General features: G+C 75.0%; 102 protein-coding genes and 1 tRNA gene (2 of these 103 cut by a window edge). 58 read left to right on the top strand and 45 right to left on the bottom strand.

From position 1 onward, the window contains the following. Positions 1-1,590: the 5' portion of a molybdopterin-dependent oxidoreductase gene (locus IEX99_RS03835; RefSeq protein ID WP_188898651.1), read on the bottom strand. It extends 729 nt beyond the left edge of the window; the window shows 1,590 of its 2,319 coding nt (coding positions 1-1,590); its start codon is at positions 1,588-1,590; its stop codon lies beyond the left edge, outside the window. A gap of 451 nt (positions 1,591-2,041) precedes the next feature. Between IEX99_RS03835 and IEX99_RS03840 the strand changes: the two genes are divergently transcribed. Continuing rightward, positions 2,042-3,436: an aspartate aminotransferase family protein gene (locus IEX99_RS03840; protein WP_188898653.1), complete on the top strand. Its 1,395-nt coding sequence runs from the start codon at positions 2,042-2,044 to the stop codon at positions 3,434-3,436. Between the two features lie 84 nt (positions 3,437-3,520). After that, positions 3,521-4,798: an O-antigen ligase family protein gene (locus IEX99_RS03845; protein ID WP_188898655.1), complete on the top strand. Its 1,278-nt coding sequence runs from the start codon at positions 3,521-3,523 to the stop codon at positions 4,796-4,798. 124 nt (positions 4,799-4,922) lie between these two features. Here the strand turns inward: IEX99_RS03845 and IEX99_RS03850 are convergent, their stop codons facing one another. Further along, entirely contained in the window at positions 4,923-5,933 is a 1,011-nt protein-coding gene (locus tag IEX99_RS03850) for a polyprenyl synthetase family protein (protein WP_373285158.1), read from the bottom strand. 111 nt (positions 5,934-6,044) lie between these two features. Between IEX99_RS03850 and IEX99_RS03855 the strand changes: the two genes are divergently transcribed. Next, the gene (locus IEX99_RS03855; RefSeq protein ID WP_188898658.1) at positions 6,045-6,284 is read left to right on the top strand and encodes a putative signal transducing protein; all 240 of its coding nucleotides are present in this window, start codon (positions 6,045-6,047) and stop codon (positions 6,282-6,284) included. After that, the gene (locus IEX99_RS03860) at positions 6,281-7,075 is read left to right on the top strand and encodes a tRNA1(Val) (adenine(37)-N6)-methyltransferase (RefSeq protein WP_188898660.1); all 795 of its coding nucleotides are present in this window, start codon (positions 6,281-6,283) and stop codon (positions 7,073-7,075) included. Before IEX99_RS03855 ends, IEX99_RS03860 begins: the two co-directional genes overlap by 4 nt. Positions 7,076-7,152: 77 nt before the next feature. Here IEX99_RS03860 and IEX99_RS03865 read toward each other — a convergent pair whose 3' ends face one another. From IEX99_RS03865 to IEX99_RS03885, 5 genes are all read right to left on the bottom strand, one after another. Next, positions 7,153-7,359, bottom strand: a complete 207-nt coding sequence (locus IEX99_RS03865; protein WP_229677790.1) for a hypothetical protein — start codon at positions 7,357-7,359, stop codon at positions 7,153-7,155. Positions 7,360-7,555: 196 nt separating this feature from the next. Next, a complete protein-coding gene (locus IEX99_RS03870) occupies positions 7,556-8,230 on the bottom strand; it encodes an SCO family protein (RefSeq protein WP_188898665.1) in 675 nt (224 codons plus the stop codon). Between the two features lie 243 nt (positions 8,231-8,473). After that, positions 8,474-9,538, bottom strand: coding sequence for a ribonucleotide-diphosphate reductase subunit beta (locus IEX99_RS03875; RefSeq protein ID WP_188898667.1), 1,065 nt, complete (start codon positions 9,536-9,538; stop codon positions 8,474-8,476). A gap of 81 nt (positions 9,539-9,619) precedes the next feature. Further along, the gene (locus IEX99_RS03880) at positions 9,620-10,588 is read right to left on the bottom strand and encodes a Bug family tripartite tricarboxylate transporter substrate binding protein (protein ID WP_188898669.1); all 969 of its coding nucleotides are present in this window, start codon (positions 10,586-10,588) and stop codon (positions 9,620-9,622) included. Between the two features lie 508 nt (positions 10,589-11,096). Then, positions 11,097-12,953, bottom strand: a complete 1,857-nt coding sequence (locus tag IEX99_RS03885) for a ribonucleoside-diphosphate reductase subunit alpha (protein ID WP_229677791.1) — start codon at positions 12,951-12,953, stop codon at positions 11,097-11,099. A gap of 390 nt (positions 12,954-13,343) precedes the next feature. Here IEX99_RS03885 and IEX99_RS03890 point away from each other — a divergent pair, with 390 nt between their 5' ends. Continuing rightward, complete coding sequence (locus IEX99_RS03890) at positions 13,344-14,048, top strand: alpha/beta fold hydrolase (protein WP_188898673.1); 705 nt, start codon at positions 13,344-13,346, stop codon at positions 14,046-14,048. Between the two features lie 8 nt (positions 14,049-14,056). Here IEX99_RS03890 and IEX99_RS03895 read toward each other — a convergent pair whose 3' ends face one another. From IEX99_RS03895 to IEX99_RS03925, 7 genes are all read right to left on the bottom strand, one after another. Continuing rightward, positions 14,057-14,878 carry an ABC transporter permease gene (locus tag IEX99_RS03895; protein ID WP_308421467.1) on the bottom strand — a complete coding sequence of 274 codons (822 nt, stop codon included), beginning with the start codon at positions 14,876-14,878 and terminating at the stop codon, positions 14,057-14,059. A 22-nt stretch (positions 14,879-14,900) separates the two neighbouring features. Continuing rightward, on the bottom strand, positions 14,901-15,845 hold the full coding sequence (locus IEX99_RS03900) for an ABC transporter permease (protein ID WP_188898677.1): 945 nt from the start codon (positions 15,843-15,845) through the stop codon (positions 14,901-14,903). A gap of 22 nt (positions 15,846-15,867) precedes the next feature. Beyond that, positions 15,868-16,620, bottom strand: coding sequence for an SDR family oxidoreductase (locus IEX99_RS03905; protein ID WP_188898679.1), 753 nt, complete (start codon positions 16,618-16,620; stop codon positions 15,868-15,870). Between the two features lie 14 nt (positions 16,621-16,634). After that, positions 16,635-18,068: a mannose-1-phosphate guanylyltransferase/mannose-6-phosphate isomerase gene (locus tag IEX99_RS03910; RefSeq protein ID WP_229677792.1), complete on the bottom strand. Its 1,434-nt coding sequence runs from the start codon at positions 18,066-18,068 to the stop codon at positions 16,635-16,637. Between the two features lie 193 nt (positions 18,069-18,261). Beyond that, positions 18,262-19,764: a tripartite tricarboxylate transporter permease gene (locus IEX99_RS03915; protein ID WP_188898683.1), complete on the bottom strand. Its 1,503-nt coding sequence runs from the start codon at positions 19,762-19,764 to the stop codon at positions 18,262-18,264. 30 nt (positions 19,765-19,794) lie between these two features. Next, positions 19,795-20,241: a tripartite tricarboxylate transporter TctB family protein gene (locus tag IEX99_RS03920; protein WP_188898684.1), complete on the bottom strand. Its 447-nt coding sequence runs from the start codon at positions 20,239-20,241 to the stop codon at positions 19,795-19,797. Between the two features lie 75 nt (positions 20,242-20,316). Beyond that, the gene (locus tag IEX99_RS03925) at positions 20,317-21,255 is read right to left on the bottom strand and encodes a Bug family tripartite tricarboxylate transporter substrate binding protein (RefSeq protein ID WP_188898686.1); all 939 of its coding nucleotides are present in this window, start codon (positions 21,253-21,255) and stop codon (positions 20,317-20,319) included. Between the two features lie 302 nt (positions 21,256-21,557). Here IEX99_RS03925 and IEX99_RS03930 point away from each other — a divergent pair, with 302 nt between their 5' ends. Together IEX99_RS03930 and IEX99_RS03935 are read left to right on the top strand one after the other, a co-directional pair. Continuing rightward, on the top strand, positions 21,558-22,733 hold the full coding sequence (locus IEX99_RS03930; protein WP_188898688.1) for a M20 metallopeptidase family protein: 1,176 nt from the start codon (positions 21,558-21,560) through the stop codon (positions 22,731-22,733). Then, entirely contained in the window at positions 22,730-23,539 is an 810-nt protein-coding gene (locus IEX99_RS03935) for a creatininase family protein (protein WP_188898690.1), read from the top strand. Before IEX99_RS03930 ends, IEX99_RS03935 begins: the two co-directional genes overlap by 4 nt. Positions 23,540-23,562: 23 nt before the next feature. Here the strand turns inward: IEX99_RS03935 and IEX99_RS03940 are convergent, their stop codons facing one another. Next, positions 23,563-24,525: a hypothetical protein gene (locus IEX99_RS03940; RefSeq protein WP_188898691.1), complete on the bottom strand. Its 963-nt coding sequence runs from the start codon at positions 24,523-24,525 to the stop codon at positions 23,563-23,565. A 150-nt stretch (positions 24,526-24,675) separates the two neighbouring features. Here IEX99_RS03940 and IEX99_RS03945 point away from each other — a divergent pair, with 150 nt between their 5' ends. The 3 genes from IEX99_RS03945 (at position 24,676) to IEX99_RS03955 (ending at position 26,421) form a co-directional block, all read left to right on the top strand. After that, positions 24,676-25,257, top strand: a complete 582-nt coding sequence (locus tag IEX99_RS03945; RefSeq protein ID WP_188898693.1) for a cytochrome b — start codon at positions 24,676-24,678, stop codon at positions 25,255-25,257. A gap of 63 nt (positions 25,258-25,320) precedes the next feature. Further along, positions 25,321-25,461 carry a hypothetical protein gene (locus IEX99_RS03950; protein ID WP_188898695.1) on the top strand — a complete coding sequence of 47 codons (141 nt, stop codon included), beginning with the start codon at positions 25,321-25,323 and terminating at the stop codon, positions 25,459-25,461. Positions 25,462-25,548: 87 nt separating this feature from the next. Beyond that, the gene (locus IEX99_RS03955; RefSeq protein WP_229677793.1) at positions 25,549-26,421 is read left to right on the top strand and encodes a TauD/TfdA dioxygenase family protein; all 873 of its coding nucleotides are present in this window, start codon (positions 25,549-25,551) and stop codon (positions 26,419-26,421) included. 48 nt (positions 26,422-26,469) lie between these two features. Here IEX99_RS03955 and IEX99_RS03960 read toward each other — a convergent pair whose 3' ends face one another. Together IEX99_RS03960 and epmA are read right to left on the bottom strand one after the other, a co-directional pair. Next, positions 26,470-26,871 (bottom strand): hypothetical protein, encoded by a 402-nt coding sequence (locus tag IEX99_RS03960; protein WP_188898697.1) that lies wholly within the window; start codon positions 26,869-26,871, stop codon positions 26,470-26,472. Between the two features lie 405 nt (positions 26,872-27,276). After that, positions 27,277-28,314, bottom strand: coding sequence for an EF-P lysine aminoacylase EpmA (gene epmA / locus IEX99_RS03965; protein ID WP_188898699.1), 1,038 nt, complete (start codon positions 28,312-28,314; stop codon positions 27,277-27,279). 36 nt (positions 28,315-28,350) lie between these two features. Between epmA and IEX99_RS03970 the strand changes: the two genes are divergently transcribed. After that, a complete protein-coding gene (locus IEX99_RS03970; RefSeq protein WP_188898701.1) occupies positions 28,351-29,412 on the top strand; it encodes a lysine-2,3-aminomutase-like protein in 1,062 nt (353 codons plus the stop codon). Positions 29,413-29,514: 102 nt separating this feature from the next. On the opposite strand, the gene IEX99_RS03975 is transcribed toward IEX99_RS03970, so the two are convergent. Both IEX99_RS03975 and IEX99_RS03980 read right to left on the bottom strand, forming a co-directional pair. Continuing rightward, positions 29,515-31,068 carry a hypothetical protein gene (locus tag IEX99_RS03975; protein ID WP_188898703.1) on the bottom strand — a complete coding sequence of 518 codons (1,554 nt, stop codon included), beginning with the start codon at positions 31,066-31,068 and terminating at the stop codon, positions 29,515-29,517. A 32-nt stretch (positions 31,069-31,100) separates the two neighbouring features. After that, complete coding sequence (locus IEX99_RS03980; RefSeq protein WP_188898705.1) at positions 31,101-32,558, bottom strand: ArnT family glycosyltransferase; 1,458 nt, start codon at positions 32,556-32,558, stop codon at positions 31,101-31,103. 698 nt (positions 32,559-33,256) lie between these two features. Here IEX99_RS03980 and IEX99_RS03985 point away from each other — a divergent pair. Then, entirely contained in the window at positions 33,257-34,285 is a 1,029-nt protein-coding gene (locus tag IEX99_RS03985) for a Bug family tripartite tricarboxylate transporter substrate binding protein (protein WP_188898707.1), read from the top strand. A 104-nt stretch (positions 34,286-34,389) separates the two neighbouring features. Here IEX99_RS03985 and IEX99_RS03990 read toward each other — a convergent pair whose 3' ends face one another. Beyond that, positions 34,390-35,799, bottom strand: coding sequence for a flavin monoamine oxidase family protein (locus IEX99_RS03990; protein ID WP_188898709.1), 1,410 nt, complete (start codon positions 35,797-35,799; stop codon positions 34,390-34,392). Between the two features lie 220 nt (positions 35,800-36,019). On the opposite strand from IEX99_RS03990, the gene IEX99_RS03995 reads away from it, so the two are divergent. From IEX99_RS03995 to IEX99_RS04005, 3 genes are all read left to right on the top strand, one after another. Then, positions 36,020-36,823: a MaoC family dehydratase gene (locus IEX99_RS03995; RefSeq protein ID WP_188898712.1), complete on the top strand. Its 804-nt coding sequence runs from the start codon at positions 36,020-36,022 to the stop codon at positions 36,821-36,823. 210 nt (positions 36,824-37,033) lie between these two features. Next, complete coding sequence (locus IEX99_RS04000; RefSeq protein WP_188898714.1) at positions 37,034-37,411, top strand: cytochrome c3 family protein; 378 nt, start codon at positions 37,034-37,036, stop codon at positions 37,409-37,411. Between the two features lie 146 nt (positions 37,412-37,557). After that, positions 37,558-38,172, top strand: a complete 615-nt coding sequence (locus tag IEX99_RS04005) for a hypothetical protein (protein ID WP_188898716.1) — start codon at positions 37,558-37,560, stop codon at positions 38,170-38,172. Between the two features lie 279 nt (positions 38,173-38,451). Here the strand turns inward: IEX99_RS04005 and polX are convergent, their stop codons facing one another. The 3 genes from polX to ppsA form a co-directional block, all read right to left on the bottom strand. Then, complete coding sequence (polX, locus tag IEX99_RS04010) at positions 38,452-40,179, bottom strand: DNA polymerase/3'-5' exonuclease PolX (protein WP_188898718.1); 1,728 nt, start codon at positions 40,177-40,179, stop codon at positions 38,452-38,454. 107 nt (positions 40,180-40,286) lie between these two features. Further along, entirely contained in the window at positions 40,287-40,595 is a 309-nt protein-coding gene (locus tag IEX99_RS04015; protein ID WP_188898719.1) for a hypothetical protein, read from the bottom strand. A gap of 6 nt (positions 40,596-40,601) precedes the next feature. Then, positions 40,602-43,076: a phosphoenolpyruvate synthase gene (ppsA, locus tag IEX99_RS04020; protein ID WP_188898720.1), complete on the bottom strand. Its 2,475-nt coding sequence runs from the start codon at positions 43,074-43,076 to the stop codon at positions 40,602-40,604. Between the two features lie 460 nt (positions 43,077-43,536). Here ppsA and IEX99_RS04025 point away from each other — a divergent pair, with 460 nt between their 5' ends. Then, positions 43,537-44,784: an NAD(P)/FAD-dependent oxidoreductase gene (locus IEX99_RS04025; protein ID WP_188898721.1), complete on the top strand. Its 1,248-nt coding sequence runs from the start codon at positions 43,537-43,539 to the stop codon at positions 44,782-44,784. Between the two features lie 34 nt (positions 44,785-44,818). Here the strand turns inward: IEX99_RS04025 and IEX99_RS04030 are convergent, their stop codons facing one another. The 4 genes from IEX99_RS04030 to IEX99_RS22330 form a co-directional block, all read right to left on the bottom strand. Beyond that, positions 44,819-46,222: a cytochrome P450 gene (locus IEX99_RS04030; RefSeq protein ID WP_188898722.1), complete on the bottom strand. Its 1,404-nt coding sequence runs from the start codon at positions 46,220-46,222 to the stop codon at positions 44,819-44,821. Positions 46,223-46,389: 167 nt separating this feature from the next. Beyond that, positions 46,390-47,685 carry an LLM class flavin-dependent oxidoreductase gene (locus IEX99_RS04035; protein ID WP_188898723.1) on the bottom strand — a complete coding sequence of 432 codons (1,296 nt, stop codon included), beginning with the start codon at positions 47,683-47,685 and terminating at the stop codon, positions 46,390-46,392. Positions 47,686-47,759: 74 nt separating this feature from the next. Further along, complete coding sequence (locus IEX99_RS04040) at positions 47,760-48,956, bottom strand: thiamine pyrophosphate-dependent enzyme (protein WP_229677794.1); 1,197 nt, start codon at positions 48,954-48,956, stop codon at positions 47,760-47,762. 30 nt (positions 48,957-48,986) lie between these two features. Next, positions 48,987-49,415 (bottom strand): thiamine pyrophosphate-binding protein, encoded by a 429-nt coding sequence (locus tag IEX99_RS22330; RefSeq protein WP_229677795.1) that lies wholly within the window; start codon positions 49,413-49,415, stop codon positions 48,987-48,989. A gap of 149 nt (positions 49,416-49,564) precedes the next feature. Here IEX99_RS22330 and IEX99_RS04045 point away from each other — a divergent pair, with 149 nt between their 5' ends. Next, complete coding sequence (locus tag IEX99_RS04045; protein ID WP_188898724.1) at positions 49,565-50,761, top strand: CaiB/BaiF CoA transferase family protein; 1,197 nt, start codon at positions 49,565-49,567, stop codon at positions 50,759-50,761. Between the two features lie 9 nt (positions 50,762-50,770). Here IEX99_RS04045 and IEX99_RS04050 read toward each other — a convergent pair whose 3' ends face one another. The 6 genes from IEX99_RS04050 to IEX99_RS04075 all read right to left on the bottom strand — a co-directional run bounded on the left by IEX99_RS04050 (position 50,771) and on the right by IEX99_RS04075 (position 56,905). Continuing rightward, a complete protein-coding gene (locus tag IEX99_RS04050; RefSeq protein ID WP_188898725.1) occupies positions 50,771-51,688 on the bottom strand; it encodes a DMT family transporter in 918 nt (305 codons plus the stop codon). An 18-nt stretch (positions 51,689-51,706) separates the two neighbouring features. Then, positions 51,707-52,516: an alpha/beta fold hydrolase gene (locus IEX99_RS04055; RefSeq protein ID WP_188898726.1), complete on the bottom strand. Its 810-nt coding sequence runs from the start codon at positions 52,514-52,516 to the stop codon at positions 51,707-51,709. Between the two features lie 344 nt (positions 52,517-52,860). Next, complete coding sequence (locus IEX99_RS04060) at positions 52,861-54,102, bottom strand: MFS transporter (protein WP_188898727.1); 1,242 nt, start codon at positions 54,100-54,102, stop codon at positions 52,861-52,863. An 86-nt stretch (positions 54,103-54,188) separates the two neighbouring features. Further along, positions 54,189-54,563, bottom strand: coding sequence for a phage tail fiber protein (locus IEX99_RS04065; RefSeq protein ID WP_188898728.1), 375 nt, complete (start codon positions 54,561-54,563; stop codon positions 54,189-54,191). Between the two features lie 25 nt (positions 54,564-54,588). After that, positions 54,589-56,184 carry a glycosyl hydrolase family 28-related protein gene (locus IEX99_RS04070; protein WP_188898729.1) on the bottom strand — a complete coding sequence of 532 codons (1,596 nt, stop codon included), beginning with the start codon at positions 56,182-56,184 and terminating at the stop codon, positions 54,589-54,591. Between the two features lie 70 nt (positions 56,185-56,254). Continuing rightward, on the bottom strand, positions 56,255-56,905 hold the full coding sequence (locus tag IEX99_RS04075; RefSeq protein ID WP_188898730.1) for a hypothetical protein: 651 nt from the start codon (positions 56,903-56,905) through the stop codon (positions 56,255-56,257). A 419-nt stretch (positions 56,906-57,324) separates the two neighbouring features. On the opposite strand from IEX99_RS04075, the gene IEX99_RS04080 reads away from it, so the two are divergent. The 5 genes from IEX99_RS04080 to IEX99_RS04100 are packed head-to-tail and all read left to right on the top strand — an operon-like array spanning position 57,325 to position 62,486. Continuing rightward, the gene (locus IEX99_RS04080; RefSeq protein WP_188898731.1) at positions 57,325-58,479 is read left to right on the top strand and encodes a polyamine ABC transporter substrate-binding protein; all 1,155 of its coding nucleotides are present in this window, start codon (positions 57,325-57,327) and stop codon (positions 58,477-58,479) included. A 5-nt stretch (positions 58,480-58,484) separates the two neighbouring features. Continuing rightward, positions 58,485-59,549: an ABC transporter ATP-binding protein gene (locus tag IEX99_RS04085; protein ID WP_188898732.1), complete on the top strand. Its 1,065-nt coding sequence runs from the start codon at positions 58,485-58,487 to the stop codon at positions 59,547-59,549. Next, entirely contained in the window at positions 59,549-60,451 is a 903-nt protein-coding gene (locus IEX99_RS04090) for an ABC transporter permease (protein WP_188898733.1), read from the top strand. The genes IEX99_RS04085 and IEX99_RS04090 overlap by 1 nt, the downstream gene beginning before the upstream one ends. Then, complete coding sequence (locus IEX99_RS04095) at positions 60,448-61,248, top strand: ABC transporter permease subunit (protein WP_188898734.1); 801 nt, start codon at positions 60,448-60,450, stop codon at positions 61,246-61,248. The genes IEX99_RS04090 and IEX99_RS04095 overlap by 4 nt, the downstream gene beginning before the upstream one ends. A 35-nt stretch (positions 61,249-61,283) precedes the next feature. Then, positions 61,284-62,486, top strand: coding sequence for a pyridoxal phosphate-dependent aminotransferase (locus tag IEX99_RS04100; RefSeq protein ID WP_188898735.1), 1,203 nt, complete (start codon positions 61,284-61,286; stop codon positions 62,484-62,486). A 70-nt stretch (positions 62,487-62,556) separates the two neighbouring features. Here IEX99_RS04100 and IEX99_RS04105 read toward each other — a convergent pair whose 3' ends face one another. After that, positions 62,557-64,218, bottom strand: a complete 1,662-nt coding sequence (locus tag IEX99_RS04105; RefSeq protein ID WP_188898736.1) for a methyl-accepting chemotaxis protein — start codon at positions 64,216-64,218, stop codon at positions 62,557-62,559. Positions 64,219-64,367: 149 nt separating this feature from the next. Here IEX99_RS04105 and IEX99_RS04110 point away from each other — a divergent pair, with 149 nt between their 5' ends. The 8 genes from IEX99_RS04110 (at position 64,368) to IEX99_RS04145 (ending at position 71,138) form a co-directional block, all read left to right on the top strand. Then, on the top strand, positions 64,368-65,570 hold the full coding sequence (locus IEX99_RS04110; RefSeq protein ID WP_188898737.1) for a pyridoxal phosphate-dependent aminotransferase: 1,203 nt from the start codon (positions 64,368-64,370) through the stop codon (positions 65,568-65,570). Further along, the gene (locus IEX99_RS04115) at positions 65,567-66,286 is read left to right on the top strand and encodes a GNAT family N-acetyltransferase (protein ID WP_188898738.1); all 720 of its coding nucleotides are present in this window, start codon (positions 65,567-65,569) and stop codon (positions 66,284-66,286) included. Before IEX99_RS04110 ends, IEX99_RS04115 begins: the two co-directional genes overlap by 4 nt. Further along, complete coding sequence (locus tag IEX99_RS04120; RefSeq protein WP_188898989.1) at positions 66,247-66,462, top strand: DinB family protein; 216 nt, start codon at positions 66,247-66,249, stop codon at positions 66,460-66,462. Before IEX99_RS04115 ends, IEX99_RS04120 begins: the two co-directional genes overlap by 40 nt. Positions 66,463-66,654: 192 nt before the next feature. Then, positions 66,655-66,969, top strand: coding sequence for a hypothetical protein (locus tag IEX99_RS04125; RefSeq protein ID WP_188898739.1), 315 nt, complete (start codon positions 66,655-66,657; stop codon positions 66,967-66,969). Between the two features lie 146 nt (positions 66,970-67,115). Further along, on the top strand, positions 67,116-68,921 hold the full coding sequence (locus IEX99_RS04130) for a cation:proton antiporter domain-containing protein (protein WP_188898740.1): 1,806 nt from the start codon (positions 67,116-67,118) through the stop codon (positions 68,919-68,921). A 108-nt stretch (positions 68,922-69,029) separates the two neighbouring features. After that, positions 69,030-69,431 carry a carboxymuconolactone decarboxylase family protein gene (locus IEX99_RS04135; RefSeq protein ID WP_188898741.1) on the top strand — a complete coding sequence of 134 codons (402 nt, stop codon included), beginning with the start codon at positions 69,030-69,032 and terminating at the stop codon, positions 69,429-69,431. Position 69,432: 1 nt separating this feature from the next. Continuing rightward, positions 69,433-70,347 (top strand): NAD(P)-dependent oxidoreductase, encoded by a 915-nt coding sequence (locus tag IEX99_RS04140; RefSeq protein ID WP_188898742.1) that lies wholly within the window; start codon positions 69,433-69,435, stop codon positions 70,345-70,347. Further along, positions 70,344-71,138, top strand: a complete 795-nt coding sequence (locus tag IEX99_RS04145; RefSeq protein WP_188898743.1) for an N-acyl homoserine lactonase family protein — start codon at positions 70,344-70,346, stop codon at positions 71,136-71,138. The genes IEX99_RS04140 and IEX99_RS04145 overlap by 4 nt, the downstream gene beginning before the upstream one ends. 138 nt (positions 71,139-71,276) lie before the next feature. Here IEX99_RS04145 and dps read toward each other — a convergent pair whose 3' ends face one another. Further along, positions 71,277-71,807 carry a DNA starvation/stationary phase protection protein Dps gene (dps, locus tag IEX99_RS04150; RefSeq protein WP_188898744.1) on the bottom strand — a complete coding sequence of 177 codons (531 nt, stop codon included), beginning with the start codon at positions 71,805-71,807 and terminating at the stop codon, positions 71,277-71,279. A 56-nt stretch (positions 71,808-71,863) separates the two neighbouring features. Then, positions 71,864-73,477 carry an MFS transporter gene (locus tag IEX99_RS04155; RefSeq protein ID WP_188898745.1) on the bottom strand — a complete coding sequence of 538 codons (1,614 nt, stop codon included), beginning with the start codon at positions 73,475-73,477 and terminating at the stop codon, positions 71,864-71,866. A 375-nt stretch (positions 73,478-73,852) separates the two neighbouring features. Between IEX99_RS04155 and IEX99_RS04160 the strand changes: the two genes are divergently transcribed. From IEX99_RS04160 to IEX99_RS04170, 3 genes are all read left to right on the top strand, one after another. Continuing rightward, a complete protein-coding gene (locus IEX99_RS04160) occupies positions 73,853-74,989 on the top strand; it encodes a recombinase RecT (protein ID WP_188898746.1) in 1,137 nt (378 codons plus the stop codon). A 104-nt stretch (positions 74,990-75,093) separates the two neighbouring features. Then, positions 75,094-75,465, top strand: a complete 372-nt coding sequence (locus IEX99_RS04165) for a DUF962 domain-containing protein (RefSeq protein WP_188898747.1) — start codon at positions 75,094-75,096, stop codon at positions 75,463-75,465. A gap of 141 nt (positions 75,466-75,606) precedes the next feature. Then, positions 75,607-75,993: a hypothetical protein gene (locus IEX99_RS04170; protein ID WP_188898748.1), complete on the top strand. Its 387-nt coding sequence runs from the start codon at positions 75,607-75,609 to the stop codon at positions 75,991-75,993. Here IEX99_RS04170 and IEX99_RS04175 read toward each other — a convergent pair. Further along, positions 75,984-76,154 carry a hypothetical protein gene (locus IEX99_RS04175; protein ID WP_188898749.1) on the bottom strand — a complete coding sequence of 57 codons (171 nt, stop codon included), beginning with the start codon at positions 76,152-76,154 and terminating at the stop codon, positions 75,984-75,986. The genes IEX99_RS04170 and IEX99_RS04175 overlap by 10 nt on opposite strands. Before the next feature lie 317 nt (positions 76,155-76,471). Beyond that, positions 76,472-77,758, bottom strand: a complete 1,287-nt coding sequence (locus IEX99_RS04180; RefSeq protein WP_188898750.1) for an NCS2 family permease — start codon at positions 77,756-77,758, stop codon at positions 76,472-76,474. Between the two features lie 405 nt (positions 77,759-78,163). On the opposite strand from IEX99_RS04180, the gene IEX99_RS04185 reads away from it, so the two are divergent. After that, positions 78,164-78,883, top strand: a complete 720-nt coding sequence (locus IEX99_RS04185; RefSeq protein ID WP_188898751.1) for a hypothetical protein — start codon at positions 78,164-78,166, stop codon at positions 78,881-78,883. A 74-nt stretch (positions 78,884-78,957) separates the two neighbouring features. On the opposite strand, the gene glnA is transcribed toward IEX99_RS04185, so the two are convergent. Continuing rightward, complete coding sequence (gene glnA / locus IEX99_RS04190; protein WP_188898752.1) at positions 78,958-80,400, bottom strand: type I glutamate--ammonia ligase; 1,443 nt, start codon at positions 80,398-80,400, stop codon at positions 78,958-78,960. A 150-nt stretch (positions 80,401-80,550) separates the two neighbouring features. Continuing rightward, the gene (locus tag IEX99_RS04195) at positions 80,551-80,889 is read right to left on the bottom strand and encodes a P-II family nitrogen regulator (protein ID WP_188898753.1); all 339 of its coding nucleotides are present in this window, start codon (positions 80,887-80,889) and stop codon (positions 80,551-80,553) included. A 442-nt stretch (positions 80,890-81,331) separates the two neighbouring features. Here IEX99_RS04195 and IEX99_RS04200 point away from each other — a divergent pair, with 442 nt between their 5' ends. The 22 genes from IEX99_RS04200 (at position 81,332) to IEX99_RS04305 (ending at position 102,323) form a co-directional block, all read left to right on the top strand. Beyond that, a complete protein-coding gene (locus IEX99_RS04200; protein ID WP_188898754.1) occupies positions 81,332-82,528 on the top strand; it encodes an aminotransferase in 1,197 nt (398 codons plus the stop codon). A 211-nt stretch (positions 82,529-82,739) separates the two neighbouring features. Next, a tRNA-His gene (locus IEX99_RS04205) sits at positions 82,740-82,815 on the top strand. An 83-nt stretch (positions 82,816-82,898) separates the two neighbouring features. Continuing rightward, on the top strand, positions 82,899-83,687 hold the full coding sequence (locus IEX99_RS04210; RefSeq protein WP_188898755.1) for an SDR family NAD(P)-dependent oxidoreductase: 789 nt from the start codon (positions 82,899-82,901) through the stop codon (positions 83,685-83,687). A 12-nt stretch (positions 83,688-83,699) separates the two neighbouring features. Beyond that, on the top strand, positions 83,700-84,515 hold the full coding sequence (locus IEX99_RS04215) for an aspartate dehydrogenase (RefSeq protein WP_188898756.1): 816 nt from the start codon (positions 83,700-83,702) through the stop codon (positions 84,513-84,515). A gap of 85 nt (positions 84,516-84,600) precedes the next feature. Then, positions 84,601-84,834: a hypothetical protein gene (locus IEX99_RS04220; protein ID WP_188898757.1), complete on the top strand. Its 234-nt coding sequence runs from the start codon at positions 84,601-84,603 to the stop codon at positions 84,832-84,834. A gap of 244 nt (positions 84,835-85,078) precedes the next feature. After that, on the top strand, positions 85,079-85,984 hold the full coding sequence (rpsB, locus tag IEX99_RS04225; protein ID WP_229677796.1) for a 30S ribosomal protein S2: 906 nt from the start codon (positions 85,079-85,081) through the stop codon (positions 85,982-85,984). A 33-nt stretch (positions 85,985-86,017) separates the two neighbouring features. Then, entirely contained in the window at positions 86,018-86,941 is a 924-nt protein-coding gene (gene tsf, locus IEX99_RS04230) for a translation elongation factor Ts (RefSeq protein WP_188898758.1), read from the top strand. A gap of 145 nt (positions 86,942-87,086) precedes the next feature. Next, the gene (gene pyrH / locus IEX99_RS04235; RefSeq protein ID WP_188898759.1) at positions 87,087-87,821 is read left to right on the top strand and encodes a UMP kinase; all 735 of its coding nucleotides are present in this window, start codon (positions 87,087-87,089) and stop codon (positions 87,819-87,821) included. 22 nt (positions 87,822-87,843) lie between these two features. Next, positions 87,844-88,410, top strand: coding sequence for a ribosome recycling factor (gene frr / locus IEX99_RS04240; protein ID WP_188898760.1), 567 nt, complete (start codon positions 87,844-87,846; stop codon positions 88,408-88,410). 67 nt (positions 88,411-88,477) lie between these two features. Beyond that, positions 88,478-89,419 carry a polyprenyl diphosphate synthase gene (uppS, locus tag IEX99_RS04245; protein ID WP_188898761.1) on the top strand — a complete coding sequence of 314 codons (942 nt, stop codon included), beginning with the start codon at positions 88,478-88,480 and terminating at the stop codon, positions 89,417-89,419. Position 89,420: 1 nt separating this feature from the next. Then, entirely contained in the window at positions 89,421-90,308 is an 888-nt protein-coding gene (locus tag IEX99_RS04250) for a phosphatidate cytidylyltransferase (protein ID WP_188898762.1), read from the top strand. Continuing rightward, positions 90,305-91,522, top strand: coding sequence for a 1-deoxy-D-xylulose-5-phosphate reductoisomerase (dxr, locus tag IEX99_RS04255; RefSeq protein WP_188898763.1), 1,218 nt, complete (start codon positions 90,305-90,307; stop codon positions 91,520-91,522). Before IEX99_RS04250 ends, dxr begins: the two co-directional genes overlap by 4 nt. Before the next feature lie 116 nt (positions 91,523-91,638). Continuing rightward, on the top strand, positions 91,639-92,766 hold the full coding sequence (rseP, locus tag IEX99_RS04260; RefSeq protein ID WP_229677797.1) for an RIP metalloprotease RseP: 1,128 nt from the start codon (positions 91,639-91,641) through the stop codon (positions 92,764-92,766). 199 nt (positions 92,767-92,965) lie between these two features. After that, positions 92,966-95,317, top strand: coding sequence for an outer membrane protein assembly factor BamA (bamA, locus tag IEX99_RS04265; protein WP_308421469.1), 2,352 nt, complete (start codon positions 92,966-92,968; stop codon positions 95,315-95,317). Positions 95,318-95,337: 20 nt separating this feature from the next. Further along, positions 95,338-96,213 carry an OmpH family outer membrane protein gene (locus tag IEX99_RS04270; RefSeq protein ID WP_188898764.1) on the top strand — a complete coding sequence of 292 codons (876 nt, stop codon included), beginning with the start codon at positions 95,338-95,340 and terminating at the stop codon, positions 96,211-96,213. Between the two features lie 16 nt (positions 96,214-96,229). Then, positions 96,230-97,300 carry a UDP-3-O-(3-hydroxymyristoyl)glucosamine N-acyltransferase gene (lpxD, locus tag IEX99_RS04275; protein ID WP_188898765.1) on the top strand — a complete coding sequence of 357 codons (1,071 nt, stop codon included), beginning with the start codon at positions 96,230-96,232 and terminating at the stop codon, positions 97,298-97,300. Between the two features lie 17 nt (positions 97,301-97,317). After that, entirely contained in the window at positions 97,318-97,800 is a 483-nt protein-coding gene (gene fabZ / locus IEX99_RS04280; RefSeq protein ID WP_229677798.1) for a 3-hydroxyacyl-ACP dehydratase FabZ, read from the top strand. A gap of 2 nt (positions 97,801-97,802) precedes the next feature. After that, the gene (gene lpxA / locus IEX99_RS04285) at positions 97,803-98,660 is read left to right on the top strand and encodes an acyl-ACP--UDP-N-acetylglucosamine O-acyltransferase (RefSeq protein WP_229677799.1); all 858 of its coding nucleotides are present in this window, start codon (positions 97,803-97,805) and stop codon (positions 98,658-98,660) included. Beyond that, positions 98,657-99,547, top strand: coding sequence for an LpxI family protein (locus IEX99_RS04290; RefSeq protein ID WP_188898767.1), 891 nt, complete (start codon positions 98,657-98,659; stop codon positions 99,545-99,547). The genes lpxA and IEX99_RS04290 overlap by 4 nt, the downstream gene beginning before the upstream one ends. Beyond that, a complete protein-coding gene (gene gloA / locus IEX99_RS04295; RefSeq protein ID WP_188898768.1) occupies positions 99,544-99,951 on the top strand; it encodes a lactoylglutathione lyase in 408 nt (135 codons plus the stop codon). The genes IEX99_RS04290 and gloA overlap by 4 nt, the downstream gene beginning before the upstream one ends. Before the next feature lie 33 nt (positions 99,952-99,984). Further along, positions 99,985-101,388, top strand: coding sequence for a YcjX family protein (locus IEX99_RS04300; RefSeq protein WP_188898769.1), 1,404 nt, complete (start codon positions 99,985-99,987; stop codon positions 101,386-101,388). Beyond that, complete coding sequence (locus IEX99_RS04305; protein WP_188898770.1) at positions 101,385-102,323, top strand: DUF697 domain-containing protein; 939 nt, start codon at positions 101,385-101,387, stop codon at positions 102,321-102,323. The genes IEX99_RS04300 and IEX99_RS04305 overlap by 4 nt, the downstream gene beginning before the upstream one ends. A gap of 9 nt (positions 102,324-102,332) precedes the next feature. Here the strand turns inward: IEX99_RS04305 and IEX99_RS04310 are convergent, their stop codons facing one another. Both IEX99_RS04310 and IEX99_RS04315 read right to left on the bottom strand, forming a co-directional pair. After that, positions 102,333-103,313, bottom strand: a complete 981-nt coding sequence (locus IEX99_RS04310) for a Bug family tripartite tricarboxylate transporter substrate binding protein (RefSeq protein WP_188898771.1) — start codon at positions 103,311-103,313, stop codon at positions 102,333-102,335. 12 nt (positions 103,314-103,325) lie between these two features. Then, positions 103,326-104,315 (bottom strand): Bug family tripartite tricarboxylate transporter substrate binding protein, encoded by a 990-nt coding sequence (locus IEX99_RS04315; protein WP_188898772.1) that lies wholly within the window; start codon positions 104,313-104,315, stop codon positions 103,326-103,328. Between the two features lie 296 nt (positions 104,316-104,611). Between IEX99_RS04315 and IEX99_RS04320 the strand changes: the two genes are divergently transcribed. Continuing rightward, positions 104,612-106,807, top strand: a complete 2,196-nt coding sequence (locus IEX99_RS04320; protein WP_188898773.1) for a sensor histidine kinase — start codon at positions 104,612-104,614, stop codon at positions 106,805-106,807. A gap of 128 nt (positions 106,808-106,935) precedes the next feature. On the opposite strand, the gene gltX is transcribed toward IEX99_RS04320, so the two are convergent. Further along, entirely contained in the window at positions 106,936-108,354 is a 1,419-nt protein-coding gene (gene gltX, locus IEX99_RS04325) for a glutamate--tRNA ligase (RefSeq protein WP_188898774.1), read from the bottom strand. A 204-nt stretch (positions 108,355-108,558) separates the two neighbouring features. On the opposite strand from gltX, the gene IEX99_RS04330 reads away from it, so the two are divergent. Beyond that, positions 108,559-110,841, top strand: coding sequence for a ComEC/Rec2 family competence protein (locus IEX99_RS04330; protein WP_188898775.1), 2,283 nt, complete (start codon positions 108,559-108,561; stop codon positions 110,839-110,841). A 12-nt stretch (positions 110,842-110,853) separates the two neighbouring features. Here the strand turns inward: IEX99_RS04330 and lexA are convergent, their stop codons facing one another. Both lexA and IEX99_RS04340 read right to left on the bottom strand, forming a co-directional pair. Beyond that, complete coding sequence (gene lexA, locus IEX99_RS04335) at positions 110,854-111,609, bottom strand: transcriptional repressor LexA (protein WP_188898776.1); 756 nt, start codon at positions 111,607-111,609, stop codon at positions 110,854-110,856. A gap of 139 nt (positions 111,610-111,748) precedes the next feature. Continuing rightward, positions 111,749-112,062: the end of a molybdopterin molybdotransferase MoeA gene (locus tag IEX99_RS04340; RefSeq protein ID WP_188898777.1), read on the bottom strand. The gene runs 898 nt beyond the window's last position; 314 of the gene's 1,212 nt are visible here — the last part of the coding sequence; the start codon falls outside the window, past its right edge — the gene reads right to left on this strand; its stop codon occupies positions 111,749-111,751.

Genomic DNA, 112,062 nt, shown 5'->3' on the forward strand with positions numbered 1-112,062 from the left:
GCGCCAGCGCTCGTAGAGGTGGCGCAGCCACGCCCCCTCGTCGCGCTGCTCGGTGAAGCGGTCGCGGTAGCCGAGCGCGTCCGCCACGTCGGCGAGCATGTCGAAGTCGTTCCGCGCCTCGCCCTGCGGCGGGATCGCCTGGTGCATCGCCCGCACGAAGCGGTCGCGCGAGGAGGAGGCGATGTCGTTGCGCTCCAGCGTCGTCGTCGCCGGCAGCACGATGTCGGCGTGCCGCGCGAGCGGCGTCCACCACGGCTCCTGCGCGACGATCGTCTCCGCGCGGCTCCAGGCGCGCAGGAACCGGTTGAGGTCCTGGTGGTGGTGGAACGGGTTGCCGCCGGCCCACCAGATGATGCGGATGTCGGGCAGCGTGATCGTCCGCCCGTTGTATTCCAGCGTCCCGCCCGGCCGCTCCAGCATCTCGGTGATGCGCGCCACCGGGATGTGCAGCCCCGCGTTGCGCACCGGCGGCATGGAGACGGCGGGCAGCTCGCGCCGCGGCGTCCCCATGCCGTTGATCGAGCCGTAGCCGAAGGCGACGCCCTGCCCGGGCCTGCCGATCGTCCCGAGCATCGCCGCCAGCGCCACCAGCATCCACCAGGGCTGCTCGCCGTAGTCCGCCCGCTGCAGCGACCAGGCCGCGGTGAGCATGGTCGGCTTCGCCGCGCATTCCAGCGCGAGCCGGCGGATCGTCGCGGCGGGGACGCCGGTGATCGGCTCCGCCCATTCCGGCGTCTTCGCCACCCCGTCCGCCTCGCCCGCGACGTAGGCGCGGAGCCTCTCCCAGCCGACGCAGCGGGTGGCGAGGAATTCGCGGTCCTCCTTCCCCGCGGCGAGGATCGCGTGCGCCATCGCCAGCATCATCGCCGCGTCGGTGCCGGGCCGGATCGGCACCCACTCCGCCCCGAGCTCCGCCTCCATGTCGCCGCGACAGGGCGAGATGCCGACGAACCGCACGCCGGCCGCCGCGGCGCGCCGCATCAGCGGCAGGTACTCGTGCGCGCCCCCGCCGCCGTTGCTGATCAGCCCGTTCTTCGCCGCCAGCCCGCCGAAGCAGAGCATCAGCCGGGCGTTCGCGGCGATCGCCGCCCAGTCGGTGACGCGGCCGAGCACCACCTCGTTGGTGCCGAGCACGTGCGGCATCAGCGTCTGCCCGGTGGCGTAGGAATAGGACGTCACCGAGGAGGTGAAGCCGCCGCCGAGGCCGAGGAAGCGCTGGAGCTGCGTCTTCGCGTGGTGGAACCGCCCGGCCGAGGACCAGCCGTAGCTGCCGCCGTAGATCGCGCTCGGCCCGTGCTCGGCGCGCACGCGCCGCGTCTCCTCGGCGAGCAGGCGCGTGACGCGGTCCCAGGAGAGGGGGACGAAGGGATCGCTGCCGCGCGGCGCGCCGCGCCGCTCGCCGCGCAGCCAGCCGCGCCGGACGTAGGGGCGGTCTATGCGGCACGCGGCGTGCACCACGTCCGGCATGCTCTCGATCAGCGTGCCGGGGAAGGGATCGCGCGCGAAGGGCCGCACGCCGACCAGGCGGCCATCCTCCACCACGGCGTCGAAGTAGCCCCAGTGCGATGCGTGCGGCTTGATGACGGTCATTGCGGCGCCCGTGTCCTTCGTTCCGTCCCGACCATGCCCCGGTGGGCGCACGCGCCGCAAGCGCCGGCGCGGGGCGGCGCGGCCGGACCCGGCCGCGCCGTCCTCCCCGCAGCCCATGCGTCGGAAAGGGGCGGTTCCGGGGAAGGCGCGTCCGCGACCCGTTCTGCTCGATCCGGGGCGCCAGGCGCCGATCCTCGCGGGCCCTGCGCCGGCGGGCGGCACCATCGGTCGCGTCGCCGTCACCACGCGGTTCGCACCGGTCCCGGCCTCCGGCCTCGCTCGCGGCCGAGATTCCCCGCGCCGGCTTCGAACCGCGCACGGTCGAGGCGGTGCCGGCGTCACGCCTGACCGGCGACCGGGGCGGCCCGCCGGCCGGCCGCCGGGCTTGGGTGCCGGCCCCGTTCGCGCCTACACTCGCACCCCGACAGCACCGCCAGAGGAAGACCGCCCCATGACCCCGCCCCGCAACTCCAGCGCCGCGCGCGACATCGCCCACGTCCTGCATCCCTACACCGACCACAAGGTGCACCAGCAGGCCGGCCCCGTGGTGATCAGCCGCGGCAAGGGCATCCGCGTCTGGGACGACCAGGGCAAGGAGTACATCGAGGCGGTCGCCGGCCTCTGGTGCGCCGCGCTCGGCTTCGACAACGAGCGCCTGGTGAAGGCGGCCGAGGCGCAGATGCGCAAGCTGCCCTTCTACCACGCCTTCACGGCGAAGTCGCATGAGCCGATGATAGACCTCGCCGAGATGCTGATCGAGCGGGCGCCGGTGCCGATGAGCAAGGTGTTCTTCGGCAACTCGGGCTCCGAGGCCAACGACAGCGCGATCAAGATGATCTGGTACTACAACAACGCCCTCGGCCGGCCGCGGAAGAAGAAGATCATCTCGCGCCTCAAGGCCTATCACGGCATCACCGTCGCCTCCGGCTCGCTCACCGGCCTGCCGGCGAACCACAAGCTGTTCGACCTGCCGCTGCCCGGCTTCCTGCACGTCTCGACGCCGCACCACTACCACGGCGCGCAGCCCGGCGAGACGGAGGAGCAGTTCGCGACGCGCCTCGCCGAGGAGCTGGACGCCGTGATCCAGCGCGAGGGGCCGGAGACGGTGGCCGCCTTCTGGGCCGAGCCGGTGATGGGCGCGGGCGGCGTCATCGTCCCGCCCGCCACCTACTTCGAGAAGATCCAGGCCGTGCTGCGGAAGCACGACGTCCTCCTCGTCGCCGACGAGGTGATCTGCGGCTTCGGGCGCACCGGCAGCTACTGGGGCTGCCAGACCATGGGGATCGAGCCCGACATCCTCACCTGCGCCAAGGCGCTGTCGGCGAGCTTCCTCCCGATCTCGGCGGTGATGATCAACGACAAGGTGTTCCAGGGCATCGCCGAGGGCAGCCACACCATCGGCACCTGGGGCCACGGCTTCACCTATTCCGGCCACCCGGTGCCCGCCGCCGTCGCCGTCGAGACGCTGAGGATCTACGACGAGATCGGCCTGCTCGACCACGTCCGCCGCGTCGGCCCCTACATGCAGAAGGCGCTGCGCGCGCGCTTCGCCGACCATCCGCTGGTCGGGGAGGTGCGCGGCGTCGGCCTCATCGCCGCGATCGAGCTGGTCGAGGACAAGGCGGCGCGCAGGAACTTCGACCCGGCGAGGAAGGTCGGCCTGCGGCTCGCGAAGCTCGGCGAGGAGCACGGCGTGATCCTGCGCGCCCTGATCAACGACACCATCGCCTTCTCCCCGCCGCTGATCATCACCGAGGCGGAGATCGACGCGATGCTCGACCGCACCGCGGCGGCGCTCGAGGCGCTGGCCGTCCAGCTCCGGCGCGAGAGCCTCGCGGTCGTCTGAGACGCGCGCGCCGGCCGCGCCTTCGCCCCGCCCCGGCGCGCCGCCGGGGAGGGCGGGGCCCTGCCGCATGGAGCCGACCCGGCCTTGATCCCGCCCCGTCCGGCGGCGCTGTCCGCTGCGCCGCACGCCTCCGCTTCCCCGCTCCGCTCGCCGAGCCTGCCGGTCGCGGTCGCGCTGGCCGCCGCGCCCGTGGCGGTCCTGCTGCAGTCCAAGGCGATGGCGCCGCTCGCCCTCGTGGCGATGGCGCTTGCCGTGCTCGTCCACCGGCGCGTCCATGGCGCCTGGCCCTGGCCGCGCGCGGCCGCGGCCTGGCTGGCGGTGGCGCTCGGGCTCTGGGGCATGGAAAGCGCGGCCTGGTCCGTCGTGCCGGGGCGCAGCCTCGGCGCCGGCGCAGCCCTCGCCGGCGCGGCCCTGCTCGGCGGCGCGGCGGCGCGGGCGGTGGCGGAGGACACGGCGGAGGCGCGGGCGCGGCTGGCCCGCTGGCTCGCCGCCGGCCTGGCCCTCGGCCTCGCCGCCGCGCTGTTCGACCACCTGAGCGGCAGCGCCCTGCGCGCGGCGGTGCGCGGGCTGCGCGAGGCGCCTGCGGCGCTCGCCTTCGGCCTCAAGCCCGCCGCGGCGGTGATGGCGATGCTGCTGCCGCTCGCCCTCGCCGCGCCCTGGCCCGGCTGGGCGCGCGGCGCCCTGCTCGCGGCCGGCATCGCGGTCGTCCTGACGCTTCCCGGCGAGTCGGCGAAGCTCGCCGCGCTCGCCGGGCTGGCGGTCGCCGGCGCGGCCTGGGTCGCGCCGCGCGCGGTGCCGCGGCTGCTCGGCGCGGTGCTGGCGGCGCTCATCCTGCTCGGCCCGGCCCTTCTCGCGCCGGCCCTGGAGGCCGCCGCGCCGCGCCTCGCCGCCACCCTGCCGCATTCGGCCGCGCACCGGCTGGCGATCTGGGACTTCGCCCTGGCGCGGATCGCCGAGCGTCCGCTCCTCGGCTGGGGCATGGAGGCGAGCCGCGCGATCCCCGGCGGCGGGGAGGGACCGACCGAGGAGACCCTCGCCCGCCTCGGCCTCACCGCCCCCGCGCAGCGCGCCTTCCTGCTCGCGCCCGGCGCGGCGGAGCTGATGCCGCTCCACCCGCACAGCGGCGCCCTGCAGGTCCGGCTGGAACTCGGCGTGCCGGGGGCGCTGCTGGCGGCGGCGCTGGCGCTGCTGCTCGGCCGCGCCGCGGCGCGCCGCGCGCCGCATCCGCCGGCCGCCGCGGGGGCGCTCGCCGCGGCGGCGGTCTCGGCGCTGCTGAGCTTCGGCGCCTGGCAGGCCTGGTGGTATGCGGCGCTGCTGCTGGTGGCGGCGGGGGCGGCGGGGCTGCCGTCGCGGGCGCGCTGAACGCGACGCGGCCGGCCCGCGCGAGAGCCGTCTTCGCTCGGCCGTGCCCGCTGCGACGGCTCTCGCTCGTGGTCCGTCGAGCCGATTCACGCTCCCGGCCGTTCCCGGCCGTCCGCGATCGGCTCTACCGCGCCCGGTCCACGCAGAAGCGCACGATCCCGGCCAGCGCCCGCCGCTCCGCCCCGTCGGCGAAGCCCTCGAGCGCGGCCAGCGCCGCGGCGCCGTACTCGCGCGCCCGCGCCAGGGTGTCGCGCAGCGCGCCGTGGCGCTCGATCAGCGCCTGCGCGTGGGCGAGGTCGCCCTCGCGCTGCTCGCGCTCCTCCAGCGCGCGCCGCCAGAAGGCGCGCTCCTCCTCGCCGCCGCGGGCGAAGGCGAGCAGCACGGGGAGCGTGATCTTGCCCTCGCGGAAGTCGTCGCCGACCGTCTTGCCGAGCGCCGCCTGCTCGGCGGCGTAGTCCAGCGCGTCGTCCACGAGCTGGAAGGCCATGCCGAGGTTGCGGCCGTAGGCGCGCAGCGCCTCCGCCTCCGCCGCCGGCCGGTCGGCGACCACGGCGCCGATCTCGGTGGCGGCGGCGAACAGCGCCGCGGTCTTGCCCTCGATCACCTCCAGGTACTGCGCCTCGGTCGTCGCCGTGTCGTTCTGGGTGACGAGCTGCAGCACCTCGCCCTGGGCGATCGTCGCCGCCGCCTCGGAGAGGATGGCGAGCACCCGCAGCGACCCGTCCGCGACCATGAGCTGGAAGGCGCGGGCGAACAGGAAGTCGCCGACCAGCACCGAGGGCTTGTTGCCGAACAGCGCGTTGGCGCTGGCCTGGCCGCGGCGCAGCGCGCTCTCGTCCACCACGTCGTCGTGCAGCAGGGTCGCGGTGTGGATGAACTCGACGCAGGCGGCGAGCGCCACGTGCCGCTCGCCCCGGTAGCCGCACATCCGCGCCGCGGCGAGGGTGAGCAGCGGCCGCAGCCGCTTGCCCCCGGCCGCGACGATGTGGGCGGCGAGCTGCGGGATCAGCGCCACCGGGCTCTGCATCCGCTCGACGATCAGGCGGTTGCAGGCCTCCAGATCCGCGCGCACCAGCGCCGTCAGCGCGGCGAGCGCGTCCTCGCCGCGGCTGGCGGGGGCGTCCTGCGGCCCGATCGCGGCGGACGCGGCGGCTGCGGCGGCGGCTCTCACTCGGCTTGACCTCGGCGCGGGGGCGGCACCATAACGGCCGGCCCGGCGGGCGGCAAGAACAGGGAAATCAAAGGCTTGGCAGACGAGGGCCTTCGTGTCGTCGCGGTCACCGGCGATCCGGTCCGCCTCTCCTTCCTCGCCGCCCTGCTGCGCGACGCCGGCCTCGGCTGCGTCGTCCTCGACGCGCACATCGCGGCGGTCGAGGGCGGCATCGGCGCCTTCCCGCGCCGCCTCGCGGTCGCCGCGCGGGACGAGGCGGCGGCGCTCGCCGTGCTGCGCGAGGCGGGCGAGCTGCCGCCCACCGCCGCGCGATGACCGGCCGCGGCGGGGCCGGCGGCGCCCGGGCCGGTGCCGCGCTCGCGGCGGCGGAGCCGCTGCTCGGCGGGCGGGTCCGCCTGCGCCAGCCCGCGCGCGGCAGCGGCGGCTTCCGCGCCGCGATCGACCCCGTCCTGCTCGCCGCCGCGGTGCCCGCCCGGCCGGGCGATCGCGTGCTCGAGGCCGGCTGCGGCAGCGGCGCCGGATTCCTCTGCCTCGCCGCCCGCGTGCCGGGGCTTGCCATCCTCGCCGTCGAGCGCGACCCGGCGCTCGCCGCCCTGGCGCGCGAGAACGCCGCGGCGGCCGGGCTCGCCGCGCAGGTCGAGGTGGTGGCGGGCGACGTCGCCGATCCGGCGCTCGCCCGCCGTCTCGGCCCCTTCGACCATGCCTTCGCCAACCCGCCCTTCTGGCCGGCCGGGACGCCGCCGCCCGCCGCCGCCCGCCAGGCGGCGACGCACGAGGCCGGGGCCACCCTCGACGATTGGGCGCGCTTCCTCGCCGCCGCGCTGCGGCCGCGCCGCGGCACGGCGAGCCTCATCCTCCCCGCCGCGCGGTTCGACGCCGGCGCCGCGGCGCTGCGCGCGGCCGGCTGCGGCGCGGTCGCGCTGCTGCCGCTCTGGCCCCGCGCCGGGATGCCGGCGAAGCGCGTGCTGCTGCAGGCGGTGCGCGGCGGCCGCGGCCCCGCGCGGGTCCTGCCCGGCCTGGTGCTGCACCAAGCGCCGCCGGGCCGCGGCTACACCGCCGCCGCCGAAGCGGTGCTGCGCGACGCCGCCCCTCTGGATTTCGATTGATAAACGAAAACGGCCACCCGCCAGGTGGCCCGCCGACCTCCGACCTGCCGGACCGCGCGGCCCGGCGATGTCGCCCGCTACTGGTCCTTCGCCTCCGGATGGCGCAGCAGCCAGAGCCGCTCATGCGCCGCGACCAGGCTTTCCATGTTCTTCCGCCGGTTCAGGTCCGGCGAGACCGGCCGGCGGGTGAGCATCATCTCGAGGATGCGCAGCAGCTCCTCCGCGACCTCGAAATCGCCCTGGTCGCACGCGTGGTGGAAGGCGATCAGGATCTTGTCCGACAACCGACGCGTGTAGCGCGGCGGAGAACTCGCCCCTGCCCTGGCGGTGTCGCGTAGGTCGCCCGGGTCCTGACCGTGCTCGTCATTGGCCATTTTCTGCCCCCCCTGCGCCGCTTCCCTAGCCCCCGGGCCGGCGGCGCGTCCCATGCAACGGGACGGAACAATAACCTAGCGACGGGTTTGCCGATACCCGGTGAATTCACGATCCGCTGAGCTGCGCGCGGGTGGCGGCGGCCAGCGCCTCCGGCGCGGTGCCGGGCCGGAACAGGTTGCGGACCCTGCCATCGGGCCCGACCAGGTAGATGAAGCTGGAGTGGTCCATCAGGTAGTCGGTGTGGTCGGCGGAGCGGGCGCGGGCGAAATAGACGCGGTAGCGCCGGGCCGCCTCCGCCACCTGCTCGGGGCTGCCGGTCAGGCCGACCATGCGCGGATGGAAGCGCGAGACGTAGTCCGCCAGCGCCTCCGGCGTGTCGCGCTCGGGGTCGATGGTGACGAAGACCGGGGTCACCCGCTCGCCCTCGGGGCCCAGCATGTCCACCGCATCGGCGATCACGCCGAGCTCGGTCGGGCAGACGTCGGGGCAGAAAGTGTAGCCGAAGTAGACGAGAAGCCAGCGCCCCGCGAAGTCCTCGTGCGAGACGGGGCGGCCCGAATGATCGATCAGGCGGAACGGGCCGCCGAGCGCCAGGCCCTGCGGCAACTGCACCCCGCCGGCGGCGGGCACGGGCATCTCGGCGCCGAACAGGCCGGCAAGGCGCCGCAGGAAGGCGTCGCCCGGCGACTCGCCGGGGCCGCGCCCGAACCAGGCGAGCGCCCAGAGGCCGGCGAGCAGGACCAGGAGCGAGAGCGAAAGGAACCGGATGGTGCGGAGCATGCGCGGCCTGTCGCGAAGCGGGGCCCGGCCCGTCCTTCGTCGCGCGGCGAAGCCGGCCCGTCCGCCCCTGCCCGCTGCCTCGCTGCGGGCGGGGTCCCGGCGCCGGTCTCCTGCCGCGTCCCGGAACGGGCCTCGGGCGGAGCGGTTGCGGAACGTCGTCGCGGCCTAGATAGGCATCCCGGCGCGCCTCGGCCAGCGCCGCGCCGCGCCGCCCGCGGCGGCCATGCGCCCGCCGCCTGCGCGTCAGTGCCGGGCGGGAAGCACCGGCCCCTCCGGCTGCAGCGAGGGGAAGGCCGTGTCGGCGAAGGCCTCCTCCCAGGTGCCGGTGGTGCTGGCCTTGGAGTATTCCGTCGCCCGGTTCTCGAAGAAGTTGGTGTGCTCGATCGCGTTCAGCATCTCGTCGAGCCAGGGCAGCGGGTTCTTCTCGATGTGGTAGAGCGGCGGCAGGCCGAGCTGCTGCAGGCGGCGGTCGGCGATGTAGCGGATGTAGCGCTTGGTCTGCGGCGCATCGAGCCCCTGCACGCCGCCGAGCTCGAAGGCGAGGTCTATGAAGGCGTCCTCGTGGTCCACGATGGTGGCGCAGATCAGCGCGATGTCGCGCCGCAGCTCCTCCGTCCAGATCTCCGGGTTCTCCTGGATGAAGGTGCGGAACAGGCGGATGATGGAGAGGCAGTGCAGCGTCTCGTCCCGCACCGACCAGGAGATGATCTGCCCCATCCCCTTCATCTTGTTGAAGCGCGGGAAGTTCATCAGGATGGCGAAGGAGGCGAAGAGCTGCAGCCCCTCGGTGAAGGCGCCGAAGGCGGCGAGGGTCTTGGCGATCTCGGTCCGGTTCTCGACCGAGAAGCCCTGCATGTAGTCGTACTTGTCCTTCATCTCCTTGTAGCGGAGGAAGGCGGCGTATTCGACCTCCGGCATGCCGACGGTGTCGAGCAGGTGGCTGTAGGCGGCGATGTGCACCGTCTCGATGTTGGAGAAGGCGCTGAGCATCATCAGCACCTCGGTCGGCTTGAACACCTGCGCGTAGTGGCGCATGTAGCAGTTGTTCACCTCGACGTCCGCCTGGGTGAAGAAGCGGAAGATCTGGGTGAGCAGGTTGCGCTCGGCGGGCGTCAGGTTGCGCTGCCAGTCCTTCACGTCGTCGGCGAGCGGCACCTCCTCCGGCAGCCAGTGGATGCGCTGCTGGGTGAGCCAGGCGTCGTAGGCCCAGGGATAGCGGAACGGCTTGTAGACCGGGTTGGCGGTGAGCAGGTCGAAGCGGACCGGATGCTCGTCCGGCGAGGGGGCGGCGGTGGCGGGACGGCTCATGCGGCGATCCTTCGCTGCGGCGGGCGTGCGGGCGGGCGATGCCGGCCCGGGCGCGTCTCCGCCCGGGCCCGGCGGCGGTCGCTACTCGATCCGGATGCCGGCGGCGCGCGCCACCTCGGCGTTCGCCTCGAGCTCGCGGCGGATGCGGGCGGCGAACTCCTCCGGGCCCTCGCCCTCGATCACGCCGCCGGTCTCGACGATGCGCCGGGCGATCGCCGGATCGCGCAGCAGGCCCTGCACGTCGCGCGCGATCCGCTCCACGAGCGGCCGCGGCAGGCGGGCGGGGCCGATGAAGCCGTACCAGGGGCTGGTGTCGGGGATGCCCAGGCCCTCCTCGTCGAGCGTCGGCACGTTCGGCAGGACCTCGACGCGGCGCGGGGCGGCGATGGCGATGGGGCGCAGCTTGCCGTCGCGCGCGAGCGCGATCGCGCCGGACAGGGTGCTGAAGGTCGCGGGCACCTGCCCGGCGACCACGTCCTGCAGGGCCGGCGGCGCGCCGCGGTAGGCGACGTGGGTGAGCTCGATGCCGGCCTTGCGGCGGAACATCTCCAGCGCGAAGTGGCCCGACGAGCCGTTGCCGGAGGAGGCGAAGGCCATCCCCGGCTGGCGCTTCGCCGCCTCCACCAGCTCGCGCGCGCTGCGGTAGGGCAGGTTCGGGTTGACGAACAGCACGGTGGGCGAGCTGTACATCAGCACGATCGGCGTGAAGTCGTTGATCGTGTCGTAGGGCAGGCGCGCGTAGACCGCGGCGTTGCTCGAGTGGGTGCTGGCGGAGAGGAACAGCGTGTAGCCGTCCGGCGCGGACTTGGCGACCGCCTCGCTGGCGATGATCTGGCTCGCGCCGGCGCGGTTCTCGATGACGAGCGGCTGGCCCCAGAGGCGCTGCAGCGGGTCCTGCAGCAGCCGGCCGACGAAGTCGGTGGGCCCGCCCGCCGGGTAGCCGATGATCACGCGGATCGGGCGGCTGGGCCAGTTGTCCTGCGCGCGTGCGGCGACCGGCGCGAGCCCGGCGGCAAGGGGGGCGGCGAGTGCGGTGCGGCGTGCGATCATGCGGTTCCTCCAGTCCCCTTCGGGCGTCGGCGTGTGTGACGGCGGAGCGCGGTGTGCCAGGACCAGAGGCGAGTCGCCAGACCCTGGCCGCCCGCCGGATCATGCCTCGTTACCTTGCAAGGATTAGCCATTTGTTTGGGCGACCGCGGCGCTCGGAGATGGCGGAAGCTGGCGCTTGCGCGGTCAGCGCCGCGGCGGCGCGACCACGCGGTCGGTGACGGCGATGGCCGCCACGCCGGGTGCCGTGCGCGCGGGCGAACCTCCTTCGAGGCGGAAGATCAGCCGCAGGGGAGGACGATCCCGGCCGCTTCCGGGAGAGTCCCGCCCGACATCGGGCGCGGTACGCCCAGCCGCTCGCGATCAGACGCGAAACGCCCTCGCACGTCCGGCCGCGGCGGTCCCGATGGGTGAAGCTTCGGTTCAGCTCCATCGCCATTTCCGTTGACGCCACGAATCCGCAGGCGCGGACAACCGCGGCGATCCGCGCGGCGCCGTCCTTGGCGTGCCCTCACTGGCACGCCAGGCACTCCTCGTAGTCCGTCGCGTTCCGCGCCCCGCCCTGCGCCGCCAGCGGCACCGCCGCCTCCTCCCGCGCCGGCGCCGCCAGCACGTCCCCCGCCAGCACCTTCTCGCTGATCGCGTCCGCCCGCTGGATGGAGAGGCTGCGGCAGTAGTAGAGCGACTTCACCCCCTTCTTCCACGCCATCATGTGGATCTGGTGCAGGTCGCGCTTGTGCACGTTGGCCGGCAGGAACAGGTTCACCGACTGGCTCTGGCAGATCCAGGGGGCGCGGTCCGCCGCGTGCTCCACCACCCAGCGCTGGTCGAGCTCGATCGCCGTCTTGAACACCGCCTTCTCCTGCTCGGTCAGGAAGTCGAGGTGCTGCACCGAGCCCTTGTTGACGGTGATCGAGGTCCAGGTCTCCTCGTCGTCCCGCCCGTGCCTCGCCAGCACGCGCTGCAGGTAGGGGTTGCGGACGATGTAGCTGCCCGAGAGCGTCTTGTGGTTATACACGTTCGCCGCGATCGGCTCGATCCCCGGGCTCGCGCCGCCGCAGATGATCGAGATGCTCGCCGTCGGCGCGACCGCCAGCTTGTTCGAGAACCGCTCCATGAAGCCGTACTCGGCCGCGTCCGGGCAGGGGCCGCGCTCCTCGGCCAGCACCCGGCTCGCCGCGTCGGCCCGCTCGCGGATGTGCCGGAACATCCGCTTGTTCCAGACCTTCGCCACCACGCTCTCGAACGGCACCCCCTGCGACTGCAGGAAGGAGTGGAAGCCCATCACGCCGAGCCCGACGCTCCGCTCCCGCATGGCGCTGTAGCGCGCGCGGCGCATCGAATCGGGCGCGTGGTCGATGAAGTCCTGCAGCACGTTGTCGAGGAAGCGCATCACGTCCTCGATGAAGGACGGATGGTCCTTCCACTCGAACCACTTCTCGAGGTTGAGCGAGGAGAGGCAGCAGACCGCCGTCCGCTCCTGCCCGTGGTGGTCGAGCCCGGTCGGCAGGGTGATCTCGGAGCAGAGGTTGGAGGTCTTCACCTCCAGCCCCGCGAGCTTGTGGTGCTCCGGCCGCGCCCGGTTCACGTGGTCGGAGAACACCAGGTAGGGCTCCCCCGTCTCCACGCGCGCGGTGAGGATGCGGATCCAGAGCGCGCGGGCCGCGATCCGGCGCACGATCGCCCCGTCCTTCGGCGAGACCAGCGGCCACTCCTCGTCGCGCTCCACCGCGCGCATGAAGGCGTCCGGCACCAGCACGCCGTGGTGCAGGTTGAGCGCCTTGCGGTTCGGATCGCCCCCCGTCGGGCGGCGGATCTCGACGAACTCCTCGATCTCCGGATGGCTCACCGGCAGGTAGACCGCCGCCGAGCCGCGCCGCAGCGAGCCCTGGCTGATGGCGAGCGTCAGGCTGTCCATCACCCGGATGAAGGGGATGACGCCGGAGGTCTTGCCGTTGCGCCCGACCTTCTCGCCGATGCCGCGCAGGTTCCCCCAGTAGCTGCCGATCCCCCCGCCCTTCGCCGCCAGCCAGACGTTCTCGTTCCACAGCCCGACGATGCCCTCGAGGCTGTCCGACGCCTCGTTGAGGAAGCAGGAGATCGGCAGGCCGCGGTTCGTCCCGCCGTTGGAGAGCACCGGCGTCGCCGGCATGAACCACAGCTTCGAGATGTAGTCGTAGATCCGCTGCGCGTGCGCCGTGTCGTCGCCGTAGGCGCTGGCGACGCGGGCGAACAGGTCCTGGTAGCTCTCCCCGGGCAGCAGGTAGCGGTCGTCGAGCGTCGCCTTGCCGAACTCGGTCAGCAGCGAATCGCGCGACCGATCGACGCGAACCTGGCCGTGACCCTCCAACTGAACGGCATCGAACACGTTGGCGCCCCCTATCAACCGCAGCGTTGAAACATGCCCGGAGGTCGGCTCCCACACAACATATCGCGCTGGGGCAGCAGACACGCCCCCAGATCGAGTGGCATTTCGGTCACGAGTCTTCGATTGTGGGCGATATGGTTGCATACCAAAACCGATATTCGCCTCGCGTTCCGGAAGGCCGCCTCGCCGGACGAATCCCGTCCCGCCCGCGTCGCGGCGTCGCCCGCGGCGCCGGCGCATCCCCGGGCACCGACACGCGCAGCCGGGCGATGGCGGCGCCGCCGCATCGCCTCCCTCCCCCGGCGCGCGCCAGCGACGGCCGCGTCGGCTTCCCATCGGGCGATGCCGCTGCGAGGATCCGACTCCACGGGGAAGGAGCGTCATCGCACCATGGCCTGCATCCTGCTCATCCACGGCGCCTACACCGGCGGCTGGGTCTGGTCCCGCGTCGCCGCCGAGCTGCGCGCCGCCGGGCACCACGTCCTCGCCCCCTCGCTCGACGGCTGCGCCGAGCGCGCACACCTGATCCGCCCCGGCATCACCACCGAGAGCCAGGCCGAGGAGCTCGCGGGCCTGCTCTTCCACGAGGACCTGCGCGAGGTCGTCCTCGTCGGCACCAGCACCGGCGGCATGGTCCTGTGCCGCCTCGCCGAGATCGCGCGCGCGCGCGTCGGCCGCCTCGTCTTCGCCGACGCGCTGGCGCTGCGCGACGGCGAGCGCGTCGCCGACATCGTCCGTCGCCCGACCGCCGTCTCCACCGCGCTCACCACCGGCCCCTCGCGCGAGGACGCCGAGGGCCGTCTCTTCGCCGAGCTCGAGCCCGGTCTGCGCGCCTGGACCCTGGCCCGCTACCGCCAGCACCCGATCGCCGCGATGGAGGCGCCGGTGCGGCTGGAGCGCTTCTGGGACCTTCCCTGGCCGAACAGCACCGTCATCTGGTGCCGCCGCAGCGCCAACCCGCCGCAGGCGCACCAGCGCCGCACCGCGGAGTCGCTGAACGCGCGCTGGCTGGAGCTCGACACCGGCCACTACCCGATGCTGACCGAGCCGGTGGCGCTGGCGCGGATGATCCTCGCCGGGGAGGGAGAGGGATAGCACGACCCTCAGCCGCGCCCGCGCACCCCGTCCGCCACCAGCGTGCACCCCGCCACCGCGAGCAGGATCGCCAGCCCCGGCCACGCCGCGGCGAGCGGCGCGCTGAACACCATCTCCTGCGCGTTCGCCAGCATGTTCCCCCAGGACGGCGCCGGCGGCTGGATGCCGAGGCCGAGGAAGCTCAGCGTGCTCTCGGCGAGGATCGCCCCCGCCACCGCCAGCGCCGTCGCCACCGTCACCGGCCCGAGGATGTTCGGCAGCACGTGGCGCAGCACCACCCGCGCCTCGCCCGCCCCCAGCGCCCGCGCCGCCCGCACGTAGTCCCGCGCCAGCACCGAGAGCGCCGCCGCGCGCGCGAGCCGCGCCACCCCCACCCAGCCGAACAGCGCGAGGATGACGACGATGCGCAGGATGTCGGTCGCCGCCTCGCCCCGCGGCAGGCCGATGCGCGCCGGGTCCACCGCCGCCAGCACCACGAGCAGCGGCAGCGCCGGCAGCGCGAGCAGCCCGTCCGCGATCCGCATCAGCACCGCATCCGCCAGCCCGCCGCGCCAGGCCGCGAACAGCCCCGCCGCGGTGCCGAGCAGCGTCGCCGCCAGCGCCGCCGCGACGCCGACCGTCAGCGACACCCGCGCCCCGTGCAGCAGCCGGAGCAGCAGGTCGCGCCCGAGATCGTCGGTGCCGAGCGGATGCTCGGCGGAGGGCGGCGCGAACCGCCGGAACAGGTCCGGCGCGAAGGGATCGTGCCCGAGCCAGTGCTGCGCGAGCGGCGCCGCCAGCGCCGCCGCCGCCAGCGCCCCGAGCACCGCGAGCCCGAGCGCGAGCCGCACCCGCGCCCCCCGCCCCGCGCCGCTACGCATCCCGCAGCCGCGGATCGAGCGCCCGCTGCGCCAGATCGGCCGCGAGCGTCGCCAGCATCGTCACCAGCGCCGCCAGCAGCAAGGCGAGCAGCGCCAGGTTGTAGTCGTTCCCCATCACCGCGTCGTAGATCAGCTTCCCCATCCCCGGCCGCGCGAACACCGTCTCCGTCACCAGCGCGCCCGAGACCAGCGCCCCCGCGTCGAGCGCCGCGATGGTGAGGATCGGCACCGCCGCGTTGGGCAGCGCATGGCGCCACAGCACCACGCGCTCCGGCGCCCCCCGCGCGCGGGCCGAGCGGATCCAGGGCTCGCGCAGCGCCGCCCCCAGCGCCGCCGCGCTGTGCCGCGCATAGGCCGCGAGGTTGGCGATGGCGAGCGTCGCCACCGGCAGGACGAGGAAGCGCAGCGCCTCGCCCGCGCCCGCCCCCGCCTCCGCGCTGCCGCCGGCCGGCAGCCAGCCGAGCCGCACCGCGAACAGGATGATCAGCAGCATGCCGAGCCAGAAGGACGGCGCCGACTGCCCGATCACCGCCACCGCGTCCACCGCCGGCGCGAGCCGCGGCCGCAGCGCCGCCAGCGCCCCGAGCCCGACCCCCACCGCCGCCGCGATCGCCAGCGCCGCGCCGAGCAGCACCAGCGTCGAGCCCAGCGCCGGCCACAGCACCGCCGCCGCCGGCTGCGCGAACAGCCGCGAGAAGCCGAACTCGCCCGAGAGCACCATCCCCGCCCAGGCGCCGTAGCGCGCGAGCAGCGGCCGATCGAGCCCGTGCAGCGCCCGCAGCCGCGCCGCATCCTCGGCCGAGAGCCGCGGGTCGGCGGCGATGGCGAGATCAATGGGATCGCCCGGCATCAGCCCGATCAGCCCGTAGGCGCAGAAGGACAGCGCGACGAGCGTGACCGCGATCTGCACCAGCCGCGCGCCGACCAGGCGCAGCATCGCCCGCGCCCCGCGCCGCCGCTCAGTGGCTGAACCGCCGGAGCCCGCCGTCCACGTGGATCACCTGCCCGGTGATGTAGCGGGCCCGCGGCGAGCAGAGGAACGCGACCAGCACCGCGAGGTCCTCGGGATCGCCGATGTAGCCGACCGGCACCTCCCTCTCCGCCCAGGCGCGCTGCGCCGCCTCGCCGGGCAGGATGCGCGTGTCGATCTGCTCGCTGTGGATGCGCCCGGGCGGGACGCAGTTCACCGTGATCCCGTCGCGCCCGAGCACGCGCGAGAGCGCCTTCGCCCAGATGTGCGTGGCGCCGTTCGGCGGCATGGCGGTGTTGACGATCAGCGGCTCGTCGGTGCCGGTGATGGCGACGATGCGGCCGAACCTCTGCGCGCGCATCGCCGGGATGAAGGCGTGCGCCATGCGCCGCCCGGCCTCGAAGTTCAGCATCATGCCCTCGGCCCAGGCCTCGTCGCCGCCGAGGTCGGACTGCGGCCGCGAGCCGCCGGCGTTGTTCACCAGGATGTCGCAGCGCCCGAAGCGCCCGAGCACCGCCTCGCGCGTGCGCTCCGCCGCCCCCTCGGCGCAGATGTCCTCGACCACGACGAGCGGCTCCGCCGAGGCCGGCAGCTCGCGCGCCAGCGCCTCCAGCAGATGCCGGCGCCGGGCGAGGATGGCGAGGCGGCATCCCTCCTCCGCGAGCGTCCTCGCGATCTGCCGCCCGAGCCCGGCCGAGGCGCCGGTGACCAGCGCGACCTTGCCGCCGAGCCGCAGATCCATCGCCCCGCCTCCCCTCAGGTCCGTCCGTAGGTGTCCTCGAAGCGCACGATGTCGTCCTCGCCGAGGTAGCTGCCGACCTGCACCTCGATCAGCGTCAGCGGGATGATTCCCGGATTCGCCAGGCGGTGCACGGCGCCGAGCGGCAGGTAGACGCTCTCGTTCTCGCGCAGCAGGATCTCCTCCCCGTCGCGCGTGACGAGCGCGGTGCCGCTCACCACCACCCAGTGCTCGGCGCGGTGGAAGTGCTTCTGCAGCGACAGCTTGGCGCCGGGGCGGACGGAGATCTTCTTCACCTGGAAGCGGTCGCCGAGGATCAGCCCCTCGTAGTGCCCCCAGGGGCGGTAGACGCGCCGGTGCTCCGTCGCCTCCTTGCGCCCGGCGGCGCGCAGCCGCTCGACCAGCGCCTTGACGTCCTGCGCCCGCTCGCGCGGCATCACCAGCACCGCGTCGTCCGTCACCACCACCACCGCGTCCTGCAGCCCGACCACGCCGGTCAGGATGCCTTCCGAGCGGACGTAGCAGCCGGAGGAATCGAGCAGCGCCACCGGCCCCTCGACGACGTTGCCCGCCGCGTCCTTCGCCCGCGCCTCCCACAGCGCCGCCCAGGAGCCGATGTCGGACCAGCCGAGCGAGGCCGGCACCACCGCCGCCCGCGCCGTCTTCTCCATCACCGCGTAGTCGATCGAGATCGAGGGCGCCGCCTCGAACGCCGCCGCGTCGAGCCGGACGAAGCCGAGGTCGCGCTTCGCCCCCGCCACCGCCCGGCGCGCCGCCGCCAGCACCTCCGGCGCGTGGCGCTCGAGCTCGCCGAGCAGCGTCGCCGCGGTCGCGACGAACATCCCGGAGTTCCAGAGGTGCCGCCCCCCGGCCAGCCAGCGCGCGGCGGTCGCCGCGTCCGGCTTCTCGACGAAGCGGGCGACGGCGCGCACGCCAGGCGCCTCGGGCAGTTCGGCGCCCGCCTCGATGTAGCCGTATCCGGTCTCGGGCGCGGTCGGCGTCATGCCGAAGGTGACGATCCGCCCCGCCCGCGCGGCGACGGCGGCGCGGGCCAGCGCCGCGTGCAGCGCCGGCAGGTCGGCCACCGCGTGGTCGGCGGCGAGCAGCCAGAGCACCGTCGCGGGGTCCTCCTCGGCGGCGACGACGGCGGCGGCGGCGATCGCCGGGGCGCTGTTGCGCGGCTTCGGCTCGAGCAGGATGCGGCTGCCGGCGAAGGGGCGGAGCTGCTCGGCGACCAGGAAGCGGTGCGCCTCGTTGCAGACCACGAGCGGCGGGGCGAAGCCGGGGCCCTGCGCGCGCGCCGCCGTCTCGGCGAGCATCGGGCGGTCGGAGACCAGCGGCCAGAACTGCTTCGGATAGCCCTCGCGCGAGAGCGGCCAGAGCCGGGTGCCGGACCCGCCCGAGAGGATCACCGGCAGGATCGGCCCGCCCTCGTCCTTGCCGCGACCCATGCTTGCCCCAGCAGCCACCGCCATCGCCCCTCGTCCGCCCGTTCGCCCGTCGGTCCGACCGTCCCCGACCGCCATGCGGCGGGACCATGCGGCGGGCGCGGACAAAAGAAAAGCCGCCGGGCCGTGACCGGTCCCGGCGGCGGAAGGAGCGGGGAGGGGCGGGCCCGGCGGCGCGCCCCGCGGCGCGCCGGGTTCAGCCGGCCATCGCCTCCTCCTTCTTCTTGCGCAGGTTGGGCAGCGCCATCAGGCCCAGCGCGATCGCCGCGATCGCGAGCAGCGTGCCGCTGATCGGCCGCTCGACGAACACCATCGGGTCGCCGCGGCTCAGCAGCATCGCCCGGCGCAGGTGCTCCTCCATCATCGGGCCGAGCACGAAGCCGATCAGCAGCGGCGCCGGCTCCATCCGCAGCTTGGCGAACAGGTAGCCGGCGATCGCGAACAGCACCGTCAGGTACACGTCGAACACGTTGTTGTTGATCGAGTAGACGCCGATCGAGCAGAAGATGAGGATCGACGGATAGAGGTAGCGGTACGGCACCTGCAGCAGCCGCACCCACATGCCGATCATCGGCAGGTTGATGATCAGCAGCATCACGTTGCCGATCCACATCGAGGCGATCAGGCCCCAGAACAGGTCGGGCTGCGCCTCCACCATGCGCGGACCGGGCTGGATCCCCTGGATGATCAGGGCGCCGACCATCAGCGCCATCACCGCGTTGGACGGGATGCCGAGGGTGAGTAGCGGGATGAAGCTGGTCTGCGAGGCGGCGTTGTTCGCGGATTCGGGTCCGGCGACGCCCTCGATCGCGCCGGTACCGAACTCGTGCCGGTTCTTGCTCACCCTCCGCTCCATCATGTAGGAGCCGAAGGAGGCCAGCGCCGCGCCGCCGCCCGGCAGGATGCCGAGGACCGAGCCCAGCGCCGTGCCACGCAGCACCGAGGGGATGGACCGCTTCACCTCCTCTCGCGTCATGTAGAGGCTGCCGACCTTGACGGTCAGCGCGGAGCGCGCCTCGGGCCGGTCGAGGTTCAGGATGATCTCGGCGATGCCGAACATGCCCATGGCGAGGGCGGCGAAGTCGAGGCCGTCCGAGAGTTCCGGGATGCCGAAGGTGAAGCGCTGCTGGCCGGTCTGCACGTCGGTCCCGACCAGGCCGAGCGCCACGCCCAGCACCACCATGCCGATGGACTTGATCACCGAGCCCTGCGCGAGGACCGCGGCGATGATCAGGCCGAGCAGCATGAGCGAGAAGTAGTCGGCCGGGCCGAAGGACAGCGCCACCGAGGTCAGCAGCGGGCCGGAGGCGGCCACCAGCACGGTCGCGACCGATCCGGCGAAGAAGGAGCCGAGGGCCGCGACGCAGAGCGCCGCGCCCGCGCGCCCCTTGCGCGCCATCTTGTAGCCTTCGAGCGTCGTGACGACGGCGGACACCTCCCCCGGCAGATTCAGCAGGATCGAGGTGGTCGAGCCGCCGTACTGCGCGCCGTAGTAGATGCCGGCGAGCATGATGATGGCCGTCGTCGCCGGCTGCCCGAAGGTGATCGGCAGCAGCAGCGAGATCGTCGCCACCGGCCCGATGCCCGGCAGCACGCCGATCGCGGTGCCGATCATGCAGCCGATGAACGCGAAGAGGAGGTTCTGCCAGCTCAGCGCGACGGAGAAGCCGTGGGCGAGATTGGCGATGAGCGATTCCATCGGGTCCGTTCCCCTGGTCCGGCGCTGCGCTCAGCGGAACTGCGGCCAGACGCTGACGCGGATGTCGAGCTCGTGGATGAACACCCACCAGCACAATGCGAGCAGGAAGACCGTCACTCCCAGGACGCCGAGCGGCCTGTGCGAGCGGTCCGCCAGGGAGGCGATGCCGATCATCGCCGCGGAGGAGAGGAACAGCCCGCCGCGCTCGAGCAGCAGCCCGAAGGTGCACATGCCGAGCAGCACCAGCGAGATTTCGCGCCAGGCCCAGCGCTCCAGCGGGTCGGGGCCGCTGAACAGCGCCATGGCGGCGATGACCGCGCCGAGGGCGAACAACAGCATGAAGGTGAGCCAGGGCATGTAGCCGGGCCCCATGCGCCGCGCCGTGCCGAGCGCGTGATCGGTGTTCAGCCACAGCCCGATCAGGGCGATTCCGATGAAGATCAGGCCGGAAAACAGGTCCTTTGCATTCACCCTCATGTCGCTTGGTCCTTCATCGCCGGCGTGGCCGGCACACCGAGTTGCCACCGATTCGCAACGCCCCGCACGGCCGGTTCACTCGGCCGTTGCGCCGGAGGCCCGCACCAGCGCCGCCCAGCGCGCGTGCTCGTCGCGCACGAACTCCGCGTAGGCTTCGGGCGTCATGTCGCCCGGCGTCCCGCCGGTCTCGATCAGCCGCGCCCGCACCTCCGGCGCGGCCAGCGTCGCGCCCACCGCGCGCGCGAGCCGTTCCACGGCCGTCGCCGGCAGGCCCGCCGGCCCGGACAGCCCGAACCAGCTCCCGCTCACCAGGTCGAAGCCCTGCTCGCGGAAGGTCGGCACTTCCGGGAAGCCGGGATGCCGCTCGGCCGAGGACATAGCGATCGCCCGCACGCTGCCCTGGCGGATGTGGGCCGAGGCGGAGGGCAGGCTGTCCGACATCAGCGGCACCACGCCGGCGATCACATCGGTCATCGCCGGCCCCGCGCCGCGGTAGGGGACGTGGTTCAGCTCAACCCCGGCGAGCTGCGTGAACCGGACGACCAGCAGGTGGTTGGACGAGCCCGCGCCGGAGGTCGCGATGTCGAGCCCCCGGCCGGAGCGGGCGCGACGTACCACGTCGGCCAGGCTGTGCAGCCCCGAACGCGGATTGGCCACCCACACCGAGGGGTTGGAGACGACCAGCGCGATGTGCGTGAAGTCGCGCACCGGATCGTAGCGCACATTGGCGTAGAGCGCCGGGCCGATCGCATGGCTTGCGACGTTGCTCATCACCAGCGTCGTGCCGTCCGCCGGGCTCGACGCGACGAACTGGCTCCCCAGCGTCGCGCCGGCGCCCGGCCGGTTCTCGACCAGCACGGGCGTGCCGCCCAGGCGCTCCTGCATCCCGGCGGCGATCAGCCGCGCGACGAGGTCGGTCGTGCCGCCCGGGGCGAAGGGGACGACGACGCGGATCGGCTGGCCCGGCGCCGGCCATGCGGGCGCGCCCGCGCCGGCGCGCTCTGGCGGTTGCACATCGGATCGCTGGGCGTGCGCTCGCGCCGCGACGGTTCCCGCCAGCAGCGCAGCCGCATTGAGCATGCCCCGGCGCAAGAGCCGTCCCGACATCATTCCTCCCTGGGCGCGCGAGCGTATGGCACGCGGCCGACTTGGCCGACAAGGCACGCCGTCTTGCATGAAAGAATGTTCATCTTTCGACAAGGCGTCGCATTGGAATGAAATTGTGTTCATAAATAAGAAATGGTCTGTACATGTCGCAGCGTGCTGGTACTGCCGACAGGCCGGGACTTTCACCGCCGGCCGGCCGAGGAACCTCCATGCTCCCCAACGACCCCGCCCGCCGCATCCGCGACGCCGTCGCCGCCGTCGAGCCGCGCCTCCTCGCCCTGCGGCGCGACATCCACGCCCATCCCGAACTCGCCTTCGAGGAGACGCGCACCGCGGGAATCGTCGCCGCCGAACTCGCGCGCCTCGGCATACCCCACCGCACCGGCGTCGGCCGCACCGGCGTCGTCGGCATGATCGAGGGCGGCCGGCCCGGCCCGACCCTCGCCATCCGCGCCGACATGGACGCCCTGCCGATCCAGGAGGAGACGGGCCTGCCCTTCGCCTCCACGCGGGAGGGCCGGATGCATGCCTGCGGCCACGACATCCACACCGCGACGCTGCTCGGCGTCGCCGCGGTGCTGAAGGAGCTGGCGCCCCAGCTCGCCGGCCGCGTCGCCCTCGTCTTCCAGCCGGCCGAGGAGGTGCTCGAGGGCGCCGCCGCGATGATTGCCGACGGCGCGGCGGAGGGCGTGGACCTCGCCCTCGGCTTCCACAACCAGCCGGACATGCCGGTCGGCCGCTTCGGCTACGTCCGCGGCGCCTCGCTCGCCGCCTCCGACCGCTTCGACCTCGTCGTCCGCGGCCGCAGCGGCCACGCCGCGCACCCCTACGCCGCGATAGACCCGATCGTCGCCGCCGCTTCCTTCGTCGCCGACGTGCAGACCGTGGTCAGCCGGGAGATCAAGCCGATTCATGCCGCAGTCGTGACGATCGGCAGCTTCCAGGGCGGCACCACCTACAACATCATCCCGGAGCGCGTGCACCTGAAGGGCACGGTGCGCACCCTGCACGCCGAATCGCGCGACCTCGCCGAGGCCGCGATCCGCCGCCTCGCCGCCGGGCTGGAGACGGCGATGCGGGTCGCCTGCGCGCTCGACTACCGGCGCATGGTGCCGCCGCTCGTCAACGACGACCGCGTGCTGGAGCCGACGATCGCCGCGGTGCGGCGCCAGCTCGGCGACGTCGTCGAGGAGGGCGAGCCCTCGATGGGCTCGGAGGACTTCTCCGCCTTCGCCGCGCTGGTGCCGAGCTTCCAGCTCCGCATCGGCTCCGGCGCCCCGGGCCGCGAGGACCGCCTGCACAACGCCCGCTACCAGCCGGACGAGGGCTGCATCGGCCTCGGCGTGCAGGCGCTCGCGCGCGCCGCGCTGGACATCCTGGCGTGAGCGCCCTGCCCGGGGCCGAGGCCCGCATCGCCGCGCTGACCGCGCCCGAGGTCGCCGCGCGCCTCGCCGCCGGCGCCGCCGTGCTGCTGCCGATGGGCAGCCTGGAGACCCACGGCCCCGCCCTGCCGATGGGCGACTACCTGATCGCCGAGGAGATCGCCCTGCGCATCGCCGGGGCCGCGCGCGCCGCCGGCGCCGACGCCCTCGTCGCCCCGGCCATCCCCTTCGGCGGCGAGGACTTCTTCGCCGGCGTCCCCGGCTCGATCTCGCTCCCCGGCGCGGTGCTGCAGGCGGTGATCGAGGAGATGGCCGGGTCCTTCCTGCGCGCCGGCACCACGCGCCGGCTGCTGATGGTCAACGGCCACGCCGGGAACATCCCCGCCGCCGAGGCCGCCGCCCGCGCCCTGCGCCAGCGCCACGGCGCCGTGGTGCCGGTCCTGCACGTCTGGCGCGCCGCCGGCGCGCTGCACGCCGAGCTCGGCGGCGATCCCGCCGCCCTCGGCCATGGCGGCGATCCGGTCGCCTCGGTGGCGCTCCATCTGCGCCCCGATCTCTGCCGGCCGGAGGCGGCGCGGCCGCGCCAGGCGACCGGCGCGCTGCTCGGCCTCGCCCCCACCGGCTTCGGCACGGTGCGCGCCGCGGGGGTGGAGTTCGCCGTGCCGATGCAGGTCGAGGAGGTGGCCCCCGGCGGCGTGCAGGCGCCCGATCCGCGCGGCGCCTCCGCGGCGCACGGCGCGCGCCTGGTCGAACGCCTGGTCGCGGCGGGGGTCGCGATGCTGCAGGCGCTGCGCGACCACGCGCCCTGAGGGCCGGCGCCCGCCCGCCGGCCTCACCGCGGGCCCGGGGCGCCGCAGCCCTTCGGCAGCGCCGTCTGCCCGAGCACCCACCCCTCCCAGCGCCGCACCCAGGGATCCGCCGGCACGAAGTCCGGCTGCGCCCCGTCGAGCACGCCGATCAGGCCGAGCAGCCCGATCAGCGAATCGAAGCGGTCCTCGCCCGCCGCATCCGCCCCGAAGCCCTCCGCCACCGCCGCCGCGAGCGCCGGCGAGGGCAGCACATGCCGCGCGGCCATCGCCGCGCGCAGCGCCGGCGCCAGCGCCCGCCGCGCCGCCTGGCGCCGCTTGCTCCCTGCGAGGCGGAGCCCGCACTGGCGCAGCGCCTCGGCCGGATAGACCTCCGCCAGCACCGCCGCGCCGGGCGCGAGCAGCGCGTGCAGCCCGCCCTCGAACGGCCAGAGCCGCAGCGGCGCCCCCGCCGCCAGCGCCGGCGCCAGCCAGTCGCGCCAGGCCGCGATCGCCGCCTTCCCGCTCTGGTTCGCCCCGAGGGTCCAGAACACCGGCGCGCCGGCCGGGCGCTCGGCGGTGGCGCGGTCGCAGCAGCGCGACAGCGCCTCGGGGCCGCCGAGGCCGAGTGCCGCCGCGTGCGCCGCGCGCGTCATCCCCTTCACGCCGCGCGCCGGATAGAAGGGGCGCTCGACGCAGACCGTGTCGAGCGTCGCGCTCACCGCGAAGAACTCCGGCCGCGCCGCCAGGCCGCGCAGGAACTCGGGGAATCGCGCCTCGGTCCGCCGCGCCGCGTAGGCCCGCGGCAGCCCGAGCGGCAGGTCGAGGCCGAGCGCGACCGGCACGCCTTCGGCGAGCAGCGCCGTCACCAGCGCCGCCGGGTCGCCGACCGGCCGCGGCGCCTCCGCCCGCCACATGGCGCCCCCGCCGACGCGCGGCGTGCCGCGATGCGCCACGCACACCCACCGCTTGCGCGGATCGGCGCTCCAGTCGGCATGGGCGGCGAGCATCGCGCGATCCTGCCGCCCTCCCGCGGCGGCGGCCAGGGGCCCGGCCGCCCGGCCAGCCCCGCTTCCGCCCGCCCCGCATCGGAACGCTGGCCCCGCCGCACCGCCTCCGGGTAGCATCGCCGCTCCCGGACAGCGGAGAGGACCCCGCCCATGGACGTCCCCGAACCCGGCAGGTCCGCCGCCGCCGCGGCGACGGGGCAGCCCGCGGCGGCCCGCTACACCGTTCTCGCGCGCGCCCTGCACTGGATCACCGCCGCGCTGGTCCTCGTGGTCGTCACGCTCGGCATCTGGATGGTCTTCTTCGAGCCGGCGGACGACGCCTTCAAGCTCCGCCTTTACAACGTCCACGAGAGCACCGGCATCCTGATCCTCGTGCTGACGGTCATCCGCCTGCTCTGGCGGGCGCGCCACCCGCCGCCGCCGATCACGCCGCCCCTGCCGCCGCTGATGGCGCTGGCCGCCCGTCTCAACCACGCGCTGATCTATGCGATCCTGCTGACCATGCCGATCGTCGGCTTCCTCGCCACCAACGCCTGGGGCTTCCCGCTCGAGTGGTTCGGCCTGTTCCCGATCCCGAGCCCGATCGGACGGCACGAGACGGCCGCGCCGATCCTCTCCAACATCCACTATGGCATGGCGATCGCGCTCGGCGTGATGCTGCTGGCGCACGTCGCCGGCGCGCTGTTCCACCATTTCGTCCGCAAGGACGACACGCTGCGGCGCATGCTCTGATCCGGCCGCGCCGATCGCGAGCGGGCCGCCCCGGGCGCCGGCGCCTGTCCCCGGCTCCGCCGGTTGCGATTGGACGCGGCGCGCGCCGCGCCCGCCCCCGCGGTGTTCGAGGCCTCCGATCCCTATGTCTTCGTTTTCTACGCGCTGCCGCGGGAACTGGCCCCGGCGATGCTCGCCCGACTGCGCGGGTCGGCGGAGCGCTGAGCGCCGGCGGCGCCGGCTCCCTCCTGGGCCTCTCCGGCGTACCGACTAAGATGCGCCGACCCGCGGCACGACGAGGAACGGGAGGACATGACCATGGCGGACGGCACAACGGCGGGCGGCACCGGCGGGCGGTGGCGCATCGAGCGTCTTTCGGGCGGGCCGCTGGGGGCCGAGGTCACCGGCATCCGGCTCTCGCCCGACATGGACGCGGCGGAGATCGCCGAGCTCCGCCGCCTCTGGCTCGCCCACGGCGTCCTCTTCTTCCGCGACCAGGGGCACCTGGGGCCGGCGGAGTTCCTCAGCTTCGCCAGGCGCTTCGGCGAGGTCGTCGAGTACCCCTTCGTCAAGGGCCTGGAGGGCTTCCCCGAGATCACGCCGGTGGTGAAGCTGGAGGGCGACCGGCGCAACTTCGGCGGCGTCTGGCACTCCGACACCACCTATCTCGAGTGCCCGCCGATGGCGACCATGCTCATCGCGCGCGAGCTGCCCCCCGCCGGCGGCGACACCATGTTCGCCGACATGTACGCGGCCTACGAGGCGCTCTCCCCGGGCCTGAAGAGGACTCTCGAGGGCCTGAAGGGCCTGAGCAGCTCGCGCAAGGCCGACGCGAGCGCGACGCGCGAGGACCGGGTGCGCGATTCCGGCACCGGGAAGGCCGAGGTGCTGGAGGCCGAGCATCCCGTCGTCCGCACCCACCCGGAGACCGGCCGCAAGGCGCTCTTCGTCAATGTCGGCCACACGGCGCGCTTCGTCGGCTGGACGGAGGAGGAGAGCCGGCCGCTCCTCGAATACCTGTTCCGCCACCTGACGCAGCCCGAGTTCACCTGCCGCTTCCGCTGGCGCCCGGGCTCGATCGCCTTCTGGGACAACCGCTGCACCCAGCACTACCCGCTGAACGACTACCACGGCTACCGGCGCGTCATGCACCGGGTGACGCTGGCGGGGGACCGGCCGCGCTAGCGGGCGCGGCCTGCGCGGGTGCGGTGCGCCGGCCGTGCGCGTTCCGCCTCAGCGGAGGCCGTCGTCCTCCGCCACGCGCAGCATCGCCTCCCGGAAGCCGAGGCCGGAACGCGCCATCGTCTCGCGCAGCGTGTTCGGGAGCAGCATCGGGTTGCCGGCGAGCTGGTAGCGGAGGCGCACCGCCTCGACCGCCCTCCGGTAGGCGGGGTCGCTCGCATGGTCGCGGATCGCCCGCCACTGCGCCTCGCTGACGATCGGCTCGGACAGGTCAACGGGCGGCGGCGCGCCGCGCTCGGGCGCCGCCCGCGCGTCGAGCCCCAGCACGCGCAGCGTGTCCTCGCGGCCCCGGCGGGCGCCGCTGCCTCGCTTGAGCATGTAGAGCGCGGCGGCCATCGCCAGCGCGGTCGCGAGCAGGAGAAGCAGGGGCAGCAGCGCATTCGCTTCCGGCATCGGTCCCTCCACAACCCGATCCATCCGAACGGCCCGCCACGGCGCGCAGGCCGGAATGGCGCCGTCGCCGGCCGGCCCGTCGTCGCCCGCGATGGCGACCCGAGCCCTGGCCGGCCCTGACGCCCGGCGGCTGGTGGTGCTCGCCGAGGCGCCGCGGCAGCGGGCAGAGCCCGAGGATCATCGGCGAAAGCGCGGCGATGAGACGCCCATGCGGAGGGGGCGCAGCTTCGCCGCCATCCTCGTCCTCCCGGGCGGTGCGCCGCGACGTCGGCCCGTCGTCCCGCCCGATCCGGTTCCCGAGGGCGGTACGGGACCCCGGCGCCGTTCGCGCGCCGCAACATCGCGTGCGGCCCGGCGTCGGGTCAATCGCGATCGCGTGCCCGAAGGCCGCCTCCGATCCTCCGGTCACCCCATCGGCAGCCACATCACCTGCTCGATCCGCTCCGCCCCGCCCGCCAGCATCGCCAGGCGGTCGAAGCCGAGCGCGATGCCGCTCCCCGCCGGCATGCCGTGCGCGAGCGCCGCGAGGAAGTCCTCGTCCACGCCCCAGCCCTCGCCGTAGAGGCGCACCCGCTCCGCCGCGTCGTGCTCGAAGCGCGCGCGCTGCTCGGCGGGGTCGGTCAGCTCGTCGAAGGCGTTGGCGAGTTCGAGGCCCGCCGCGAACAGCTCGAAGCGCAGCGCGGCGCGCGGATCGGCCGGATCGCGCCGGGCGAGCGCCGCCTGCGGCGCCGGCCAGTGCGTCAGGAAGGTCGCGCGGCCGCGGCCGATGTTCGGCTCCACCCGCTCGAGCAGCAGGCGGAAGAAGAGGTCCTCCCAGGACTCCCCGGGTCTCGGCGGCACGCCGATCCGCGCCGCCGCCTCGCCGAGGCGCGCCGCGTCGCCTTCCGTCGCCAGGATGTCGAGGCCGCCGCACCAGCGCGCGAAGGCCTCGGCCATGGTGATGCGCTCGAAGGGCAGGGCGAGCTCGGTGGCGACACCCGCATGCGCGACGACGGGCGGGCAGACGGCGCGGACATAGGCCTCCGTCTCGTCCATCAGCGCCTCCATCGTCGCGCCGGGGCGGTACCACTCCAGCATGGTGAACTCCGGCGCGTGGCGCGGGCTGACCTCGCCGTTGCGCCAGACGCGGGCGAGCTCGAACACCGGCCCGGCGCCCGCCACCAGCAGGCGCTTCAGCGCCAGCTCCGGCGAGGTGCGCAGCCACAGCGTCCGCCGCTCCCCGGCGCCGAGATGCGGCACGAACTCGGTGCGGAAGGCGCGCAGGTGCACCTCCATCCCCGGCACGGGGACGAGGCAGGGCGTCTCCACCTCGGTGTAGCCGCGCGCCGCGAAGAAGGCGCGCGTGTCGGCCACCAGGCGGGCGCGGCGGCGCAGGAAGGGCAGGCGGGCGGCGAGGCTCTCGGGGTGCCAGGCGGGCAGGGGGCGGTGGCGGGTCGTCTGCATTGCGGGGTGCGGCGCCGGGGGCTACTCGGCGCGACCATGCCCGATGGCGCCCCGCCCCGCCCAGCCGCCCGCGCGGCCCCCGCCGCGCCGCCGCGCCGCGCCGGGCCGGCACGCACGCTGCGCGACGCCGCCGCGCTCGTCCGCGCCGGCCTCGTCGCGCCGGAGGCCGAGGGCGCGATCGCGCGGGTCGCGGAACGCTACGCCATCGCCGTCACGCCGGCGGTGCGGGCGCTGATCGCTCCCGCCGATCCCGCCGACCCGATCGCGCGCCAGTACGTCCCGCATCCGGAGGAGCTGGCCACCGCGCCCTGGGAGGTCTCCGATCCCACCGCGGACGGCCCGCACAGCCCGGTGAAGGGCGTGGTGCACCGCTATCCGGACCGCGCGCTGCTCAAGCCGCTGCTGGCCTGCCCGGTCTATTGCCGCTTCTGCTTCCGCCGCGAGGTGGTCGGCCCGGAGGGCGGCCTGCTGGGCGAGGCCGAGCTCGAGGCCGCACTCGACTGGTTCGCCCGCACCCCGGCGGTGCGCGAGGCGATCCTCACCGGGGGCGACCCGCTGATGCTCTCGCCGCGCCGCCTCGGGCGCATCCTCGCGCGGCTCGGGGCGATGGCGCACATCGAGGTGCTGCGCATCCACAGCCGCGTGCCGGTCGCCGATCCGGAGCGGGTGACGGCGGCGCTGGCGGAGGTGCTGGGAGGGGCGGGGAAGCCGCTGTTCCTCTGCGTGCACGCGAACCACGCGCGGGAGTTCTCGCCGGCGGCGGGGGCGGCGCTGGGGCGGCTCGCCGCGGCCGGGGTGGCGCTGCTCGGGCAGAGCGTGCTGCTGCGGGGGGTGAACGATTCGGTGGAGGCGCTGGAGGCGCTGTTCCGCGCGATGCTGCGGCACCGGGTGAAGCCCTACTACCTGCACCAGCTCGACCGGGCGCCGGGGACGGCGCGGTTCGAGGTGCCGGTGGAGGAGGGGCGGGCGCTGCTGCGCGCGCTGCGCGGGCGCGTGAGCGGCCTCGCCTGGCCGACCTACGTGCAGGAGACGCCGGGGGGCGGGGGCAAGGTGCCGCTCGGGCCGGCGTTCGAGGCGCCGGCGCCGGGCGGCGGATGAGGCCGCGCGGGCGGCGCGGCGGCTGACCCGCCGCTTCGTTGCGCTGGCGCGGCGCGGTCCGGGTCCGCGGCAGTGCGGCCGGACGCGAGGTGGCCGCCGGAGTCATCGGCCGAGGGCGAGGAGGTGGCGGGCGAGGAGGCCGGCATCGGGCGCGGGCATCAGCGCGACCTCGGCATGCAGGGCGGCGAGCGCATCGCAGTGATGCCGGGGAGAGGGGGCGGAGGCGGCGCTGGCGGGGGCGGCGAGGTGGAGGAGACGGGCGGCGACCGGACGCTGCGGGGGGGCGAGCTTGGGATCGAGGCGGGCGCGGAGGCGGCCGAGGGGGGTGGCGAGCGCATCGGGCGAGGGCGGGCCCGCCCGGGCGGGACCGGAGGCGGCGAGGAGGACGGAAGGGAGCGTCGCCAGCGCCTGGTCGCGCACCGCGGCGGCGGGACCGGCGAGGGCGGCGAGGGCGGCGACCCGCAGGCGGCCGCCGGCGACGAGGGCGGGGCAGAGCTCGGGGGCGGAGACGGAGGCGGCCTGGGCGATGATGCCGAGAGCGCCGAGGGCGGCGAGGGCCTCCGCATCCGGGGCGTGCGGGAGGAGGGCGAGGGCCGGCGGAAGCGCGGCACGCAGGACGAGCTCCTGCAGCTCCTCGGGCGCGGCGCCGTCGTTGTAGGCGGCGAGGACCTCCTCGGCCGCGGCGGGGAGGAGGCCGGGATAGAGGGCGACGACGGCGGCGGCGAAGGGGCCGCCGACGCGGCGGAACAGGGCGGGCATGTCCTCGATCCCGGCGCGTGCCGGCGGGAGGCCGGCGGAGAAGCCGGCGCCGTCGGTGGTGACGCGGTGGACGTAGCGGGCCTCGAGCAGCTCCTCCGCGGTGGGGATCCAGAGCATGTCGGGCGGAGTGGCATCCACGCGGTCGAGGAACCAGCGCGGGATGCCGGCGCGGCGGAAGGCGTTGCGGAGCTCGGCGCCGAGGGGAACGCCCTCGGTCTGGTCGGGGCGCAGGCCGACGGGGGTGCCGCGGTGGAAGCCGAGGATGGCGCCGCGGAGGATGGTGCGCCGCTGGCCGGCGAGGAAGACCATGGCGCAGGCGGAGTTGCACTGCGCGGCGACGAAGGTGTCGAGGCGATGGCGGCTGACGACCTCCGCCATGCGGATGCCCTCCGCCCGCAGGCCGCCGGGGCCCGACAGGTGAAGGACGCGGGCGTCGCGGCCGGGGCCGCGCAAGGCGGCCTCCAGCGCCCGGGCGGCGCCGGGGACGATGCTGCCGTTGAACTCCACCGCCGTGCCGCGGCGGAGAACGGCGATGGTGAAGGGGAGGGTGCCGCGGCGCAGGCCCTCCGCCAGGTCGGGGGGGAGGAGGGGGGAGACGGCGCCCCTCGGCATGCCCGCGGCTGCGGGGGCGGGGAGGGGCGGCAGGGGGACGGCGGGGGTGAGGACGGCCGGCAGGCCGTTGGTCGAGCGGCCGGGGAGCAGGGTGCCGGGGAGCCAGGCGGCGCCCGGCGGCGCGGGGGGCGGCTTGGCGAGGGCGGCGGGGGGCGGGGAAGCGGTCTGCGCCCGCGCCGGACCGGCAGGGGGAGCGGGCAGGACGGAGAGGGCGAGGGCGGCCGCGACCGAGGCGGCCGCGCGGAGGGCGGCGACGCCGCGCGGCCCTCGGCGGGCGGTGGTCATCGCGGGCGAGGCTACACCGAATCGTTGCCGCCTCATACCGGATGCGCCGATCGGCCGAAGCGCCCGGCCAGGAACGACGCCGCGAGGAGGGCGAGGAACGGCCGCGCAAAGTAGGTGTGCCGTTCGGAGAACTCGAACCATCCCTCCACCAAAACGATATAGAGAACTGAAAGAAATGAGATCACGCACAACTCCGCCGGAACCCGCCTTCCATCCATGACGGCACAGAAGGCGAGTAAAACAACGGCAAGATGATACATCTGCAGCGGGGTGGCCAGGGTGGCGAAAATCCATTCTCCCGGAATGTCGCGGAAATCCCTTATCGCGCCGAAACTGTGCCGGTCGCTCCCCAGCCCGAGGATGACCTTCCTCGCGGTGCGCACGAGGAACTCCGAAGGGTTCTCGGCGATCCACCGCAGCGCCTTGGACGCCGCCCGGTCCGACATCTCCGCCTCGGGCAGGCCGACCAGATCCGGCGGCGGCGGCATCCACTCCCCGGTGGCGCCGGGATTGTTCCCGACCCACAGCGCCCAGCCGGCCGAGGTCGTGAGCGGCACGAAGCGGTCGAGAACGGCATGGTTCCGCGCCCACCACGGCCCCATCACCAGAAGCAGGATGACGCCGGCGCGAAGGCCGAAGGCGACCGTCGCCCGCAACGGCTGGCGGCGCAGCAGGACGAGGCCGAGGAGGGGCGGGAACAGCGCCAGCGCCGGCTGCGTCAGCGCGAGCGCCCCCCAGCTCCCGCCGAACGCCATCGCCCGGCGCCAGCCGAGGCGGGCCGGACGGGACGGCGCCAGCAGGCTGGCGGCGTTGAGGCAGACCAGCGCGATGCTCAGCGTCTCCTTCTGCGGGAACCCCGCCAGCCAGATCAGGGTCGGCCACAGCGCGTAGACCGTGCTCGCGAGCGCCGCCGCTTCCGGACCCTGGAGCCGGACGCCGAGATGGAATATCGAGGCAATGATGAAGGCGTCGATCGCGAGATGCAAAATGAATATCGAACAAGAATTGAAACCGAACACGAGCTGGAACAAGCCGATCAGGACCGGATAGGCCGGAGGGAAGAAGGCCCACTGATATTGCCGGTGGTGCTCGTCGAAATGGACCAGCTCGCCCGACGAGATGAAATGCCGCGCCATCCCGGTGTAGATCGTCGGGTCGCCCCCGATGGGGCGCCCCTCCAGGACGAACGCGAAGGCGAGGATCCGGGCCAGCAGACCGGCGGCGAGGGCGGCAGCCAGCGCGCGGCCCGGAGACGGCGCCAGGCGTACGGCGATGACGCCGACGAGACAGAGGATGAGCGACCAGCCCGCGAGGGCCGGCAGGGTCGCCCGGCTGAGCCCGACGTAGCGGAGGCACAGGACCAGCCCCGCCGCGGAGGAGAGGAGAACCAGCCCGAGCGAGACGGACAGGCCGAGGCGGAGAGGCCCGCCCCCGTCCCGTCCGGTCGAGGGCGACGCCGGCGCCGGTCTTCGGGTCGGAAGCGCAGCCACCACTGCTCGGCCCTTCCGCTTGGAACCGCCCGCGCTGCGCCGACCGAGGATTCGCGATCGCGCGCCGATGGCGGCAACGGGAGACCGAGCAGTAGCCTTGCCGGGCGTCCGGGAGGCCGCACGAACGCGTGCGCGGCCTCCCGGACGCCGGGGACGCCGCGGCGCTCGGCCCGCCGCCCGCCACGCGCCAGGAGGGACGGTTCAATCGCCACGGTCGGCGCGTCTTCCGCCTCGCCTCGGCGCGCTGCGCCGTCCGCGCGGAGACGGTCCCGCCCCGGCGCCGCGTGATCGTCCGGGTGCGGCGCTGGCGCGTGCGCCGGCTCCGCGGCCTGCTCGACCTGGCCGGCGCAGCGCGGCCCGCCGCGGGAGTCGGGGCGCCCCTGCTGACGGCGGGACTCGACGCGGCGTTCCACCGGCTGCGGCCCGACCGGACAGCCCGTGGACGCCCGGGCACTTCGTCCCGCGCTGCCTCGCCGGCACCGCGCGGCCGGCTTTTGCGGCATCCTCTACCGCTGACCTCCTTTGAGGGCCGCAACGCCGCCCCTTCGCCTGGACGCGCCGCGAGACCGCGCCGGAAGGCGAGCCGGAGACCGCCGACTTCCCTGCCGCGCGGCGCGGCGGGGCAGGCGGCGGCCATGACGCGGCGCCGGCGCCGTGCGATGCTGCGCGCACCCCTGGCACAACCCTGGAGGAGCAACGTGCAGCGTTCCCAGGCGGACCGCCCCGGCGTCCCGGTCGCGCGCCGCGGTCTTCTGCTCGCCGGCGCCGCGGCGGCCGGCGCGGCCGCGGCCGCGGACCGCGCGGCCATCGCGCAGCCCGGGCCGGCGGCCGGCGCCTATCCGAACCGGCCGGTCCGCATCATCGTTCCCTTCCCGCCCGGCGGCAGCAACGACGTGATCGCCCGCCCGCTCGCCGAGCGGCTGCAGGTCCGGCTCGGCCAGCCGGTGGTGATCGACAACCGCGGCGGCGCCGGCGGCGCGATCGGCGCCACGGCCGTGGCGCAGAGCCCGGGCGACGGCTACACGCTGATGGTCACCTCCTCGACCTTCGTCACCACCTCCGTGGTGCAGCGCACCTCCTACGACCTGCGGCGCGACTTCGTGCCGGTGGCGCTGCTCGCCCGCTCGCCCTTCTTCATCCTCGCCGCGCCCGACTTCCCCGCGACCGGGGTCGCCGACCTGATCCGGCTGGCGCGCGAGCGGCCGGGGGAGATCGACTACGGGTCCTCCGGCCCGGGCAGCGTCGGCCACTTCGTCACCGAGCTGTTCGCGCAGCGCGCGGGCATCCGGCTGCAGCACGTTCCCTATCGCGGCATGGCGCCGGCGGTGACGGACCTGCTCGCCGGCCACATCAAGATCCTGATCACCACCCTCGCCTCGGCCGCCGGCCCGGTGCGCGACGGCAAGCTCAAGCTGCTCGCCTACACCGCGCCGGGGGCGCCGGCGGGCTCGCCGCCCGGGCCGACGGTGCGCGAGGCGACGGGCCTCGACTACGAGGCCGAGATCTGGTGGGGGCTGTTCGCCCCCCGCGGCCTGCCGCCGGAGCTGCTGCGCACGCTGAACGCGGCTGCCAACGCGGTGCTCGCGGAGCCGGACTTCGCCCGGCTGATCCAGGGGGAGGGCGCGGTGCCCTCGCCGACGACGCCGGAGGCCTTCGCGGCGACGATCGAGGCCGAGCTCGAGCGCTGGCGCGAGGTCGCCCGCGTGGCGAACATCCGGCTCGACTGACGAGGGCGCCGGCTGCGCGCATCGGGCGGCGCAGCGACGGCTGCGCCGCCTCGCCGGCCCTTCCCGCCCCGGCGGTGCGCCCTGCCGGACGCCACGGCGGGCCTTCACGACGCGGCCAGGATCTCCTCGGCCGCACGGCGCCCGCCGATCAGCGCCCCATGGGCGTAGGACGGGGCCTCGGTCGTCGCCGCCTCCCCCGCGAAGTGGAGCCGGCCGCCGACCGGGGCAGCGAGAGCGGCGTGGTCCTCCGCGGTCGCGCCGACCGGGAGGTAGCAGTAGGCGCCGCGGGCGAAGATGTCGCGCGACCACCGCGTGACCCGCGCCTCGACCGGACGCGGCACGGCGGTGCCGAACATGGCGCGCAGCGCGCGCATCACCGCCGCCACCGCCTCGTCGTCGCGCCACCGCTCGATCCGGCGCGCGGCGCTGCCGCCGACCAGCGCCACCAGCACCGGCGCGCCGAGATGCGACGCGAGGCTCACCATCTCGGGGGCGGCGCTCGGCGCCTCCTCGGCGAGGTAGCGGAGGAAGTCCACCTCGTCCGGCCAGAAGCGCCGTTCGAAGCCGAGCACGATCTTGTTCAGCAGCCCGACGCCGATGCGCGCGATCGCGCCCTGCTTGGCCGCGGGCAGCGGCGGATCGAAGGCGACCGAGCCGTGCTTCAGCACGCCGAGCGGCAGGGTGATCACCGCGCGGTCCCCTTCCCACACCCGCCCGGCGGTGGCCAGCGCCACGCCGGCGCCGGTCAGGCGCACATGCGTCACCACCTGCCTGCGGCGGATGTCAAGGCCGCGCGCGAGATGCTCGACGATCGCGGCGTAGCCGGTGGAGAGCAGGTGGTTCTCCGCCGGGATCTCGCCGTCGCCGGCGAACCAGCCGCGTGCCGAGACCTCGGCCGGGTCGGCGCCGGCATAGCCCGCGACATAGGCGCCGAGCCAGGCGGCAACGCGGCGCTGGTAGGGATCGGCGGCCATGGCAGGATCGAGCAGCGGCACCGCCTCGGCCAGGCTGACGTCGCGCGCCCCGCGCCAGGCGAGCGGGCTGTCCGGCGCGATCAGCCGGCCGACCATCTCGAAGATCCGCGCCACCTCCTCGCGCGGCAGCGCGCGGCCGTCGGCGTCGTGCACCACGGAGCGCGCGTCGTAGGTGGGGAGGCGCCGGATCCCCGCGGCGTCGGCGATCTCGGTCAGCGGGTTGCCCTCCGGCCCGTGGATCCAGGCGCCGCCGAGGTCGAGGGGGACGCCGCGGAAGCGCACCGTGTGCAGCCGGCCGCCGAGCCGGTCGCGCGCCTCGAGCAGCGTCACGTCGTGGCCCGCATCGTGCAGCCGGCGCGCCGCTGCGAGCCCGGCGATGCCGGCGCCGAGCACGAGGATGCGCTGCCGGCGCCGGGCGGCGCCCTGCGCCCCGCTCCGCGAGGCAGCCAGCAGGGCGCCCGCGCCGAGCAGCAGGCGCGCGAGGTCGCGCCGGCGCAGGGCGGGCGTGAAGCGCGGCGCCGGCTCGTCCCGATCCGCCATGAGGTCCCTCGCCAATCCGGGCGCCGTGCCGGGAGCCGCACGATCCGACCGCGTCGGCAGGCTGCAGCCGGAACGTGCGATACGCAACCGGGAATCGAATTCCACCCGTCATGAAGTGCCAGACGGGCGCTGCGGTCGCGCTGCGGGCGCGACACCGGCCATGGACGGCGTCCGCCCCGCGCGCGATCCTGCCGGCGCGGGCGAGGACGGGTACGCGGCCATGGTCGAAGCGGTGCTTTCCTACGAGGTGCGGGCGAACAACCTCTCGCGCGCCTCCGAGAATCGGATCCACGACGACGAGGTCGCGCGCCGCTTCGGCTTCGCCGGGGCGCTGGTCCCCGGGGTGGAGGTCTACGCCTATGCCTGCCACCCGGTCGTCTCCCGCTGGGGCCGGGACTGGCTGGTGCGCGGCGCCGCCGAGTGCCGCTTCCTGAAGCCGGTCTATGACGGCGCCCCGGTGCGCGTGACGGCCGAGGCCGAGGACGGGGCGGCCCTGGCCCTCCGCGTCGAGAGCGGCGGCACGCCCTGCGCCGCCGGCCGCGCCTGGATGCCCGACGAGCCGCCGGACGTCGGGCCGACGGCGGAGGACCGCCCCTGGAATGCGCCGCCGGCGGAGCGCCCGCCCGCCAGCGAGGCGACGCTGGCGCCGGGCGCCTGGCTCTGCACGGCGCCCGAGCGCATCACGACCGAGGCGCTCGCCGGGTACCTGCGGGGCATCTCCGAGGCCGATCCGCTCTACGCCGCCGAGGGGCTGGTGCACCCCGGCCTCATCCTGCGCCTCTGCAACCGGGCGCTGACGCAGAATGTCGTGCTCGGGCCGTGGATCCACGTCGGCAGCAGGATCCGCAACCTCTCGCTCGCCAGGGTCGGCGAGACCTTCGCCGTCTCCGCCCGCGTGCTCGCGAATGCCGAGCGCAAGGGGCACCGGATCGTGGAGCTGGACGCGCTGGTGACGGCGGATCGGCGGCGCCCCGTCGCGCACGTGCTGCACACCGCCATCTGGCGGCCGCGCCGCGCGGACTGACGCGGCCACGGCCGGAAGGGCGCGGCGGCGCCCTGGTCGCGCGCGTCGTGCCGGCAATCCGCGCCGCCGTCGGGGGACGCGCCGCGCCGCGCGAAGGAGAGGGAGGGGGGCGGTCGCGCCCCCGCCGCCGACCCCGGGCCGCTCTCCGTCCCGGCCAGGCGATGCGGCGGCCCGGCCGGGGGCGCGCCTCCAGGCCTGACCGGCGCGGCGGTGCTGGCGCCGCTCCATGACAGCCTCGCCCTCGGCACGCCCATCCTGTGGCGCTCGGTCCACCGCCTGCCGGAGCACGCGCGCTTCCACCACGCCGTCCACATCCAGGCCGGCATGGCCTGCGAGACCTGCCACGGTCCGGTCTGGACCATGCCGCGAACCGAGAAGGTCCGCACGCTGTCCATGGGCTGGTGCCTGGGCTGCCACCGCAACCCCGAGGCGCAGCGGCACCCTGCGGCGGCGGCCTTCGACCGCGACCGGCATGGCGGCGGCGCCGATCCCGACGGCTGCCGGCCGGGCGGCGCAGGCGCGCCGCGGCTGCGGCATTCCGGGGTGGAGATCCCGCCGCTCACCCGCTGCTCCGTCTGCCATCGGTGAGGGCGGGAATGCGCGCGCCGCCGGACCCGCCCCCGACCGGCGCGAGGTGCTGCGCCTCGCGGCCGCCTCGCTCGCGCTCGCCGGCGCCGCCGGCTGCGATCCGGCGCCGGAGGGGATCGGCCGGCCGCTCCCGGCGCGCGCGGGGCGTGCCGGACGAGGCGCCGCGCTACACCATGGCGCTGGAGCTGCAGGGCCTGGGCCGCGGCGTGCTGGTCCGCACTCGGGCCGGGCACGCGGCGAAGGTCGAGGGCAACCCCGCCCACCCGGCGAGCCTCGGCGCCACCGATCCCTTCCTCGAGGCCGCGGTGCTGTCGCTGCACGATCCCGCCGCGACGCTCGAGGCGGAGCGGGCGGCGCTCGCCGGGCGGCGCGCCCTGCTCGCCCTCGCCCTGCTGACGCTGTGGCGGTGGTTCGTGCAGTTCGTCGTGGTCTGGATGGCCGACCTGCCGGCGGAATCGGCATGGTATCTGCGGCGTGCCGGCGCCTGGGCCTGGCTTGAGCTCGGCCTGGTCATGCCCACTCTGGTCGCCGCCATCGTCATCGCCATTCCGCCGCGCAGCGGGCCGATCCGGCTCGGCGCGGTGTCCGCGCTGCTGGTCGTGCAGCATCTCGGGCATCTGTGGTGGCTGGTGAGGCCCGACGCGCCGCGCGGGACGCCGCCGCTCTGGCTCGACGCGCTGCTCGCGCCCGCGCTCGCCGCCTGGGCCGCGTGGTGGTGGAGCGAGGTGCGGCGGCGGGCGGCGCCCGCACCGGCCGCGTGAGCGAGGAGGCCGCATGGCACGCAGGAGCCTCGGCGCCGCCGCCATGTCCGGGGCGACGAGCGGCGTCGGGCTGGGCGGGATCGCTCGGCCGGGCTTCGTCCGCCGCGCGCCTCCGCCGGGCCGTGGCCCCCGCGGAGGCGCCGGGAGGAGGGCCGCGCAGGATCGCCCGCGCCGCCGCGCCAACGGTTGCGCGCGGCCCGCGCCACGCCGCCCTCACCCCAACCGGGTGCGCAAACAACCTCGCTCGCTCTGGGTATCCGCGGACGATGCGAAAAAGCCCTAGCGCCGCCGGCGCAGCATTGCCCGCAGCTCGGGCAGCGCGCGGGTGTTGAGGATGTCGCCGGGTTCCAGCCAGCCGCGCCGCGCCTGGTCCACGCCGTAGCGCATGAACTCCAGCTCCTCGGTACCGTGGGCGTCGGTCGAGATCGCCAGCCGGACACCGATCTCCTTGGCGAGCCGGCAGACGGTGTCGGGAAGGTCGAGCCGGTCCGGCTGGGCGTTGAGCTCGAAGTGGCAGCCGCGCTCCCGCGCCGCGCGCAGCAGCCGCTCCAGGTCGAGGGCGCAGGGCGGCCGCGCGTTGATCAGCCGCCCCGTCGGGTGCGCCACGATGTCGAGGCAGGGGTTGTCCATCGCGCGCAGCAGCCGCTCCGTCTGCTTCTCGCGCGGAAGGTCGAAGCGCGAATGGACCGCGCCGACGACCAGGTCGAGGTCGCGCAGGATCGGGTCGGGGAGGTCGAGACGGCCGTCCTCCAGGATGTCCACCTCGACCGAGGCGAGCAGGACGAAGCCCGGCGCGGTCCGCGCGTTCAGGCGGTGGATCTCGGCGATCTGGCGCGCGAGCTCCTTCGGGCCGAGGCCGTGCGCCATCGCGAGGCGCCGGCTGTGGTCGGTGACCGCGAGATAGGCGTAGCCGCGCGCCTGCGCGGCGCGCGCCATCTCGCGCAGCCCGGCGCGGCCGTCGCTCGCGTCGGTGTGCGCGTGCAGGTCGCCGCGGATGTCGCCGAGGGCGACCAGGCGCGGCAGCGCGCCGCGCTGCGCCGCCGCGATCTCGCCGCGGTCCTCCCGCAGCTCGGGCGGGATGAGCGGGAGGCCGAGAGCGGCGTACACCTCCTCCTCGGTGCGCCCGGCGATCCGCCGCCGGCCGCGGAACAGCCCGTACTCGTTGAGCTTCAACCCCTTCTCCGCGGCGATCCGCCGCAGCGCGATGTTGTGCGCCTTCGAGCCGGTGAAGTAGGCGAGCGCGGCGCCGTAGGCGGCGGGCTCGACCGCGCGCAGATCCACCTGCATGCCGTTGCGCAGGGCCACGATGCTGCGCGTCGGGCCGCGCTCGGCGACGCGCGCGATCTCCTCGTAGCGCAGGAAGTGGGCGATCGCCGCTTCCGGCGCCGTGCTGGCGACGACGAGGTCGAGGTCGCCGACGGTCTCCTGCCGCCGCCGGTAGCTGCCGGCGACCTCGGCGGCGAGGACCTCGCGCGCCGCGCGCAGGTGGCGGAGGATCGGCTCGGCCACCTGCTCGGCGGCGCGCAGCTTGCGCCGCGCGGGTTGGCCCGCGCCCTTGGCGACCGCTTCGAGGATCCGGGCCTCGATGGTCGGGCCGAAGCCGGCGAGGCTGCGCAGCCGGCCCGACCGCGCCGCCTCGGCCAGCGAGGCGAGGTCGGAGACGCCCAGCCGCTCGTGCAGCGCGCGCACCCGCTTCGGCCCGAGGCCGGGGAGGGCGAGCAGGGCGGTGACGCCGGGCGGCAACGCGCGCTCGAGCTCGTCGAGCAGCGGCAGGCGGCGGCCGGCGGCGATGGCGGCGATCTTGCCGGCGAGGTCCTTGCCGACGCCGGGCAGCGCGTCGAGGTCCTCGCCGGCGGCGAGCATGTCGGAGACGCTGCGCGGCAGCGCCTCGACCACCCGGGCCGCGCGGCGGTAGGCGCGGACGCGGAACGGGTTGGCGCCCTCGATCTCCAGCAGGTCGGCGAGCCTGTCGAGCTCGCCGGCGATGTCCGCGTTGGCGACCGGCATTCGCCCTCCCTGCCGCGGCGGCCGGACCGCGGCGCGCCGGCGCCTTCCATTCCGCGTCCGCGGCGGGCGGGCCTTGATCCGGCGCAATCGCCGCCGAGCGACGAGGCTCACTCCCAGCGGAGGCCCTCGCCAGGCTGCGCCGCGGCTGGCGGCGCCGCCTCGGCCCGGGGGGCGCCGCGCCGGTCGAGGCTCTCGACGGCGGCGACCGCGAGCGCCGCCACCTGGATCAGCCGCTGCCGGGCCTCGACCCGCGAGCCCTCGCGCGCCTTCACGCGCGCCCAGCCGGCGTAATCGGTGATCAGCCGCACGAATTCGTCGATCGGCAGGGCGTCGTCGTGCGCGGCGCCGCCCCATTGCGCGTCCTGCCGAGTCCGCTCGGCCCCGATCTCGGCCAGCACGTTGGTCCCGCTGCTCATGGCGCCTCACCTCGTTGTCCCGGCGTTGGGCGGCGCGGCCGCGCCGCCCCCGGCTCGATCCCGCTCGGCGGCGCCGCGGGCCCGGTCCAGGCGGGCCTCGGCCTCGGCCACGCGGCGCAGGGTCCCGACGAAGCTGTCGGGGTTGAGCGAGATCGAATCGATCCCCTGCTCGACGAGGAACTCCGCGAAGTCGGGGTGGTTGCTCGGCGCCTCGCCGCAGATCCCGACCTTGACGCCGCAGGCATGGGCACGGCGGATGACGTCGGCGATCATGCGCTTGACCGCGGCGTCGCGCTCGTCGAACAGCGGGGCGAGCTCCGCCGAATCGCGGTCCACGCCGAGCACGAGCTGGGTCAGGTCGTTGGAGCCGATCGAGAAGCCGTCGAAGCGCGCGGCGAATTCCTCGGCCAGGATGACGTTCGAGGGGATCTCGCACATCACGTAGACCTCGAGCCCCTCGCGCCCGCGCTGCAGCCCGTGCCGCGCCATCTCGGCGAGCACGCGGTCGGCCTCGGCGGGCGTGCGGCAGAAGGGGACCATGACCACGACGTTGGCGAGGCCGATCTCCTCGCGCACGCGGCGGATCGCGCGGCATTCGAGCGCGAAGCCCTCGCGGTAGCGGTCGCTGTAGTAGCGGGAGGCGCCGCGCAGGCCGAGCATCGGGTTCTCCTCCGACGGCTCGAACGCGGCGCCGCCGATCAGGTGGGCGTACTCGTTGCTCTTGAAGTCGGACAGGCGGACGATCACCGGGTTCGGGTGGAACGGGGCGGCGAGCTTGGCGATGCCGCGCGCCAGCCGGTCCACGAAGTACTCGGACTTGTCGGGGTAGCCCCGCGTCAGGTCGGCGATCCGCCGCTTCGCCTCGGCGTCCTCCAGCGCGTCGAAGCGCACCAGGGCCATCGGATGGATGCGGATGTGGCCGTTGATGATGAACTCCATCCGCGCCAGGCCGACCCCGGCGGCCGGCAGCCGCCACCAGCGCAGCGCCGCGGCGGGGTTGGCGAGATTCAGCATCATCGCCGTGCGCGTCCTCGGCAGGCCGCCGAGGTCAATCTCCGCCACCGCGAATTCGAGCCGGCCGTCGTAGACATGGCCGGTGTCGCCCTCGGCGCAGGAAAGGGTGATCGTCTGGCCGTCGCGCAGCACCGCCGTCGCGCGCTGGGTGCCGACGACGGCGGGAATGCCGAGCTCGCGGCTGACGATCGCGGCGTGGCTGGTCTGGCCGCCGTGGTCGGTGACGATGCCGGCGGCGCGCTTCATGATCGGCACCCAGTCGGGGTCGGTCGCCTCGGTCACCAGGATCGCGCCGTCGCGGAAGCGGGCGATGTCCTCGGCGCTCCGGATCACGCAGGCCTCGCCGACGGCGATCGCGTCGCCCACCGCGGCGCCGCTCAGCAGCGGCCGCGCGCGGCGCTCCTTGAGCGTCCAGCTCCGCAGCGTCCCGGCCTGCGCGCGCCGGGCCTGCACCGTCTCAGGGCGCGCCTGGACGATGAACAGCTCGCCGGTCTCGCCGTCCTTGGCCCATTCGAGGTCCATCGGGCGACCGTAGTGGCGCTCCACCGCGACGGCCCAGCGGGCGAGCCGCAGCGCCTCCGCGTCCTCCAGCACGAAGGATTCGCGCTCGCGCCGCGTCGTCTCCTCGAGCGCGGTACGCGCGCTGCCGCCGGTGGCGTAGACGAGCTTGCGCTCCTTGCCGCCGCGGGTCTTCTCGACGATCGGCACGCGCCGCGGGTCGTCGAGCAGCGGCTTGAAGACGAGAAGCTTGTCGGGGTCCACGGTGCCCTGCACGACGGTCTCGCCGAGGCCCCAGGCGGCGCTGATCACGACGACGCCGGGAAAGCCGGTCTCCGTGTCGATGGTGAAGATCACCCCCGCGCCCGCGAGGTCGGAGCGCACCATGATCTGTACGCCGATCGAGAGCGCGACCGCGAGGTGGTCGAAGCCCTGCGCCTCGCGGTAGCTGATGGCGCGGTCGGTGAAGAGCGAGGCGTAGCAGCGCCGGCAGGCCTCGAGCAGCGCCGCCTCGCCGCGCACGTTGAGGAAGGTCTCCTGCTGGCCGGCGAAGCTCGCGGTCGGCAGGTCCTCGGCCGTGGCGCTGCTGCGCACCGCGACCGCGGGGGCGTCGGCGCTGCGCCGCCGCGCCAGCTCGCGGTAGGCCTCGCGGATGGCCCGCGCCAGGTCGGGGGGAAACTCGCCCTCGAGGAACAGGTGGCGGATCGCCTCGCCGGTCTCGTGCAGCGTCGCGCGGCCCTGCTGCATCGCGGCGAGCCGGTCGCGCATCGCGGGCTCGATGCGGTTGGCCTCGACATAGGCGCGGTAGGCGGCGGCGGTGGTCGCGAAGCCGTCCGGGACGCGCACGCCCTGCGCGGAGAGCGCGCGCATCATCTCGCCGAGCGAGGCGTTCTTGCCGCCGACCCGCGGGACGTCCTCGATGCCGAGCGTCTCGAACCAGGCGATGAGGCTGTTGTCCGGGTGCGGCATCGGTCTCCTCCTGCGGCGCGGCCGTTCTCCTCCGCCGGTGCCGCCGGCAGGATGCGGGCCCGGGCCGCGGCGGGCCTTGATCCACGTCAGCGCGGGACGCGCGGTCGGGATGCCCGCGAACGGCCGCGATCCGCGCGGCGCGCGCCGCCGCGGGGCCGGCGCCCCGCATCGCGGAACCGTGAACGGCGGGCGGCGCGGCGCGGTCCGGCCGCGCGGCCGGGCTGCACTTGTCAGGTCGTCCCGCGGCGCGGGAGGATCGCGCCCGACCCCCATGCCCAGCCCCGAGGAGGCGCCGGTCGGTGCCTGATCGCGTTCGTCCGTCCCGGGCCGCCCGCCGGTCCGGCGCTCCCTTGTCCCGCCGCGCGGATCGCGGGCGCGCCGGAGGACGCACGCCGGCTGGGTCGCCGCTCCGCGGGCGCGGTCGGCTCGGCGTTTCCTCCGGCACGCCGCGGCGGTGGCGGTGAGCGGGGCGGGCGTCCTCGTCGTCGGGACCGGCCAGGCGGGCTTCCAGCTCGCCGCGTCGCTGCGCGAGGGCGGCTACGAGGGCCGGGTGCTGCTCGTCGGCGAGGAGCCGGAGCTTCCCTACCAGCGCCCGCCGCTCTCCAAGGCCTACCTGATGGGCAAGGCCGACGCCGCGCAGCTCCGCTTCCGGACGGCGGCGTTCTACGCCGAGAACCGGCTGGAGATCCGCGCCGGCGCGCGCGTCCTGCGGATCGAGCGCGCGGCGCGGCGCGTGCTGCTCGCCTCCGGCGAGGCGCTGCCCTACGAGCACCTCGTCCTCGCGACCGGGGCGCGCAACCGCGCCCTGCCCGTGCCGGGGGCGGCGCTCGACGGCGTGCTGTCGTTGCGCACGCTGGCGGAGGCGGAGGCGCTGCGGCGCCGGCTGGAGACGGCGCGGCGGGCGGTGGTGGTGGGCGCCGGCTTCATCGGCCTGGAGTTCGCGGCCGTCGCCGCCGCGCGCGGGCTGGAGGTGACGGTCGTCGAGGCGCTCGACCGGCCGATGGCGCGCTCCGTCTCGCCGCTCGTCGCCGCGCATCTCCGCGCCGCGCACGAACGTGCGGGGGTGCGCTTCGCCTTCGGCGCCGCCCTCGCCCGCATCACCGGCGAGGCCGGCCGCGCGACCGGCGTCGAGACCGCGGACGGGAGGCGCATGCCGGCCGACCTCGTGCTCGTCGGCATCGGCGTGGTGCCGAATGCCGAGCTCGCGGCCGAGGCGGGGCTCGCCGTCTCGGACGGCGTCGTGGTGGACGGGCTGCTGCGGACCGAGGACCCGGCGATCTCCGCGATCGGCGACTGCGCGCGCTTCCCGTGCCGCCACGCCGAGGGGGCGCCGCTGCGGCTGGAGGCGGTGCAGAACGCCGCCGACCAGGCGCGCTGCGTCGCCGCGCGGCTGCTCGGCCGGCCCGCGCCCTATGCGAGCCTGCCGTGGTTCTGGAGCGACCAGGGCCCGCTCAGGCTGCAGATCGCGGGACTCTCCGTGCCGCACGAGCGGGCCGTCCTGCGCGGCGATCCGGCGGCGGGGCAGGGGTTCTCCGTGTTCTGCTTCCGCGGCGGGCGGCTGGTCGGCGTGGAATCGGTCAACCGCCCGCTCGACCACGTGCTCGCCCGCAAGGTCCTGGAGCGCGGCGGCGGCGTGACGCCCGAGCAGGCGGCGGACCCGGCCTTCGACCTGAGGGCGCTCGCGGCGGGCAGCGGCGGCGCGCGGTGACGCGGCGTGCGGGGGGCGCGCGCTCGCGCCGCCGCTATGCCGCCGCCTGCCGCGCGGCCGTCGCCGCCGCGCCGCGCGGCTGCAGGCGGAAGGCGGGCGCGTGGTCCGGCCGGCAGGTCGCGACGCAGACCGGCAGGGCGGGGCGGGTGCTCGCCAGCGCGATGCGGAAGCGGCGCACGATGCTGGCGATCAGCAGGGCGGAGAGCGCGGTGGCGAACAGCGCGCCGATGCACACGCGCGGGCCCATGCCGAAGGGCAGGTAGCTCATCGGCTGCGGCCGCGGCGCGCCGGGGAGGAAGCGGGCCGGGTCGAACGCCTCCGGCTCCTGCCAGTGGTGGCGGTGGCGATGCAGCACCCAGGGGGCGATCATCACCGTCGCGCCGGGCGCGATCCTCGTGCTGCCGGCCTGGTCCTCCGCCTTCGCCTCGCGCACGATCATGAACACCGGCGGGTAGAGGCGGAGCGATTCGCTGAACACGGCGCGCGTGAAGGCGAGCTGCTGGAAGGCCTGGGCGGCGTTGTCCGGGCCGAGGTCGAGGCCGGCCGCCTCCTCGGCGATCCGCTCCTGGAGGGCCGGGTGGAGCGCGAGCAGGTAGATCGTCCAGAAGAGCCCCGAGGTGGTGGTCTCCTGCCCGGCGACGAGCATGGTGGCGACCTGGTCGCGCAGTTGCTCGCGGCTGAACTCGGCGCCGCTCTCCGGGTCGCGCGCCTCGCGCAGCAGGTCGAGCAGGTCGCGCTCGCCGCCCGCCCCCGTCCGCTTCGTCCGAAGGCGCCTCTCCACCACCTCGTCGAGCATGCCGATCCAGTCCTTCTCGAGCCGGCGGCGCATCAGGTCGCGCGGGCTCGCGATCCGGAGGGGGAGCAGCACGTCGAGCAGGAAGGGCCGGCCGAGATGCTCGATGTAGCGCGTCATCAGCGCGTGCATGCGCGGGCCGAAGTCCGACATCTCGAGCGAGAACATGGACTTCCCGCTGAGGGCGATGGACCAGCGCCGGGCGAGGTCGAGGAGGTCCACCGGCGCGCCGCGGGCGGCATCGGCCTCGAGCGAGGCGATGATCTCCTGCGCGCCGAGCGCGAAGTGCCGGGCCAGGATCGGCAGGGCGCGGGGCGAGAAGGCGGGCGCGGCGATGCGCCGCGCGTGCCGCCAGGCCTCGCCCTCCGCGAGCAGCAGGCCGTTGCGCACGACCGGGCGGAGGATGCGGATGCGGAGGGGCGAGCGGGTGTAGTTGTCCTCGTTCTCGACGAGGACGCGCCGCACCGCCTCGGGCTCGTTGAGGAGAAGGATCGGCCTGCCGAGCGCCGCCTGCGTCAGGGCCGGGGCCTCGTAGGCCTCCCGCGGCCACATCCGGAGGACATTGGTCCGCAGCGCGTCGAGCAGGGCGAAGCCCGCGAGGGGACGCTCCGGGATCGGGGGCGGGACGAATCGCAGCCCGGACATGCGCGAAGGCCTTCCTCACCGGACCGCGCTTGATCCTGCTCCGAAATCCTCGGTTGTCAAATCGAAACCGTCGCGGTGCCAGGCGGGGCGCATCGGGCGCCCCGCCGAGGCGTGCCGCCGCGGGATGGGACGGGCCGGTGCCCCGACGCCGGGCCGGGGGCCGCCCTTCAGGCCGCCGCGCGGTGCGCGCCCGCGATCACCTCGTCGAGCGCCGGCTTGATGTGGCGCATGAACAGGTCGAGGGTCTCGATCACCACCTCCTTCGGCGTCTGCGCGTAGTGGTTGATCAGCGCGACGTATTCCGCCGGGAACACCTTCCACTGCTCGATCATCTGCCGGCGCACGCTCTCCACCGTGCCGAAGATGAACAGGCCGGAGTTGACGAGGCTGCCGAAGTAGTCGTCGTTCTCCACCTTGCGCCGGCCCATCGCGGCGTAGAAGTTCTTCCAGATGTCGAGGTCGTAGGCGCGGATGCGGTTGAGCGCGTCCTCCTCGGTCCTGCCGATCTGGATCCAGCGCACGAGCGACTGGTTCTGCCCGGGCTTGAAGCTGTGGCCCGAGGCGGCGGCCGCCTGGCGGTAGTGCTCGGCGAGCGGGCCGGCGGAGGCGATCGAGGTGAAGTAGGTCGGGATGAAGCCGTGCCTGCCGCAGAAGGCGATCGTCTCCGGGCTGCCGGAGCCGGCGACGAAGACCGGCGGGTGCGGCCTGGTGTAGGGCGCCGGCACCACGCTCACGCGCCGCGTCGCGCCGGTCTTCTCGTCCACCTCGCCGGGCGCGCCGAGGCGCTGCGTCACGCCGGCGCGCGCCAGCGGCCAGTCCACGACGCCGGTGTCGTAGGGGTAGGGGATCTGCCAGTTCAGGCCCTTGTGCGAGAAGCTCTCCTGCGTCCAGGCCTTGAGCACGATCTCGACGTTCTCCTCGAAGATCGCGCGGTTGCGGGCGTCGTCGTCCCTGTCCTTGGCGACGGTGGTGGCGGTGGAGAAGCCGGCGGCCTGGGTCTGCGGATTGTAGATCGCCGCGCTCGGCGACTTGGTCGCCGCCGCGCCGAGGTGCTGGCCGAGCACGTTGGTCCAGCGCGACTGGTAGCCGCGCGCGAAGCCGACGAAGCTCCGCCCGCGCGCGAGGTGGTTGACGATCGCGGTCTCCTCGGCGACGCGGATCGGGTTCTGCGTGCTCATCACGTAGCCGAGCGTGCCGACATGGATGTTCTTCGTGATCGCCGCCCAGTAGGCGTCGAGGATGCCGGGGGAGGGGCCGACCTCGTAGCCCTCCGACCAGAAGTGGTGCTCGATGGCGGCGACACCCCAGACGCCCATCTCGTCGGCGGCCCGGACCACGTCGGTGAAGCCGTGGATCGCGGCGTGGTAGAGCTCGCTGTTGCGCCCGATCGGGCGCAGCCGCGCGCGCTCCTCCTCGTCGCGCGCGGGCATCACCGGGTAGACGACGGTGTAGGGCTTGAGCATCGGCGTGTCCTCCTCGGCGCGAGCATCCCCGCTGCGTCGGCGCCACGTCAATCCGCGCCGGTGCGGGTCCGGGGCTATCCTGCCGCGGCGCGGCGGTAGGAGAAGGCCTGCTCCGGCCCCGTGACGAACTCGAGCAGCGCCGCGCGGCCCTCCTCCGTCGCGCGGCGGGCGCGGCGGATGGCGCCGGCGATCTCCCCAGGGTCCTCCACACGCTCGCTCCAGCCGCCGAGCTCGCGCGCGATCCCGGCGTAGTTCCCGCCGATGTCGCGGGTGCGGTACTTCTCGTGCGAGAGTCTCATGTGGCCGGTCTCGATCGCCATGGTGGCGTTGTTGAACACCATCGTGCAGATCGGCGCGCCGACCCGCACCGCCGTCTCGAAGTCGAGACCGGTCATGCCGAAGGCGGCGTCGCCCATGAAGTTCACGCAGAACTTCTCCGGCGCGGCGAGCTTGGCGCCGATGGTGAGGCCGAGCCCGGTGCCGAGCGCGTGCGACTTGCCCCAGCCGATGTAGCCCCGCGGCGCGACGGCCCGGTAGAAGGGCACGATCTGGTCGCGCGGGCTGCCGGAATCGTGCGTCACGATCGCCTCGGCGGGGTCCACGGCGCGCATGAACTCGGCGATCACGCGGTAGGGCGTGATCGGCCTTTCGGCGGAGCCGAGCTTGCCCCGCCACTCCGCCAGCCACGCGTCGCGCAGGCGCGCGATCTCCTGCGCCACCGGGCGGGCGTCGCGCGCCTTGCCGTCGAGCCGGTCGCGCACCGCGTCGGCCAGTTGGCGCAGCACCAGCTTCGCGTCGCCGAGGATGGCGCGCTCGGTCGCGTAGGCCTTGTGCAGGTCGCGCGGGTCGTTGGTGGCGTGGATGATGCGCTTGCCGTCCGGGAGCGTTGCTGTGGTGATGTTGTGGCGCGTCAGGCTCGCCCCGATGGCGAGCACGACGTCGGAGGCCGCGAGGAAGTGCTTCGCCGGCCCGGTCAGCACGATCGCCGCGGTGCCGAGGGCGAGCGCGTGGTCCTCCGGGAAGGCGCCCTTGCCCTCCATCGTCGTCATCACCGGCGCGGCGAGGAGCTCGGCGAGCTCGCGCAGCTCCGCCGTCGCCTCCGCGTACATCACGCCCTGGCCGGCGTAGAGGACGGGGCTCTGCGCCTCGACCAGCAGCCGCGCCGCCTCCTCGGCGTCGCGCGGGTCGCCGGCGGAGCGCGTCGGGCGCACGGGGCGGTAGTCGAGCGGCGCGCCGCCGGGGATCTCGGCGCCGACCACGTCCTGCGGCACCTCGACCATTACCGGGCCGGGGCGGCCGTTTCACAGCGCGCTGAAGGCGCGACGCATCACGTTCGCCGTCTCGGCAGGCAGGATCAGCTCCTCGGCCTGCTTGGTGACGCTGGCGTAGGCTCGGCTCGAGCGGAACGTCGGGAAGACCTGCGCCCGCGCGCGCGGATGGCCGAGCGGCAGGACGAGCACCGGGCTGCCGTCCGAGAAGGCGGTGGCGACGCCGGGGAAGGCGTTCTCCGCGCCCGGCCCGTACTGCATGGCGAAGGCCGCGGGCGGGCGGCCGTTCAGGGTACGCGCGTAGCCGTTCGCCATGTCCACGCCGACGCGCTCCTGGCGGCAGAGGATCGGGCGGATGCCGGCGGCGGCGGCGGCCTCGATGAGCGGCGTCGTCGGGTAGCAGAAGAGGTGCGAGATGCCCTCGCGCTTCAGGATCTCGGCGATCGCGTCCATCACCAGCATTCGGCGTCTCCTCCCCGCGCGGGTCCCGGCCGTCCGAGCCATAGCCCGCGGCAGCGCGGGCTGCCAGGGCGCGGCGCGCGCGCTATGCTCGCGCGAGGGGATGCGGGCCGCGTCGCATCGGCCCCGCGCCGGACCGAGGAGAGGATGGCATGGCGGACGCGAGCACGGGGGAGCTGCCGCTCTCCGGCCTGCGCGTGCTGGATTTCGGACACACGGTGATGGGCCCGACCTGCGGCCTGGTGCTCGCCGACCTCGGCGCGGAGGTGATCCGGGTCGAGCCGCCGGAGGGCGACCGGACGCGGCGCATGTACGGCTTCGCCCGCGGCTTCTTCGCCACCTTCAACCGCAACAAGCGCTCGATCGGCGTGGACCTCAAGCACCCGGAGGGCCGCGCGATCATCGAGCGGCTGCTGCCGACGACCGACGTGCTGATCGAGAACTTCGCCCCCGGCGCCATGGACCGGCTCGGCCTCGGCTGGGAGCGGGTGCGGGAGATCAATCCGCGGCTGGTCTACTGCGCGCTGAAGGGCTACCTGCCCGGACCCTACGAGCACCTGCCCTCGCTCGACGAGGTGGCGCAGATGCAGGGCGGCCTCGCCTACATGACCGGCCCGCCGGGGCAGCCGCTGCGCGCCGGCACCTCGGTCGTGGACATCACGGGGGGCGTGTTCGGCGCGGTGGCGATCCTCGCCGCGCTGCGCGAGCGCGACCGCACCGGCAAGGGGCGCCTGGTGCGGAGCGCGCTGTTCGAGAGCGTGGCCTTCCTCGTCGCCCAGCACATGGCCTTCACCGCGCTGACCGGGCAGCCGGTGCCGCCGATGCCGGCGCGCCAGTCGGCCTGGTCCGTGTACAACGTGTTCGAGACGGCGGACGGGCCGGTCTTCCTCGCCGTCACCAGCGACGCGCACTGGCGCCGCTTCTGCGAGGAGTTCCGCTTCCTCGACCTGCTCGAGGACCCGGCGCTCGCCACCAACGACCAGCGCATCGCCGAGCGCGGGCGGCTGATGCCGCGGCTGCGCGCGGAGCTGGCGAAGCTGCCGGCGAAGGAGGTGATCGCGCGCTGCAACGCGGCGCTGGTGCCCGCCGCGCCGGTCAACCGGCCGCAGGACCTGTTCGAGGACCCGCACCTCCGCGCCGGCGGGGCGATGGCGGAGGTGGCGCTGTCGGAGACGGTGAAGGCCTTCCTGCCGCTGCTGCCCATCGCGATCGAGGGGGCGCCGCTCGGCGTGCGCCGGCAGCCGCCGAAGGCGGGCGAGGCGACGCGGGAGGTCCTCGCCGCGCTCGGCTACGACGCGGCGGCGATCGAGTCGCTCGCCGCGCGCGGCGTGATCGGCGGCGCGGCGTGACGGGTCGGCTCAGCGGAGCCGCGGCGCGCCGCGGCTCGCCGTGACCGCGATGTAGACGCCGGCGGCGATGATGATGCCGGCGCCGATCCAGGTGGCGAGGTCCGGCAGCAGGCCAGAGACGAACCAGCCCACGATCACCGAGCCGATGATCTGCCAGTACTGGAAGGGCGCGATGACGTTGGCCTGCGCATAGGTGAGGGCGCGCGCCACGCAGTAGTGGCCGGAGGCGCCGAGCGCGCCGAGGCAGGCGTGCAGCAGCACGTCCGTCGCGCTCTCCGGCGTCTTCCAGGCGAAGGGGACGACCGCGCACATCACCAGCGTGCCGACCAGCGCGCTGTACATGACGGAGGTCTCCGGCCGGTCGAGGCCGGCGACGCGGCGCGTGAAGATCTGATAGACCGCGTAGCAGAAGGCGCTGCCCATGATCAGCAGCGAGGCCCAGTGGAACACGTCCGTCCCGGGGCGGATCACCACCAGCACGCCGAGGAATCCGATCAGCACGGCGGCGAGCCGCGAGGGCCGGATGCGCTCCCCGAGCATCGGCCAGGCGAGCAGGGCGACGAAGAACGGGGCCATCTGGCTGATCGAGCCGGCCTGGGCCAGCGGCAGGTGCTTGACCCCGAAGAAGAACATCGCCGTCGACATGAGCAGCAGGATCGAGCGCGAGAGCTGGGCCGCCGGCCGCACCGTGCGCAGCACGGCGAAGCCGTAGCGCGGCACGATCACCGCCAGCACGATCAGGAGGTGGCCGGTGTTGCGCGCCCAGATGATCTGCTCGGAGGGGTAGGTGCGGCTCAGGACCTGCACCAGCCCGTTCATCACCGGGAACAGGGTCCCGGCGGCGCACATCAGCAGAATGCCGAGCAGCACGCGCCGGTCGAGGCCCGGCGCGAGCGCGGCGGTGCTCCCCCGCGGCAGTTCGGCCACGCCGCCCGCGCCCCGCCGCTAGCCGCCCTCGAGGAAGGCGAGCGTCTCGGCGCCAACCTCCCCGGCGCGCTCCCAGGTCATGCAGAACCGCGCGCCGGGGATCACCTTCAGCCGGATGTCGCGCACCTGCCTCAGGAGGTCGTCGGCGTACCTGCGGAAGTAGAAGTGCTCGCCCATCAGCAGCAGCGCGGGGCGGCGGATGCGCCGCAGGCCGGCGGCGAGGTCGTAGGCGCGCAGCGCGTCGAGCGCCTGCCAGCGGTCGCGCCCCGCCTCGATCTGCGCGACGTTGATGCGGTCCATCCAGGACTGCGTCGGGCGCATCGGTGCGTGCGCCGGATCGCGCTCGAGCACGAACTCGATGGTGCGGGTGAGGGGGAAGCCGCTCGGGTCGGCCGGGCGGTGGTCGGCGGTGACGTCGCCCTCCGTCTCGTGCAGGGGAATGCCGGGGAGGAAGGGGCAGTTGACCAGCACCGTCCGCTCGACGCGGTCGGGGAAGGTGCCGGAGACCTCGGTGGCGACGAGCGAGCCGACCGCCTCGCCGAGCACCGAGGCGCGGCGGATGCCCAGGGCGTCCATCACCGCGACCGCGACGCGCGCATAGTCCTCGATGCGCGGCCTGCCTGCGACGTGGTCGGACATGCCGTGGCTCGGGTAGTCCATCGCGACGGCGCGGAGCCGCGGCGCGAGCACCTCCATCAGCTCGAGCATCAGCGCCGAGGACTGGGCGTTGATGTGGAACAGCATGATGCTCCGCCCGCCGCGCGGTCCGGCGGCGCGGTAGTGGATGTGGCCCATCTCCGTGCGGACCAGGCCGCGCTCGATCTCCACGGCGGTCGTCCCTTCCTCGCACCGTCAGGACGAAGCCGCGCCGGGGGGCGCGACGCCTCGGCGCGCCTCTCCCGCCCGGCGCCGCGCCCACGCTGCCGCGCCGGCGCCGGGACGGCGAGCGGCGCCGCGATGGCCGCATGCAAATGTCGGCGCGCCAGGCGCATCGCGTCCTCCGCCCTGCGTCGAGCGCCCGCTGCGGAAGCGCGGCGGGGCGTGCCTCGACGATCCCGTGCCGCGACGGTAGTGGGGCGGGTGGCGGGGGGCAAGGCGCCGGCGACCGGGCCGGGGGAGGGCGCATTCCCGGCGCGGCGAACGGCGCACGCCCGATCCGGGCGCCCGCGGGCCTATCCGCGGTCCGCGGCGCCGCGCATCCGCGCCGTCGCCGCCCACACGACGGCGAGCAGCACGATCCCGCACGCCGCCATCAGGGCGATCGCGGCCGGCGCGCCGAGCGCCTCGGCGAGCAGGCCGACGGCGAGCACGCCGATCGGCCCCGTGCCGATGCAGGTGGTGATCAGGCCGAGCATCCGCGAGCGCGCCTCCGGCGGCGCCTCGGTCAGCGCGAGCGAGGTCTGCAGGCTCGCGAACAGCGCCGTGCCGAGCCCGCCGATCGCCAGCACCGCCAGCGCGAGCCAGAGCGCGGGCGAGCCGGCGGCGGCGATCAGCGTGGCCATGTAGAGGCCGGAGCCGAGGACCAGCGCCCCCGCCCCCAGCCGCGAGCGGTGCCGGCCCGAGGCGATGAGCAGCCCGCCGGCCAGCGCGCCCACGGGCTCGGCCGCGGCGAGCAGGCCGATCTGGAAGGGCGTCGCGTCGAAGGCGGCGCGGCCGAACGCCGGCAGCACGCCGGTGTGGCTGAAGGCGAAGACGTTCATCGCCACCGTCACGCCGAGCGTGGCGAGCAGCGTCGGGTGGCGCCGCGCGATGCGCGCCGCGTCGGCGATGTCGGCGAGCAGGGCGCGGGGCCGCAGCGGCCGCCGCTCCTGCGTGTGCCGGACGGCGAGGACCAGCGCGAAGGCGGCGAGGTAGACCGCGCCCGCGATCGCGAACGCCGCCGCGACGCCGATCGTCCCGTAGGCGAGGCCGCCGAGCAGCGGTCCGACGAGGCGGGTCGTGCTGGCCGTCGTGGTGTCGAGCGCGATGGCGGCGACCACCGATTCGCCGCCCGCCGCCTCCGCCACCATGCGCCGCCGGACCGAGTGCTCGCCGGCCCAGACCACGCCGGCGACGAGGCCGCTGGCGGCGAGGTGCCACACCTGCAGCCGCCCGGTCGCGGCGAGCGCGGCGACGGCGAAGGCGCCGGTGGCCACCGCCGCCTGGCCGGCGAGCAGGATGCGGCGGCGGTCCAGCGCCTCGGCGACGGCGCCGGTGAAGGCGCCGGCGAGGAGCATGGGCGCGGCCCTCGCCATCTGCACCAGGGCGACGGCGAGGGCCGAGCCGGTGGCCTCGAAGGTGAAGATGCCGGCGACCAGGATCTCCACCCAGCGCATGGAGTTCGCGAGGCCGCCGGCGGCCCACAGGCGGAGGTAGTCGGGCGTGGCGAGCAGCCGCCGCATGGGCGTCCGCTCGGCGGCTTTGGGCGGGGACATTCGAACTCGGCGGCGCGGCGGCGTTCCTCGCCGCGAGCCTCCCCCGCGCCGGCGCCGCGGGCAAGGGCCCCGCCCGCGGGCCGCCGTCAGTCGGCGAGCAGGGTCAGGCTCTCCGCCGGGATGGTCAGCGTGCCGGGGGCGTTCAGCGTGGCCGGCGTGGCGAGCGCGGACCAGGTCAGCGGATTGCCCCCCGAGGGCGCGTCGAACAGGCCGATGTGGGTCAGCGTGCCGACGGCGGCGGTGAAGGTGAAGCGGATCGCCGCGGCGTTGCGCTGCATGCCGGTGCCGGTGAAGGTCGCCGGCTGGCGGGCGTAGCCGGCGCCGATCGGCTCGCCGGTCAGGCCGGAGGGGTCCGAGCCCCCGGTGCCGAGCCCGAGCCACACCTTGGCGGGCAGCGCGGGCTGGCGGCCGCAGAGCGCGCGGGCGAGCAGGTTCTTCGCGTGGTCGGTCAGGGCGGTCATGGGCGTGGCTCCTCGCGTCTCCCGGTCAGGACACCACCGTGCCGTCGGGCCAGCGCCAGCTCGTCCCGTCGCTGACGGCGAGCCGCCGGTTGCCGGCGCCGTCCGCGACGTAGATCAGGCAGCGCGGGTACCAGGCGGCGAGGGGGAGGGCCCCGACCGGGTAGGAGGGGATCTGGATGGGCGCGCCGGCGAGGATCGCGCCCGAGCCCTTGGCAGCGAGCGAGAGGCTGACATTGGCGTCCGTCCCCGCCGCCGCGATGCCGGGCGCGCCCCCGGCGCCCGCGCCGCTGACCTGCACCGCGTTCGCGGTGCCGGCGGGCGCGGGCAGCGCCTGGCTGACCGTGCCGTTGGTCCCGGCGTTGACCAGCGGCCCGCCATTGCCGTTGCCGAGGATCGGCGGCGTGCCGAGGTGCACCTGGTTCGGCGCGCCCGCGCCGGAGCTCACCAGGTGCAGCGCAGCCGCACCGTTGTTCAGGGTGTTGAAGCGCTCGCAGCGCAGGGCGAAGACGTCGAGCCGGTTGCCCTGGCCGCCGACGCGGATGGCGTTGGATTCGCAGGCGTCCACGCGCAGGTTGCCGACTTGGATCTGGGCGTCGTTGCCGTCGATGCGCAGGCCGAAGGAGGCGGCGAGCGGCGCGCCCGCGCCCTGGAACAGCTCGCCCTGCGTGGTGAGGCAGGCGATCTGGCCCGTCACGCCGTCGCCCTGGACCCATACGCCCTGCTTGGCGAAGTCGGCGTAGCCCTTGCCGAGGTAGAACTTGGTCGTCACGCCGGAGGCCGAGGAGGCGAAGCGGATCATGCTGCGGCAGCCGAGCGCGAAGATGTCGTCGAGGAAGACGCCGTCGCAGCGGCGCAGCAGGAGACCGTCGGTATTGGCCTGCTGCCAGCGCACGACGTGGACGTTGCCCGACCAGAAGTTCCAGAAATGGACGTGGTGGATGCGCGGGATGTCGTAGCAGCGGTCGATCTCGACGCCGACGGTGAACACCTGGCCGCGCAGGCGCTGGACGTTCAGCCGCCCCGAATTGTCGCAGAGGATGCCGCGGTTGACGGCGCAGAGGAACACGTTCTCGAAGTCCACCGCGCCGTAGCAGTCCACCACGCGGAAGACGAAGGGGTAGTCGGTCGGCGCCCAGGTCTCGGTCTGCGGCGCCGAGTGGGTCTGGCGCACCGCGAGGTCGCGCACGGCGGAGCCGCGCGCGCCGGCGCCGGTGAAGGTGAAGGGGGTGAAGCCGGTACCGTCGAGAGTGATCCAGGTGCCGTCGGCGGCGCCCGGCCCCTCGGTGAAGCCGGCGCCCTGCAGCACGACCGAGACGTTGTCGATCAGGACCGGCGAGGCGATGCGGTAGCGGCGCGAGCCGAACAGCAGCGTGCCGCCGCCGCTCGCCTTGAGCGCGTTGACCGCCGCCTGGATCGCCGGGCCGTCGTCGGCGACGCCGTTGCCGACGGCGCCGAAGTCGCGCACATGCGCGGGCCGGTCGGCGAGCAGCCCGGCGCGCAGGCCGGCGAGGCTGGTGCGCCGGGTCTCCGCGCCGGCGCCGGTGCCCTGGACGATCGGCAGCAGGTCGGCCTCGACCGGGGTGGTCGCGGCGGGCAGGGCGCTGATCTTGGTGTCCGACATCGCGTCTGGAGGTCCTGTGGGGGGGCGGGGGGGGAGGGAGGAGCGGTCGCGGCCGGTCGCCGCGCCCGGGCTAGAGGCGCAGCGCGCCGCCCTGCTCGGCGAGCAGCAGGCCGCCCCGCTCGAGCAGCAGGCGCGGCGGCGGAGCGACGGTGAAGGGCGGCGAGAGCGCGGATAGTCCGGCGTCGTCGGTGTCGGCGGCGCGGATGCGATAGCCGTCGCCGAGCGGCGGGGCCTGGAACACCGCCGTAGCGACGCCGCCGAGCACCGGGACGGTCAGGCCGGGCGCGGCCGGCGAGCCGTCCGGGCGGAGGAGGCTGAAGGCCAGGGAGGCGATCGGGCCGAGGACGGTCGCGCTGGCGGCGATCTCGACGCCCGCCGTCGCGATCGCCGGCAGCGGGCCGAGCGCGATGGAGCGCGCCACGGCCTCCGCCGCCTGGACCACGCCGAAGCGTTGGGTCGCCGAGCGGGTCAGCGCCAGCCCGGCGGCGGCGGCGTCGAGGGTGACGCCGGTGGCGGCGGTGCCGTCGGCGCGGATCGACATCAGCGCCGTGGCGTCGGCCGCCTGCACGACCAGCACGTCGCCCGGGCGCAGGCGATCGGCGACGGGGGCGAAGTAGCCGGGGGCGAGCACGGCGGCGCGGCTGTCCGTCGTGCGGTAGTGCCAGAGCGAGAAGCCGTTGGCCTGGGTGAGCGGCGTCAGGCCGGGCGCGTCGAAGGGCATCGGGGTCTCCCGGGCTCAGCCGGCCGGCGCGGCGGTGCCGCGCGGCCGGGCGCCGGGGCGCGTGGCGGTGCGGACAGGATGGATCACGCGGGAATCGTCTCCTCGGGCATCGCCGCCGGCCGGCCGCGCGACCAGCGGCGCGCGCCGCGCGGCGCCAGCGCCACGACGCGCGGAGGCGCGGGGCTCGGACGGATCGGGTTGGGGGAGGGGCGAAGCGGGCGCGATGCGCCCCTTGGCCCGGCCTCGATACGACGGCGGCGGGCCGGCGGTCAAGGAAAAAATTCCTTTCTCCGGCACGGGCGGTCTTCGCTGCCGCATCCGCGGCTCCCCCTGCCGCCCGCGCGTGCTAGAAGCCGCACGCCTTGGCGCGTCCCGGATCGCCCCGGCCGGGCGGCGCGCCGCTGAGAGGGAGCCCGCCGATGCCACGCCGCACCGCCGCACCGCGCCCCTCGCGCCCAGGACGGCGGCTGGGAGCCGTCCTGCTGCCGCTGGTCGTCCTGCTCGCCGCCGCGCTGGCGCCCGCCGGGCGCGCCCCCGCGCAGGCGCCGCCGGTGCTCAACGTGTACAACTGGAGCGACTACATCGCCCCGGAGGTCCTCCAGCGCTTCACGGAGGAGACGGGCATCCGCGTCCGCTACGACGTCTACGACAGCCTGGAGACGCTGGAGGCCAAGCTCTCGGCCGGCCGCTCCGGCTACGACGTCATCGTGCCGACCAGCGAGCCGACCTTCGCGCGGCTGATCCGCGCGGGCGCGCTGCGGCCGCTCGACCGGGCGCGGATCCCGAACCTGGCGAACCTCGACCCGGCGCTGATGCGGCGGGTGGAGCGGGTGGATCCCGGGAACCGGCACGGCGCGATCTACCTCTGGGGCACCACGGGGCTCGGGATGCGCCCCGACCGGGTGCGCGAGCTGGCGCCGGATGCGCCGCTCGACAGCTTCGACCTGCTGATGAGGCCGGAGAACGCGCGGCGGCTCGCGCGCTGCGGCATCATGGTGATGGACAGCGCGACGGACGTGCTGCCGATGGTGCTGCGCTGGCTCGGCCGCGACCCGGACAGCACCGAGGCGGCGGACCTGCGCGCGGCGGAGCAGGCGCTGATGGCGATCCGGCCCTATCTCCGCGCCATCCCGGGCTCCGGCGCGATCATGGATGCGCTGGCGACCGGCGAGGTGTGCCTCGCCATGACCTATTCGGGGGACGTGATCCAGGCGGCGGCGCGGGCGCGGCAGGCCGGGCGCGGCGTCGAGATCGCCTACGTCGCGCCGCGCGAGGGCGCGCAGCTCGCCTTCGACATGCTGGCGGTCCCGGCCGACGCGCCGAATCCGGAGGCGGCGATGGCCTTCATCGACTTCGTGCTGCGGCCCGAGATGATGGCCGCCATCACCAACCACACGCGCTACCCGAACGCGGTGCCGGCCTCGCGCCCGCTGCTCGCGCCGGAGGTGCGCGACGACCCGAACGTCTATCCGCCGGCGGAGGTCCTCGCCAACAGCTTCGTCGCCGGCACGCCGCCGCCCGCGGCGGAGCGCCTGCGCACGCGGCTGTGGAGCCGGTTCAAGGCGGGCCGCTAGGAACGGTGTCCCTGCTGCGCGCGGAGGGGGTGGCGAAGCGCTTCGGCGCGACGGCGGCGCTGGACGGGCTCGACCTGGAGATCGCGCCGGGCGAGTTCTTCGCGCTGCTCGGCGGCTCCGGTTCGGGGAAGACGACGCTGCTCCGCCTGATCGCCGGCTTCGAGACGCCGGATGCGGGCCGGCTGCTGCTGGAGGGGCGGGACCTCGTGCCGCTGCCGCCCCATGCCCGGCCGGTGGCGATGATGTTCCAGAGCTACGCGCTGTTCCCGCACCTCTCGGTGTTCGACAACGTCGCCTACGGGCTGCGCCGCGCCGGGGTGCCGCGCGAGGAGCGCCGGCGGCGGGTGGCGGAGGCGCTGGCGCTGGTGCGGCTCGAGGGGCTGGAGCGGCGCCGGCCGCATCAGCTCTCGGGCGGCCAGCGGCAGCGCGTGGCGCTGGCGCGCAGCCTCGTCGTGCGTCCGCGCCTGCTGCTGCTCGACGAGCCGCTCGCTGCGCTGGATGCGGGCCTGCGCGAGGCGACGGGGTTCGAGCTGCGGGCGCTGCAGCGCGCGACCGGCGCGGGCTTCGTGATGGTGACCCACGACCAGGCAGAGGCGATGGCGCTGGCCGACCGCATCGGCGTGCTGGAGCGCGGGCGGCTCGTGCAGGTCGGCCCGCCCGCGGCGGTGTACGAGCGGCCGGCGACGCGCTTCGTCGCGGCATTCCTGGGCGGGGCGAACCTGCTCGCGGGACTCGTGCGTGCGGACGGCGGCGTGGACTGCGCCGAGGCCGGCTGCCTGCTGCGCCCGGCCGCGCCCGTCGGGAGACCCGCCGGCGCGCCCGTGACGCTCGCGCTGCGGCCGGAGCGGGTGCGCCTGCGGAGCGGGGAAGCGCCGGCGGATGCGGTGAACGCCGCCCGCGGCACGGTGGCCGAGGTCGCCTTCCGCGGCGAGCTCTCCACCGCCCTGGTGCGGCTCGACGGCGGCGCCACGCTGCGCGTCTCGCGGCCGAGCGCCGAGGGGGCGCCGGCGCGCGGGGCGCGCGTGACGCTGACCTGGCCGGCCGAGGCGCTGGCGGTGCTGGCCGACTGATGCGCCGCCCCGACAGGCCGCCCCGCCCCGCGCGGCGGTTCCGCCTCGCGCCGCGCCGCCTCGTCGTGCTGCTGCCGGCCTGGGCCTGGCTCGCGCTGTTCGTCGCCGCGCCGGCGCTGGTGCTGCTCGGCATCGCGCTCGGGGAGTACGACACCGGCGTGCCGCCCTTCCGCCCGCCGCTCGGGCCGGGCGGGGCGTGGCAGGGCACGCTCGCCAATTTCGCCGCCGTCGCGACCGATCCGTTCTACCGCGACGGCTTCCTGCGCTCGCTCCTCGTCGCCTTCGCCACCGCCGCGCTCTGCCTGCTGGTCGGCTACCCGATGGCGCTCGCCATGGCGCGGGCGCCGGAGGCGCGGCGGACGCCGCTGCTGCTCGCCGTGCTGCTGCCCTTCTGGACCGGGTTCCTGATCCGGGTCGGCGCCTGGATCGGGCTGCTGCGCGACGAGGGCTGGCTGAACGGCGTGCTGCGCGCGCTCGGCGTGATCGGGGAGCCGCTGCCGCTGCTCTACTCCGACCTCGCGATGTATGTCGGCATGGTCCACGCCTACCTGCCCTTCGCCGTGCTGCCGCTCTACGCCGCGCTGGCGCGGCGCGACCCGGCGGTGGAGGAGGCGGCGGCCGACCTCGGCGCACGGCCGGCGGTGGTGTTCGTGACGGTGACGCTGCCGCTCTCCGCGCCGGGCGCCGCGGCGGCGTTCCTGCTCGTGTTCATCCCGGCGGCGGGGGAGTTCGTCATCCCCGACCTGCTCGGGCCCCCGGAGGCGCAGCTCGTCGGCCGCATGCTGTGGGGGGAGTTCTTCCAGAACCGCGACTGGCCGCTGGCCGCGGCGCTGGCCGTGGCGCTGCTGGCGGTGCTGATCCTGCCGGTGCGCCTGTTCCAGCGGCTGGAGGCGGGGCGATGAGCGCGGCGCGGGCGGGGCTGTGGCTCGGCCTCGGCTTCCTCTACCTGCCGATCGTGCTGCTCGTGGCCTACGCCTTCAGCGCCGACCGCATCCCCTTCCAGTGGGGCGGCTTCTCGCTGCGCTGGTTCGTCGCGCTGGCAGGGGACGAGCGGCTGATCGAGGCGGCGCTGCTCTCGCTCCGCGTCGCCGCCGGGGCGGCGACGCTCGCCGTGCTGGTGGGCGGCCTGGCCGGCTTCGCGCTGGCGCGCTTCGGCCCGTTCCGCGGCCGCGCGCTGTTCGGGGCGCTGATCGGCGCGCCGCTGGTGCTGCCGGAGGTGGTGACCGGCCTCTCGCTGCTGCTGCTGTTCGTGGCGCTGGAGGGCGCGATCGGCTGGCCGGCCGGGCGCGGCGCGCTGACCGTGCTGCTCGCCCACGCCACGCTCGGCGCCGCCTATGCCGCGGTCGTGATCCAGGCGCGGCTCGCCGAGGCCGACCGCAGCCTGGAGGAGGCGGCGATGGACCTCGGCGCCACGCCCTTCGTCGCCTTCCGCACCGTGACGCTGCCGCTGATGGCGCCCTCGCTGCTGGCCGCCTGGCTGCTCGCCTTCACCCTCTCGCTCGACGACGTGGTGCTGGCGAGCTTCGTCTCCGGTCCGGCGGGGACGACCCTGCCGATGGTGCTGTTCTCCAGGCTCAAGCTCGGGCTGACGCCGGAGGTGAACGCGCTGGGGGCGGTGATCGTGGCGGTCGCGGCCGTCGCCCTCGGTCTGGCCGCCCTGCTGCTTGCGCGGGTTGATGCCCGCCGGGGCGGCGGCTAGGGTCCCGGCCTTTCCGGCAGCGCCCTGGACCCGCCATGACCCTGATCGCCGACCGCCTGAACCGCATCTCCCCCTCGCTCACCATCGCCATGACGACCAAGGCGCGGGCGCTGAAGGCGGCGGGGAAGGACATCATCGGCCTCTCCTCCGGCGAGCCCGACTTCGACACCCCGCCCAACGTCAAGGCCGCGGCCATCCGCGCCATCGAGCGCGGCGAGACCAAGTACACCGACGTCGCCGGCACGCCGGAGCTGCGGAGCGCGGTCTGCCAGAAGTTCAAGCGCGACCACGGCATCGAGTACCGGCCGGAGGAGGTGATCGTCGCCACCGGCGGCAAGCAGGTGATCTTCGACGCCCTGCTCGCCACCATCAACCCGGGCGACGAGGCGATCATCCCCGCCCCCTGCTGGGTCTCCTACCCGGACATCGTCGAGCTCGCCGAGGGCAAGCCGGTGATCGTCCCCTGCGGCCCGAACCAGGGCTTCAAGCTGCGCGCCGAGCAGCTCGAGGCGGCGATCACGCCCCGGACCAAGTGGTTCATCCTGAACAACCCCTGCAACCCGACCGGCGCCGCCTACAGCGCCGAGGAGCTGCGCCCGCTCTGCGACGTGCTGCTGCGCCACCCGCACGTCTGGGTCTTCACCGACGACATCTACGAGAAGCTCGTCTACGACGGCTTCCGGCCGGCGACGATCGTCGAGGTCGAGCCGCGGCTGAAGGAGCGCACCGTCACCATGAACGGCTGCTCCAAGGCCTACGCCATGACCGGCTGGCGCATCGGCTTCGCCGGCGGGCCGGTCGAGCTGATCAGGGCGATGGACAAGCTGCAGAGCCAGAGCACCTCCAACACCTGCTCGATCTCGCAGGCCGCGGCGGTGGAGGCGCTGACCGGGCAGCAGGAGTCCATCGAGGAGATGCGCAAGGTCTACCAGCGCCGCCGCGACATGGTCGTCGCCATGCTCAACGAGGCGCCCGGCCTGCGCTGCCACAAGCCGGAGGGCGCGTTCTACGTCTTCCCGGACATGCGCGGCTGCCTCGGCAAGACCACGGCGGGCGGGCGGAAGATCGGGAACGACGAGGACTTCGTGCTGGCGCTGCTCGAGGAGGAGGGGGTCGCCTGCGTGCACGGCGCCGCCTTCATGTTCCCGGGCCACTTCCGCATCAGCTACGCCACCGACGACGCCTCGCTGAAGGAGGCCTGCACGCGCATCCAGCGCTTCTGCCGCGGGATGCGGTAGCCCGGCGCCGGCGGGCCGCGGCCCAGGCGGACCGCGGCCCCTCCCTGCCCGCCCGGTGCGGGCCGGCGGGTCATGCCGCCCGCAGGCTGTCGAGGAAGGCCGCCATCTCGGTCCTCAGCGCCTCGCCCTGCCGCGCCACCTCCTCGGAGGCGCCGCGCAGCCTCGCGAGCGCGGCCTTCGTCCCCTCGGCGTCCGCGCTCACCTGGTTGATGCTGCCCGCCACCTGCCGGGTGCCGCTGGCCGCTTCCTGTACGCCGCGCGCCATCTCGCGCGTCGTCGCGCCCTGCTGCTGCACCGCCTCGGCGATGGCGGCGCCGATCTCGTTGATGCGGTGAATGGTGGCGCGGATGTTCTGGATGGCCTCCACGGCGCGGCCCGTGGCGGCCTGCATCGCGGCGATCTGCTGGCTGATCTCCTCCGTGGCGCGGCCGGTCTGGTTGGCGAGCGCCTTCACCTCGGAGGCGACGACGGCGAAGCCCTTCCCGGCCTCTCCCGCCCGGGCCGCCTCGATCGTCGCGTTCAGGGCCAGCAGGTTGGTCTGGTTGGCGATGTCGGAGATGAGCCGCAGCACGTCCCCGATGCGCCCCGCCGCCTCGGACAGGGAGCGCACCGTGTCGTCGGTGGCGTCCGCCTCGGAAACGGCGGTGCGGGCGATCTCGGCGGAGACGCCGACCTGCTGGCCGATCCCGCTGGCGCTCGCCGACAGCGCCTCGGCCGCCTCGGCGACCGCGAGGACATGGGCGAGCGCCTGATCGGCGCCCCGGGCGGCCTCGGCCGCCTCGGTTCCGGTGCGGGCCGCGGCGTCGGCCAGGCCCTCCGCGGTGCGCTGGAGCCCCTGGGCCGAGGCGGCCAGGCCCGAGGCGATGCTCCCCACCGCGGCGTCCAGCCGGTCCGCCAGCCGCAACGCCGCTTCCCGGCGCTCCGCCTCGGTCCGCGCGGCCTGGGCCTGGGCCTCGGCCTCCAGCCTGCGGGCGAGCTGCGCCTTCTCCTTCAGCACGATGAGGGAGCGGGCGAGGGCGCCCACCTCGTCGCCATGGTCGGACGCCGGCACTGCCGCCGTGTAGTCGCCCTCCGCGAGCCGCCCGGTGACCTGCGTGAGGGCGGCCAGCGGCCGCGTGATGCGCGTCGTCACGAGCCGCAGGCCGATCGCCATGGTCAGCGCGCCGGCGACCGAGAGGAGCCCGACGACGCCGAGGAAGGCGCGTTCCTGCGCCCGGCTTTCGGCATGGATGGCGGAGGCGCGCTCGGCGAGCCGCTCCGCCAGCGCGTCGAGGCTGGCGAGCAGCGGCCGGATCGCCTGGGGCAGATCGCGGGCCAGGAAGGCCCGCAGCTGCTCCGGCCGGTCGGGCAGCCGGGCCAGCGCCGCGTCGGCGGCCGCCTTGTCGCGGGCCAGGGCTTCCGCCAGGGCCGCATCCTCGGGCGGCAGCGGGCGGCGCGAGAATTCCCGCCAGTCCTCGGCGATGGCGGCCCGGGCCTGCTCGATCCGGCGCAGCGCGGCGCCGGCGTCCAGGCCGCCCGCCTCCACCTGCCCGCTGGTGACCAGGATGCCCTGGGCGTAGCCGTTCGCGAGCCTCTGCAGCTGGCGCAGCGGCAGGAGGTGGTCCGCGTGGATGGCCCGGAGCCCGCTCGACTGCGTGCGGAGCGTCAACCAGGCCGATCCGGTGCCGATGCCCATGATGCAACAGAGCCCGCCGAGCAGGGCGAAGATGAGGATGCGGATGCTGAGGCGCATTGGAGTTCGGTTCTGGGGTTGACGGGGCGCCGGGATCATTGGGCCGGTGCGTTAATCAACCGAGAAGGCCCCGGCACGGGGTCGCGGCACTTGGCGGGGTGGCCCGCCCTGCATAAGGTGCCACCCCCCATCGCAGCCCCCGGAACACCATGCCCGCCCTCGCCGAACGCCTGAAGAACGTCTCGATCTCCGCCTCGGTCGTGATGACCGTGAAGGGGCGCGAGCTGGCGGCGAAGGGCGTGAAGGTCATCAGCCTCGCCTCCGGCGAGCCCGACTTCCCGACGCCGCCGCACGCGATCGAGGCGGCGCACCAGGCGGCGCTCCGCGGCGACACCAGGTACCCGCCGCAGGACGGCACGCCGGCGCTCAAGGCCGCCGTGCAGCGCAAGTTCCGGCGCGACAACAACCTCGACTACGCGCTCGACGAGATCCTGATCGGCAACGGCGGCAAGCAGATCATCCACAGCGCGATGATGGCCACCTGCGACCCCGGCGACGAGGTGGTGATCCCCTCGCCCTTCTGGATCAGCTACGCCGAGATCGCGAAGATCCCGGGCGCCGTGCCGGTGCCGGTCAACTGCCCGCAGAACAACGGCTTCCGCCTGCGCCCGGAGGACCTCGACGCCGCCATCACCCCGCGCACCAGGTGGGTGATGCTGAACTTCCCGAACAACCCGACCGGCGCCGCCTGCACCCGCGCGCAGATGCGGGCGATCGCCGAGGTGCTGCTGAGGCACCCCCACGTCTGGGTCCTCAGCGACGACATGTACGAGCACATGATCTACGACGGGTTCGAGTTCTGCACCATCGCCGAGGTCGAGCCGCGCCTGAAGGAGCGCACCCTCACCGTCAACGGCGTCTCCAAGACCTACGCCATGACCGGCTGGCGCATCGGCTTCGGCGGCGGGCCGCGCGCGCTGATCAGGGGCATGCTCACCATGCAGGGGCAGGCGACCGCCGGCGTCTCCACCATCAGCCAGGCCGCCGCCGCCGCCGCGCTCGACGGCCCGCAGGACCTGATCCGCGAGCGCCAGGCGATCTACAAGGAGCGGCGCGACCTGGTCGTGGACCTGCTGAACCAGGCCGAGGGCATCGCCTGCCACAAGCCGGAGGGCGCCTTCTACGTCTTCCCGAACATCGCCGGCTGCCTCGGCAAGACCAGCAAGGGCGGGCGGCGGATCGAGACCGACACCGACTTCGCCCTCGCCCTGCTCGAGGAGAAGCACGTCGCCACGGTGCAGGGCGCGGCCTACGGCATGAGCCCCTACCTGCGCATCTCCTACGCCACCGACACGGCGAGCCTGCGCGAGGCCTGCGCCCGCATCCAGGAGTTCTGCCGGGAGCTGCGGTGAACGCCGCTGCCCCCCTGCTCCGCCCGGGGCGCGACGCCGACGCCGCGGGCTTCATCGCGCTGATCGGCGCCTGCTGGGCCGAGTATCCGGGCTGCGTGCTCGACGTGGACGGCGAGGTGCCGGAGCTGCGCGCCCTCGCCACCCATTTCGCCGGCCGGGGCGGCGCCCTCTGGGCCGCGGAGCGCGACGGGCGCGTCGTCGGCATGGTCGGCGCGCACCCGCTGCCCGGGGACGACGCCTGGGAGATCTGCCGCATGTACGTCGCGGCGGAGGAGCGCGGCACCGGCCTCGCCCGCCGCCTGCTCGACGCCGCCGAGGCGCAGGCCCGCGCCGCCGGCGCGCGGCGCCTGGTGCTGTGGTCGGACACGCGCTTCGGGCGCGCGCACCGCTTCTACGAGAAGCGCGGCTACGTGCGCGCGGGCCCGATCCGCGTCCTCGGCGACCTCTCGAACTCGCTCGAGTTCGGCTACGCCAAGCCCGCGTGCGGGCTGGCGGTCGAGGTCCTGGACGCGGCGGCCGCCTCCTCTGGGCCGGCCACGCCCGGATGGTCCGGTTCGCCGGATGGGAGCGGCTGCCCGGCGGTATCGAGGAAAGCCCGCGCCTGTTTCCCGACCGGCGCGCGCTCCGCGCCGCACGGGCCGAGGCGGATGCCCGCATCGAGATCTGGGCGGAGACCGTGCCGGAGGACCGGCTCGCCGCGCCGCTGGCCTGGATGAGCGGGGCCAGGGGGCAGCGGACGACCCGGCCCTGCCGGGTTGCGGCGGCGCACTTCCTCAACCGCCGGACGCACCACCGCGGCCAGGCGCACTGCCTGCTCGCCCAGGTCGGCGCCAGGCCGGAGGACACGGACCTGCCCTGGATGGTGGACCTCGGCGCGCTTGGCCTCGGCTGACGCGCCGCGCCGTCCCGCCTCACGATAAGCTGAGTTGCGGCGGCCGGCCGCGCCGGGCGCCGGTCCGTCCGGCGGCGCCGGTCCGGCGTTGCATGGCCGGACAGCCATGAAGCCGGACGAGGGCGCGATGGCGAACGATTCGATCTAGGAGGGGGGTACTTCTTCGCCGACAACGGCGACGTGTGGGGCGGCGTGCTCTACGCCGACTCGACCCTCTACATGGCGGGCGACTGGTTCCACGACGTGGGCGGCTACTACTACGTCGCGAAGGAGACCGCCTACCGCCATGACATCAGCGACTACTTCGGGATCGCCTTCGAGGACGGCTCGGTCTACATCGGGTGGTACTACGAAGCGGCCACCGCGCGCTTCCTCTCCACCTACAGCGGTGGCAACTACGCCGCCGGTGCCCTCGGGCTGGGCAGCGAGTACGACTTCGCCTGGGACGGCCTGCGCTGGGACGATTTCGGTCTCGGCGGCCAGTACCAGGCGACGCTGTTCGCGTAGCTTCGCGGGCGGCCGGCGGCGCGGGCACGGCGGGGCTCGCGCGAGCGGGGCCGATCTGCTGGAAAAGGGCGGGACGGCGACGGGGCGCCACCTGCGGCGCCCCGTCGCCTCGTCGGACCGCGCTGCGCGCGGGGGAGAAAGGCGGGTTGCCCGAACACCACACGCCGCTGATCGCCACCATCGCCCTTGGGCTCGTGCTCGCCTTCGCGCTCGGCCTCGCGGCGCACCGGCTGCGCGTCTCGCCGATCGTGGGCTACCTGCTCGCGGGCATCGCCGTCGGTCCCTTCACGCCGGGCTTCGTCGCCGACCAGGACCTCGCCAACCAGCTCGCCGAGATCGGCGTGATCCTGCTGATGTTCGCGGTCGGGCTGCACTTCTCGCTGGGCGACCTGATGTCGGTGCGCGCGATTGCCCTGCCCGGCGCGATCGCGCAGATCGTGGTGGCGACGCTGCTCGGCACGGCGCTCGCCTGGCAGTTCGGCTGGGGCCTCGGCGCGGGGCTGGTGTTCGGCCTCGCCCTCTCGGTCGCGAGCACGGTGGTGCTGGTCCGCGCGCTGCAGGAGCGGCGCATCCTGGAGACCGAGCGCGGGCGCATCGCGGTCGGCTGGCTGGTGGTGGAGGATCTGGCGATGGTCCTCGCCCTGGTGGTGCTGCCCGCGGTCGGCGGCGCGCTGGCGGTGGGCGGCGCGGCGCCGGGCGGCTTCGGCATCGCCGTGCTGGTGGCGCTGACCCTCGCCAAGGTCGGGGCGTTCGTCGCGGTGATGCTGGTCGCGGGGCGGCGCGTGATCCCCTGGCTGATGCACTACACGGCGTATTCGGGATCGCGCGAGCTGTTCCGCCTCGCCGTCTACGCCGTCGCGCTCGGCGTCGCCTACGCCGCGGCGGCGCTGTTCGGCGTCTCGTTCGCGCTCGGCGCCTTCTTCGCGGGGATGGTGCTGAGCGAGAGCCAGCTCAGCCAGCGCGCGGCGGAGGAGGCGCTGCCGCTGCGCGACGCCTTCGCGGTGCTGTTCTTCATCTCCGTCGGCATGCTGTTCGACCCGCGCATCCTCGTGGAGGCGCCGCTCGCGGTGCTGGCGACGGTCGCCATCATCGTGGTCGGGAAGTCGGTCGCGGCGGTGCTGATCGTGCGCGCCTTCGGGCAGTCCTGGGCGACGGGGCTGACCATCGCGGCGAGCCTCGCGCAGATCGGCGAGTTCTCCTTCATCCTCGCCGGGCTCGGCGTCGTGCTCGGGCTGCTGCCGGCGGAAGGGCGGGACCTGGTGCTGGCGGGGGCGATCCTCTCGATCCTGGTCAATCCCTTCCTGTTCAGCACGGTGGAGCGGCGGCGGGTGCGCCTGGTCCGCCCGCACCCCGCCGGGGCGGCGCCGGCGCCCGAGGCGGCGGGCGCCGCGTCCGGGCCCGTCGCGCCGGCGCCTGCGATGCCGGAACCCGTTGGGGCCCCGGCGCCGCCCGTCTCGCCCTCGGCCGGGGACCCGCCGGCGCGAGACGAGAGGCCGCCGGTGACGGCGCTCACCGGCCACGACGTGCTGGTGGGCTACGGCCGCGTCGGCTCGCTGGTCGGCGCGGGGCTGCTCGCCGCCGGCCGCCCCGTGCTGGTGTTCGAGGAGCGCAGCGAGGCGGTCGAGGCGGCGCGGCGCGCCGGCGCCGAGGTCGTCGAGGGCAACGCCGCCGATCCCGAGGTGATCGCCGCGGCCAACCTGGCCGCGGCGCGGCGCCTGTTCGTCACCGTGCCGGAGGCGTTCGAGGCCGGACAGATCGTCGAGCAGGCTCGCGCGGCCAGCCCGGCGATCGAGATCGTCGCCCGCGCCCATTCGGAGGCCGAGGTCGCGCATCTGCGGGCGCTCGGCGCCGACCTGATCGTGATGGGCGAGCGGGAGATCGCGCACCGCATGCTCGAGCGGGCCGGGGCGGCGGCCGGGGCCGGCGCGCCCGGCCAGGAACCGGCGTCCTGACGCGCCCCGCGCCGCGCGCGCCGCCCCGCCGCCCGGGTTGACCGCCGCGCCGGACCGGGCGAGCGTGCGCGCACGACGAGACCCGCCCGAGGGAGGAGCACCGCCGCCATGTCCGCCGAAGACCAGGCCCTGTTCGACAAGGGACTCCCGATCCGCCGCGCCGTGCTCGGCGCGGACTACGTGGATTCGTCCCTCGCCAAGGCCGACGAGTTCATGATGGCCTTCCAGCGCGCGACCACCGCCTGGGCCTGGGGCTGGGCCTGGGGCGACCCGACGCTCGACCGCAAGACGCGCTCGATGCTGAACCTCGCCATGCTGACGGCGCTCGGCAAGACGCCGGAGATCAAGCTGCACGTGAAGGGCGCGCTGAACAACGGCCTGACGGTGGACCAGATCAAGGCGGTGCTGCTGCACGCGACGGCCTACTGCGGCATCCCCGCCGGCCTCGACGCCTTCAAGGCGGCGCACGAGGTGCTGGTCGCCGAGGGCGCGCTGCCGGGCAAGAAGTGAGATGAGCGCGACGCCCATCCGGCGCATCGGCTTCGTCGGCATCGGCAACATGGGCTGGCCGATGGCGGCGAACCTGGTGAGGGCCGGCTTCGAGGTCGCGGTGTGCGACGTCGCGCCCGGCCGCGCCGAGCGCTTCGCCGCCGAGGTGGGCGGCCGCGCCGCCGCCTCGGCCGCCGAGGCGGCGCGCGGCGCGGAGTGCGTCGTCACCATCGTGCCGACCAGCGCCGAGGTCGCCGCGGCGGTGGCGGCGATGGGCGACGCCCTCGCCCCCGGCGCGCTGCTGATCGACATGACCTCCGGCCAGCCGGGGAAGACGCGGGAGATCGCCGCCTCGCTCGCGCCGCGCGGCGTGGCGATGGTGGACTGCCCGGTCTCCGGCGGCGTGCCGCGGGCGCGCACGGGGGAGCTCGCGATCATGGCCGGCGGCGCCGAGGCCGACCTCGACCGCGCCGAGCCGGTGCTGCGCGCGATGGGCACCTCGATCCACCGCTGCGGGCCGATCGGCGCCGGTCAGGCGATGAAGGCGCTGAACAACCTGGTCAGCGCCGGCGGCTTCCTGATCGGCGTCGAGGCGCTGCTGATCGGCCAGAAATTCGGCCTCGACCCGCAGAAGATGGTGGACGTGCTGAACGCCTCCACCGGCATGAACAACAGCACGCAGAAGAAGTTCGCGCAGTACGTGCTCTCGCGCCGCTTCGACGCCGGCTTCACGCTCGACCTGATGGTCAAGGACCTCTCCATCGCCCTCGAGGTCGGGCGGGAGACGGCGACGCCGACGCCCTTCGCCGCGCTGTGCCGGGAGATGTGGGCCTCGGCGCTCGCAGCGCTCGGGCCGGGCCAGGACCACACGGCGATGGCGAAGCTCAGCGAGCAGCTCGCGGGCAACACCGTCCTGGGAGGGAACAGGGGGCCATGACCTGGGAAGCCTACGCGATCCGCTACGGCCGGCACGAGCGGCCGGCGCAGCACAACTTCCTGATGCCGGTCGAGGACGCCCACGAGGCGATGCCCCTCGACTACTACGTCTGGCTGCTGCGCGGCCCCGGCGGGCACGAGATCGTCGTGGACACCGGCTTCGACGAGGCGCTGGCGGCGCGGCGCAACCGCCGCATCAGCCGCTCCGTCGAGCGGGCGCTGCGCGACTTCGGCACCGATCCCGCGAAGGTGCGGGACGTGATCCTCACCCACCTGCACTACGACCACGCCGGCAACATCGACCTCTTCGCCAACGCCCGCGTCCACATCCAGGACCGCGAGATGGCCTTCGCCACCGGGCGGCACATGTGCACGGCCTGCATCCGCCTGCCGTTCGAGGCGGACCACGTGATCGCGGCGGTCCGGGCCCTCTACAGCGACCGCATGGTGTTCCACGACGGCGAGGGCGAGGTGGCGCCGGGCGTCACGGTGCACCGCGTCGGCGGGCACAGCGACGGGCTGCAGGTGGTGCGGGTGGAGACGGCGCGCGGCCCGGTGGTGCTCGCCTCCGACGCGATGCACTTCTATGCCAACGTCACGCGCGGCAATCCCTTCCCGATCGTCTTCGACCTCGGCGCGATGACGCAGGGCTGGAAGCTGGCGAGGCGGCTCGCCGGCGGGGACGGGACGCGCGTCGTGCCGGGCCACGACCCGGAGGTGCGGCGCATCTACCCGGCGGTGCCCGGGACGGACGGCGAGGTGGTGGCGCTGCACCTGGCGCCGAGGGCCTAGGGCAGGTCGCGGAGGGCCGCAAACGGGCGGGAGCGCGAATCGGCCCGCCAAGCGGCGGGCGGGGGCCGCCGCGCGGGCACGGCCCCGGCCCGCCGCGATCGGGCGGGGCGGCGCCGGCCGCTCCCCGCGCGGCTCGCCTCAGTCGCGCGCCTGGAGGTGCGCCTCCAGCATCCACAGCATCTTGTCCACGGCGCGGGACTGCTCGGTCAGCAGGTCGGCGGTGTCCGCGTCGCCCGCCTCGTCGGTCTGGCCGATCCCCTCGCGCAGCGCCTTCGCCACCTGGGCGTAGCGCTGGGACAGCGCCTTCACGTGGCCCAGGCCGTCGTAGAGGTCCGTCGGGTAGGGCTCGAGCCGGGTGCCCTGGGCCAGGGCCTGCGTCGTGCCGACCGCGGTGCCGCCGAGCGTGACGATGCGCTCGGCCAGGTCGTCCGCGCCCGCGGCGAGCTGAGTGTAGAACTTCTCGAACAGCTCGTGCAGGTGGCCGAAATGCGGGCCCTTGACGTTCCAGTGCGCCTGGCGCGTGGCGTTGTAGAGGTCCACCGTGTCGGTGAGGCAGGCCTGAAGGACGCCGATCGAGACCTTCTTCGCGTTGTCCGGCGTGTCGTTCAGCGTCCGGTGGTGCGGCCTGCCCGCCGCGGCGTCCGCAGTCGCGCTGGCGCCCTTTGGCATGCTCCGTCTCCTTCGTTCGTTGCGGTGAGGAGGATATAGGGCGGCCCTCGGCCGCGTCAGCCCTCCTCCGGCACGACGTTGAGGTAGCGCGCGGCCTCCGGCGGGCCGTCGCCGCGGTGCAACGCGGCGGCGCGGGCGAGCGTTGCGCGGTCCTCCTCGGTCATCCGGTCGGCCTCGCGCAGGTGCTCGGTCCAGGACTCCACCGCCCAGAGCTCGACCCAGCGCTCGGGGTGGGCGATGTCCTCGTAGAGCCGCCAGAGCAGCGCGCCGCCGCGCTGGCGCACGCGGCGCACCTCGGCCATGGCCCGCAGGAAGGCGGCGCGGTCGGCGGGGTCTATGCGGTAGCGCACCACCTCGAGCACCCGGCCGGACCGGCCGGCGGCCAGCAGCCGGGCGAGCTCGGCGTCGGCGTCCTCCGGGCGCGGCATGGGTACGGCGAGGGCATCCGAACCGCCGGCGGCCGGGGCCGGATCGAGCCGCCAGCCGCGCACCGCGACGGCCGCCGCCGCGCCGAGCACGCCCGCCGCCCCGAGGGCGAGCGGCAGGCCGAACGCGCTGCCGACCCAGCCCCACAGCACCGAGCCGAGGGCGAGGGCGCCGAAGAAGCTGAGCTGGTAGATGCCGATGGCGCGCGCCCGCACCCAGGCGGGGGAGGCGAGCTGCGCCGCGGTCTGCAGCGTGCTCGCGGCGCCGATCCAGGCGGCGCCGAACACCACCATGGCGAGGGCCGCCGGCACCCAGTGGGTCGCGAGGCCGAGCAGCGCCACCGCCGCCCCGGAAAGCAGCGAGGCGGCGAACACGGTCCGCCCGCGCTCCCTCAGCCGCGCGCCGATCCGGGGCAGGACGAAGCCGGTGGCGACCGAGCCCAGCCCCATCGCCGCCAGCATCAGTCCGAAGGCGTCGGGGCCGAGGCCGAGGCGCTCCCGCACCACCAGCGGCAGCAGCGCCCAGACGGCGGCGGTGAAGAAGAAGAACGCGCAGGCGCGGAGGATCGCCGCGTGCATCGGCGGCGAGGCGGCGACGAAGCGCACGCCCGCGCGCATGGCGCCGAGGAAGTGCTCCTTCGGCAGCACCGCGCTCGGGCGCGGGCGGCGCCAGGCGAGCAGCGCGGCGATGAGCGCGAGGAAGGTCACGGCGTTCAGCGCGAAGGCCGCCGCCACGCCGAGGGCGGCGATCACGAATCCGCCGAGCGCCGGGCCGACCGCGCGCGCCAGGTTGAAGCCGATGCCGTTGAGCGCGATGGCGCCGACCAGGTCCTCGCGCGGCACCAGTTCCGGCGTGGTCGCGGCCCAGGCGGGAAAGTTGGCGGCCTGGCCGACGCCGATGGCGAAGGTCAGGGCGATCAGGCCCCATGGACCGAGCCCGCCGGTCGCGGTCAGCGCCGCGAGCAGCAGGGCGACGAGGGTGATCCAGCCCTGCGCGGCGATCAGGTAGAGCCGACGGTCGAGGATGTCGGCCAGCGCCCCGGCGGGGAGGGCGAAGAGGAACACCGGCAGCATGGTCGCCGCCTGCACCAGGCTGACCATGAGCGGCGACGGGGCGAGCGAGGTCATCAGCCAGCCGGCGCCGGTGTTCTGGACCCAGAGCCCGACGTTGGAGGCGAGGCTCGCCATCCAGAGCATGCGGAAGGTCGGATGGCGGAGCGGAGCGAAGACGCCGGCGGTGGGCATGACGGCCAGGGTGTGCGGGACGGGCCGCGCGGGCAACGAGAAGGCGCGGCGTGCCGTGCATCGCCGCGGGGGCGTGTCGCGGCGGCCGCGAGGCGAGCCGGACGCGGCGTGCGACGGCCGCAGCCCCGGCGCGGCCGGCGGCGCTGCCGCAGCGCCGGGCGGAGGGGGGACCGTGCGCTCCGGTTGGGCACGCACCCTCGGCCCGATCGGCCGTTCGTGGTCGCGACCGCTCGTTTCAAAATCATATGATCAATTGCATATCTTAAGATGATACGCCATTCTCCCTTCAAGGAACAAACAAAGAACATCGTTGCGCGCCACGCATGGGACCCGGGCCGCAACGCTGCAACGAGCGTTCCGAGGGGAACCGACGCGATGAACGCCCTGACCGACAAGGCCGAGGCCGGCCACACCGGCACCACCCCGGGCCCGCTCGCCGCCGTCCGCGCCGAGATGCAGCGCATGGCGCCCGAGATCGCCCGCGCCCTGCCGCCCCACATCCCGCCCGAGCGCTTCCAGCGCGTGGTGCTCACCGCCATCCAGGCCAACCCCGACCTGCTCGAGGCCGACCGCCGCTCGCTCTGGTCGGCCTGCGTCAAGGCGGCGCAGGACGGGCTGCTGCCGGACGGGCGCGAGGGCGCGCTGATCACCTTCTACGACCGCCGCCGCGGTCGCCTGATCGCGCAGTGGATGCCGATGGTCGCCGGCATCCTCAAGAAGGTGCGCAATTCCGGCGAGCTCGCCTCGATCACCGCCAACGTCGTCTACGAGGGCGAGCATTTCCGCGTCGTCCTCGGCGACGAGGAGCGCATCGAGCACGAGCGCGACCTCGGCGCCGTCGGCCGGCGCGACCCGATCGCGGTCTATGCCATCGCCACGCTGCGCAACGGCGAGCGCGTGCGCGAGGTGATGACCTGGCAGCAGGTCGAGGAGGTGCGCGCCATCTCCCGCGCCCCCGAGAACGGCCCCTGGGGCACCTGGACCGAGGAGATGGCGCGCAAGACCGTCATCCGCCGCCTCGCCAAGCGCCTGCCCATGTCCTCCGACCGCGAGCAGGACGCGGAGCTGCGCCGCGTCATCGAGCGCATCGACGAGCAGTACGAGTTCGCCCGCGACCGCCGGCGGCCGGAGGAGGCCGAGCTGGAGCGGCGGGTCGCCGACCGCATCGGCGGGGACGCGGAGGACGCGGCGGCGCAGCTCGAGCCAGCGCCGGCCATCGCCTATGTCGCGGCGAACGGCAGGGTGCATGTCTCGCCCGACGTCGCCTCCTGGCGCGCCGACTGGCTGAAGCGGGTGAAGACGCTCGTCCTCGCCGACCGCCAGGCCGAGCTGCAGGAGGCGTGGGCGCGCAACAGCGACGCCATCGCCGCCGTCGCGCGGGTCGCGCCGCTGACCGCGGACGAGGTGGTGCAGGCGATCCGCGACGCCCTCGGCTTCGGCGCCGAGCTGCCGGAGCCGGACGAGGCGGGAGCCGTGCCGGCAGAGGCGCTGGACGGACCCGGGCGGGGCTGAGCCCGGCGCGGGCCGCAAGCGCCGCGGCGGCCGCGCCCGGTCGCCGACGGGCCGCCACGAACCGCTGGCGGCGCCCGCCCCGGATCCGCTAGGCTCTTCGCGCCATGGCCGACGCCGCAGAGCCGCGCATCGCCACCTACGCCGAGTTCTGGCCGTACTACCTGCGCGAGCACGCGCAGCCGGCGACGCGCCTGGTCCATGTGGTCGGCACGGTGGCGGGAGTGCTGCTGCTGCTCTGGGCACTGATCCTCGGCCCGCTCTGGCTGCTGCTGCTGGTCCCGGTCGTCGGCTACGGCCTCGCCTGGGGCTCGCACTTCGCGATCGAGCGCAACCGCCCCGCCACCTTCACCTATCCGCTCTGGTCGCTGTGGAGCGACCTGCGCATGGCGGCGCTGTTCCTGACCGGCCGGCTGGAGCCGGAGCTGCGCCGGGCGGGGCTCGGCATCGCCTCGGCGGGCGGCGGCACCGGCGCCTGAGGCGCGTGGCGCGCCGCGCCAGGGGGAATGCCGCGGACCCGTTGCGCCGGCGCGATGGCGCGACCATCTCCTCTGCCTGCCGCCGCGGTGCGCCGACGAGCGCGGCGCCCGGCCCCGGCTCCCGTCAAGGAGGCGCGCGCGATGTCGTCCCGTCGGTCCGTGTCGCCGCCTGCCGCGGCGCTGCTCCTTGCCCTCGCGGCAGCGCATCCCGTGCTGGCGCAGGGGGATGCGGCGCCCGCGCCGGGATCCCTGCCGCCGCCGATCCCCCGCGCCGAGCCGCCGCCACCCGAGCCGCCGGGCCTCGGCGAGCGCGCCGGCGCCGCTCTCGACCGCGCCGTGACCGCCACCGGCGAGGCGGTCGGGCGCGCCGCCGAGTCCGCCGGAACGACGGCCGGCCGGGCGGCGGAGGCGGCCGCCGGCGCGGCCGGCCGTGCCGCCCGCGCCACCGGCAGCACGCTGGAGCGCGCCGGCGAGTGGCTCCAGCGCCAGGGCGACAGGCTGGAGCCGGAGGGCCGGCGTCAGCCGTAGGAGCGCGCAGCCGCCGCGGCTGCCCGCCCGACCCGCAACGCCGGCGGTACCGAGCCGGCAATCTCGCCGGTGACGGAGATGCTCACCACGGCCGGCATGACCCTCTGCGCGAGCGCGGCGAAGTCCGGCACGAGCTGCGTCGCGGCACCGCGCGTCGTCACCGGCAGCGCCTGGGGGGCGGGCGGGACGGCCGCCGGCCGGGCCTCGGACCTTTGCGCGGGCGTCGGCGGTGGCGGCGCCTCGGGCTCCGGGTCGTCGCAGCCGCCGGCGGCGAGAAGGACGAGCGCGAGGAGGAGGCGGGCGACCGGCGCGGCGGCGCGCGGCCGGGGAGGCGGGGGCGGTCTCGTGCCTCGGCGGGCGATCCTTCCTGCGGCGGCGGGCGGAACGGGACGCCGCGCCCGGAGCAGGCGCCGGAGGCGCCGGCACATCCTCGCCCGCGGCAACGCGCCATGCCGGCCCCGGTCCCCGCGCGGCCATCCTACTGCACCGCGAACTTCACCGCCGACAGCGCCGCGATCAGCCACACCGCGCCGGACACCTCCGCGGCGCGCCCCGCCATCGTCTTCACCGCCGCGTGCACGATGAACCCGAGCCCGATCCCGGTCGCGATCGAGAAGGTGAAAGGCATGGCGAGCGCGGTGACGATCGCCGGCATGTAGTCGGTCGCATCCTCCCAGCCGATGTCGCCGAGCGCCCGCCCCATCAGCAGCGCCACGAAGACGAGCGCCGGCGCGGTCGCGTAGCCGGGAATCGAGGTGGCGAGCGGCGCGAGGAACAGCGTCAGCAGGAACAGCGCCGCGACGGTGAGCGCGGTCAGCCCCGTGCGCCCGCCCGCCTGGATGCCGGCCGCGCTCTCGATGTAGCTGACCGTCGTCGAGGTGCCGAGCGTGGCGCCGACCATCGCGCCGGTCGAATCGGCCACCAGGGCGCGTCCGAGGTTCGGCACCGTGCCGTCCTTGCGCATCAGCCCCGCGCGGTGGGTGGTGGCGATCAGCGTGCCGGTGTTGTCGAGCAGGTCCACCAGGAAGAAGGTGAAGACTATGCCGAGGATGCCGAGGGCGAGCGCCCCGGCGATGTCGAGCCGGAGGAAGGTCGGCGCGAGCGAGGGCGGCAGGTCCACGATCCCCCGGTAGGTCGTCAGCCCGAAGGGGATCCCCGCCGCGGCGGTGAGGAGGATGCCGAGCACGATCGCCCCCGGCACGCCGCGCGCGCTGAGGCCCGCGATCAGCAGGAATCCCGCGCAGGCGAGCAGGGTGGATGTCTCGCCGAGCGGCCCGAGCCCCACCAGCGTCGCCGGATGCGCCGCCACGAGCCCCATCCCGCGCAGCCCGATCAGGCCGAGGAAGAAGCCGATCCCGGCGGCGATGCCGAGCTTGAGCGACAGCGGGATGCCGTTGACCAGCCATTCCCGGACGCGCAGCACGGAGACGGCGAAGAACAGCAGGCCGCCCACGAAGACGGCCCCCAGCGCCACCTGCCAGGGCACGCCCATGCCCTGCACCACGGTGAAGGCGAAATAGGCGTTGAGCCCCATGCCCGGCGCCAGCGCGATCGGGAAGTTCGCCAGCAGCCCCATCAGCGCCGATCCGATCGCCGCGGCGAGGCAGGTCGCGACGAACGCCGCGCCGGGATCGATCCCGGCGGCGGCGAGGATCTGCGGATTGACCACGACGATGTAGGCCATCGTCAGGTAGGTCGCGAGGCCGGCCATCACTTCGGTGCGCGGCGTGGTGCCGCGCGCCGTCAGGCCGAAGAACCGATCCATTGCGGATTTCCCCCCTCGCGCGAATCGCCGCGCGAACCCTCGCAGTTTCCTCGCTGTAGGTCGTGCGGGAAGGCCCGATCGGGCGGGCGCGGCGCCAGGTCGTCCCCGCGGAGGCGAGTCGGTGCGGTCGCCATCTTGCCCCGCCGAGGCGCCCCGGGTCTTCCGGGAGAGGAGGGCGGCGCGCCGCTTGCCGGTTTTGGTCCCCGGACGCGGGCGGAATGATTGCGGGGCGAGGCGTCCGCTGTCGGGGATGTGTCCGGGCGGCGGCGCCTCGCGTCCTGCCTGCGTCTTGCGCGCCGGCTGCGCCGGGGCCGTCTCTTTCAGGGACCGTGACGGTCGCCGCCTTCCGCCCGGAGCCCTCGGCGGGGTTGGGGCGCCCGTCGTCGCGACGCCATGGAGGAGGAAATGACCGCGGGGCTCTGGACGCCGCCCGCGTGGTGGCGCAGCGCGTTGCCGCTTGCTCTCGTGCTGCTCCTGCCGGCGCCGTCGGGCGCCCTGGGCGGGCCGCAGGTGGCGGAGCCGCGCGGCATCGTCGTCCGGGAGCCCGCGAAGCCCTCCTTGCGCGTCGGGCCCCCGTCGCCGGCCGAGGCGGACCTCCGCCACCGCCCGATCCGGCAGCCCGCGGCGAAGGCGGCGCCCCAGGCCGCCGGCGGAATGCCGTCGCCGGGCCGTGCCGGCGGCGCGCTCCGGCCGATCGCGGCGCTTCCGCTCGACGGGGCGAAGCTGCTCGTCGGCGAGGTCGGCATCGCGCTCGCCTGGGCCGGCGGACAGCCGCCCTTCGAGGTCACGATCGCCACCGGCAAAGGGGAGGTGCTGGCGCGCAAGACGGTGCGGACGCGCGAGGTCCGGTTCCCGGACCTCGTCGTCCCCGCCGTGCCGCTCGTCGTGACGCTGCACGGGGCCGGCGGCCAGGCGATGACGGCGCGGCTCAACCCCGAGCGGCGCCTTCCGGCCGGCTTCCCGGCCGCGGCCGCGGCGGCCGCGCCGGTCGCGCACGCCATCGCGCTCTACGAGGAGGGCGGGCCGGAGTGGCGGCTCGAGGCGCTGCGGCGCCTGCTCGCCCGCGCGCCGCGCGACCCCCTGGCGGCGTGGGCGGCGCGGCGGATGCTCGAGGGGTCGCTGTAGCACCCGCGGCGGAAGTGGCCCCGCCGGCGACCTGCCGGCGGGGCCCTCCCATCGGAACCCGGAGCCGACGCGGCTCAGACCGAGTAGTACATCTCGAACTCGACCGGGTGCGGGGTGTGCTCGAAGCGGTACACCTCCCGCCACTTCAGCTCGATGTAGCCCTCGATCTGGTCCTTCGAGAACACGTCGCCGGCGAGCAGGAACTCGTGGTCGGCCTCAAGCGACTGCAGCGCCTCCCGCAGCGAGCCGCACACCGTCGGGATGCCCTTCAGCTCCTCCGGCGGCAGGTCGTAGAGGTCCTTGTCCATCGGGTCGCCCGGGTGGATGCGGTTCCTGATGCCGTCGAGCCCGGCCATCAGCATCGCGGCGAAGGCGAGGTAGGGGTTGGCGCCCGGATCGGGGAACCGCACCTCGACGCGCTTCGCCTTCGGGCTGGTGGCGTAGGGGATGCGGCAGGAGGCGGAGCGGTTGCGGGCCGAATAGGCCAGCAGCACGGGGGCCTCGAAGCCCGGGATCAGCCGCTTGTAGCTGTTGGTCAGCGGATTGGTGAAGGCGTTGAGCGCCTTGGCGTGCTTGATGATGCCGCCGATGTAGTAGAGCGCCGTCTCCGAGAGGTCGGCGTAGCCGTTGCCGGCGAACAGCGGCTTGCCGTCCTTCCAGATGCTCTGGTGGACGTGCATGCCGGAGCCGTTGTCGCCGTAGATCGGCTTCGGCATGAAGGTCGCGGTCTTGCCGTAGCTGTGCGCGACGTTGTGGATCACGTACTTGTAGATCTGCATGTGATCGGCGATGCGCACCAGCGGGCCGAACTTCATGCCGAGCTCGTGCTGGCTCTGCGCCACCTCGTGGTGGTGCTTCTCGATCACCACGCCCATCTCGCCCATGGTGGAGAGCATCTCGGCGCGCAGGTCGCTCTCGCTGTCCACCGGCGGGACCGGGAAGTAGCCGCCCTTGACGCTCGGGCGGTGGCCCATGTTGCCCTCGGGGTAGTCCTTCAGGCTGGCGCCCGGGCCCTCGACCGAGTCGAGCTGGTAGATGCCGAAATTGCCGCCGGTGCCGAACTTCACCGAGTCGAAGACGAAGAACTCCGCCTCCGGCCCGAAATAGGCGACATCGCCGATGCCGCTGCTCTTCAGGTAGGCCTCGGCCTTCTTCGCCGTGCCGCGCGGGTCGCGGTTGTAGAGCTGTCCGGTGGATGGCTCGATGATGTCGCAGAACAGGATCAGCGAGGGCTTGGCCGCGAACGGATCCATGCAGGCCGTCTCGGGGTCCGGCATCAGGACCATGTCGGACTCGTTGATCGCCTTCCAGCCGGCGATCGAGGAGCCGTCGAACATCACCCCGCTCTCGAACACCTCGTCGTCGATGGTCGAGACGTGCTGGGCGGTGTGCTGCCACTTGCCGCGGGGGTCCGTGAACCGGAAGTCCACGTACTCCACGCTGTGCTCCTTGATCATCTCCATCACCTTGGAGACGCCGCCGTTCGGGTTGGCGCCTCCTGCGGGCTTCTTCGCCATGTGGTGCGGTCCTCTATCCCCTGCTGGTGTCCTGTCTTGCCGATCGCCGGCGGCGCGGCGCGCCGACACCCGCGCGCGCCGCCGCCTGCCTGCCGCCCTGCCGCGCGTCCCCTGCGGGGGCTCGCCGCGCGGGCGGCGTCGCCGTTGCGGTCAGACCGCGTCCTCGCCCCGTTCGCCGGTGCGGATGCGGATGACCTCCTGGACCTCGCTAACAAATATCTTGCCATCGCCGATGCGGCCGGTGCGCGCGGCCTGCTGGATCGCCTCGATGGCCCGCTCGGCCAGGTCGTCCGAGCAGACCACCTCGATCTTCACCTTCGGCAGGAAGTCCACGACGTACTCGGCGCCGCGATAGAGCTCGGTGTGGCCCTTCTGGCGGCCGAAGCCCTTCGCCTCCACCACCGTCAGGCCCTGCAGGCCGATCTCGTGCAGCGCGTCCTTCACCTCGTCGAGCTTGAAGGGCTTGATGATGGCCTCGATCTTCTTCATCGCCTGTGCCTGGCCTGCCTCCCGCTCGCATCCCGCACCCGCGCGCGCCGTCCGTGCGCGCCGGACGGCGCGCGGCCGGTCCGGTTCCACGGAGCGGCCTGCCTCGCCCCCGCCGGTCGGGGGCGGCGGAGGCGGGGCGGGTATCGCACGCGGCATGCCGCGGCTTCAATCGGGCGGAAGACGGGAATTTTCGTCCGCGAGGCACGGATCTGCCCTCTTCTGCGGCAACATGCCCAACGAGAAGGCAGCCGCTGCCTCCCGGGCGTCAGGGCCGCGCCCTCCGGCCAGGGGGCGAGTTGCGGCTCCCCATGCCGCCCCTATGATGCGCCGCCGGCAGCTCCGGTCCGGTGCGCGGACCCGCGCGCGCCTGCGCGCGAATCCGGCCGTCGGCCGGCCGGGCCGACCCGCCCGCTTCCAGCGACGAAACGGAAAGACGCCGGCGATGCAGCCGCAGAACGCCCTCCTCTCCGCCACGGGCACCACGATCTTCACCGTGATGAGCGCGCTCGCCCTCGAGCACGGCGCGATCAACCTCGGCCAGGGCTTCCCCGACTACGACGGCCCCTCGGACGTGATCCACGCCGCCGCCGCCGCGCTGCTCGACGGGCGCAACCAGTACCCGCCGCTGACCGGCGTGCCGGAGCTGCGCCGCGCCGTCGCCCACCACAACCGCCGCTTCTACGGGCTCGAGGTGGACCCGGACGCCGAGGTCGTCGTCACCTCCGGCGCCACCGAGGCGATCACCGCCTGCCTGATGGCCGTGCTCAACCCCGGCGACGAGTGCGTGCTGATCGAGCCGCTCTACGACACCTACCTGCCGGTGGTGAGGCTGCTCGGCGCCGTGCCGAGGCTGGTGCGGCTCGAGCCGCCGAAGTGGGAGCTGCCGCGCGCCGCGCTCGCCGCCGCCTTCGGGCCGCGGACCAAGGCGATCCTCCTCAACACGCCGATGAACCCGACCGGCAAGGTGTTCACCGCGGCCGAGCTCGCCTTCCTCGCCGAGCTGATCCGGCGCCACGACTGCTACGCGATCTGCGACGAAGTGTATGAGCACCTCACCTTCGACGGCTGGCGGCACATCCCGCTGATGACCCTGCCCGGGATGCGCGCGCGCTCGATGCGCATCGGCTCGGCCGGCAAGACCTTCAGCCTGACGGGGTGGAAGGTCGGCTACGTCACCTGCGACCGCTCGCTCGCCGGCAACGTCGCCAAGGCGCACCAGAACCTCACCTTCACCACGCCGCCCAACCTGCAGCGCGGGGTCGCGGTCGGGCTGATGAAGGACGACGCCTACTTCGCCGCGATCGGCCCGCAGCTCCAGGCGCGGCGCGACCGGCTCGCCGCCGGGCTCGCGCGGCTCGGCTTCGGCGTGCTGGAGACGCGGGGGAGCTACTTCATCAGCGCCGATTTCCGCCCCCTCGGCTTCGACGGCGACGACGTGGCCTTCTGCCGGACGATCACCGAGGAGGCGAAGGTCACGGCGATCCCCGTCACCGCCTTCTACGCCAGCGACGACCCGCCGCGGCACTACGCCCGCTTCGCCTTCTGCAAGGGCGAGGCGGTGCTGGACGAGGCGCTGGCGCGGCTCGAGCGCTGGATCGCGCAGCGGCGGCAGCCGGGGCGCCGCGCCGCGGCGGGATAGCGGGGCGCGCGCCGGCGAGGGCCGGCCGGCCCGGGCGGGAGCCGCCGGATGGCGACCTCTCCCCCCGACGGGCGCACGCCGGCGGGATCGCCCGCCTCGCCTTCGCGGCGGCGGTCGTTCGGCCGCGGCAGTGTTGACGCTGGCCGGGCGGAGGCCCTATCTCCGCGCCGTCCCGGCAGCCGGCCCCTGGCGCCGCTGCGGACGCCCGGCGGCGGCCTTAGCTCAGTTGGTAGAGCGCCAGGTTGTGGTCCTGGATGTCACGGGTTCGAATCCCGTAGGTCGCCCCATCCCCATCCCCGTTGCGCGGCTCCTCCGCCCCGGCGACAGTCCGCCCCGCCGACCACCACCGAGACGATCCCGGAGGCGTCCCATGCAGCTCACCCTGAACGGCCGCACGGCCCTGATCACCGGCGGCTCCAAGGGCCTCGGCCTCGCCATCGCCAAGGCCTATGCCGGCGCCGGCGGCCACGTCGCGCTCGTCGCGCGCGGCGCCGAGGCCCTCAGCAAGGCCGAGGCGGAGGTCAGGGCGGCCGCAGCGCCCGGCGTGAAGGTCGCCGCCATCCCCGCCGACATCTCCACCGCGGACGGATGCGAGCGCGCCTTCGGCGCGACGCAGGACGCCCTCGGGCAGGTGGACATCCTGGTCAACAACGCCGGCACCTCGCAGCGCGGGCCGTTCCTCGAGATCTCCGACGCGCTCTGGCAGGCCGATCTCGACCTCAAGCTGTTCGCCGCGATCCGGCTGACGCGGCTGGCCTTCCCGGGCATGCAGGCCCGCAGGTGGGGGCGGATCATCAACGTGCTCAACATCGGCGCCAAGGCGCCGCTCGCCGCCAGCGCGCCGACCTCGGTGACCCGCGCGGCGGGGATGGCGCTGACCAAGGTGCTGGCGAACGAGGGCGCGCCGCACAACGTCCTCGTCAACGCGCTGCTCGTCGGCATCATCGAGTCCGACCAGTGGGTGCGCCGCTTCGCCCAGGAGAAGCGCGACATCTCCTGGGAGGACTGGAAGGCGGAGCAGGGCAAGGCCGTGCCGCTCGGCCGCATCGGCAAGGCGGAGGAGTTCGCCGCCATGGCGCTGCTGCTGGTGAGCGAGCAGTGCGGCTACGTGACCGGCACGGCGATCAACGTGGACGGCGGGCGCAGCCCGGTCGTCTAGGAGAAGGGGACGATGGCGGAGCGGGACCTCACCGTCGGCATCGCCGGCCTCGGCGCGATCGGGCTGCATCTGGCGCGCGCCCTGGATGCGGGCGTGGAGGGGCTGCGCCTGGTCGCCGTCGCCGCCCGCGACCGGGCGAAGGCGGAGCGCAGCCTCGCCGGCTTCCGCCAGCCGCCGGCGGTCGTCGGCCTCGGCGAACTCGCCGAGCGCGCGGACGTGGTCGTGGAGGCCGCGCCCGCCGCGGTGTTCGAGGAGGTGGCGCGCGCCGCCATCGCGCGCGGGCGCATCTTCATGCCGGCCTCGGTCGGCGCCCTGCTGCCGCGCATGCGCCTGGTCGAGGAGGCGCGGCGCACCGGGGCGCGCATCATCGTCCCGACCGGCGCGCTGCTCGGCCTCGACGCCGTGCGCGCCGCCGCCGAGGGCCCGGTCGAGAGCGTCACCATCGAGACGCGCAAGCCGCCGCGCGGCCTCGCCGGCGCGCCCTACCTGGAGCGCCACGGCATCGACGTGGCCGCGATCACCGCCCCGACCCGCGTCTTCCAGGGCAACGCCTTCGACGCGGCGCAGGGCTTCCCGGCCAACGTCAACGTCGCCGCCGCGCTCGCCCTCGCCGGCATCGGGCCGGAGCGGACGCGGGTGGAGATCTGGGCCGATCCCGGCGTGACGCGCAACATGCACACGATCCGCGTCGAGGCCGAGGCGGCGCGCCTGACCATGACGATCGAGAACGTGCCGAGCGAGGAGAACCCCCGCACCGGCCGGATCACGCCGCTCTCCATCCTCGCCTGCCTGCGCGGGCTGACCAGCACGCTCAGGGTCGGCAGCTAGGGTCGCGCCGGCCGGCCGCCGCGAACGCGCCGCCCGGGCCCGCGTTGAGCCGCCGCGGCGGATCGGCGCCGCGGGAGGTGGAGCCATGCCCAGGTGCGATCAGTGCGGCAACGACTACGACAAGGCCTTCCAGCTCACGAAGGAGGGCCGGACCTGGACCTTCGACAGCTTCGAGTGCGCGATCCAGGCCGTGGCGCCGACCTGCGCGAATTGCGGCGTGCGCATCGCCGGCCACGGCGTGGAGGAGGGCGGGCAGATCTATTGCTGCGCGCATTGCGCCCGCCAGAAGGGCGCGCAGGCGGTGAGGGACCGGGCCTGAGGCGCGCGCCGCCCGCCTCGGCGCCCGGCCGGCCGCGGCGGTCCGCGGTGCACGCCGCCTGCGCCGCGCGCTTGCGCGCGGCCCGTGCTTGCGCCATATCCCCGCCGCCGGCCCGGCTCCCGCGACCGGGGCGGCAAATCCGCACGCGGCGCGCCCTTCCTGCAACCCCAGGCGAGGGTCCGGTCCCCGAAGGGGGAGGCGCCGCGGAGGCCCAACCGGACCAGACAGGAAGGAGTCTCGCCCGATGGCGATGCCCGAGGTTTCCCTGCGCCAGCTGCTCGAGGCCGGCGTCCACTTCGGCCACCACACGCGGCGGTGGAACCCGAAGATGGCGCCCTACATCTTCGGCGTGCGCAACCAGGTCCACATCCTGGACCTGCAGCAGACCGTGCCGATGCTCGACCGCGCGCTGCGCGCGATTCGCGACGTGGTCGCGGCCGGCGGGCGGGTGCTGTTCGTCGGCACCAAGAAGGCCGCCGCCGAGTACGTCGCCGAGGCTGCCCGGCGCTGCGGCCAGTACTACGTGAACCACCGCTGGCTCGGCGGCATGCTGACCAACTGGAAGACCATCACCGGCTCGATCAAGCGCCTGCGCCAGATGGAGGAGCAGCTCGCCGGCAACGTCCAGGGCCTGACCAAGAAGGAGATCCTGATGCTGACGCGCGAGCGCGACAAGCTCGAGCGCGCGCTCGGCGGCATCAAGGAGATGGGCGGCCTGCCCGACATCCTGTTCGTCATCGACACGGTGAAGGAGAAGCTCGCGATCGAGGAGGCCAACAAGCTCGGCATCCCGGTCGTGGCGGTGGTCGACTCCAACTCCGACCCCTCCGGCGTCGCCTATCCGATCCCCGGCAACGACGACGCGATCCGCGCCATCAACCTCTATTGCGACCTGGTGGCCGCCGCCGTGCTCGACGGCATCTCGGCCGAGCTGCAGGCCTCGGGCGTGGATCTCGGCGCCGCCGCCGAGCCGCTGCCGGAGGAGCTTCCGCCCGAGACGGCGGGCGGCGAGCCGCTGTTCGAGGGCGAGGCGCCGGGCCGGGCGCTGGCCGCGATGGATCGCGAGGACCTGGAGCGCGAGCTGCGCGAGGAGATCGCCCAGTCGCGCCGCGGCGAGGGCGAGGGCGAGGCCCGGCCGGGCCGGGGCTGAGGCCGCAAGCAACCACACGGGAGACGACACGCCATGGCCGAGATCACGGCGGCGATGGTCCGCGACCTGCGCGAGAAGACCGGCGCGGGCATGATGGACTGCAAGAAGGCGCTCAGCGAGACCGGCGGCGACATGGAGGCCGCGGTGGACTGGCTGCGCAAGAAGGGCCTCTCGGCCGCGGCCAAGAAGAGCGGCCGCGTCGCCGCCGAGGGGCTGATCGGCGTCGCCAGCGGCCCCAAGGTCGCCGGCATGGTCGAGGTCAACGCCGAGACCGACTTCGTCGCCCGCAACGAGCTGTTCCAGAACTTCGTCGCCGAGGTGGCGGGCCTCGTGCTCTCGGTCGGCGAGGACGTGGAGGCGCTGAAGCGCGCCACCTATCCCGGCACCACCCACACGGTGCAGGACGAGCTGACGCGCCTGATCGCCACCATCGGCGAGAACATGACGATCCGCCGCGCCCGTCGGCTGCAGGTGCCGAGCGGCGCGGTCGCGACCTACGTGCACAACGCGGTCCGGCCGGGCCTCGGCCGGATCGGCGTGCTGGTGGCGATCGAGGGGCCGGGCGAGCTCGAGGCGCTCGAGACCCTCGGCCGGCAGGTCGGCATGCACGTCGCCGCCGCCCGGCCCGAGGCGCTCGACATCGGCGGCATCGACCCCTCCGCGCTGGCGCGGGAGAAGGCGGTGCTGGCCGAGCAGGCGCGCGCCTCCGGCAAGCCGGAGAACATCATCGAGAAGATGGTCGAGGGCCGGATCCGCAAGTACTACGAGGAGGTCGTCCTGCTCGAGCAGGTCTGGGTCCACGACGGCGAGAGCCGGGTGAAGGAGGTGGCGCGCAAGGCCGGGGTGAACATCGTCGGCTTCGCCCGCTTCCAGCTCGGCGAGGGCATCGAGCGGCCGGCGAGCGACTTCGCCGCCGAGGTCGCCGCCGCCGCGGGTTCGGCGGCCGGCGGCCCCTGACAGCTCCGCAGGCGCGCGCCGCCCGCGCGCCCGGTCGGCCTTGGTCCGGCCGGGCGGCTTTGCCTTGCCCGCCCCCGGGGCGCTGCCTATGGTGCCCCGCCCGATGGATCGCTGTTCCGGGCCCGCCGAAGGCCTCGCAAGACCGATGACAGCCGCCAAGCCGCCCGCCTACAAGCGCGTTCTGCTCAAGGTCTCCGGCGAGGCCCTGATGGGCGAGCGCGAGTACGGACTCGACACCGCGACCTGCCGGCGGATCGCCGAGGACGTGAAGGGCGTGGTGGATCTCGGCGTCCAGGTCTGCCTCGTCATCGGCGGCGGCAACATCTTCCGCGGCGTCTCCGCCGCCGCCGCCGGCATGGACCGCGCGCAGGCCGACTATATGGGCATGCTGGCGACGGTGATGAACGCGCTCGCCATGCAGTCCGCCCTCGAGAGCATCGGCGTCGTCACCCGCGTGCAGTCGGCGATCCCCATGGCCTCGGTCTGCGAGCCCTACATCCGCCGCCGCGCCGAGCGGCACATGGAGAAGGGCCGCGTCGTCATCTTCGCCGCCGGCACGGGCAACCCGTTCTTCACCACCGACACCGCGGCGGCGCTGCGCGCGGCCGAGATGCGCTGCGACGCCCTGTTCAAGGGCACCCAGGTGGACGGTGTCTATTCCGCCGACCCCCGCAAGAACCCGCGCGCGGAGCGCTACGAGCGGCTCACCTACCTCGACATGCTCGCGCGCGACCTGCAGGTGATGGACGCTGCCGCGATCAGCCTCGCGCGCGAGAACAGGCTTCCGATCGTGGTCTTCAACATCCACGAGCCCGGCGCCTTCACCGCGGTGATGAAGGGCGAGGGGCGCTTCACCACCGTCGTCGAGCAGATCCAGTAGCAACCAGGGGGAGGGTCCGGTCATGCCCGCCGACCTCAAGACGCTGAAGCAGGACCTCCAGCGCCGGATGGACGGGGCGCTCGAGACGCTGAAGCGGGAATTCGCCGGGCTGCGCACGGGCCGCGCCAGCCCCGCGCTGCTCGAGCCGATCCGCGTCGAGGCCTATGGCGGCCAGCAGCCGCTCAACCAGGTCGCCAACATCTCGGTCGGCGGGCCGGCGATGCTCTCGGTCCAGGTCTGGGACAAGTCGCTCGTCAAGGCGGTGGAGAGCGCGATCCGCGAGGCCAATCTCGGCCTCAACCCGCAGACCGAGGGGCAGGTGATCCGCGTCCCCCTGCCGCCGCTGACCGAACAGCGCCGCAACGACCTGGTCAAGGCCGCGCACCGTTACGCCGAGGGCGCCCGCGTCGCCATCCGCGCCGTCCGGCGCGACGGCATGGAGCAGATCAAGGCCTGGGACAAGAAGCACGAGATCAGCGAGGACGACTCCCGGCGCTGGCACGACGAGGTGCAGAAGCTGACCGACCAGTACATCAGGAAGGTGGACGAGGCGCTGCACGAGAAGGAGAAGGACATCCGCCACGTCTGAGGGCGCGGCGGGACGCGCACGGAACCCCGATGGGCACGCAGGCACTCCTCAGGCGCCGCCGCGATCCATGGCGGACGGATTGAGCGCGCCGCCGCCCCCGCCGCCCTGCCCGGGGCCGCCGGCGCCTCCGGCCGGGGGCGTCGGCGCCGCGCCGTGCGCGGCCGCGCCGGCGGCGGCGCCCTTCCCGCCGCCGCCGGCCCATGTCGGCATCATCATGGACGGCAACCGCCGCTGGGCGGAGGCCCGCGGCCTGCCGGTCTCGCTCGGCCACAAGGCCGGGGCGGAGGCGGCGCGCCGGACCATCGAGGCGGCCGGGCGGATGGGCATCGCCTGGCTCACCCTGTTCGCCTTCTCCTCGGAGAACTGGCGCCGGCCGGTCGAGGAGGTGAGCGCGCTCACCGGCCTGCTCCGCCTCTACCTGCGCAGCGAGGTCGGGACCCTGGTCAAGGAGGGCGTCCGCCTGCGGGTGATCGGCGAGCACGCCCGCTTCGGCCCGGAACTCGCCCGCGCCATCGAGGCCGCGGAGGCCGCGACCGCGCACGGCACGCGGCTCAACCTCACCGTCGCGCTCTCCTATGGGGGGCGGGCGGAGATCCTCGCGGCGGCGCAGGCCGTCGCGCGCGCCGCGAAGGCCGGCTCGCTCGATCCCGAGGCGCTGGACGAGACCGCCTTCGCGGGATTCCTGCACACCGCCGGCATGCCCGATCCCGACCTCATCATCCGCACCTCGGGCGAGCAGCGGCTGTCGAACTTCCTGCTCTGGCAGGCCGCCTACGCCGAGTTCGTCTTCACCGAGGTGCTCTGGCCCGATTTCGGCGCCGACGACCTCGCCCGCGCGGTGGCCGAGTTCCACCGCCGCGAGCGCCGCTACGGCGTGCGCTGCGCCGCAACCGGGGGGGGCGCCCCGACGGTGGCGCGCCCGGTCCCTGCGCCCCAGGGGGCGTCGGGGCCGTCCGAGGCCGTCGCCGCGCCGCCCGGGCCCTTGCCGCCGGCGGCGCTGGCGGGCTGACATGGGCGCCGCCGCCGCCGGTGGGGGTGGGCCGCCCGTCGCGCCTTCCGAAGGCGCGGCCCGGCGCTGGGCCGACCTCCGCAAGCGCGTGCTCTCGGCGCTGGTGCTCGGCCCGGCCGCGCTCGCCGCGATCTGGCTCGGGGCGGCGCCCTGGACCGCGCTGGTCGCCGTCGCGGCCGCGGTGCTCGCCTGGGAGTGGGTGCGTCTCTGCGGGCTGAGCACGCGTGCGGTGCCCGGCATCGCGGTGCCGGCGACGGTGCTGGCGGCGGGAGGGCTGGCGGTCGCCGGTTGGCCGCTTGGCGGCCTCGGCCTGCTGGTCTTGGGCTTCGGCCTCACCTGGCTCGGCGCCGCCCGGCTGCCGCGGCGCGACGGCGCGGCCGTGCCGGCCGGTGCCCTGGCCGCGGGCGTGTTGTATATCGGCATCGCCGGCCTCGCCTTGATCGTGTTGCGGGACGACAACGACGCAGGGCGCGCGAATGTGCTATTTGTTTTCCTGGTGGTCTGGGCGAGCGACATCGGCGCCTACATGGCCGGCCGCGCGCTGGGCGGACCGAAGCTCGCGCCCGCGGTCTCCCCGAACAAGACCTGGTCGGGTGCCGTGGGCGGCCTGGCCGCGGCGGTGCTCGTCGGCACCGCCGCCGCCGCGGTCCTGGCGCCGGGAGGAGAAGTGTGGCGGAGCATGGCGGTGGCGGCGTTGCTCGGCGTGATGGCGCAGGCGGGCGACCTCCTGGAGAGCTGGATCAAGCGCCGGTTCCGGGTGAAGGACACGTCGCGCCTGATCCCCGGCCACGGCGGGCTCCTCGACCGGCTGGACGGGGTGCTGGCCGCGGCGCCGGTGGCCGCGCTGCTGGCCTGGACGCTCGGCCAGGGGACGCCGCTCTGGCGATGAGCGCGCTGGCCGGCAACGCGGGCGCCGTCCGCGACGGCGCGGCGCCGCGCCGCGTCAGCCTGCTCGGCAGCACCGGCTCGGTCGGGCGCAGCACCGCCGCGCTGCTCGAGGCCGCGCCGCCGGGCGCCTTCGTGGTGGAGGCGCTGGTCGCGGGGCGGGACGCCGCCGCACTCGCGGCCCAGGCGGTCCGGCTCGGCGCCCGCCAGGCGGTGCTTGCCGATCCCGCGGGCTATGCCGAGCTGCGCGAGGCGCTCTCCGGCACCGGCATCCGCGTCGCCGCCGGCGCCGAGGCGGCGGAGGAGGCGGCCGCCAGCGCCGCCGACTGGACGATGGCGGCGATCGTCGGCGCCGCCGGGCTGCGCCCGACCCTCGCCGCGCTGCGCAACGGCGGCGTGCTCGCGCTGGCCAACAAGGAGAGCCTCGTCTGCGCGGGCGACCTCGTCGTGGCCGAGGCGCGCCGCGCCGGCGCCACCATCCTGCCCGTCGACTCCGAGCACAGCGCGATCTTCCAGGCGCTCGACGCGCGCGAGCCGGCCGCCGTCGAGAAGATCGTCCTCACCGCCTCCGGCGGGCCGTGCCGGCTGATGGACCAGGCGCAGATGGCGGCGGTGACGCCGGAGATCGCGGTGCGCCACCCGGTCTGGAACATGGGCGCCAAGATCAGCGTCGATTCCGCGACCATGATGAACAAGGGCCTCGAGCTGATCGAGGCCGCCCGCCTCTTCCCGGTGCCGGAGGAGCGGATCGAGGTGCTGGTCCACCCGCAGTCCGCGGTGCACGGCCTGGTGCAGTACGCCGACGGCTCGATCATCGCCCAGCTCGGCACGCCGGACATGCGCACGCCGATCGCCTACGCGCTCGCCTGGCCGCGGCGCATGGCGGTGGACCTGCCGCGGCTCGACCTCGCCGCGCTGGGGCGGCTCGAGTTCGCGGCGCCCGACCTGGCGCGCTTCCCGGCGCTGCGCCTCGCGCGCGAGGCCTTGCGAGCGGGCGGCGGCGCCCCCACCATCCTGAACGCGGCGAACGAGGCCGCGGTCCGGCTTTTCCTCGAGCGGCGCCTCGGTTTCCTCGACATCGCCGCGGTGGTCGAGGAGGTGCTCCTGCGGCTCGGCGCGCCGCCGGCGGAGGGCCTGGAGGCGATCCTCGCCCTCGACGCGGCGGCGCGGCAGGAGGCGCTGCGCTGTGCCGCCGCACGGCGGGCGCGGGCGGCGTGAGCCGCCGGCCGGCCGTGGCGCGCGCCGCGCCGTGACGATCCCCGGTGCGCCCTGGCGGGCGTGCCGGACGCGCCTCCGCCCGAGTGCGGGCGGGATGCCCTCTGGAGACCTGATCCTTGGACCTGCTGCCCGACCCGTTCCGCACCATCCTCGCCTTCGTCGTGGTGCTCGGCGTGCTCGTGTTCTTCCACGAGCTCGGCCACTACCTCGCGGCGCGCTGGCGCGGCGTGCACGTGGAGACCTTCTCGATCGGGTTCGGGCGGCCGCTCTGGTCCTGGACCGACCGTCGCGGCACCAACTGGCGCGTCGCCTGGCTCCCGCTCGGGGGCTACGTGAAGCTGCACGGCCAGGAGCATCCCGGCGTCGAGATCCCTCCCGAGCAGCGGGCGCGCTACCGTCCCGGCGAGACCTTCCACGACAAGCCGGTGCGCGACCGCGCGATCGTGGTCGCGGCCGGTCCGATCGCCAATTTCGTGCTCGCGGTCGTCCTGTTCGCCGCCCTGTTCGGCACCGTCGGCGTTCCCTCGGGCGGCACGGTCATCGGCTCCGTCGTCGAGGGCTCGGCCGCCGAGCGCGCCGGCCTGCGGCCGGGGGACCGCATCATCGCCCTCGACGCCGAGCCGGTGACGCGCTTCGACGAGGTGCAGCGCTACGTGCAGCCGCGCGCCGGCGTGCCGATCGAGATCCGCGTCCGGCGCGGCGGCGAGGCGGCGGACGGCGGCGAGGTGCTGACGCTGCGCGCGGTGCCCGAGGCGCGGAACGGACCGGCGGGGGTCGGCGTGCTCGGCATCACCGGCGGGGCGGTGGTGTACGAGCGGCTCGATCCCTTCCGCGCCGTCTGGTCCGGGGTGGTCCACACCGCGAGCGTGACCGGGCAGACCCTGGCCGGGGTCTGGCAGATGATCGCCGGCCACCGCGGCACGGAGGAGCTGGGCGGGCCGCTGCGCATCGCCCAGCTCTCGGGCCAGGTGGCGGAGATGGGCTGGGTGAGCCTCGTCAGCTTCATCGCCATCCTCTCGATCAACCTGGCGCTGATCAACCTGTTCCCGATCCCGATCCTCGACGGCGGCCACCTGGTGTTCTACGCGATCGAGGCGGTGCGCGGCCGCCCGCTGCCGCCGCGGGCGCAGGAGATCGGGTTGCGCGCCGGATTCGCCCTGCTGATCACGCTGTTCCTGTTCGTCACCTGGAACGATCTCGTGCAGTGGGGCCTGTTCCGCTGGATCGCGGGAATCGGCGGCTGAGGAGGCGCGCCCCGGTTTCGGGGACACGCGCCGCCGCCTGACGCGGGCGCGGGTGCCGCGAGGGGGCGCCGTCGCCCGCCTCCGGCCGGAGCCGGGCGCGGCGCGCGGGCACGGGGCGCCGCTCAAGGGGGTGGCGGGTCATCACCGACCCGGTTAGTGTGCCGCCCCTCCGCAACCCCTGCTTTCGGGTCCGAGTCGCTTGCAAGCCCTGCTCCGCGCTCTCCTCCCGCTCGCCCTCGCGCTCGTCCTGGTCGCCCCGCCGGGGGCGGAGGCGCAGCAGCGCGGCCGGCCCGCGGCGCCGTCCCCCGCCGCCCAGCAGCGCCCGGCGGCGCCCGCGGGCACCGTCCAGGCCATCGAGGTGCGGGGCAACCAGCGCATCGAGGCCGACACGGTGCGCAGCTACATGCTGCTCCAGCCCGGCGACCCGATCGACCCGGAGCGGCTCGACCGGTCGCTGCGCACCCTCTTCGCCACCGGCCTGTTCCGCGACGTGGAGATCGGCGTCGACGGCAACCGGGTGATCGTGCGGGTGGTGGAGAACCCGATCGTCAACCGCGTCGCCTTCGAGGGCAACCGGCGGGTCTCGGACGACGTGCTGCGCGGCGAGGTGACGCTCCGCCCGCGCGCCGTCTTCACCCCGGCCGCGGCGCAGTCCGACCGCAACCGCATCCTCGAGCTCTACGCCCGGCGCGGGCGCTTCGCGGCGCAGGTGGAGCCGAAGATCATCGAGCTCGACCAGAACCGCGTGGACGTGGTGTTCGAGATCGTCGAGGGCGAGGCGGCGCTGGTCGCGCGCATCAATTTCGTCGGCAACCGCGCCTTCTCCGACAGCCGGCTGAAGGAGATCATCGCGACGCGCGAGGCGGCCTGGTACCGCCCCTTCACCACTGCCGACACCTACGACCCGGACCGGCTGAACTTCGACCGCGAGCTGCTGCGCCGCTACTACCTGCGCAACGGCTACGCCGACGTGCAGGTGACGGGCGCGACCGCCGAGCTGGCGCCCGACCGCTCCGGCTTCTTCGTCACCTACACCATTGACGAGGGGCCGCGCTACCGGATCGGCAGGGTCGAGCTGGTCTCCCGGCTGCGCAATTTCGATGCCGAGACGGTGCGCGGCGTGATACCGGTCTCCGAGGGCGAGTGGTACGACGGCGACGCGGTCGAGCGGGCCGAGCAGGCCCTGGCCGAGGCCATCCAGATGCGCGGCTTCCCCTTCGTCGAGGTGACGCCGCGCGTCGAGCGCGACCGGGAGGCGCGGCGCATCAACCTCACCTTCGAGATCGGCGAGGGCCCGCGCGCCTACATCGAGCGCATCGAGATCACCGGCAACACCCGCACCCTCGATCGCGTGATCCGGCGCGAGTTCCGCCTCGCCGAGGGGGATCCCTTCATCCCGGCCCAGATCCGCCGCTCCCGCCAGCGGATCCGCGAGCTGGGCTACTTCTCCGCCGCCGACATCACCGTCACGCCGGGCAGCGCGCCCGACCGGGTGGTGCTCAACACCGAGGTCACGGAGCGCGCCACCGGCGAACTCTCCTTCGGCGGCGGCTACGCGACCGACGCGGGCTTCCTCGCCGACCTCGGGCTGCGCGAGCGCAACCTGCTCGGCACCGGCATCGACGCGCGCATCAACCTGACGCTGGCGCAGCGGCGCAGCCAGGTGGACATCTCCGTCACCGACCCGGCCTTCCTCGAGCGGAACCTCGCCGCCGGCTTCGACCTCTTCGCGGTGCAGCGCAACCTGCTGACCATCGCCTCCTACGAGGAGCGGCGCTATGGCGGCGCACTGCGCATCGGCTACGAGTTCAACGAGCACCTGCGCCAGTCGTGGGCCTACACGCTGGTCGAGCGCAACGTCTACAACGTCCAGCCCGATGCCAGCCGGTTCATCCAGGAGCAGCGGGGCAAGACGCTGCTCTCCCAGATCGGCCAGACCCTGACCTACGACCGCCGCGACAGCCGGATCGAGCCACGCTCGGGATACGTGGTGCGGCTCGGCGTCGATCTCGCGGGGCTCGGGGGGGACGTCGCCTACGTCCGCGGCCGCCTCGACGGGGCCTACTACATTCCGCTCGAGCGCCTGCTCGGCGATCCCGACTACGTCATCGCCGTCTCGGCGGGCGTCGGCATCCTCGAGCCGTTCGGTGGCCGCGAGGACCGCATCGTGGACCGGTTCTTCCTCGGTGGCGAGAACCTGCGCGGCTTCGCCATCGGCGGCGCCGGCCCGCGCGACATCCTCACCGGGGACACGCTCGGCGGCCGTTTCATCTGGACGCAGAGCACGGAGTTCCGCTTCCCCCTGCCGCTGCCGCAGGAGGTCGGCCTCTCGGGTCGCGCCTTCGTGGACATCGGCTCGCTCTCCGGACTGCCCTCCTCGATCAGCGGCCCGACCGTGCGCGACGACGGGAGCCCGCGGGTCGGCGTCGGCGTTGGGGTTTCCTGGCGTAGCCCCTTCGGCGTGATCAACATTGATATTGCCCAGGCGGTGGTGAAGAAGGACTACGACGACACGCAGATCTTCCGCCTCGGCTTCGGCACCCGGTTCTAGCACCAGCCAGGATATCGCCCATGTCGTTCCGCCTTCCCTTCGTCTGCCGCGCCGCGGCGGGCCCCAGAAGCGTCTCGCGACGGGCGGGGCTCCGCCGGGGGCTTGCCGCGGCGGCGTTGGCGCTCGGCCTTGGTTGGGTCGCCGCCGGCCCGGCCCGGGCGCAGACCCTGGCGCAGCAGGCGCAGCCGGAATGGTTCGTGCCCGGCGGACAGCAGCGCGCGGGCCAGAGCGGCGCCGGGCAGCAGCGCCCCGCGCAGCAGCGGCCACCCCAGCAGCGTCCGCCACAGCCGCGCGTGGACGCGCCGGCGCCGCTGCCGCCCGGCCAGCCGCCGCCGACCCCGGTGATCGGCCTGGTGAACGTGCCGGAGGTGCTGCGCGTGTCCTCCGCCCACGCCCAGGTGCGCGAGGAGATCGAGCGCCGCCGCGCCAGGCTCAACGAGGACCTGCAGCGCGAGCAACAGCTCTGGCGCGAGGAGCAGCAGCGCCTCGGCGCCGAGCGTGCCACCCTCTCGCCCGAGCAGCTGCGCAGCCGCGAGCGCGACCTGCAGGACCGCGTCACCGACGCCCAGCGCATCTTCCGCGACCGCCAGCGCGCCATTGAGCAGGCGGCGCAGCAGGCCCTCTCCGAGGTGGAGCAGGCGCTGGTGGAGGTGATCACGCAGGTTGCCGAGAGCCGCAGCGTGAACCTCGTGCTGCCCGCGCCGGTCGTGATCTTCAACCAGCCGCAGTTCGACCTGACGGCCGAGGTCGCCGACAAGCTGAACGAGCGGCTGCGCAGCGTCGCCATCGCGCCGGAGGGGACCGGGGAGCCGCCACGCCCGGCCGAGACGGCGCAGCAGCCGGCGCAGCAGCGCCCGGCGCAGCAGCGGCCGGCGCAGCAGCAGCGCCGGAACTGACCGGCGGCGGCGTCCCTTGCCGGCCGATCCGCGCTTCTTCCTGCGGGCGGGTCCGTTCAGCCTCGCGGCGGTGGTCGAGGCGGCGGGCGGAACGGTGCGGGGCGCGCCCGCCGACCCGGCGCGCCTGTTCGTCGGGGTCGCGCCGCTGCAGTCGGCCGGCCCCGACGAGGTGAGCTTCCTCGACAACCGCCGCTATGCCGAGGCGCTGCGCGCCACCCGCGCCGGGGCCGTGATCCTGCACCCGGACATGGCCGACCGGGTTCCCGCCGGCACGATCGCGATCGCCGCCGCCGCGCCCTACCTCGGCTACGCGCGCGTGGCGGCGATGTTCCACCCGGAGCCGCCGCCGCGCCCCGGCATCCACCCCACCGCGGTCGTCGCGGCGGACGCCGAGATCGGCGAGGGCTGCGAGATCGGCCCCTACGCCGTGGTCGGCGCCGGCGCGCGCATCGGCCCGGGCTCGGTGATCGGGCCGCACGCGGTGGTGGGGCCGGGGGTGGTGCTCGGCGCGGGATGCCGGATCCACGCCCACGCCTCGATCAGCCACTGCCTCGCCGGCGACCGCGTGGTGCTCCATCCCGGCGCGCGGGTGGGCAACGAGGGCTTCGGCTTCGCCACCACCGCCGCGGGCGAGCACGTGACGATGCCGCAGCTCGGCCGCGTCATCCTCGGCGAGGGGGTGGAGATCGGCGCCAACAGCACCGTGGACCGCGGCTCGGGCCACGACACCGTGCTCGGCCCGGGCACTCGGCTCGACAACCTGGTCCAGATCGGGCACAACGTCCGCACCGGGCGGGGCTGCGTGATCGTGGCGCAGGCCGGCGTCTCGGGCTCCACCACGCTCGGGGATTTCGTGGTCGTTGCGGCGCAGGCGGGGCTGGTGGGCCATCTCTCGATCGGCTCGAGGGCGCGGGTCGGGGCCCAGGCGGGCGTGATCAACGACGTCCCCCCGGGGGCCGACGTGCTCGGCAGCCCGGCCTGGCCGGTGCGCGAGTTCTGGCGGGCGGTGGCGCGGCTGCGCCGGCTGGCCGGCGGCGGCGACGGCAAGGCAGCGGCCGGGACGGGCGGCGGGGAGGAGGCGGGCTGAACGGCATGGACGACGCGATGCGCGCAGACGAAGCGGCGCCGCCGACGGCCGGTGCCGCGCTCGAGGCCTGGGACATCGCCCGCATCATGCGGGCGATCCCGCACCGCTTCCCCTTTCTCCTCGTGGACCGCGTGGTGGAGGTGCAACGCGGCGTCTCCGCCGTCGGGGTCAAGAACGTCTCGATCAACGAGCACTACTTCCAGGGCCACTTCCCGGCCATGGCGGTGATGCCCGGCGTGCTGATCATCGAGAGCATGGCCCAGACCGCCGCCGTGCTCGTCGTCGCGACCCTCGGGCCCGAGGCCGAGGGGAAGCTCGTCTACTTCATGACCGTGGACAACGCGAAATTCCGCAAGCCCGTGGTGCCCGGCGACCAGATGCGGGTCCACGTGCGCAAGGAGCGCCAGCGCGGCAACATCTGGAAATTCTCGGCGGAAGCGAAGGTGGACGGCAAGGTGGTGGCAGAGGCGACCTATTCCGCGATGATCCTGGACCGCTGAGCGTGGACGACGCCCGCCACGCGCCTCCCGCCCTGTCGGAGATCCATCCGAGCGCCGCCGTCGCCCCGGGTGCGGCGATCGGCCGCGGCTGCCGCATCGGCCCCGGCTGCGTCGTCGGCCCCGACGTCACGCTCGAGGACGGGGTCGAGCTCGTCGCCCATGTGGTGGTGGACGGCATCACCCGCATCGGCGCCGGCGCGCGGATCTTCCCCTTCGCCAGCGTCGGCCTCGCGCCGCAGGACCTCAAGTACAAGGGCGAGCCGACGCGCTGCGAGATCGGCCCCCGCACCCTGGTGCGCGAGCACGCGACGATCCACCGCGGCAGCGTCGGCGGCCAGGGCGTCACGCGCGTCGGCGCCGACTGCATGATCATGGCGGTCGCCCACGTCGCGCACGACTGCGTCCTCGGCGACCGCGTGATCCTCGCCAACAACGTCATGCTCGGCGGCCACGTCGAGATCGGCGACACCGTCTTCGTCGGCGGCGGCACCGCGATCCACCAGTTCGTGCGCATCGGCCGTCAGGCCGTGATCGGCGGCATGAGCGGCGTCGAGGCGGACGTGATCCCCTTCGGCTCCGCCATGGGCAACCGCGCGCGGCTGATCGGCCTCAACCTGATCGGCCTGAAGCGCCGCGGCTTCCCGCGCGCGCAGATCCATGCGCTGCGCGCCGCCTTCCGCATGCTGTTCCACGACCCCGGCGTCTTCGCCGAGCGCCAGCAGGCGGTCGAGGCGCGCTTCGCCGGCGATCCCGCCGTCGCCGAGATGCTCGCCTTCATCCGCGCCCCGTCGCGCCGCGGCCTGGTGCGCGTCGGCCGCGCCGCGCCCGAGGAGGAGGCCGGCGAGGAGGGCGAAGGGTGAGCGACGCGGCGGCTCCCGCGACACCGGCTGCCGCGGCCGCCGGCCCGCTCGGCATCATCGCCGGCGCCGGCGAGCTGCCGGTGCGCGTCGCCAGGGCCGCCGTCGCCGCGGGGCGCGAGGTCTTCGTCATCGTCATCGGGGGGCACGGCGACCCGGGCCCCTTCGGCAGCATCCCCAAGGTCGTGCTGCGCCTCGGCGCCGCCGGCCGGATGATCGAGCTGCTGCGCGAGCGCGGCGTGCGCCAGCTCGTGCTCGCCGGGCGCGTGTCGCGGCCCTCGCTGTTCGCGCTGCGCCCGGACCCCGCGGGCGCGATGCTGCTCGCCCGCATCGGCGCGAAGGCCTTCGGCGGCGACGACACGCTGCTCTCCGCCGTGATCCGCGTGCTCGCCGAGGAGGGGTTCGAGGTGGTGGGCGCGCAGGCCTTCCTCGACGATCTGTTCGCCCCGCCCGGGCTGATGACGAAGCGCGCCCCCGACGAGCAGGCGATGGCCGACATCCGCCGCGGCGTCGCCGTGGTGCGCGCCCTCGGCGCGGCGGATGTCGGGCAGGCCGCGGTGGTCCAGCAGGGCCTCGTGCTCGGCGTCGAGGCGATCGAGGGAACCGACGCGCTGATCCGGCGCTGCCGCGACCTGGCGCGGGAGGGCGCGGGCGGCGTGCTGGTCAAGCTGGTCAAGCCCGGCCAGAGCCGCCTCGTGGACCTGCCGACGGTCGGACTCGCCACGGTGGAGGAGGCGGCGATGGCCGGGCTGCGCGGCATCGCGGTGGAGGCCGGCGGCACCATCATCCTCGACCGCCCCGCCATCGTCGCGGCGGCGGAGGAGGCGGGCCTGTTCCTGACCGCGATAGACCCAGAGGATCCCGCCATGAAGGAGACCACGGCGCCATGAGCAGCGGAACGACGACCGGCGGCCGCTTCCTGCACACCATGATCCGGGTCGGCGACCTCGACCGCAGCGTGGCCTTCTACACCCGCCTGCTCGGCATGAAGGAGCTGCGCCGGCGCGACGTGCCGGAGGGCAAGTACACGCTAGCCTTCGTCGGCTACGGCGACGAGGCGTCGAACACGGTGCTGGAGCTGACCTACAACTACGGCGTCGGGAAGTACGAGATGGGCACCGCCTTCGGCCACCTCGCGATCGGCGTGCCCGACGTGAAGGCGACCTGCGAGCGCCTGCGCGCCGAGGGCGTGAAGATCACGCGCGAGCCCGGGCCGGTGAAGTTCGGCACCACGGTGATCGCCTTCATCGAGGACCCGGACGGCTACAAGATCGAGCTGATCGAGCGGGCCTAGCGCCCGCCCGGCCGTCCGCGCCGCGGCCTCCGCGTGCCCGCGCCCGACCCGCTCGGCTTCCTGCGCGACGCGCTCGCGGGGGCGGAGGACGCGGCGCTCGCGCTGCTCGGGCAGGAGCGGGTGCGCCTCGCCGTCACCGGCCTGTCGCGCGCGGGCAAGACGGTCTTCCTCACCTCCCTGGTCGCCAACCTGCTCGCCGCCGGCGCCGGGCTGCGCACGCTGCCGGCGCTGGAGGCGGCCTCGGGCGGGCGGCTGCGGCGCGCGCGCGTCCTGCCGGCGGGCGTGGAGGCGGTGCCGCGCTTCGATCCGCAGGCGCATCTCGCCGCCCTCGCCGCCGATCCGCCGCGCTGGCCGGCGCGGACGGAGGACCTCTCCACCCTGGCGCTGACGCTCGAGCTCGACCGCCGCTCCTGGTTCGGCGGCTTCCTCGGCGCGCGCAGCGTCACGCTGGAGCTGCTCGACTATCCGGGGGAGTGGCTGCTCGACCTGCCGATGCTGCGCCAGTCCTACGCCGAGTGGTCGGCGGCGACGCTCGCCCGGCTGCGGCGCGGCTCGCGCGCGGCGGCGTTCGCCCCGTTCCTCGAATTCGTGGACGCCCTGCCGGAGGGCGCGCCGGCGGAGGACCCGCTCTCCCGCCGCGGCTTCGCCCTCTACCGCGACGGGCTGCGCGCGGCGCGCGACGGGCACGGGCTGCGCCTGCTCCAGCCCGGCCGGTTCCTCAACCCCGGCCCGCGCGGCGAGGCGCCGCTGATGTGGTTCTTCCCGCTGCCGCGCCCCGGGGGCGGCGGCCTCGCCGAGCTCTGCGCCCGGCGCTACGACGCCTACCTCGCCGACCAGCGCGCCGCCTTCTTCGAGCCCTTCTTCCGCCGCTTCGACCGCCAGGCGGTGCTGGTGGACGTGCTCGCCGCGCTGCACCAGGGGCAGGAGGCGTTCGACGACACGGCGGAGGCGCTGGCCGAGATCGCCGCCGCGCTGCGCTATGGCGGCTCCTGGCTCGACCGGCTGACCGGGCAGGGCGTGCGCCGCGTCGCCCTGGTCGCGACCAAGGCGGACCACGTGCCGGCGCGCCAGCGCGAGGCGCTGGCCGCGCTGCTGGAGGACCTCACCGCGGCGCCGCGCGAGCGGGCGCTGGCGGCGGGGGCGGAGACGGGCGTGCATGCGCTGGCCGCGATCCGCTGCACCGAGGACGACGTGGCGACCCTGGAGGGCCGCCCGGTCGGCGCCGTGCGCGGCGTCCTTCTCGAGAGCGGGCGCAGCGCCAAGGTCTATCCCGGCGAGGTGCCGATGCGCCGCCCCGGGCCCGAGTTCTGGCGGCACGGCCGGATGTTCGAGATGCCGGCCTTCCGGCCGCCGCGGCTCGATCCGCACGGCGCGGCGGGCGTTCCGCATCTCGGCCTCGACACGCTGCTGGCCTGGCTGATCGGAGACCTGCTGTGAGCGAAGCGCCGGGCGCGCCGCCGCGCGGGCCGCGGGTGATCCTGGAGGAGGGCGGGGCGCCGCCGCGCGCCGCCGCGCCCCCGCCCCGCGGCGCCGAGGGCCCGCCGGCGCCGCGCCTCGACTTCGGCTGGGAGCGCACCGTCGCGCCGGCGGCCGTGGCGCGGCTCCGGCCAGGGACGGCCTGGTCCACGCTCGGCCTGCTGGGCGCCGGGGCGGGCGTGCTGGTGCTCGGCCTCTCGGCGCTGGAGGCGGCGAACTTCGTTGCGGCGCAGTTCGCGCGCGCCACCTGGCTCGGCGTGCTGACGCTCGGCGTCGCCGGCGCCGGCTACGGGCTGATCGGCGCCGCGCTGTGGCGCGAGGTCCGCGGCCTCGCCGGCCTGCGCAGCGTGGACCGCGCCCGCGCCGCCTTCGCCCGGGGCGACCACGCGACGGCGCGCGAGGAGGCGCTGCGCTGGGCGGCCGAGGTGCCCGCCGCGCAGTCGGTCCTGCCGGCGCTGCGCGGCTGCAACGACCCCGACAGCCTGCGCGCGATCCTGGAGGCGGGGCCGCTCGCGGCGCTGGAGGCGCAGGCGCAGGCGCTCGGCCGGGCGGCGGCGCTGCAGGCCTTCGCGGTGACGGCGGTCAGCCCCTCGGCGGCGCTCGACGCCTTGATCTTCGCCTGGCGCGGCGTGCGGCTGGTGCGCCAGGTCGCCGCCCTGCACGGGCTGCGGCCGGGCGTCGCCGGCACGGCGGCGCTGCTGCGCCGCACCCTGTTCGATGCCGCGACGGTCGCCGCGACCGACGTCGCGGTGGACGCCGCGGCGCGCGCGCTGCTCACCAACCCGCTCCTGGAGAAGTTCGCCGGCGAGGCGGCGGCCGGCGCGGTGGCGGCGCGGCGCATGCTGCGCCTCGCGCGCGCCGCCTCGGAGGCGTGCCGGATCGTGCCGCCGCGGTGAGGGGCCGCGCTACTCGACCCTGATCCCCACCCGCGCCACGATCTCCCGCCACTGCGCGATCTCGCGCCGGATCCGCGCGGCGTAGTCCTCCGGGCTGCCGGCGACGACGCTGTAGCCGAGCCCCTCCAGCCGCGCCTGGATGGCCGGCTCGCGCGCCGGTGCGACCAGCACGGCGTGCAGCCTCTGCACGATGTGCGGCGGCACGCCCGCCGGCGCGATGAAGCCCCACCACCCGACCAGGTCCACGGCCGGCAGCCCGGATTCGGCCATGGTCGGCACCTCCGGCAGTTGCGGGCTGCGCGCCTGGGAGGTGATGGCCAGCGCCCGCAGCCGCCCGGCCTGGACGTGGTTGAAGGCGGAGGAGATGGCGACGAGCCCGTAGGGCACCTCGCCCGCCACCAGCCCGGTGAGCTGCGGCCCGCCGCCGCGGTAGCCGACGAGGTTGAACTCCAGCCCGGTGGCGAGCTGGAGCTGCACCGCCGCGAGGTGCGTCGGCGTCGCGATCCCCCCGTGCGAGACGGCGAGGCCGCCCGGCCGCGCCCGCGCCTCCGCCAGCACCTCGGCCACGCTGCGCGCCGGCGCCGAAGGGTGCGCGAGCAGCAGCAGCGGCGCGGTGACGGCGAGGCCGAGCGCGGTCAGGTCCCGCTCCGTGTCGTAGGGCAGCCGCTCGCGGAACAGGGCCGGGTTGACCACCAGCGCGTTGTCGGCGGTGCCGATCGTGTAGCCGTCCGGCGGCGCGGTGGCGACCGCCTGGGTCCCGGGGATGGAGGCGCCGCCGCCGCGGTTCTCCACCAGGAAGGACTGGCCGGTCGCCTCGGTCGCGCGCTGCGCCAGGATGCGCGCGACGATGTCGCTGCTGCCGCCCGGCCCGTAGGGCACGACGATGCGCACGGGGCGCTCGGGGAAGGCGCGCTGGGCGCGCGCGCGGCGCGCCGGCAGGGCGGCCGCCGCGGCCAGGGCGGCGGCGAGGAGGGCGCGGCGGCGTCGCATCGGCCTTCCTCCTCACCCTTCCAGCCGCACGTTCGCCGCGCGCACCACCTCGCGCCATTTCGCGATCTCGTTGCGGATGAAGGCGGCGTATTCCTCCGGCGTGGTCGGCTGGGGGATGGTGACCATCTCCGCCATGCGCGCGACGACCGCGGGCTCGCGCAGGATCGCCACCACGTCGGCGTTGATCCTGCGCACGATCTCGGGCGGCGTCCCCGCCGGCGCGGCCAGGCCGGTCCAGCCCACCGACTCGTAGCCGGGGGCGAGCGTCTCGGCGAGCGTCGGCACATCCGGAAGCTGCGGCACGCGCTGCGCCGTGGTGACGGCGAGCGGCCGCGCGCGCCCGGCGCGGATGTGCGGCAGCGCGCTCGCGACGCTGTCGAACATCACCGGGATGTTGCCGGCGACGAGGTCGGTCACCGCCGGCCCGCTGCCGCGGTAGTGCACGATGTTGAAGCGCAGGCCGGTGCGGAGCTGCAGCAGCTCCGCCGACAGGTGCTGCGAGGTGGCGGGGCCGGCGGAGGCGACGTCGATCGCGCCGGGCCGCGCCCGCGCCTGTTCGGCGAGCTCGCCGATCGTCCGCGCCGCGAAGGAGGGATGGCAGATCACGATCAGCGGCACGATGGCGACGCCGCTGATCGCCGCGAAGTCCTTCTCCGGGTCGTAGGGCAGGCGCGGCAGCACGCTCGGGTTGATGCCGAAGGTGCCGGAGGTGGCGGTGGTGAGGGTGTAGCCGTCCGGCGCGGCGCGCGCGCCGGCCTCGACGCCCGGGGCGCCGGCGCCGCCGCCGCGGTTCTCCACCACCACGCGCTGCGGCCAGCGCCGGGAGAGCTCGTCGGCGACGAGGCGCGTGAGGAGGTCGGCGGCCTGGCCGGGCGGGAAGGGGACGATGATGCGGACCGGGCGGTTCGGGTAGTCGCCGGATTGCGCCGCGGACGGCCGCGGCGCGGCGAGCGCGGCGACGGCCGCGGCGAGCGCGGCCCTGCGGGTCGGCGTGAAGCCCATGACGTTCCTCCGGATCGGCCATGGCGGCGTCGCGATTCGCGCCGCGTCGGCGCGGCACGATAGGCGGCCGCGACCGCATCCGGAAGGAGCGTCGCGGCCGGTCTCTCGCCAGCAAGTTGCGCGTCGCGCGGCGTCGGTGCGCCGGGGGTCATGGCGACGGCGCCGCGCAGCGCCGTCGCGTGCCGCGCCCATGGCGGGTCACGGGACCGTGAAGGGTCGCGGGGGTTCCCCTGCTGCGTCATGTTGCACCGCCCTCGCCGCTCCGCCAGACTCGCGCGCATCGGTTAGGACGCGAAATGTCGGCCAGCGCAGAGTCCCGGCGCGCGCCGATGGGAGGGGGGCTTTCGGTCCGCGCCCATCTGGCGTTGCTCGTCCTCGCGGTGCTGCTTCCGATGCTGGGATTCGCCGGCATCGCCGTCTGGCGCTTCGCCGAGACGGAACGGGCCCGCATCGTCGCGCAGGCGAGCGGCGCGGCGCGCGAGGTGGCGGCGGCGGTCGAGCGCGACCTCGCGGAGGTGCGCACCATCGCGCGCATGCTGGCGGATTCCGACGCACTGCGGCACGGCGATCTCGCCGGCTTCCACCGCCGCGCGTCGGCGGCCGCCCGCATGCTCGATGCTCGGGTGACGCTGCGCGACGTCGCGACCGGCCGGCTGCTCGTCGACACGGGCCTCCCCTGGGGCGCCGGCCCGCCCGCCGCCGACGGCCGCCTGGGCGAGGCGGAGGCGGAGGTGGCGCGGACCGGCCGGCCGGCGGTCTCGGACCTCGAGAACGGCGGCGGGGAGGGACGGCCCGGCTTCGCGGTGCTGGTGCCGGCGCGGGCTGCCGAGGGCGGCGGCGCGGCCCAGGTCCTCGGCGTCGTGCTGCCCGCCGCGCGGGTGCAGGACATCCTTCTCGACACGCAGCCGGCGGTCATCCCCGGCGCGGTGACGGGCGTGCTGGACGGGCGGGGCGTCTTCGTGGCGCGCAGCCGGGACGCGGAGCGCGCGGTCGGCGAGCGGTCGCTCATCCTCACCGATGCGCTGCGCGCGGGGGGCGAAGGAGGCGTGGCCTTCGGCCGAGGCCGCGAGGGCGTCCCGGCGCTGCTGGCCTATCGCCGGCTCGAGGCCGCCCCCGGCTGGTGGGTCGGCATCAACGTGCCCGAAGCGGCGCTGGAGGCGCCGTTGCGCCGCGCGCTTGCGGTTCTCGGCGGCCTCGGTGCCGCGGCCTTGGCGATCGGGCTGCTCGCGGCGCTGCGCCTCGGCCGGCGCCTGACCGGCGCGCTGCACGCGCTCTCCGGCGCGGCCGAGGCGGTGCGCACCGGTGCGCCGGTGGCGGCGCTGGCCACCCCGCTGCGCGAGGCGAACGAGGTCGGCGCCGCCCTCGCCGACGCCGCGCGCGAGCTGCGTGCGCGGGAGGCGGAGCGCGCCGCCGCCGCCGCCGCGCTCCGCCTCACCGGCGAGCGCTTCCGCGTCGCGCTGCTGCACGCGCCGATCACGGTCTACGCCTGCGACGAGGCGCTGCGCTACACCTGGATCGCCAATCCGCGCGGCGAGGACGACCTGGCCCATGTGCTCGGCCGGCGCGACGACGAGCTGGACTTCGGCCGCCCGGAGGAGCTCGCCGCGCTGATGGCGTTCAAGCGCCGGGCGATCGAGACCGGGGCCGGCGCGCGCGCCGACTTCACCTTCACCGCGCCCGAGGGCGGCGCCGGCCACTACGACGTGACGGCCGAGCCGCTGCGCGACGCCGCGGGGCGGATCGTCGGCGCGACCGTCGCGATGGTGGACGTCACCGACCGCGTGCGCGACGCCGCGGCGCTGCGCCGGCAGGAGGCCCATCTGCGCCTGCTGATCGAGGAGCTGAACCACCGGGTCAAGAACACGCTCGCCGCGGTGCTCGCCATCGCCGTGCAGACGCTGCGCAACGCCGCCGACACGGAGGAGGCGCGCAAGGTCCTGCAGAAGCGCCTGCTCGCGCTCGCCGCGGCGCACGACATCCTGACGCGCACCTGCTGGGAGGGCGCGCTGCTGGAGGAACTGGTCCGCGCCGCCCTGGCGCCGCTCAGTCCCGCCGATCCCGAGCGCCTGCGCATCGAGGGGCCGCCCGTCGCGCTGCCGCCGCGGGCGGCGCTCACCCTCGCCCTTGCCTTCCACGAGCTGGCGACGAATGCGGTCAAGTACGGCGCCTTCTCGTGCGAGTCCGGGCGCGTCGCGGTGGCGTGGACGCTCGACGGCGAGCGCCGACTGCGGCTGCGCTGGACCGAGACGGGCGGCCCGCCGGTCGCGCCGCCGGCCCGCAGGGGCTTCGGTTCGCGGCTCATCGAGCGCAGCCTGGCGCACGACCTCGGTGGGCAGGCGCGCATCGAGTTCCCGCCGACGGGTGTCGTCTGCACCATCGAGGCGGTGATGCCGCCCGCGACCGGCGCGGCTGCGGCTGACGCCATGCCCGTCGCTCCCCCGCCGGCGAACCAGGACGACGCGGCGGGGGCCGCGGTCCCTACGGCGGCCTAGAGCCGTTTTCGCTCGGCGGTGCCCGCTGCGCGGCTCTCGCTCGCTGTTTACCGAGCCGATTCACGCTCCCGGCCGGTTCCAGCCGTCCGCGCTCTGCCCTAGCCGCGGCGCGAAGCCGGCCCGCCCGGTCAGGCCGTCGCCGACCCCTGCGCCGGCTCCGCCGCCGCGAGGATGCGCGCGATCGCCTCGGTGCGGCCGAGCGCGTGCAGGACCGCATCGATCGGCGGGCTCTGCGTGCTGCCGGTCAGCGCCGCGCGCAGCGGCTGCGCGATGGCGCCGAGCTTCACGCCCTTGACGTCGGCATAGTCGCGCAGCCAGGCCTCGAGGTCCTTGCGCTCCCACGGCGCGTCGTTGAGGAACAGCGCGAGGTCGGCGAGCCGCGCGCGCGCCTCCGGCGTCAGCAGCGCGGCGGCCTTGGCGTCCATCGGCGGCGGCCCGTCGGTCACGGCGAAGGCGGCGGCGCCCGCCAGCTCCTCCAGCGTCCGCGCGCGCTGCTTCAGCTCGGGCATCAGCAGCCGCACGCGCTGCGCGCCCTCCGGCCCGAACAGCACGTTGCGCTTCGCGAACCGCTCCAGCACCTCGCGGACCAGACGGTCGTCGTCGGCCTGGCGCAGGTAGATGCCGTTGAGGTGGGTGAGCTTCGCGTAGTCCATCCGGCTCGGGCTGCGGCCGATATCGGCGAGGTCGAAGATGCGGATCGCGCGCTCGCGCGGCACCACCTCCTCGTCGCCATGGCCCCAGCCGAGGCGCAGCAGGTAGTTGCACATCGCCTCTGGCAGGTAGCCCTGCTCGCGGAACTCGAGCACGCTGACCGCGCCGTGGCGCTTGGAGAGCTTGGTGCCGTCGGGGCCGTGGATCAGCGGGACGTGGGCGAAGTGCGGCCGGTGCCAGCCCATCGCGTCGTAGATCTGGCACTGCCGGAAGGTGTTGGTGAGGTGGTCGTCGCCGCGGATCACGTGGGTGATGCCCATGTCGTGGTCGTCCACGACGACGGCGTGCAGGTAGGTCGGGGTGCCGTCGCTGCGCAGGATGATCATGTCGTCGAGTTCGCTGTTCGCGACGCGGACCTCGCCCTGCACCAGGTCCTTGACCACCGTCTCGCCCTCCCGCGGGGCACGCAGGCGGATCGCCGGCTTCACGCCCGGCGGCGCCTCGGACGGGTCGCGGTCGCGCCAGCGGCCGTCGTAGCGCGGCGGGCGGCCCTCCCGCAGCGCCTGCTCGCGCATCTGCTGCAGCTCCTCGGGCGTGTCGAAGGCGAGGTAGGCCCTGCCCATGGCGAGCAGGGCGTGGGCGATCTCGGCATGGCGCGCCGCGCGCGTGCTTTGGAAGACCGGCGGCTCGTCGGGGGAGAGGCCGAGCCACTCCAGGCTGTCGAGGATCTGCCGCACCGCCTCCGGCGTGCTGCGCTGGCGGTCGGTGTCCTCGATGCGCAGCAGGTAGCGGCCGTTGTGGCGGCGGGCGAACAGGTAGTTGAACAGCGCGGTGCGCGCGCCGCCGATGTGGAGGAACCCGGTGGGGGAGGGAGCGAAGCGCGTGCGGACGGTCATGAGCGGCGGCCCCTGGAAAGGGTCGCTCCTCTAGCCCGGCCGGGCGGGGAGGTCACGCCGCCCCCCATCGCGCCGCGGGGACCGGCGCCCGGGCGGGTCGTCAGCGCCGCGTGAGGTCGCCCGGGGGAGGGGAGGGCGGTCGCGCGGCGCCCGCCCAGGCAGGCGGCGCTTCCCTCCACAGTCATGCGCGCGTTAGTTGAATTCATGTCTGGCGCCGGCACGTTTCTTGGCGATTCGGGTGCCCGCCCCGGCCACGCGGGGCTTGCGGCGCGCCTCGGCGCGCTCGCCGAGCGGCTGGCGGCCGCAGCGGGCGGGCGCCTCGCCGCGGAGCGCGGGCGGCTCGCGCCGTGGCTGTCGGTGGCGCTCGGGGCGGGAATCCTGGTCTATTTCGGCCTGCGCAGCGAGCCGGGGGCGGGCTGGCGCTGGCTGCCGCTGCCGCTTCTGGTCCTCGCGCTGCTGCTCGCCCCGCGCCAGCGGCACCTCGCCTGGGGGGTGGGACTTCTGGCCGCCGCGGCGCTCGGCTTCGCCGCGGCATCCTGGCATGCGGCGCGCCAGCCGGCGCCGCTCGCGCTGCCGGCCCGCGCGGTCGTGGTCACGGGCGTCGTGCAGTCCGTCGCGCTGCTGCCGGAGGGGCGTCGCATCGTCCTCGCCGGGGCACGGCTGGACGGCGCGGCGGGCGCCCCGCCGGCGCTGGCGGCTGCGCCGCCTTTGGCGCGGCTGGTCCGGGTGCGGCTGCGGCGCGACGACCCGGCGCGGCCGATGCCCGGCGACCGGGTGACGGTGCGGGCGCTGCTGCGGGCGCCCTCCGCCCCGGCCTATCCGGGCGCCTGGGACTTCCAGCGCGCGGCATACTTCTCCGGCCTCGGCGCTGGCGGCTTCGCTCTCGGGCCGGCGCAGGTGACGCCCGCCGCCGGCGACGCGCCGCCCTTCGCCGGCCTGCGCGCGCGCATCGAGGCCCGGACGATCGCGGCCATCCCCGGCGAGGCCGGCGCGGTCGCGGCGGCGCTGCTGACCGGCGGGCGCAGCGCGATACGGTCCGAGGCGATCGCGGCGATGCGCGATGCGGGTCTTGCGCATCTGCTCGCCGTCTCCGGCCTGCATCTCACCATCGTGATGGGCGCGACCTATGGGCTGGCCCGGCTGCTCGCCGCGGCGCTCCCGGCCGCGCTCGCGCTGCGCATCCCGTCCAGGGCGGCCGCGGCGGTGGCGGCGCTCGCGGCGGGCGGCTTCTACATGCTGCTCGCCGGCGCCGAGGTGCCGATGCGGCGCAGCTTCGCCATGGCCGCGCTGGTCACGCTCGGCATCCTGCTCGGTCGCCGGGCGCTGTCGCCGCGCGGGCTGGCGCTGGCGGCGGCGGCGGTGCTGCTGCTCGATCCGGCGCAGCTCCTCGGGCCGAGCTTCCAGATGAGCTTCGCTGCGGTGCTCGCACTGGTCGCCGGCTGGGAGTGGCTGCGCCCGCGCCTCGCGGCGGCACGGCTGGCGAGAGCCGGCGCCGGTCCGTGGCGACGCGCGGCGGGAATGGCGGTCCTCTGGCTGGCGGGCGGGGCGGCGACGAGCCTGATCGCGGGGGCGGCGACGACCCCCTTCGGCCTGCACCACTTCGGCCGCCTGCAGCTCTACGGCCTGGCGGCGAACGTCGTGGCGGTGCCGCTCACCTCGCTTCTGGTGATGCCGGCCGGCATGGCGGCGGTGGCGCTGATGCCCCTCGGGCTGGAGGGCGCGGCGCTGGTGCCGATGGGCTGGGGGGTGGAGGCAATCCTGGCCGTGGCGCGCGAGGTGGCCTCGTGGCCGGGCGCGGCGCGGCCCATGGCGCCGATGCCGGCCTGGGGGCTGGCGGTGACGGCGTTCGGGATGGCGTGGCTCTGCCTCTGGCGCACCGGATGGCGGGCGCTGGGCGTGCCGGTGATCGCGCTCGGCCTCGCGGCGGGAGCGTTCGAGCGACGGCCGGATCTGCTGGTCTCGGCCGATGCGCGGCTGATCGCGCTACACCTCGCCGATCGGGGAGAGACATTCCTCGAGCGCGTGCCTGGCGGCTCCGCCTTCATGCGCGATGCCATGCTGCGCGGCTGGGGGATGGCGCCCGAAACGGCGCAGCGCTTCCCGATGGCGGGAGATGCGGCAGACGGGGCGGTGCGCTGCACGCCGGTCGCCTGCATGCTGCGGCCGTGGGAGGGGAGCGCGGGCGCCCTGCTGGTGCGCGCGGCGCCCGGCGGCGCCGGGGAGGCGGAGCGCCGCGCGGCGCTGGCGGAGGCCTGCGCCGGCGGCGCCGCGGTGGTGGTCGCCGCCGAGCCGCTGCGGATGCGCTGCCGCGGTGCGGCGGTGATCGACCGATTCAGCGTCTGGCGCGACGGGCCGCACGCGGTCTGGCTGGAGCGCGACGGGGCGCGAGTGGTCTCCGACCGCGCCTGGCGGGGCGAGCGGCCCTGGGTGCCGCCGGAACCGCGCCCGCGCGGCGCGCCGACGGAGCCGTTGGCGCAGGTCGAATAGCGGTTGCCCCGCTCAATACCGCCGCAGCAGCCCGATAAGCCGGCCCTGCACCCTGACCCGATCGGGTCCGAAGATCCGCGTCTCGTAGCGCGGATTGGCCGCTTCCAGCGCGATCGAATTGCCGCGCCGGCGCAGGCGCTTCAGCGTGACCTCGTTGTCGTCCACCAGGGCCACGACGATCGCGCCGTTCTCCGCCGTGTCGCCCCGGCGGATGATCACCGTGTCGCCGTCGAGGATTCCGGCCTCGATCATCGAATCGCCGGAGACCTCGAGCGCGTAGTGCTCGCCGCTGCCGAGCATGGCCGCCGGGACCTCGACGCTGGCGCCGGAATCGCGCAGCGCCTCGATCGGCACGCCGGCGGCGATGCGGCCGTAGAGCGGCAGGTGCACCGCCGCGGCCTCGTTCGCCGCCTTCGCGACGCCGCTGAGGTTCGGGGCGAACCGGCCGTGGATGACGTTCGGGCTGAAGGCACTGGCGGGCGCGGGCAGGGCCGGCGCGGGCGCCGCCGCCGGCTCGGCCGCGGCGGGTGGTGCCGCCTGGCGGGGCGCGACGTGCTCCGGCAGGCGGATCACCTCGAGCGCGCGGGCGCGATGGGCCCGGCGGCGGAGGAAGCCGCGCTCCTCGAGCGCCGTGATCAGGCGGTGGATGCCGGACTTCGAGCGCAGCTTCAGCGCGTCCTTCATCTCCTCGAAGGAGGGGGAGAAGCCGGTCGTGCGCAGATGGCGGTCGATGAACATGAGCAGCTCGAGCTGCTTGCGCGTGAGCATGCGCGGACTCCTTCTCTCCGGCCGGATTCCGGGGCGGCCAGGCGGCGGCCGGCGCTTCCGCGGCGAACAAACCGGCAACCGGAGCCCGTTCTACATAAGTTCGCGACTCGCCGTCAAATGGTTTCTTTCGGCGCGCGTATCAAAGCCCCAATTCGCCCAGCACGATCACCTCCACCGGCGCTCCCGCCGGCAGGGCCGGCGCGTGCGGGGGGCGGAGGATCAGCGCATCCGCCCGCGCCAGCGTCGCCAGCATCGAGCTGTCCTGCACCGGGAAGGGCGTGGCGACCGGCGGGCCCTCCTCGGCCGCTTCCTCGAGCCGGGCGCGCAGGAAGTCCTGCCGCCGGTCGTTCGCCGCCAGCGGCGCGCCCGCCACGGCGCGCCGGGTGCGCGGCGGATCGCCGGGAAGGCCGGAGAGCCGCGCCAGGGCGGGGAGGAGGAAGAGCACGCCGCAGA

The sequence above is a fragment of the Caldovatus sediminis genome (assembly GCF_014644455.1).
In the GTDB taxonomy this organism is placed as follows: domain Bacteria; phylum Pseudomonadota; class Alphaproteobacteria; order Acetobacterales; family Acetobacteraceae; genus Caldovatus; species Caldovatus sediminis.

What these genes read in the sequence shown, in the direction of transcription:
- IEX99_RS03840 (WP_188898653.1), top strand. Translation starts at nt 2,042, where the DNA reads ATGACCCCGCCCCGCAACTCCAGCGCCGCGCGCGACATCGCCCACGTC.
- IEX99_RS03860 (WP_188898660.1), top strand. Translation starts at nt 6,281, where the DNA reads ATGACCGGCCGCGGCGGGGCCGGCGGCGCCCGGGCCGGTGCCGCGCTC.
- IEX99_RS03870 (WP_188898665.1), bottom strand. Translation starts at nt 8,230, where the DNA reads ATGCTCCGCACCATCCGGTTCCTTTCGCTCTCGCTCCTGGTCCTGCTC.
- IEX99_RS03875 (WP_188898667.1), bottom strand. Translation starts at nt 9,538, where the DNA reads ATGAGCCGTCCCGCCACCGCCGCCCCCTCGCCGGACGAGCATCCGGTC.
- IEX99_RS03880 (WP_188898669.1), bottom strand. Translation starts at nt 10,588, where the DNA reads ATGATCGCACGCCGCACCGCACTCGCCGCCCCCCTTGCCGCCGGGCTC.
- IEX99_RS03890 (WP_188898673.1), top strand. Translation starts at nt 13,344, where the DNA reads ATGGCCTGCATCCTGCTCATCCACGGCGCCTACACCGGCGGCTGGGTC.
- IEX99_RS03900 (WP_188898677.1), bottom strand. Translation starts at nt 15,845, where the DNA reads ATGCTGCGCCTGGTCGGCGCGCGGCTGGTGCAGATCGCGGTCACGCTC.
- IEX99_RS03905 (WP_188898679.1), bottom strand. Translation starts at nt 16,620, where the DNA reads ATGGATCTGCGGCTCGGCGGCAAGGTCGCGCTGGTCACCGGCGCCTCG.
- IEX99_RS03910 (WP_229677792.1), bottom strand. Translation starts at nt 18,068, where the DNA reads ATGGGTCGCGGCAAGGACGAGGGCGGGCCGATCCTGCCGGTGATCCTC.
- IEX99_RS03915 (WP_188898683.1), bottom strand. Translation starts at nt 19,764, where the DNA reads ATGGAATCGCTCATCGCCAATCTCGCCCACGGCTTCTCCGTCGCGCTG.
- IEX99_RS03920 (WP_188898684.1), bottom strand. Translation starts at nt 20,241, where the DNA reads ATGAGGGTGAATGCAAAGGACCTGTTTTCCGGCCTGATCTTCATCGGA.
- IEX99_RS03930 (WP_188898688.1), top strand. Translation starts at nt 21,558, where the DNA reads ATGCTCCCCAACGACCCCGCCCGCCGCATCCGCGACGCCGTCGCCGCC.
- IEX99_RS03940 (WP_188898691.1), bottom strand. Translation starts at nt 24,525, where the DNA reads ATGCTCGCCGCCCATGCCGACTGGAGCGCCGATCCGCGCAAGCGGTGG.
- IEX99_RS03945 (WP_188898693.1), top strand. Translation starts at nt 24,676, where the DNA reads ATGGACGTCCCCGAACCCGGCAGGTCCGCCGCCGCCGCGGCGACGGGG.
- IEX99_RS03955 (WP_229677793.1), top strand. Translation starts at nt 25,549, where the DNA reads ATGACCATGGCGGACGGCACAACGGCGGGCGGCACCGGCGGGCGGTGG.
- IEX99_RS03960 (WP_188898697.1), bottom strand. Translation starts at nt 26,871, where the DNA reads ATGCCGGAAGCGAATGCGCTGCTGCCCCTGCTTCTCCTGCTCGCGACC.
- epmA (WP_188898699.1), bottom strand. Translation starts at nt 28,314, where the DNA reads ATGCAGACGACCCGCCACCGCCCCCTGCCCGCCTGGCACCCCGAGAGC.
- IEX99_RS03970 (WP_188898701.1), top strand. Translation starts at nt 28,351, where the DNA reads ATGCCCGATGGCGCCCCGCCCCGCCCAGCCGCCCGCGCGGCCCCCGCC.
- IEX99_RS03975 (WP_188898703.1), bottom strand. Translation starts at nt 31,068, where the DNA reads ATGACCACCGCCCGCCGAGGGCCGCGCGGCGTCGCCGCCCTCCGCGCG.
- IEX99_RS03990 (WP_188898709.1), bottom strand. Translation starts at nt 35,799, where the DNA reads ATGGCGGATCGGGACGAGCCGGCGCCGCGCTTCACGCCCGCCCTGCGC.
- IEX99_RS03995 (WP_188898712.1), top strand. Translation starts at nt 36,020, where the DNA reads ATGGTCGAAGCGGTGCTTTCCTACGAGGTGCGGGCGAACAACCTCTCG.
- polX (WP_188898718.1), bottom strand. Translation starts at nt 40,179, where the DNA reads ATGCCGGTCGCCAACGCGGACATCGCCGGCGAGCTCGACAGGCTCGCC.
- IEX99_RS04015 (WP_188898719.1), bottom strand. Translation starts at nt 40,595, where the DNA reads ATGAGCAGCGGGACCAACGTGCTGGCCGAGATCGGGGCCGAGCGGACT.
- ppsA (WP_188898720.1), bottom strand. Translation starts at nt 43,076, where the DNA reads ATGCCGCACCCGGACAACAGCCTCATCGCCTGGTTCGAGACGCTCGGC.
- IEX99_RS04030 (WP_188898722.1), bottom strand. Translation starts at nt 46,222, where the DNA reads ATGTCCGGGCTGCGATTCGTCCCGCCCCCGATCCCGGAGCGTCCCCTC.
- IEX99_RS04035 (WP_188898723.1), bottom strand. Translation starts at nt 47,685, where the DNA reads ATGCTCAAGCCCTACACCGTCGTCTACCCGGTGATGCCCGCGCGCGAC.
- IEX99_RS22330 (WP_229677795.1), bottom strand. Translation starts at nt 49,415, where the DNA reads ATGCTGGTGATGGACGCGATCGCCGAGATCCTGAAGCGCGAGGGCATC.
- IEX99_RS04045 (WP_188898724.1), top strand. Translation starts at nt 49,565, where the DNA reads ATGGCGGACGCGAGCACGGGGGAGCTGCCGCTCTCCGGCCTGCGCGTG.
- IEX99_RS04060 (WP_188898727.1), bottom strand. Translation starts at nt 54,102, where the DNA reads ATGTCCCCGCCCAAAGCCGCCGAGCGGACGCCCATGCGGCGGCTGCTC.
- IEX99_RS04065 (WP_188898728.1), bottom strand. Translation starts at nt 54,563, where the DNA reads ATGACCGCCCTGACCGACCACGCGAAGAACCTGCTCGCCCGCGCGCTC.
- IEX99_RS04070 (WP_188898729.1), bottom strand. Translation starts at nt 56,184, where the DNA reads ATGTCGGACACCAAGATCAGCGCCCTGCCCGCCGCGACCACCCCGGTC.
- IEX99_RS04075 (WP_188898730.1), bottom strand. Translation starts at nt 56,905, where the DNA reads ATGCCCTTCGACGCGCCCGGCCTGACGCCGCTCACCCAGGCCAACGGC.
- IEX99_RS04080 (WP_188898731.1), top strand. Translation starts at nt 57,325, where the DNA reads ATGCCACGCCGCACCGCCGCACCGCGCCCCTCGCGCCCAGGACGGCGG.
- IEX99_RS04090 (WP_188898733.1), top strand. Translation starts at nt 59,549, where the DNA reads ATGCGCCGCCCCGACAGGCCGCCCCGCCCCGCGCGGCGGTTCCGCCTC.
- IEX99_RS04095 (WP_188898734.1), top strand. Translation starts at nt 60,448, where the DNA reads ATGAGCGCGGCGCGGGCGGGGCTGTGGCTCGGCCTCGGCTTCCTCTAC.
- IEX99_RS04100 (WP_188898735.1), top strand. Translation starts at nt 61,284, where the DNA reads ATGACCCTGATCGCCGACCGCCTGAACCGCATCTCCCCCTCGCTCACC.
- IEX99_RS04105 (WP_188898736.1), bottom strand. Translation starts at nt 64,218, where the DNA reads ATGCGCCTCAGCATCCGCATCCTCATCTTCGCCCTGCTCGGCGGGCTC.
- IEX99_RS04110 (WP_188898737.1), top strand. Translation starts at nt 64,368, where the DNA reads ATGCCCGCCCTCGCCGAACGCCTGAAGAACGTCTCGATCTCCGCCTCG.
- IEX99_RS04135 (WP_188898741.1), top strand. Translation starts at nt 69,030, where the DNA reads ATGTCCGCCGAAGACCAGGCCCTGTTCGACAAGGGACTCCCGATCCGC.
- IEX99_RS04140 (WP_188898742.1), top strand. Translation starts at nt 69,433, where the DNA reads ATGAGCGCGACGCCCATCCGGCGCATCGGCTTCGTCGGCATCGGCAAC.
- IEX99_RS04145 (WP_188898743.1), top strand. Translation starts at nt 70,344, where the DNA reads ATGACCTGGGAAGCCTACGCGATCCGCTACGGCCGGCACGAGCGGCCG.
- dps (WP_188898744.1), bottom strand. Translation starts at nt 71,807, where the DNA reads ATGCCAAAGGGCGCCAGCGCGACTGCGGACGCCGCGGCGGGCAGGCCG.
- IEX99_RS04155 (WP_188898745.1), bottom strand. Translation starts at nt 73,477, where the DNA reads ATGCCCACCGCCGGCGTCTTCGCTCCGCTCCGCCATCCGACCTTCCGC.
- IEX99_RS04160 (WP_188898746.1), top strand. Translation starts at nt 73,853, where the DNA reads ATGAACGCCCTGACCGACAAGGCCGAGGCCGGCCACACCGGCACCACC.
- IEX99_RS04165 (WP_188898747.1), top strand. Translation starts at nt 75,094, where the DNA reads ATGGCCGACGCCGCAGAGCCGCGCATCGCCACCTACGCCGAGTTCTGG.
- IEX99_RS04170 (WP_188898748.1), top strand. Translation starts at nt 75,607, where the DNA reads ATGTCGTCCCGTCGGTCCGTGTCGCCGCCTGCCGCGGCGCTGCTCCTT.
- IEX99_RS04180 (WP_188898750.1), bottom strand. Translation starts at nt 77,758, where the DNA reads ATGGATCGGTTCTTCGGCCTGACGGCGCGCGGCACCACGCCGCGCACC.
- IEX99_RS04185 (WP_188898751.1), top strand. Translation starts at nt 78,164, where the DNA reads ATGACCGCGGGGCTCTGGACGCCGCCCGCGTGGTGGCGCAGCGCGTTG.
- glnA (WP_188898752.1), bottom strand. Translation starts at nt 80,400, where the DNA reads ATGGCGAAGAAGCCCGCAGGAGGCGCCAACCCGAACGGCGGCGTCTCC.
- IEX99_RS04195 (WP_188898753.1), bottom strand. Translation starts at nt 80,889, where the DNA reads ATGAAGAAGATCGAGGCCATCATCAAGCCCTTCAAGCTCGACGAGGTG.
- IEX99_RS04200 (WP_188898754.1), top strand. Translation starts at nt 81,332, where the DNA reads ATGCAGCCGCAGAACGCCCTCCTCTCCGCCACGGGCACCACGATCTTC.
- IEX99_RS04210 (WP_188898755.1), top strand. Translation starts at nt 82,899, where the DNA reads ATGCAGCTCACCCTGAACGGCCGCACGGCCCTGATCACCGGCGGCTCC.
- IEX99_RS04215 (WP_188898756.1), top strand. Translation starts at nt 83,700, where the DNA reads ATGGCGGAGCGGGACCTCACCGTCGGCATCGCCGGCCTCGGCGCGATC.
- IEX99_RS04220 (WP_188898757.1), top strand. Translation starts at nt 84,601, where the DNA reads ATGCCCAGGTGCGATCAGTGCGGCAACGACTACGACAAGGCCTTCCAG.
- rpsB (WP_229677796.1), top strand. Translation starts at nt 85,079, where the DNA reads ATGGCGATGCCCGAGGTTTCCCTGCGCCAGCTGCTCGAGGCCGGCGTC.
- tsf (WP_188898758.1), top strand. Translation starts at nt 86,018, where the DNA reads ATGGCCGAGATCACGGCGGCGATGGTCCGCGACCTGCGCGAGAAGACC.
- pyrH (WP_188898759.1), top strand. Translation starts at nt 87,087, where the DNA reads ATGACAGCCGCCAAGCCGCCCGCCTACAAGCGCGTTCTGCTCAAGGTC.
- frr (WP_188898760.1), top strand. Translation starts at nt 87,844, where the DNA reads ATGCCCGCCGACCTCAAGACGCTGAAGCAGGACCTCCAGCGCCGGATG.
- uppS (WP_188898761.1), top strand. Translation starts at nt 88,478, where the DNA reads ATGGCGGACGGATTGAGCGCGCCGCCGCCCCCGCCGCCCTGCCCGGGG.
- IEX99_RS04250 (WP_188898762.1), top strand. Translation starts at nt 89,421, where the DNA reads ATGGGCGCCGCCGCCGCCGGTGGGGGTGGGCCGCCCGTCGCGCCTTCC.
- dxr (WP_188898763.1), top strand. Translation starts at nt 90,305, where the DNA reads ATGAGCGCGCTGGCCGGCAACGCGGGCGCCGTCCGCGACGGCGCGGCG.
- IEX99_RS04270 (WP_188898764.1), top strand. Translation starts at nt 95,338, where the DNA reads ATGTCGTTCCGCCTTCCCTTCGTCTGCCGCGCCGCGGCGGGCCCCAGA.
- fabZ (WP_229677798.1), top strand. Translation starts at nt 97,318, where the DNA reads ATGCGCGCAGACGAAGCGGCGCCGCCGACGGCCGGTGCCGCGCTCGAG.
- gloA (WP_188898768.1), top strand. Translation starts at nt 99,544, where the DNA reads ATGAGCAGCGGAACGACGACCGGCGGCCGCTTCCTGCACACCATGATC.
- IEX99_RS04310 (WP_188898771.1), bottom strand. Translation starts at nt 103,313, where the DNA reads ATGCGACGCCGCCGCGCCCTCCTCGCCGCCGCCCTGGCCGCGGCGGCC.
- IEX99_RS04315 (WP_188898772.1), bottom strand. Translation starts at nt 104,315, where the DNA reads ATGGGCTTCACGCCGACCCGCAGGGCCGCGCTCGCCGCGGCCGTCGCC.
- IEX99_RS04320 (WP_188898773.1), top strand. Translation starts at nt 104,612, where the DNA reads ATGTCGGCCAGCGCAGAGTCCCGGCGCGCGCCGATGGGAGGGGGGCTT.
- gltX (WP_188898774.1), bottom strand. Translation starts at nt 108,354, where the DNA reads ATGACCGTCCGCACGCGCTTCGCTCCCTCCCCCACCGGGTTCCTCCAC.
- IEX99_RS04330 (WP_188898775.1), top strand. Translation starts at nt 108,559, where the DNA reads ATGTCTGGCGCCGGCACGTTTCTTGGCGATTCGGGTGCCCGCCCCGGC.
- lexA (WP_188898776.1), bottom strand. Translation starts at nt 111,609, where the DNA reads ATGCTCACGCGCAAGCAGCTCGAGCTGCTCATGTTCATCGACCGCCAT.